The following is a 110723-nucleotide window of genomic DNA, read 5'->3' as shown; positions in this document are numbered from 1 at the left end:
CGGCGAGAAGGGGCTTTTCGCGGTGCCGGTTTCGGCGCCGTCGGCCATCGAGCGGATGGCCCAGGAACGCGGATGCGCCGTCACCCGCACCAAGAGCGCCGACCGGGCCATGATCGAGGCCACCCAGTCCTCCGAGGTTATCCTTGCGGGTACCATGGACGGCCGCTTCGCCTTCCCCAAGTTCCAGGCCGCCTTTGACGGCTTGTTCGCCATCGCCAAGACCATCGAGCTGGTGGCCAAGGGGGGGCTCCCCATCTCCAAGGTGGCGGCGGAGATCCCCCAGCGGGCCTTTCTCCAGACCCGGGTCTCATGCGTATGGGACATGAAGGGGGGGGTCATGCGGAAGATGAGCGAGGACAGCCTCGACAAGGAGGCGAGCTTCATCGACGGAATCAAGGTCCACTTCGGCGAGGACTGGGCCCTGGTACTTCCCGACCAGTATCAGCCTTACGTCCACATTGTGGCTGAGGCCCGGGACGCCAAGACGGCCCAGAAGCTTCTTGATGAGTACAAGAAAAAGGTTGAGGGGTGGAAACGGGAACTGCAGTGAGCACGCCCCTTTCCGTCATATTCGTCTGGCACATGCATCAGCCCTGGTACAAGGACCCGGTGAAGGGTGAGTACGCCCTTCCCTGGACCTATCTCCACGCCGTCAAGGATTACTACGACATGGCGGCCATCGTGGACGACACCCCCGGGGCCCGGGCGGTCTTCAACCTGGTGCCGTCGCTCCTGGATCAGATCCTCGACTATGCCGCCGGGACGGCCGTCGACCCCTGGCTCATGCGGGGGCGGATGGCGCCGGCCGACATGACCGAGAAGGACCGGCTCTTCGTTCTGGAGAACTTCTTTTCCGCCAACCGCCAGCGGCTCATCGAGCCGAACCGCCGCTACCTGGAGCTGCTCCACCTGGCCGGTGACGGGACCAGGGTGAGGAGCCGGGAGCGGCACCGCCTCTTCAGCGACCAGGACCTCCTGGACCTCCAGGTCTGGTTTTTCCTGGCCTGGACCGGGGAGGCGGCCCGTCGCCGCTATCCCGAGCTGAAGGAGCTGGTGAGGAAGGGGCGCCACTTCACCGAGGATGACAAGGCGCTTCTCTTCAACCGCCACGCCGACATCCTCAACGGGATCATCCCCCTCTACACAAAACTCCAGGCGGAGGGTAAGGCGGAGCTGGCCGTTTCCCCCTACTATCACCCGATTCTGCCGCTTCTGTGCGACATGAAGGCGGCCAGCACCGCCATGCCGCGGGTAAACCTTCCGGCCGCCCGCTTCCGCCACCCGGAGGACGCCCGGAGCCAGATAAGCCGGGGGATCGCCCGCTTTCGGGAGATCTTCGGTTTCGCCCCGGTGGGGATGTGGCCGTCGGAAGGGTCGGTGAGTGACGAGGCCCTCGCCATCATTGCCGGCTGCGGAATCCGGTGGATCGCTACCGACGAGGAAATCCTGGCCCGAACGCTCCCCGGGGGGCTTGGCCCCGGCCGGAGAGACCTCTACCATCCCTATACCTTCCGCCATGGCGCCCGGGAGCTTAAGGCCTTCTTCCGGGATCACCTCCTGTCGGACCTGATCGGCTTCACCTACTCCTCCTGGGAACCGTCCCGGGCGGTGAATGACTTCATGGGGAGGCTGCGGGGGATCCGGGACCGCGTCCCCGGAGCGAGGGTGGTGCCGGTCATCCTCGACGGCGAGAACGCCTGGGAATACTATCCCGACAACGGCTATGACTTCCTCCGGGGCCTTTATGGAGCCACCGCGGCCGCCCAGGGGATCGAAGCGGTCACCTGCTCCGAGCTCCTGGCCCGGGAGCCGGAGCGGCGGGTCATCGAGCATATCCATCCCGGGTCCTGGATCAACGGCGACTACGGCATCTGGGTCGGCCACCCGGAGGAGAACCAGGGGTGGGATTATCTGGAGCGGGCCCGGGAGGCGGCGATCACCGCCAGTCCCCTGGTGGCCGACCTCATGGCCGTGGGGGGAGAGTGGGAAGGGGAGGGGACCGACGCGGAGCGCATTGCCCGGCTCGTCTGCACGTCTCTCTATGCCGCCGAGGGGAGCGACTGGTTCTGGTGGTACGGCGACGATCACTTCTCTGCCCACAGCGACCGCTTCGACCGGCTCTTCCGCAAGCACCTCATGAACGTCTACCGTCTTCTCGACCTGGACGTTCCCCGGGAGCTCTACGAGCCCATCAAGAAGCTTACCCCCGCGGGGCTCGTACGGGAGCCGGCGGCCCTCATCACACCCTCCATCAACGGCAAGGTGGATGACTATTTCGAATGGCTGGCGGCGGGGCTCTTCGATCTCACCAAGCAGGCGTCGGCCATGCACGCTGCGGAGAGCCTGCTCCAGTCGTTTTTCTACGGCTTCGACCGGGATAACCTCTATATCCGCCTCGACAGCCCTTCGCCCTTTGACCGGGCCCTCCTGGAGGGGGACGCCCTCCATCTCTATTTGGTGGCCGGGAGTGAGTGCCGCCTCGACATGACTTCCGCCGCCCGGACGGGGGAGCTCATGGTCAAGGGGGCCAAGGGGTGGAAGAAGGACCGGGCCCTCTGCCGCTGGGAGATTGGCCGGATCTGTGAGGTGGCGGTCCCCCTTGGTCCCCTCGGCCTTGAACCGAAGGGGAAGCTCTTCGCCTACGTGACCCTTGTCCGCGAAGGGGAGGAGTTCGGCCGCTGGCCCGCCGATTCGCCCCTCGTCCTGACCTATGTGGGGCCGGATCTCGATATGGAGAACTGGCTGATATGACAACGGAGGATCAATGTCCGAACTGAGATGGGACCCCCTCAAGCAGCACTGGGTGATTATCGCCACCGACCGGGGGCGCCGGCCCCGGGATTTTCTCGTGGACCCCGAGCCCTCGGAGATGACCAGCTGTCCCTTCTGCTACGGCAATGAAGACAAGACCCCCGCCGAGGTCTACGCGGTCCGGCCGTCCGGCGAGGCGAACACCACCGGCTGGAAGGTGCGGGCGATCCCGAACCGGTTTCCGCTGCTCCGGATCGAAGGGGAGCTCAACAGCCGCGCCTATGGCATCTACGACGTCATGAACGGCATCGGCGCCCACGAGATCATCATCGATACGCCGGACCACAACCGGGGGCTGGCCGAACTCTCCCCTGCCGAAATCACGGAGGTTCTCAAGGCGTACCGGGCCCGCTTCCTGGACCTGCGCCAGGACATCCGGTTCCGCTACATGGTCCTTTTCAAGAACCACGGGCAGCGGGCCGGCGCCACCCTTTCCCATTCCCACAGCCAGCTCATCGCCGTACCCCTCATTCCCCCGGTGGCGGCCACCGAGCTGCGGGTCTGCCGGGAGCACTATGCCAACAAGGAGCGCTGCCTCTTCTGCGACCTGCTCGATTTCGAGCTCCAGAGCGGCGACCGGATCGTCCGGGAGTTCGGCAACTACGTGGTCATGACCCCCTATGCCTCCTGCTTCCCCTTCGAGCTGAGGCTCTACCCCAAGCGGCACTCCCACGACTTCGCGCTTTCCACCGACGGCGAGCTGGCCGAGCTGGCCGTGGCCCTTAAGGACATGCTCGGCCGGCTCAAGAGCCTCCTCAAGGACCCCCCCTACAACTTCATCCTCCATACCGCACCTCCTCCGCAACCGCGACTTGGCAAGCCCGAGTTCTGGAGTTCCATCGAGTACGACTACCACTGGCACATCGAGCTGGTGCCACGACTTACCCCCATCGCCGGCTTCGAGTGGGGGACCGGCTTCTTTATCAACCCCACCTCGCCGGAGGATGCCGCCGCGTTCCTCAGGGGGGCGGAGTTGTAGGGAGAGGCACGGAGGACGAATTTACCGTAGTGTTCAGAGCTTGAGTCAATGAGAGGCCTGCCGATGAAAATCCTTCAGGTTGCATCCGAGGTTGCCCCCCTTGCCAAGACCGGCGGGTTGGCCGACGTAACTGCCGCCCTCCCCAAGGAGCTCCGGCGGATGGGGCACGATGTCAGGGTCGCCATCCCCTTCTACAAGGGGGTCGCCTCCGGTGAGTTCCCGGTGCGCAAGGCCCGCAAGAGTGCCGAGGTTGAGTTGGGGGGGGAGCTCCACAAGGGATTTCTGCGCCAGACATCCCTGGGGGACGTGCCGGTCTATCTGATAGAGAATCGGGACTTCTTCGGACGGGACCACCTCTATGGCACCCCCGAGGGTGATTACCCGGACAACCCCCGGCGCTTTGCCTTCTTCTGCCGGAGCGTACTCCAGTTTCTGAAGCGGATGGACTTTCGCCCCGACGTGATCCACTGCCACGACTGGCAGGCGGCCCTCATTCCCGTCATCCTCAGGAACGAGTTCGGCGATGATCCGTTCTTCAACCGCACCGCGGTCGTCTTCACCATCCACAACCTGGCCTACCAGGGGCTGTTTCCTGCCGAAGCCCTCCCGCAGATGGGGCTCGACACCTCGCTGTTCACCACGGATCTGCTCGAATACTACGGCCGCGTCAACCTCATGAAGGGGGCGATCCTCTCCGCCGACGCCATCACGACTGTCTCGGAAACCTACTGCCGGGAGATCCTGACTCCGGAGCAGGGGTGCGGGCTGGAAGGGGTCCTCATGGAGCGGCGCGCCGACCTTGTCGGTATTCTGAACGGTCTTGATACGGACGAATGGAGCCCTGCCCTGGATCGGCGCATCTTTCGGAACTATTCGACCAAGTCCCTTGCGGGTAAGGGGGCCGACAAGCGGGAGCTCCAGCGGGAGCTGGGATTGAAGGTGGCGGCGTCGGTCCCCCTCATCGGGATGGTGGGGCGCATTGTGGAACAGAAGGGGATCGACATTGTCATCGATCTCCTCCCCCGGTTTGCCGCCGAGGAGGTGCAGGTGGTGATTCTCGGCACCGGCGATCTCCGTCTCATGCACCAGCTCTACGAATTCAGGAACCGGGGGGTGAAGAACGTCTCCATCAACCTCGGTTTCAAAGAGCCCCTGGCGCCGAAGATCTATGCCGGATGCGACATGTTTCTCATGCCCTCGCGCTACGAGCCATGCGGCCTGAGCCAACTCATTGCTCTCAGCTACGGTACGGTGCCGATCGTGCGGCGGACCGGCGGCCTCGCCGACACGGTCATCGATGTCACCGGTAACCCCCGGGAAGGAAATGGGTTTTCATTCAGCGACTTCAATGGCGAGTCCTGCTGGGATGCGATCCAGCGGGCTCTGGCTGCCTACCGTGACCGGGAGGGATGGCGCAAGATCATGCGGCGTGGTATGCTGCGAGACGTTTCCTGGCGCCATGCCGCCGACAAGTACGAGGAACTCTACCGCCAATGTGTGGAGAAGAAGCGGGGGTAAGGGGATGGGTGACGAACGGAACGAGCTGGATGAACTGAGCAGGGAGATCCGCAAGGTGATCGAGAACAACCGCAAATTCCTCGACCGGGTCATGGACGAGGAATTCGAGCCTGACGACGAGGCGGACGAGGCGAAGGACGAGGACGTTTTCGAGGAATTGTAGTTTCCACTCAGTAACAGATGCCGAAAAAAATCCCCCGGAGGCGAACCTCCGGGGGATTTTTTTATGGTAAATCGGGCGTGCGTGCCTAGTGCTTGCCGCCACCCGGCACGTCTTCGTCGCCGGCCATGTGACAGTCACTGCAGTTGGTCTTCATGATCTCGTCGCCGATGTCGACCGGATGGACGAATTCCTTGACGTCCTTGCCGGCCGGGATATTCTCCTGCTTCTGGCCGATGACCGTGTGGCACAGGTTGCAGTCCTTAGAGATCACTTTCCCTGACGCTGTCTTATGCTTGCCGTCGTGGCAACGGAAGCAGCCTGGGGTGTAGAAGTGGCCGATATGGTTCGGGTAGGTGTTCCAGGATACCTTCATTTCCGGGAAGAAGTTCCGGGAGTAGATGTCCTTTATCTGATCCACCGCCTGATTGATGCCCGCCGCCTTGCTCTTGGCCACCTCGGGGAAGTTCTTGGCGTAGTACTCGGGAAGCTTGGCGCCGATGGCCGTCATTGCCTCTTCCTTGGTCTTGTAGGGCTTCTCCAGAATTTCGACCCCCAGCTTCTTGATGAAGGGGAGCGACGGATCGATGAGGCCGGAGACGATATGCTCGTCCATCTCCTGTCCCGGTGACTTGTAGATGTGGGTCGGCCGGTTGTGGCAGTCGGTGCAGTCCATGAGCCGCTTCTTGGACTTGGCGATCTCGTCCTTCGTGATGGGCTTTTCGGTGCTCATATACTCCACGAAGGTGCCATCCTTCTGCTTGACGGTGATGTAGGGGATGTCGAGGCGCTTTCTGTCGCGGGCGATGTAGTAGACCTCGGTGCCGATATGCCAGTGGATTCCATGGGCATTGGGCGATTTGGGTGTGCCGCCGATATTGATCAGCAGGTTGGTCTCCCGCGGCGTGTTTTCCTTGTTGGGGGCGTAGTGGTAGAACACCTTCTGGCGACCGGCATAGAACTTCTCCGGCCAGTGGCAGTGTTCACAGGTATCCCGTGCCGGCCGCAGGTTCTCAATGGGAGTCTCGATGGGAGTGGGGTACGTGTGTGCAAGCACTGCCCAGACCTGACGGAGACCCGAAATCTTCGCCTTGACAAACCACTGGGCGCCGGGGCCCACGTGGCATTCCACGCACTTGACCTTGGCGTGGGGAGAGTTCTTCCAGGCCGTGTGCTCGGGCTCCATGACAGTATGGCAGAGTTCGCCGCAGAAAGTGGTGGACTCGGTGAAGTGGAAGCCGAGGATGGAGGCAACCGAGACGATCAGGACGAAGATGATGGTGGCCAGCGAGAAGAAGATGAAGAGGCGCCGCTTGTGGGGGTCATTAAAATCCATACGCGGATAGGGGGGGATGTCTTCATCCTCCGAGCGTCTCCGCTGTCGGATCTGCCAGGCACCCACGGGAACCAGGAGCAGGCCGAAGATAAGCATGCCAGGGAAGGCGAAGTAGGTCAGAAGGCCGATGTAGGGGTGATCGAACCCGGTGATCATCTCCATCGCGAGGAATGCGATGATGAGACCGGTGCCCGCGACGGCGAGAATAAGGCCGATGAGGCTGATCGGGTTCCAGAGATAACCTGCCGTTTTGCGCAAAGCCATACCTTTTCCTCCAAAATAAAACGCTTTTTTATCGCCTGGTGGTGCGGAATGTAAACACGATTGAATCTAAAGCTCATAACACTACAATCATACCGTTCAGTTTGTCAAACCCAAAAAATTTGCCCTGGCAAAAAGTGTTTTCTGACAGAGATGGTTGTGGTCGGTGGCCGGAACCTCATAAAGATGAATGGGTTCTTAAAATGGCGGTTTGCCGTGCCTGCGCATCCCTTGACAGGTGAAGCAGATTTTGCTAGCTTCGAGGGACTCTGGATACCAGAAATGGCGGGCTTTCAGCGAACCGTCCGTGTCCCCCGGCACCCTCCCCGTATCCAGTTCACTATCCCCCAACCCCAGGAGACCACCCATGGCAAAAAAACTCTTCATTCCCGGACCGGTCGAGGTCCATCCCGACATCCTTCAGGCGATGGCGACCCCCATGGTCGGCCACCGGATGGCGGAGTACGCTCTCCTGCACGGCAGGGTGACGGCGGGTCTCAAGAAGCTCCTCGCTACTGAGGGACGGGTTTTTCTCGCCACATCGAGCGCATTCGGCGTCATGGAGGGGGCGGTGCGCAACCTGGTGGCCAACCGCTGCGTCAATTTTTGCAACGGTGCCTTTTCCGACAAGTGGCACGACGTGACGCGCCGCTGCGGCAAGGAGGCCGATGCGGTGAAGGTCGATTGGGGAAAGCCGATCACCCCGGAGCTTGTCGATGAGGCTCTCGCCACCGGCAAATATGACAGTCTCACCCTCATCCACAACGAAACCTCCACCGGCGTCATGTCCCCCCTGCCGGAGATCGCCGCGGTTCTCCGGAAATATCCCGACGTGGTCTCCATCATCGACACCGTTTCCTCCATGAGCGCACTCCCGATTCCGGTGGATGAGCTCGGCATCGACTGCTGCATCTTCGGCGTCCAGAAAGCCTTCGCGCTTCCCCCTGGCCTTGCCGTATTCACGGCGAGCGAGAAGGCCCTAGCCCGGGCTCGCACCGTCGAGGGACGGGGGTACTATTTCGATTTCCTCGAGTTCGAGGCAAACGACGCCAAGAACAACACCCCTTCCACCCCTTGCATATCCCTGATCTACGCCATGGACAAGCAGCTTGAGCGGATGTTCGCCGAGGGGCTCGATCGGCGCTGGGCCCGGCACCGGGAGATGGCCGACTTCGTGCGCGGCTGGGTGTCGGACCGGGGCTACGGTTTTTTCGCCGAGGAGCCCTACCGTTCCGTGACCCTCACCTGCGCTGTCAACTCCCGCGGCACTGATCTTGCTGCCCTCAAGAAAATGCTCGGCGAGCGGGACTTTGCCTTTGACGACGGGTATGGCAAAATAAAGGGGAAGACCTTCCGGATCCCCCACATGGGGGATATGCAGCGGGCAGACCTGGAGGAGTTTCTCGGCGTGATCGATGAATGTCTCGCGGTGCTTGGTTAATGGGTGATGCATCGGACTGACTTTTCGCCCTGCTCTGCTATACTGTGCGGTGATGAACGAGTCGCTGGTCCTGCCCGAGTCACGTGGACAGAAATCCGGCAAAAGGAGAGAAAAACGATGAAATGTCCCAATTGCGGTAACAGAACGTCGGTGGAGATTGACATCCATTCCGAAGGGTTCTCGGCGGAGGAGTCCCCTGTCAAGGAGTGCGGGGAGTGCGGCCTTGTCTGGCGGGTCAGGGTCGTGAAGGGAACCCCCGAGATAGATGTCATCAAGGCGGGGAAAAAGGCGGAATAGGAAAAAGCCTCCCTGCGAAGGGAGGCTTTCCGGTCGAGTGTGCCGGCACTGCCGGCACAGCATCAGGCAGGCTCGAACATATCCTTCCCTGCTCCGCAGATGGGGCAGACCCAGTCGTCGGGCAGTTCCTCAAAGGGGGTCCCCGGGTCGATCCCGTTTTCCGGGTCTCCCGTCGCCGGGTCGTAGAGGTACTGGCAGATCGTGCATTTCCATGATTGCATGAGGTTCGCTCTCCTTTCTCGTCTTGTTTTTCGATCAGTCGAGGTTATTCCTTCCAGCTGATGCACTGGACCGGACAGCCGTCGATGGCCTGCTGGATTTCCTGTTCCGAAGCCCCTGCCGGATCGTAGACTTCCGATTTGCCATTTTCGGCAAAACGGAATACCCCGGGGCAGATCGATGCGCAGAGTCCGCAGCTTATGCACGCCTCTTGGTCCACCCATGGCGTTCGTGCCATTGTTTTCCCCCCTTTGAAAGTCGGATGCCCCCAATTGTAGCAATGGCTAACCCTCTGTCAATCGGCTTTTTGGGCCAGAGAGGAGCCTGCTTTCGTTCCTGAAATGCGATCATTCCTGAATCTTTTGTTTTTTTTGATATAGTAAAATGATTCATTGTCGCATAAGAATAAATCAATAATCATAGGGAGGGTCACGACTGTGAGACTGAACGACATCACCAGAGGTACCGGGCTCGAAGAGCACGGGATATCCAACGCGAACCTCATTTACTGGACCCCCCCGACTGCCGTCCTCTACGAGCAGATCGTGAAGCTGGGGGAGGGGCTCGTGACCCATCTTGGTGCCGTGGCGGTGAAGACCGGCCATTACACCGGCCGGGCAGCCAACGAGAAGTTCATCGTCGAAGAACCCTCCAGCCGGGACTACATCGCCTGGGGCAAGGTGAACCAGCCCTTCGACCCTGCCAGGTTCGACGCCCTCTACAGCCGCATGATGGCCTATCTCCACGGCAAGGACATTTTCGTCCAGGAATGCTTTGCCGGCTGCAGTCCCGACCACCGCCTCCCGGTCCGGGTCATCACCGAGCGGGCCTGGCACTCCCTCTTTGCCCGCAACATGTTCGTCAGGGCAACCCCCGAGGAGCTGGTCGACTTCACCCCCGGATTCACCGTCATCGACCTCCCCAGTTTCCACGCCATCCCCTCCCTTGACGGCACAAACACCGAGACCTTCATCATCGTCAATTTCGAGAAAAAAGTCGTCATCATCGGCGGCACCAGCTATGCCGGTGAGATCAAGAAGTCCATTTTCACCATCCTCAACTACCTCCTCCCCCAGCAGAAGAACATCCTTTCCATGCACTGCTCCGCCAACGTGGGGGATAAGGACGACGTGGCAGTTTTCTTTGGCCTCTCCGGCACCGGCAAGACCACCCTTTCCGCCGATCCCCGGCGCCGGCTCATCGGTGACGACGAGCACGGCTGGGACGACAACGGCGTCTTCAACTTCGAGGGGGGATGCTACGCCAAGATCATCAACCTCTCCCCCGAGGCGGAGCCGGAGATCTACCAGACCACCCGCCGCTTCGGCACCATCCTCGAGAACGTGGCCATCGATACCGTGAGCCGCCGCATCGACCTGAACGACGACTCCTTCACCGAGAATACCCGGGCCTCCTATCCCATCACCCACATCCCGAACATCGTGAAATCGGGCATGGGAGGGCATCCGACCACTATCGTCATGCTCACTTGCGACGCCTTCGGGGTCCTTCCCCCCATCGCCCGGCTCACCCCCGACCAGGCCATGTACCACTTCCTCTCCGGTTACACCGCCAAGGTTGCCGGCACCGAGGCAGGGATCACCGAACCCCAGGCCACTTTCTCCACGTGCTTCGGCGCCCCGTTCATGGCGCTCCACCCGTCCGTCTACGCCAAACTCCTGGGCGAGAAGATCGCCCGGCATGGAGTGAACTGCTGGCTCGTGAACACCGGTTGGAGCGGCGGCCCCTACGGCATCGGCTCCCGCATGAAGATCGCCTACTCCCGGGCGCTGGTCAACGCCGCCATCGACGCAACCCTCAACGCCGGAGCCTTCGAGAAGGATCAGTTCTTCGGTTTGGAGATCCCTACCGCCTGTCCCGGCGTTCCCGGCGAGGTTCTCAATCCCAGAAACACCTGGGCCGACAAGGCCAGGTACGACGAAACCGCCGCCATGCTCGTGGGTCGCTTCCGCAAGAACTTCGAGCAGTACCGTCCCCACGTCTCGGCCGAGGTGGCGGGGGGCATGTAGGATTTTCCCCACGTTGCGCAATGGACGAACGAAAAAAGGCTCCCGGTCAGGGAGCCTTTTTTGTGAAATAAACAGAGCAGAACAATTCTGCAGTATTGTAAAACGACATTTTATTTGCTAAGGTATGCGTCGACCGCTCGGCGCGTCACTCATCTTTTGGCGGGAGTTTTCATGGCACAGACGTTTGATTTTACCCGGTTGCGCAAGCTCACGGTTATCCACGGATTCGTCCAGGCCTTTCTCCTGGTGCTCCTTGCCGGCACCTCCTACGTGCTCCTGGGGAAGGTGCCGTCCCAGGTCTTCCTGAACAGCATCATCCGGGTGGTGGTGCTCCAGCTGATCCTCTTCTATCCCGTCTACAAGTTCGCCCTTGGGGATGCCCAGCGGGAGGTGGCGACGGCCGCTGCGGGGCTCTCGGCCGACGAGCAGCAGGCCCTGCGCCGCAAGCGGGTTTTCAGTGACATCCTGAAGGGTGCCCTGATCATCTTCTTCTTCACCTTCTCCCTGCGGGCCCCGGCCGCCCCCCAGATCCAGTTCATGATCCTCGCCGTGTTCCTTCTGTCGTACCTCACCTACTTCCAGTGCTTCAACTACGCCGCGAAAAAGCTCATGAAGGCGAAGAGCTGAAAAACCGCTCCATCTCTCCGAATACCTCCCCGCTCCCGCCGCTGGCCAGCTTCACCGGCGGGAGCGACCGGAGGAAAAACCTTCCGTAGTTCTTGGAAAGGACCCTGCTGTCGAGGATAAGGACCGCACCCCGGTCCTCCCGGCTCCGGATCAGCCTGCCGAATCCCTGCTTGAACTTGATGACCGCCTGGGGGACCGTGTACTCCATGAAGGGGTCCCCCCCCCGAAGGGCGATGTGGTCGGCCCGGGCCTCCAGGATCGGCTCCGTGGGGACCCTGAAGGGGAGCCGCGTGATGACCACCAGCTCCAGGGCCTTTCCCTGCACGTCGACCCCCTCCCAGAAGGAGTCGGTGCCGAAGAGGACGGCATTGGGCTCCTTCCGGAACCGGGCCAGGAGGTGGTGCCGGTTGATCTCCCCCTGACGCATGGGGGTGAGGCCCCGGCGCCGCAGCGGCTCCGCCATCCGGCCGTGGAGCCGGGCCAGGAGGTCGTAGGAGGTGAAGAGGACAAAGGCGTGGCCGTTGGAGATGGCGAGACCCTTGTGGAGGGCCACCTCCAGGGCCTCTTCGAAGCCCCGGACCGTAGGCTCGGGGAGGTCGGCGGGGATGCCGACGAAGGCCTGGCGTTCATAGTCGAAGGGGGAGGCCAGGAGGAGTTCCGTCACCCGCCCCCGGTCCAGGAGCCCGATGCCGGTCCGTCCCTCCAGGTAGTCGAAGGTCTCTCCCACCGCCAGGGTGGCCGAGGTGACGACCACGGTCCGGAAGGCGTCAAAGACGGTCCGCTTGAGGGAGGCGGCCACCTCCAGGGGGGAGACGCAGAGCCGCACCGCCATCCCCTTGGCCCCCTTTTTCACCTCGAACCAGCGGCAGACCTCGCCGTCCCGGCCGATGAAGAAGAGAAGGTCCGCGGCCAGAGCTTCGAGCCGTCCCGTAACTCCCCGGAGATCCACGAGGAGGCCGGAGAGCTTCTCCTGGACCCCTTCGGGAAGCCGGCCGCACCCCGTGAGAAATTCCTTCAGCTCCTGCACGAAGCTGTTCAGGTCCGCGGCCAGCTCCCGGGCCTCATCGTCGGTCTCCTGCCAGAGTTTCGAGCCGAAGAGGGGAGGGGTGATCCGGAGCTTCCGCTCGCCGTTTTCCGGCCCCTTTCCCTTCAGGTGGGCGAGGAGGGCGAGGCCGATGGCGTCCATGGCGCGCACCGCGCCGGCAGCAAGGTCCTGGCTGCGGGTGATGAGCTTTTCTTCCAGCCGCTCGGCCAGCTCCCGGTAGAGGTCGTCCAGCTCCACCGGCACCTCCCGGGAGAGCTGGGCCGACAGCTGGGGGAGGAGCCCCCGCTGGGCCTTGCGGGGGTTCTGGAGCCGCCCCAGGAGTTTCAGAACCCCCTGGCGGGAGACCTGGGAGGAGAGGTGCCCCGTGGCCACGTCTTCCAGGTGGTGTCCCTCGTCCACGATGAGCCGCTCGAAGGGGGGGAGGATGGCGGTGGAGCGGTAGCCGGTCTCCTGGCGCAGGGCCACGTCGGCCATGAGAAGCGCGTGGTTCACCACGAGGACGTCGGCGCTGGCTGCCTGGCGCCGGGCCCCGTAGAAGAAGCAGCGGGCATAGAAGGGGCACTTGATCCGGCCGCATTGATCCGCCTCGCAGGCCACCTCCTCCCAGGTCTCCGGCTTGGGGATGAAGGAGAGGTCGCTGCGGCACCCCTCGACGGTCTTCTCGCTCCAGGCGATGATCGCCTCCAGCTCCCCGGCCGCCGGGTCGTCGGCGAAGAGGGAGGGCTCGCTCATTATTCCCGCAAGTTTCCTGAGGCAGAGGTAGTTGGAGCGCCCCTTGACGAGGACCGCCCGGAACTGGACCCCGGCGTGGCGCTGGAGGAAGGGGATGTCCTTCTTGATGAGCTGTTCCTGGAGGTTGATGGTGTTGGTGGAGACGACGATCCGCTCCTTGTTGCGGATGGCCCAGAGGACCGCCGGCACCAGGTAGGCGAGGGACTTGCCGGTGCCGGTGCCGGCCTCGATGACCGCCACCCGGTCGTCGTTGAAGGCCTCGGTGACGGCAAAGGCCATCCGGAGCTGCTCCTCCCGGTGCTCGTAGCCGGGGAGGTTCGCGGCCAGGACCCCGGCCGGGGCGAAGATCCGTTCGATCTCGGGGAAGGAGAGCCGCTCCGTCTCCCGCCGGGCGAAGGGGGCCACCGCCTGGTAGCACCGCTCCACGGTGTTGTCCACGATGGAGAAGCCGACACCCTGGTTTCCCAGGAGGGAGGCGATCTCGATGTCGGCCTGGGAGGGGTCGAGGTTTCCCGACGGGTGGTTGTGGATAACCACGTCGCCGAAGCTTGTGGCGATCATGACGGCCGCGACAGCGTCCCGGTTCCCCCGGGCCAGGGGTTCCACCTCGGCCACGATCCGGTTTTCGTCGGTGCGCCCCAGGAAGAATACTTCGTTTCCCCCCGCCGCCGCGATGGCGGCCCGCATGTCGAGGATTGCCTGCTCTGAGAAATAGCGCTTCATGGAGGGGGAGGATAACGGGTTTGACGGGGGCGGGCAACGAAAAAAGGGGCGGATCGCTCCGCCCCTCTCTCCTGCTGTCGCTGTTGTAGCCGTTACTTCTTGTGGCACTCGCCGCACTTGGTGGGGCCGGCCTTCTTCTGCTCGTGGCATCCCTTGCACGACTTGTGGGCCCAGTCCTTGCCGAACCCCTCGATCTTGCCGGGGCCCTTTTCGTGGCACGACTTACAGTCGCCGACGACCTGCTTGTGCTTCGCATGGTCGAAGGCCACGTTGCCGTTCTTGGCCTCGAAGGTCAGGGTGTCGGCCGCCAGGGCCGCCCCTGCGGTGAAAATGGTGAGGGCCGCTGCTGCAATCAGTCTCTTCATGGTTCATCTCCTTTCGGCGTGTGTGTGGTGCAACCGCATGGGTACAGTGTAGGGCGTATGTCATGACTCTGGTATCGATATCGAGCGGAATGTGACCCGATGTCGGGTCGTCATGAACGAAAAATCAGCCTGTTAGCCCCCCCGGTGACATCCCTTGCAGAGGGTTGGTCCAATCTTCATGGTTTCGTGGCACCCCTTGCATCCCTTGCCGTGGGCCAGCACCTTGTCGAAGCCGTCGATCTTTCCCGGCCCTTTTTCGTGGCATCCCCGACACTGGCCCAGGGCATCCTGGTGCTTCTTGTGGGGGAAGCTCACCAGGCCGATCCGGTTCGGATAGGTGATGGTATCGATGGCGCCGGCCGCTCCGGCGCCGAGGATCACTGCCGCTGCCGCTGCTGCTGACCAGTTGTTCCACTGCATCGCGTTCGCTCCTTGGGAGTAGCTCTGTTCGGGCATGGTGCCCGGGTCGGTAATCCCTTTTGCAAGTTTCCTGCCTTGGATGGGCCGTCCGGCATCGTGCCGCAAAATGCTTCCGTGCCCGTCCGAAAACCTGTTACAATCCTTCCCATGGAGAATCCAGCCGAGAAAAGTGAACGGAGCGCACCGCCCATCGTTGCCATCGACGGGACGGCCATAAAGAGGATCCGTGAAGCCAAGAAGCTGACCCAGCTCTACGTGGCAAGCGTGGTGGGGGTCACCACCGACACCATCTCCCGGTGGGAGAACAACCGCTATCCCACCATCAAGCGCGACAACGCCGAGAAGGTGGCGACGGCCCTGGAGGTTCCCCTCGAGGAGATCCTCCGGCAGGAGGAGCCAGCACCACCCGAACCGGAGCCGGAAGCCGCTCCCCTTCCTTCGACCCGCCGTCAGCGCCTCGCCCCCCTGGTCCTTGCCGCGGGGCTCGGTACCCTCCTGGCGGCGTTACTTGTCGTGATCGTCTTCTCGCGCCGGGGAGCGGTCGAACTTGCGGCAATCAGAACGCTTCCCCTCTTCGGCGCGCCGGGGCAGCTCGTGCCGGTTCAGGTGAAGGTGGAACGACGGGCCGCCACGGGTGGAGGATTCATCGTCAAGGAGCGGATACCGGCCGGCTGGCGGTTCGTCAGCTCCAATCCCCCCGTGACCGGAGAGGTGGGGGAGCGGGAGGTGAAGTGGCTCGTTCCCGGTGGCGCTGAACCGGTCACCATCTCCTATACCCTTCTGGCACCCCGGGAGTTTCCCCTTGGGCAGCAGGCCGAATTCGGCGGCGAGATCGTCCTGGCTAACGGGAATGCCACCCGCAGGGGAACCATTGGCGGCATGGGAAGGCTCACGGTGAACGGGCGTCACTGGGCCGACACCAATGGCGACGGGAAGATCGACGACAACGAGATCATGCCCGCCTACTACCTGAGCGAGGAGATGAAGGGGCTCGGCCTCGACTGGAAGACCATCGAGACCATCTGGAGCAGCGCGGGATACACCTGGAACGAGAAGCTGAAGATCTTCGAGGTGGTCAAGTGAGCGGTCGGCGCTACACCGCCTTCTCCGACGAGCTGCGCCGGGTCTTCGGCTGCCGGGTCCAGCGGATATCGGTGGATGCCGGCTTCACCTGTCCCAACCGGGACGGCGCGGCCGGCACCGGCGGCTGCATCTTCTGCGGCGGCAAGGGCTCAGGTTCCTTCGGCATCAGGCCGGAACTCTCCGTCACCCGCCAGCTCCTCCACGGGAAGGAATTTCTCGCCCGCCGCTACGGCGCCGCCCGGTTTCTCGCCTACTTCCAGCCCTACTCCAACACCTACGCGCCGGTGGAGCACCTGCGGGAACTCTACGACGAGGCCCTGGGGGTGCCGGACGTGGCCGGTCTCATCGTCGGCACCCGCCCCGACTGCCTCCCCACCGATGTCCTCGATCTCCTTGCCGGGTACGCCCGGAACACCTATTTCTGGCTGGAGCTGGGGCTCCAGTCCCCCCTGGACCGGACTCTTGCTCTCCTCAACCGGGGGCACGACTTCGCCGCCTTCGCCGACGCCGTGGCCCGGAGCCGGGAGCGGGGAATTCGGGTCTGCGCCCACGTCATCCTTGGCCTGCCGGGGGAGTCGCGGGAGGAGATGCTCTCCACGGCCGGGATACTGAACGGCCTCGGCGTGGAGGGGGTGAAGATCCACCAGCTCCATGTGATGAAGGGGACAGTGCTTGAGGAGATATACCGGCGGGGGGAGGTGCGGTGCCTGGAGCGGGACGAGTACGTGGGGCTCGTCTGCGATTTCCTGGAGCGACTCGATCCGCGCATTGTCATTCACCGGCTTGTGGGGGACGCCCCGGCCGATCATCTGGTGGCGCCGCGCTGGTCGCTTCGCAAGGGTGACGTGCTCGGCGCCGTCGATGCCGAACTGGAACGGCGGGGAACGGGGCAGGGTTCGGCGGTGGCGAAGAATGTCAGGGAAGGGTCGACCGAAGGGATCCCCCAGCGGAAGAGTCTGATCTGTCCCTCCAGGTTGCAGTGAACGATCAAGGGATAACGGGTATTCCCCCGGCGGACAACCCAAAAGACTTCTCCACGACCAAGTTACCGTTTACCGTCCTGGGCCTCCTCGTGCTCCAGCCAGTAGAGCCAGGCGAGCAGTTCCGCCACTGCCCGGTAGAGTTCGGGGGGGATGTAGTGGTCGATGTCTACCTGCATGAGCTGGCTCACGAGGGCCGGCGATTCGTGGACGAAGACCCCGGCCTCCCGGGCGCAGGCAATGATCGCCTCGGCCGTTACCCCGTGCCCCTTGGCCACCACCTGCGGGGCATACTGCCCCTCCCGGTAGGAGAGTGCCACCGCCTTCTTTTCCCGCTCACTGTGTTCCATCTCTCACCATAAAACCGCCGAGCCGCAGACCCGCGGCGCCAAAGCGCTCTTCAAGGCCATCCTGCCGTAATGTGAGGATCTCCGCCGTCCGTCCATCTTCCGCCGCGAGGGTCACGACGATGCCTTCCTTCCCCGAGCGAAGGGTTGCCCGGACAGCCCCCAGGTTGGGGAGTTCCACGGCCACCTCCGTCTGCCACGACCGCTCCCCCTTGCCTCCTTCCGGTTCCCGCTCCTCCACTTTCCACTCCATGTCCTGACCGGGCCAGACCTGGCCGAACCAGGTAAAGACGCCGGTGGTGAGGGTGGTGAGCTGCTCCCGTATAAGGGGAATGGTCTGGGGCTCAACACCTGCCGGGGAGGGCGGCGCCGCCGGGTGTCCCATCCCCCCCCTGTTGACCGGCCCGGTTTCGCCCGGAATTACAACCCGTGTCCCTGCCTCGGAGATGCCCGGGAGAGGGGGAGGTGCGGCTGGCCTGCCGGGAGAAGGTGTGGTCGGCGTACCGTCGCGGAGGGTGGGGTGGGGGCGGTTCTCAGCCGTCGGGCGGGCATCCGGCGCCGGCACGGGAGCGGGGCGCTCGCCCCCTGTCGGCCGGGGGAGAAGGGCGTCGCGGATCTGCGGTGTCTGCTCCCGCTCGGGAGCCGTCATCGTCTGTCCCACGGTTCCCTCGCCGGCGGGCTTGGGTTGGGGGGCTTCGGCCGGCGTCGGTGGGGCCTGCGTGGAGGAGGCTGGCGGCGCGTTGCCGGTGGTGGTGGCCGGAAGAGGTGATGACGTTCCGCCAGCCTGATGGGGCTGCGACGGGGGGAGTGCCGACGGTTCGACTGGCCGGCCCGGGCTTGCTGGCTGGTTCTGGGGCGATGGCGAAGTGGCTGCATGGGGAAGCGGGTCCCGGGACTCGGCAGCCGGAGTCTGTGCCCCTTTCGGGGTACCGGCGGCGGCGTCGGTACCGGGAAGAGTTTCCCCCTGCGGGGGAACCTGGCCGGCCGCGGGAGGTTCGGTCCCCTGCTGCGTCGGTGCCCCCTGCGGCAGCACGGGCCGGGAAGCTGCGGGAGAGCCGGCCTGCTCCTGCGGCAGCACGTTTGCCGGAACTGCGGGAGCGGTGGATGTCGGAGCCGGGGCCTGGGCGGCCGGTGCATTCGGGGCGCTCGGTGGTGTTGGGGTGCCGTCGGCCGGAAGGCGGCTGGCCAGGGGTGAGAGATTTCCCTGGGGCTCCCGGAGGAGGTCGGTAAGGGGGCGTTCTCCCCGCATCCACTGGGCCAGGTGGGACTCGTAGAAGACTCCGCTCCGGGTGAGGATGTTTTTCAGCCCCTCGGCCAGGAGGGCCGGGTCCCGGGGCGGGCCGGAGATGACCAGGGAAGGGCGGGGGAGGGGAGCCGTGGACGGCATGTCGCCGGCACCCTGGGCCAAGGTGTTGAGCCAGCGCCCCGTGTCGCTGATCTGGACCGGGGTCGCGGAATTGCCCGATTTCGACAGAGCGAAGACCAGCCGCGGTTCTTCGGTGACGAAGGTGAGCTCCACCGCCTGTCCCGGCTGCAGGTTGAGGGGGATCTCCATCCGGAGGAGCTCGTTGGCGATTCGTACCAGGTAGCGGCTGTTGGCGAAATTTGCCATCACCTCGCCGTGGACCATCTGCCCCGGGGTCAGGTGGACGGGGGTGAGGGACTGCCAGGTGGCCTCCACAAGGGAACCGGTGGTGTCCTTCAGGAGGGCCTGGGCGATCCGGGCTATGTCCTGGGTAATGATCATGTCATACGTATCGGCCGGAACGGCAAAAACTTGAAGGCGGAGAGCCGCCCCTTACCCCCAGGAAATGGTTCCCTGCTCGTAGACCGGCCCCAGCTTCGGATGCCGCGGCATGACCCGCACCATGAAACCGTGCCTGCCGCAGAAGCGGCTCTCGAACTCCCCTCGGAAACGGTGGACGCTCCCTACCGCATCTTCCACCCAGACAAGGGGGACCAGTTCGCCGCCGACGATGTTTCCCCGGGAATCGAGGACCCCGCAGTAGAGGTCCGCGGCCAGCTGGTCGGGAGGAATATCGCCCATGGCGATATCCACCGTCACCGGGATGATCGTGCCGAGGGGGACCTCGGCGGCGGCTTCGGCTTCGATGCCCGCAATTTTTACCTGATGCCAGGTGCGGCGGATATCCCCCTTCCACCGGGCGAGATCCACCGCCAGGGCCAGCCCGTCCGCCGAGAGCATTTCCCAGTGAGCGAAGGAGGGGCGGTACATGGTCCGGGTGTACTCCTGAACCATCCGCTCGGTGCTGAAGACCGGGCAGAGGGTCTGGAGACTCGCCTTCATGCTGGCAAGCCACCCCCGGGGAATGCCGTCGGGCCCCCGGTCGTAGAAGAGGGGGACCACCTCCTTCTCCAGCAGGTCGTAGATGGCCCGCCCTTCAACCTCGTTCTGGTAGTCCAGGTCGTCGTAGACCTCCCCCTTGCCGATGGCCCAGCCGTTGTTTCCCCGGTATCCCTCGGGCCACCAGCCGTCGAGGACGCTCATGTTGAGGCCGCCGTTGAAGGCCACCTTCATGCCGCTGGTGCCGCTGGCTTCCAGGGGACGCCGCGGGGTGTTGAGCCAGACGTCGACCCCCTGGACCAGGTGCCGGGCCACCGCCATGTCGTAATCCTCGATGAAGACGATCCGTCCCCGGAACCGCCTGTCGAGGGAATACTGGAAGATCTCCCGGATCAGTTCCTTCCCTTCGGTGTCGTGGGGGTGGGCCTTGCCGGCGAAGATGATCTGCACCGGCCGTTCGGTACTGGCCAGGATTTTCTCCAGCCGCGCCAGGTCCCGGAACAGGAGAGTCCCCCGCTTGTAGGTGGCGAAGCGGCGGGCAAAGCCGATGGTGAGGGCCTCGGGGTCCAGAACCTCGTCTGCCTGGGCGATCTCCTTGGCGGTGGCTCCCACCTGCCTCAAGTGGTCTTTGAGGCGGCGGCGGGCAAAGAGGACGAGCCGCTCCCGGCAGCGCTCGTGGGTCCGCCAGAGCTCCGATTCGGGGATGTGGGCGACCCGTTTCCAGAGGAGCGGGTCGGTGGGGTCCTCCCTCCAGCGGTTCCCCAGGTAGCGGGTGAGGAGCCCCGCCATCTCGGTGGAGAGCCAGGTCTTGGTGTGGACTCCGTTGGTGACCGAGTTGACCGGGATATGCTCGTCGGGGAGTTCGGGCCAGAGGTTTTTCCACATGCGCCGCGACACATCCCCGTGGAGCTGGGAGACGCCGTTGGCGTGGTCGGCGAGCTTGAGGGCCAGCACTGCCATGCAGAATGCTTCGTGGGGGTTCTTCGGGTTGATCCGCCCCAGGGCCAGGAACTCGTCCCGGGAGAGGCCCAGGGAGCGATAGTAGCGCCCCAGGTACTTCTCCAGGAGATCGGGGGGGAAGTGGTCGATGCCGGCGTCCACCGGGGTGTGAGTGGTGAAGACGTTGCCGGCGCGCACCCCCTCCATGGCCTCGTCGAACCGGATGCCATGCTCCTCCATGAGGAGTCGAGTCCGCTCCAGGGCCAGAAAAGCCGCGTGTCCCTCGTTCATGTGGCAGACGTTGGGGGCGATGCCGAGGAGGTGGAGGGCCCGGATGCCGCCGATCCCCAGGAGAATCTCCTGCCTGATCCGCATCTCCAGGTCGCCGCCGTAGAGCTGGGCCGTGATCTCCCGGTCCTCGGGGGCATTCTCTTCCAGGTTCGTATCCAGAAGGTAGAGGGGGATGCGCCCCACCTGAACCCGCCAGACGTGGGCCACCACCCGGCGCCCCCCCATGTCGAGCTCCACGGCCAGGGGGGCGCCGGCGGTGTCCCGCTCCAGCTTCAGGGGAAGGTTGTAGAAGTCGTTTTCGGGGTAGAGCTCCTGCTGCCATCCCTCGATGTTCAGGTACTGGCGGAAGTATCCCTGCCGGTAGAGGAGGCCGATCCCCACCAGCGGTATCCCCAGGTCGCTGGCCGATTTCAGGTGGTCGCCGGCCAGGATCCCGAGCCCCCCCGAATAGGTGGGGAGCGACTCGTGGATGCCGAACTCCATGGAGAAGTAGGCGACGGTCATGGGCTTTCCGCCGTTGCAGGTACGATCGAACCAGGTATTGGCCGACAGGTATTCCCGGAACTTTTCGTCCACCTGTTTCAACTGGGACATGAATCCTTCGTCGGCGGTGAGCTTGTCGAGGGTGGTCTGCTGGAGGATGCCGAGCATCTCCACCGGGTTGTGGCGGGTCTGCTGCCAGAGGTCGATGTCGAGCCGCTTGAAGAGTTCCACCGCCTCGGGCTCCCAGGTCCACCAAAGGTTGTAGGCGATGGTCTGGAGCCTGGCCAGTTCGCCCGTCAGCGATGGCACGACGGTGAAGCGGTGCATTCTTTTGGTGAAATCCATTACGTCTCCTAGTCCTCAAGCCCCGGTTTTTCGATGCCGAATTTTTCCAGCCGGTACTGGAGCGTTTTGTAACTCATGCCGAGGAGCGGCGCCGCTTTGGCGATGACCCAGTCGACCCGCTCCATGGCCTTGATGATGAGGTTTCGCTCCAGTTCCTCGAACTGGATCCCCTCGGGGGGAAGCTCGAAGGGGACCCATCCCGCCAGGGAGAGCCCCTCGGTGATCTCGGCCGGCAGGTCCTCGGGCTGGATCAGGTCGCTCTCTGCCATGAGCGCCCCCCGCTCGATGACCGATTCCAGCTGCCGGACGTTGCCGGGCCAGCTGTAATCCATGATGAGCTTGAGGGCCGGCTTGGCGATTCCCTTGACGGTGCTCCCCGCCTGGGCGCCGTACTTTTTCACGAAGAAGTCGGCCAGAGCCGCGATGTCGCTCCCCCGCTCCCGCAGCGGGGGGAGGGTGATCCGGATCACGTTCAGGCGGTAGAAGAGGTCCTCCCGGAATCCCCCCCGTTTGATCTCCGTCTCCAGGTCCCGGTTGGTGGCGGAGACGATCCGCACATCCACGGGGATGTTCACCTTCCCCCCCACCCGGCGGATCTCCTTCGACTGGATGGTGCGCAGGAGCTTTGCCTGCATCGCCACGCTCATCTCGCCGATCTCGTCCAGAAAGACCGTGCCCCCGTCGGCCGCCTCGAAAATCCCCAGTTCCCGGGAGCTGGCGCCGGTGAAGGCCCCCTTTTCGTGGCCGAAGAGCTCGCTCTCCATGAGGCTCTCGGGGATGGCGGCGCAGTTGATGGCGAAAAAGGGCTTCTCCTTGCGGGGGCTTCCGTCGTGGATCGCCTTGGCCACCAGCTCCTTGCCGGTTCCCGACTCGCCGTAGATGAGGACCGTAGAGGCGGTGGGGGCGATCTTGCCGACGATCCGGAAGACTTCTTTCATCTTGGGGTGTTCGCCGATGATGTTCGGGATGCCGCTCGACTCTTTGAGCCTCTTCTGGAGGATCCGGTTCTCCCGCAGGAGGTTCACCCGCTCGAAGGCGCGGCGCAGGGTGAGGAGCAGGTTGTCCCGCTCCAGGGGCTTCTCCAGATAGTCGAAAGCCCCCTTTTTCATGGCCTCCACCGCCGAGTCGACGGTGCCGTGGGCGGTCATCATGATGGCGCACTGGAGGGGGTCGGCCTCCAGGACCCGCTCCAGGAGCTCCATTCCCGACATCCCCTGCATCTTCAGGTCGGTGAGGATCACGTCGAATTCGCTCGCTTCGAGGCGCTCCAGGGCTTCCCGCCCTCCGGGGGCCGCCACGACGCGGTATCCTTCCCCTTCGAGGATCGTCTGGAGGATCTCCCGCTGTCCGCGTTCATCGTCAACTATGAGAATGGTTCCGTTCATGGAAGTTTCCTTTTGTCTATGCAGGGAGGACGACGGTGAACGTCGTCCCCGTGCCGGAGATGCTCGCCACCCGTATCTCTCCCCCGTGCTCCCGGACGATCCGTTCGGTGATGGCGAGTCCCAGGCCGATGCCGGCCTCGCGGGTGGTGTACCAGGGCTGGAAGATCTTCGGCAGGTCCTCCTCCCGGATGCCTCCCCCTTTATCGCTGAAGGTGAGGAGAAAGCGGTTCTGCTCCCGGTCGTAGGTGGCCCCGAGGGTGATGGTGCCGCCGTCGGGCATGGCCTGGGCGGCGTTGGTGACAAAGTTGAAGATGCAGGTGCGGAGCATCTCCGCGTCGGCCCGCATGGGTGGAAGGTCTGCGGGGATTGCGATGCGAACCGCGACCCGCTGCTCCGTGAGCTTTTCCTGGAGCACGGGGAGGGCATTTTCGATGAGCTCGGAATAGGAAATGTCGGCAATCCGCAGCTTCAGGGGGCGACCGAAGTTCATGAAGTTCACCACCATGTAGTTGGCCCGCCGCACCTCCTCCTTGATCTTGTCGGCCACGGGGATGAACCGTTCCGTCTTCCCGGGGCAGGCTGCCAGGAACTCGCTCTTCAGGTGGTCAATGGCGAGGCTGATGTAGTTAAGGGGGTTCCTGATTTCGTGGGCGATCCCCGAGGCGAGCTGCCCCACCCGGGAGAGGTGTTCCGCCTCGTAGAGGCGCTTTTCGAGAATTTCCCGCTCCCGGAGCTTTTCCACCATCTCGTTGAAGTTCTTGGCCAGATCGCCGATCTCGTCACCCTTTGTTAACGGGAAGGTGACCGAGAGGTCTCCGTCGGCCACCCGCCGCACCCCGTCCGCCAGATTTTTGATGGGGGCGGTGTAGCGCTTGGCCAGGAAAATGGTGAGGGAGATGCCGAGGAGAAAGACCAGGGATGTGGCCACCACCCGGTTGATGAAGTTGTCATGTTGTATGGTGCGGATGTTGTCGAGGAGCAGGTTGATCTGCACGTAGCCCAGCTGTTCATCGCCGACGATGACCGGAACGACCAGGTCATAGGCCCGCGACGACCCTGCTTCGGCCTTTGTTCCGGGGGAGACCTTGAGACCCTTCTCGAGTTTTCTGATCTCCCGTTTCTTTCCAATCTTCGCCGGGTCGGAGGAGTCGATGATCTCCCCTTCGTTGCTGATGATGTTGATCTCCTTGACCCCCTTGACCTTCGCCTCCTTCATATACTCCATGAGGCGCTCCCGGTCGGGCTCGAACTCGGAGGTCAGATCCTCAATGCTCATCTGGAGGGCCCTGGTGACCACCGTGGAGCTCTCCTGGATCTCATCCACCATGTCGTTCTGGCTGTACTGGTTCAGGAAGAAGAGGGTGAGGATGGCGATGACCAGCAGCGACAGCATGATCATCACCAGCCGGGTGTTGAGGGTCATGGGTAACCTCGAAGTGAACTGCGCGAAATACCGCGAAAGTATACATCACCCGCGCCGGTGGAGACAAGGACGTATATCCCGCCCTTTCCCTCGGAGGTCCGACTCTGGTATCATGGCCGTACATTTTGCTGCGGCCCCCTCCGGGTCGCCGGACGGGGGAGACGCACATGCACGAGATGTCCATAACCCAGAGCGTGGTGGAGATATGCGAGAAGAGCGCGGAGGGGCGAAGGGTCCTTGCGGTGACGCTGGAGATCGGCGACCTCTCCGGCGTGGTGCCCGAGGCGGTGGAGTTCTGCTTCGAGGCCTGCACGCGGGATACTCTTCTGGAGGGGGCCCGGCTTGTCATCGAGCAGATGCCGGGGCGGGGGGAGTGTTCCTCCTGCGGCAGGGAATTTCCGGTTCGCGGCTACTTCGATCCCTGCCCCGCGTGCGGCGCCTACGGGGTGCGGGTTGTGGGGGGGGAGGAGCTGCGGGTGAGGGAGCTGGAGGTGGAGTAGGGAGTGGCTACCGCAACGTGAGACTCTCCTTGGCATACTTGATGACAGGAGAAAGGAAAAACTCGATGATCCTCTTCTTCCCCGTCTTTACCTCTGCGGCCACGGTCATGCCGGGTGATATCGGAGTCTGACGGCCATTCACCAGGATGCTGGTTCTTTCGAGCGATACTCTCACCTTGTAGACCGGCCCAAGCTTCTCATCGTCAAAGGCGTCGGGGCTGATGGAAATCACCTTCCTATCGACAGGGACGTTGTTTATTTGTTGACTAAAACTCCTTTTGCCGTTACCTTCCCATCATGCCAAGAGCTGCCCGTTTAGATGCTCCCGATCTTCTTCAACACGTCATAGTTCGTGGCGTGGAGAGATGTGATATTTTTCGCGATGATCGCGACCGGAGCCGCTTCGTAGAAAACCTCTCCAAGCTTCTTGTCCAGACCGGCACCGAATGTCTGGCCTGGGCGCTTATGTCCAACCACTTCCATCTTCTCCTTCGGCCGCGTGACACCCGCCTCGCCCCGTTCATGCGTCGGCTACTCACGGGATACGCCATCTACTTCAACCTTAGACATAAACGCTCTGGCCATCTGTTTCAGAACCGTTACAAGTCAATCGTCTGCGAAGAGGACGCTTATCTGCTGGAGCTGGTTCGTTACATCCATCTGAATCCCTTGCGTGCCGGATTGGTTGACGATCTCACTGCCCTCGATGGTTACCCCTGGTCCGGCCACTCAGTCATTCTGGGGAAAAACGTAATGAAATATCAGGTTGTGGACGAAGTTCTTTCCCTTTTCGGCAAGCGGAAGCGCGAGGCGAGAGCGAAGTATCGGCAATTTGTTGCCGACGGGGTAGCGTTGGGAAAACGCGAAGAGCTTGGCGGCGGGCGGAGGATCTCCAAGGAAGTACTGGAAGGGTCGGGTGCAGAAAAATATGATGCAAGGATTCTCGGTAGTGGCGAATTTATCGAGGAACTGCGGACCCGCAAGGGGCTTGAAGCGCATTTACCACAACCCGTTAAATTAGCCACAGTAGTTGCCAGCGTGTGCAATCACTTCGGCATCGATGAGGATGAGCTGCGGGGCCATAGTCGTGCAACACGAATTGCAGAAGTGCGGAGCCTGATATGCTATCTAGCTGTCCGCCGGGAAGGGCATAGCGGAGTCGAAGTAGGCAGACAGGTAAATCTTGGTCGTGCCGGAGTAAGTGTCGCCGCCGGGAGAGGGGAGAAAATGGTGTTGAGTGATCCCGAGCTGCTTAGATTAATTGACAAATAAACAACGTCCCTAATGCATCCCCCCAAAAGAGCATCATCCCCGCAGTTCCCCTGCAAAGTATCCGCACCATCATTTCCAAATATCAGGTCAGCGCTACTTGTACTACTTATTGTATTATCGGCATCACTACCTACAGCAATCATCGACGAAGACAACAAGTCGGCAGTCAGGTTGGCCTGGACATCGACAAACGAAGTCGGATTCGCAATCCAGTTGAGAACGGGATTCTTGATGTACGACCATTCGGGAACCGCGTCGAAGGTGGTCATATCCAGTTGCCCATTCTCTTTCAATGCTTTGAGCAGAATGAGCGGCGTAAATATGGTTGAGGAATCCATCAAATTAGCAACAATCATGCTTGGCGACAGGGGACTGTCAAACTGTATCTTGTCTTTAAAAAAGTCGTATCCTATGCCAAGACTGCTTCCGATCGAAGTCTGAGCAATAAAATCAACAAAGAACATGTCTTTGAGCGAATTATACATGTTGGTGATTCTTTGCTTGTCGTATTCCTGCACTTCGGTGGTTACTGTTGAAGAATATCCAGAGCTAGATACTACGGATGTAGAAACCACTTCTTCGCGGTAACCGACAATTTGATAGCCTGGAGGCGGCCCTTGAGTTACGTAGGTTTGAATAATCCATTCTTGCGAAGGAATCACTCGTTGATATTCCCACCCAAGAAACTTTTCGACAATCGTAATCATGCGGTCGGTTACCGCTCCCCGCATTGCCGTGGGATCAATGCTCTCCACCCCTGCCCATTTGGCCAGCAGGGTGTCAAAGTCAGCATAGAAGCGTTTTGGCATCAGTCTGTTGCGCTAGCTGTGCAATGCAGGCCTTCAAGTCGGCACTCTGGCTCGCCGCAATGGGAAGGGCCGCTACTTGTCCGTATCCTCTCAGCCACGGAAGGGCCAGCGTTTCCGCATCAAGTGTGAAGTCGCCATTGTAACTTGAATAAGCCTGGTTGACCTGAAGGTCCACATCCGCCGCGACCCCCTGCGTTCCGTCTGTTCGGGTGAATGCCCCGGTCTGGCTGATGAGGTTGCCGTTCGAGTCGGTGGCCGACTCGGCGTATGTCAGATTAATGGAGCTGATACCCGCATCCGAGAGAGTTTTCAGCTCACCGGCGTCGGTAATGCCGTTGCTGTTAAGGTCTTGCCAGACCTGCAGCGCGGCAAACATGGAGTCATTGGTGTCCATGACGCCATCAGTATTGGCATCGAGCTGCTTGAGTTCGTCAAATCCGTTTATCGTGCTCTTTCCGAACACCTCGCTGTTGTCATCGATTTGGCCGTTGTTGTTTCTGTCCAGCACCAGAATGCCGTCATCCTTGGCGATCCACCCGGTCTTCTCGGCAAAGCTGTCGCCGTCGAGGTCGAACATGGCAGTGGAGGCGGACATTGCGATGGTTTCGATGCCGTCGCCGTCCAGGTCAAGGGCGAGGGGGTCGATGCGGCCGAAGATGGGGGTGCGGACTATGGTGGTGTTTATGATATTGGCTATTTGATTTATAAGGTTGTTAATAAGTGTGTTGCCGTCGGAAATGGTTTTCGTGAGAAGATCATCCAAGTAGTCAAAAAACTGGCGGACATTGCCCATAGCAATAGCTTCAAGTCCATAAACTAAAGCCAGTGATTTGATTTGAGGCGGCATCAAGTCACGTGCTATTCCCCAGTCAATATCAAGAGGGAATGAAGGAGGGAACAGAGCATCAAATAATATATCAATTTCTTCGGCAGGGGCTGTTGACAGCGCGGTTAACACCCCTCCTAAAGCTCTAAGCGCACCCTCTGTGTTTGAAATGCGTCCATCGTCTCCGAAAAAACCAAAGAAACTGGCGAGGTTTTGAGCCCCATCAATATTAAGATAATTGGGAGATGTGGGGTTCTGCGGAACCGTTAAATTCTTGAAGTCATCCCAAGCACTATGTATGGAACCAAGCCAAGCGTTTTCCTGGGCCATGGGGATCGCGTAAGTATTTCCCCCGAAATGCTCTCCGCCGAGTCGTGCCACTATGTCTTGCATGCCTGAAGATTCCGCAAAGAAATGAGCAGCTTCGACGCGGGATGCAACACTTGAATCATAACCTCTATCCATTTGTTGAAGACCGTTCATTCCTCCCAGGCCGTTATAGGTTGTCAGCGAGGCAGTTGCAGACGGATGAGCTGCCAAATAATCATAGGCGGCATATTGGGCCAGAGCTCCACCAAGGCTATGACCGGTAAAGTCTATCTTGGCATCCGCAGGCAAATTGTTTAGGTAATTCATTACACTTGCTTGATTATTTTCCCATTGGAGAGTTCCCAACCCGATATCAGCGGCCGCATCCTGGGCGCTTTGGGTGCCCGTAAAAGCGACGATATACTCTTGCGTGCCCTCTTTCTTGAATACTACGGCACTGAAGCCAGTATTGGGGTCTGTTGGGAAGGCCTTGGCCTCTGTATATCCATAACCGCGCATATTGATGTAATCGAGACTGCCGGGATAGGCGGCATTGCTTGCAGTTGCCAGGATTTGCGCTTGCTGATCCGTTATCACTGTTTTCCTCCTTGAATGCAGAAATCAATCATTTTAAGCGTTCTGTGTGGTTTTTCTTTTGACAAGTAATCATTAGGGTTTTGCGCATGATCAAACACAACTCGGCAGCCATCAGGAGAAAGAGCGACGCCATGAAGATTGGCCTTAATGAGTTGTTCAAGTTTGTCATTTTTCAGAAAGTAACCACCTCTAACTTTCTTCAAGTCTCCGCCGTTATAGTGAATAAATATCCCATTGGGTGTTGGGTAAAAAGCTATCCCCCCAGGTGCAGGAAAGGAGAGAGACTCAGGCAATTGTTCTTCAAGAATACGACCATCACGTTCGATCCACCATAAACGTATGCGTCTGCCAGGATAGTAAGCGTCGGGGGCTATCAAGTATGCGTTGCGCCATTCGATATAATTGGGATAATAACTATCCCAACCACTTAGCATTAATGGTAAGGGAACAGCATTGCTTCCCTCACGTTCATGATAAGCAGCTGTGTGTGCTACTGGCGAGCTTTTCCGCAGATTTTGAGGGTCAGGTTCCGGATTTGGATTTTCGCCTGTTATTTCCAGAAAATTGTCATCCCGCAGCCTGATTCGATATGGGATGCTTGCTCGACTCTCACGAATGTCTTTCTCTGCCCAACCGCAACTAAAATTTTTCCTCATATACATGTTATGCCGAGGAGGGGGGTATTCTTGGGGATTTTCAACAGGGCCACGGTAATAGGTCACGTTCTTGCCGGTGGCATCGTTCACGCCGTAAACCACTTGACTATCTTCAACGCACACATCACTTCTCCATGGTTGGAAGAACTCAAGCTGACCGGTTGCCGGTCTCCAGACCGTCATACGGGCCGGTCCTCCCGCCGGCGCGAGTTTTTCATTGGAAGGAAACAGCACCCGATCATTATCAAGCCATTTGATGGGACCGCCTGGCACGCTGGTCCACATTCCGGTATCAATTACCTTGTAGGAACGGGGTGGTTCCTCCTTCTTGCATCCGGAGCTTGCGATTACCACAACTGACATGAGAGTAATCAGCCGTGCATTAAAGCTGATCTGGCTTTTCGAGATTAGCGTTAAAAATTCTCTTAGTTTTTTTTGCAACACCAGTTTGTGCATAGCCAACTGTTACCCTTTCGGAAAGATGTCTGTTTGCTTGTCCCTGCGTTTTGCCGCTGATTGCATCGGAGGGTGGTCGACCGTGACAAATTTGATTAATTGGCGCACATTTGTACTTGTTGCAGATTGTCGTGTCAAGTTCATTGTCAGTATATTTTATACTAAGTTTTCTTGGCAGCTCACCTTGGCAGGCGAGCGGATTGCTCCCCCATGCGTGTGCATCGGTGGATGATAATTCAAGACGATTACCATAGCCATCGTACCGGTTTCTCGGCGCCATCTGAACCGGCCTTGAATTGCCGTTAAAACCGTTTACAATTTCTCCCGATTATCTTACAGTTTAGCCCCTTATCCCGCCCATCCTCCTTTACGAGGTCACGTCATGGAACAGCTCAAAAATACTCCCCTTTTCGCTGAACACGAGAAACTGAAGGCCCTCATGGCCCCCTTCGGCGGCTGGCACATGCCGATCCAATATGAGGGGATCATCGCCGAGCACCGCTGGTGCCGGGAGAAGGCGGCCCTCTTCGACATCTGCCACATGGGGGAATTCCACTTCAAGGGAGACATCGTCGCCTCGGGGCTCGAAGACGTCTTCACCTTCTCCGTGAAGTCGATCCCGGTGGGGCGCTCCCGCTATGGCTTTCTCCTGAACGAAAAGGGGGGCGTCATCGACGACCTGATCGTCTTCCGCCTGGCCGAGGACGAAGTTATGGTGGTGGTGAACGCCGCCACCATCGCCAAGGATTTCGCCGCCATCTCCGCCCGCCTCTCCGGGGGGGAGTTCCGCGACATCTCCGCCGCCACCGGCAAGCTGGACCTCCAGGGGCCCCTCTCCCGCGAGGTGCTCACCGGGGTGGTCGGCCCGGAGATCGCCGCCATACCCTACTTCAAGTTCATCCGGACGAAAGTCCTCGGCGTTGACGCCATCGTGAGCCGCACCGGCTACACCGGCGAGCTGGGGTACGAGGTATTCCTCCCGGCGGAGAAGAGCGCGGAGCTCTGGAACCGGCTCCTGGCCGACGAGCGGGTGAAGCCTGCCGGACTCGGCGCCCGGGATGTGCTCCGGCTGGAGATGGGGTACAGCCTCTACGGGAGCGACATCGACGAGGCAACCACCCCCATCGAGGCGGGGCTTGAGGCCTTCGTGAACTTCGACAAGGCATTCGTGGGGAAGGAAGCACTGCTGAAGCAGCGGGCCGAAGGGGTCACGCGGATGAAGGTGGCCTTTGACGTCACCTCCCGCCGTTCCCCTCGCCACGACTACGGGATATTCTTCGAAGGGGAGCGGGTCGGCACTGTCACCAGCGGCGTCTTCTCCCCCATGCTCGGCTGCGGCATCGGCATGGGGTACGTTGCCCCCGCGGTGGCCACGCTCGGCGCGCCCCTCACCATCAGCCACGAAAAGGTGAGCATGGAGGCGACGGTGGTGGAGCTTCCGTTCTACCGGGGCGGGTCGCTGCGTTCATAAGAAATCGTTTGCCGGATACGGATCATTATCAAAATCAAGGAGGGATACATGGAAACCTATTTCACCAAGGAGCACGAGTGGGTCAAGGTCAAGGAGGGGGTCGCCTCGGTGGGGATCACCGAGTATGCCGCCCACCAGTTGGGGGATGTCACCTTCGTGGAGCTTCCCAAGGTGGGGAAGACTGTGAAGCAGTTTGAGGTCCTGGCCGCCATCGAGTCGGTCAAGGCGGCCAGCGATATCTACGCCCCGGTTTCCGGCAAGGTGACCCAGGTGAACGAGGCCCTGGACGAGCGTCCCGAGATCGTCAACGAGGCGGCCGAGGATGCCGGCTGGATGGCCTTGATCGAGATGGCCGACCCTGCCGAGCTCCAGAAGCTCATGACCCGCGACCAGTATGACGAGTACGTGAGGAGCCTCGGATGAGCACTGCCAGCTACTGTCCCAACACGCCGGAGGAGGTGCGGGAGATGCTGGCGGCCATGGGGGCGTCGAGCATCGAGGACCTGTTCCGGCCGATCTCGCCGGCTTTGCGGGCACGCTCCTTCGATCTCCCCGAGGGGATGTCCGAGTTCGAGATGCTCCACCGGTTTGAGCACCTGGCCGGGAAGAACGCCCAGCATCTCTCTCACTTTGTGGGGGGTGGGTACTTCGACCACCTGATCCCGGCCGTGGTGGACCACCTTTCGGGTCGGGCCGAATTCTACACCGCCTACACCCCGTACCAGCCCGAATGCTCCCAGGGGACCCTCCAGGCCCTCTTCGAGTACCAGACCGCCATCTGCCGCCTCACCGGCATGGAGGTCTCCAACGCTTCCCTCTACGACGGCGGCACGGCCCTGGCCGAAGCGGCCATGATGGCGCTGCGGATAACGGGGCGCAACCGCCTCGTCATCGACGGGGCCGTGAACCCCTTCCACCGGGAGATCGTCCGGACCTATCTGGCCAATCTGGATGTGGAGCTGGTGGAGATCGGGCCGAAGCTCGGCATGGAGGACGACCTGCGGCTCCGGGCCACGATCGATGACGCCACGGCTGCGGTCCTCGTCCAGAACCCCAACTTCTTCGGGAGCGTGAGCGACTTCCGCCGGCTTGCCGCCGATGCCCACGCCGCCGGGGCGCTCCTGGTGGTTTCCGCCTACCCGGTGGCCCTGGGACTCGTGGAGAGTCCCGGCGCCATGGGGGCCGATATCGTGGTGGGGGACGGCCAGAGCCTCGGCAATCCCCTCTCCTTCGGGGGGCCCTCCTTCGGCTTCATCGCCAGTCGCAAGGAGTACATCCGCAACCTGCCGGGCCGGATCATCGGCGAGACCGTGGACAAAAAGGGGGAGCGGGGCTTCGTCCTCACCCTCCAGGCCCGGGAGCAGCACATCAAGCGCCACAAGGCCACCTCCAACATCTGCAGCAACCAGGGCCTCTGCGCCCTGCGGGGCCTCATCTTCCTCTCCTCCCTTGGCACCCAGGGGTTTGCGGAGCTGGCGCGCCTCAACTACGACAAGGCGGAGTACGCGAAGAAGGTTCTCGGCGCCATCGGTGGGGTGGAAGTGATGAATGGCGGCGCCACCTTCAACGAGTTCACCGTCTGCCTGCCGAAGATCGCCGAGGAGGTGGTCGTGGCCCTTCTGCGGAAGGGGATCGCGGCCGGCGTTCCCCTGGGACTCCATTATCCGGAGATGGAGCGGTGCATGGTGGTAACCGTGACCGAGAAGCGGACCCGGGAGGAGATCGACACCTTCGCCCGTCACCTGGAGGGTATCCTATGCAGCTGATCTATGAAAAATCGGTCCCCGGCCGCCGTGGGGTAAGGCTTCCCGCCAGCGACGTCCCCGCCGCCCCGGAACTCCCCGCCGCGCTTCGCCGTCAGGAGCCCGCTCCCCTCCCCGAGGCCAGCGAACTGGACGTGGTGCGCCACTTCACCAGCCTGTCGCGCCGCAACTTCTCGGTGGACACCAACTTCTATCCCCTGGGCTCCTGCACCATGAAGTACAACGCCAAGGCCCTGGAGGAGGCGGCTAAGCTCTTCGCCCCCTACCACCCCATGGTGCCGCTCCTTCCCCACGGGGCCTCTTTCAGCCAGGGATGTCTGGGGCTCGCCTACGAGCTTGGCGCGACCCTTGCCGAGATCACCGGCATGGACGAGGTGACTACCCAGCCCATGGCCGGCGCCCACGGCGAGATGACCGGCATCATGCTCATCGCCGCCTACCACGAGGCCAAGGGGAACAGGAAGAAGTACGTGGTGGTTCCCGACTCCTCCCACGGCACCAACCCGGCCTCGGCCGCCATGGTGGGGTACGAGATCATCACCGTCCCGACGGCTCCCTACGGCGACATGGATCTCGACACGTTCCGGGAGGTGATGACCGACGAGGTGGCGGCGGTCATGATGACCTGCCCCAACACCCTGGGGCTCTTCAACCCGCACATCCAGGAGATCTGCGACATCGCCCACGACCACGACGCTCTCATGTACTACGACGGCGCCAACCTGAACGCCATCCTCGGCAAGGTCCGTCCCGGCGACGTGGGGTTCGATGTGATCCACGTGAACCTCCACAAGACTTTCGGCACCCCCCACGGCGGGGGCGGCCCCGGGAGCGGCCCGGTGGGGGTGAAGAAGCAGCTGGTCCCCTTCCTCCCGGCCCCTCGGATCGTCAAGTACGACGACGGCTGCTACGGGGTCGACGCCCCGGCCCACGGGAGCATCGGCCGCACCTCCGGCTTCTTCGGCAACTTCGGGGTCATGGCCAAGGCCTTCGCCTACATCACCATGCTCGGCCGCGACGGGCTCATCCAGGTGAGCGAGCAGGCGGTGCTGAACGCCAACTACGTCATGAGCTGCCTGAAGGACGTCTACGACCTCCCCTACGACCAGACCTGCATGCACGAATGCGTCTTCTCGGCGGCCCGGCAGGTGAAAAACGGCGTCCACGCCATCGACATCGCCAAGTTCCTCATCGACCGGGGCTACCACCCCCCCACGGTCTACTTCCCCCTCATCGTCAAGGAGGCCATCATGATCGAGCCCACCGAGACCGAGAGCAAGGAGACCCTCGACGCCTTCATCGCCGTCATGCGCGAGGCGGCGGAACTGGCCGAGTCGGACCCGGCCGCCTTTGCCGAGTTCCCCAAGACCATGCCGGTAACCCGCCTCGACGAGACCAAGGCGGCGCGGGAGCAGAACGTCTGTTATTTTGGCTGCTGATTTCTCCGAGAACCTGACCCGCTGGCGCCTCGTCGACACCGGCCCCCTGGACGGCCCCGCCAACATGGCGGTTGACGAGGCGCTTCTTCAGCATTTCGATCCTGCTCAATCGCTGCCGGTGCTCCGCCTCTACGGGTGGGAGCCACCGGCTTTTTCGCTGGGGAGGTTCCAGCGGGCCGAGGAGGCGCTCCATCTGGCGCGGTGCGCGGCGGCCGGCATCCCCGTGGTGCGGCGGATCACGGGCGGCGGGGTCATCTATCACGCCGCGGAGCTCACCTATGCCGTCATCTGCGCCCCGCGCCATATTTCCGACGCCCGGGGCGTCAAGGAATCGTTTCGGGCGCTCACCGGTTTTCTGCTCCGCTTCTACGGCAATCTCGGGATAGAGGCCTCCTGGGCCGTGGATTCCCCGTCCGATGGAGGACGCCTCGGGGGGCGGACGCCCCTCTGTTTCGCCGGCCAGGAGGAATACGACATCGTGGCCGGTGGGAGAAAGATCGGCGGCAACGCCCAGCGGCGGCTGAAGGACGTGATATTCCAGCATGGCTCCCTGCCGTTGCGATGCGCCCTGGCCGAGGCGCTTCTCTTTTTCCAGGCCCCCCCCCGGGGGCTCCTGGAGGGAACCACGAGCCTCGCCCAACTGGGGGTTACGACTGACCCAGCATGGCTGCGGGAACGCCTAGCCGCCGCCTTCGAGGAATCCCTCGGCGTTGATCTCGTTCCGTCATCGCTCACGGCGGAGGAAAAGGCGACCGCGGCCCGCCTCGGTGCAGAGCGCTACGGAAAGGAAGCCTGGAATCTGCACGGAGAAACGCCATGACCATCGTCCGCAAGCCCCAGTGGCTTCAAAAGAAGATTAACCCGGCGGCCCACGCCGGGATGGAGGGGCTTCTGGGTGAGTTGCGCCTCCACACGGTCTGCCAAGAGGCCCGCTGCCCCAATATCACAGAGTGCTTCCGGGAGCGGCAGGCGACCTTCCTCATCCTGGGGGCCGACTGCACCCGCCTCTGCTCCTTTTGCAACGTGACGAAGCGGACACCTCTCCCTCCCGACCCCGACGAACCGGCCCGGGTAGCCGAAGCGATCCGCCGTCTCGGCCTCTCCCACGTGGTCATCACGAGCCCCACCCGGGACGACCTCCCCGACGGTGGCGCCGGCCTCTTTGCCGAAACAGTCGTTGCCATCCGGCGTGCGTCCCCCGCCACGAAGGTGGAACTCCTCATTCCCGATTTCCTCGGGAGCCGCGCGAGTCTCGCCCGTGTCGTCGCCTCTGCTCCGGACATCATCGGCCACAATGTGGAGACGGTGCCGCGCCTCTACCACATTCGGGCAGGGGCCGACTACGGTCGCTCCCTCGATGTGCTCCGGACCCTGCGGGAGCTGGATCCCGCTGTCAGGAGCAAATCGGGAATCATGCTCGGCCTCGGCGAGAGGGAGGAGGAGGTGCTGGCGGTCCTCGCCGATCTGCGGGAGGCCGGCTGCTCCTACCTCAGCATCGGCCAGTACCTTGCCCCCAGCAAGAGCCACCATCCCGTCAGGGAGTTCGTCCAGCCCGAGCTTTTCGAAAAGTACCGCACTGAGGCCCTTGCCATGGGGTTCGCCCACGTGGAGAGCGGGCCATACGTGAGAAGCTCCTACCACGCGGCCCGCTACGGCGGTCAACCATAACCCTCGGCACGAAACGTGCTGAATATCCGTTGGACCCCTGTTTCGCCTTCAAGGGAGGACGTGGGGCGGTTATTTGACGGTTGGGGGTGGGCAGGTGGCGTGCGAATGGTGGTACTGGATCGTTTTTGGTTTCGTTTTGATCGGAGTGGAACTTCTTTTCCCCTCCTTCACCATGGTCTGGTTCGGGCTCGGGGCTCTCATGGTCGGCGGCTGGTCCCTTCTCTGGGGGGGCTTCGGTCTGCTGATTCACGTGGTCATTTGGGTTGCTGTGTCGGTTGCCTGTTCCCTCGGATGGCGCAGGTACCTGAGGCGCAAATCGAATCATGGGGAAGGTCGGGCACCGGTAGATATGATCGATCCCCCTTTTGACGTCTGCTCCTCCATGGCTGGCCATGCAGTTCAGGTCGTTTCCCGCCAGGGACATCTCCTGAGGGTGGTCAAGCTCTGAGAGGAGCTGTGGCAGTCGACGGGGGAGGAGCCAGCCTCGCTAACTTTCACTGGACGTTTTTTGAGCATTCTTTCATAATGCGGCGGATCACAGGCCGTGCGTCCATCGGCATCGGTGGCGCCCGGTTGTGTGAAACTGCTTGATGTATTCTTGAGGAGGGAAATGATGGGACGTATGGCTGTTATAGTGCTTTGCTGGTGTGCGCTTTCTCTGGCGGCATGCTCCGGCAAAGGTGCACAGGAACTCTTCGAGACGGCCCAGTTCGAGGAGAAGCAGAACAATCTTGAGCATGCCCGAAAGCTCTACGAAGAGATCATTGCCAAGCATCCCCAGTCTGAGCTGGTCACCAAGGCAAAGGAGCGGCTGAATGCGCTGCCGGCAAAGTGAACGTGGCTTCGCTGTCCCCTGATCTGAAGGCGTTTGGGACAGCTGACTGATTCTGCCCCTTTACACGTCTTCGCCCGGTGGTAAGCTTGTGGAAAATTCACGATGTGGAGGATGCCATGAGCTACGGTGACGACAGAATTTACAAAAAGGTGGAGATTATCGGGGTGTCGAAGCGGGGGCTGGAGGCGGCCATCCAGGCGGCCGTTACCAAGGCCCACCAGTCGCTGGAGAAGCTCTCCTGGTTCGAGGTTCAGGAGATTCGCGGGCATGTGGGTGATGACGGCGCGGTCACCGAGTACCAGGTGGTGCTGAAGGTGGCATTTCAGATCAAGGGATAAAGTGTTGTGTGTAAAACGCTGAATTGATGGTGTCGGACAGTCCATTACACGGGAAAGGAAAACCAAACATGGCACAGGCAAAAAAGGGTGACACCGTCAAGGTTCACTATACCGGGAAGCTTACCACCGGAGAAATCTTCGACTCATCCGAAGAGGGAGGGAACGGTCCCCTCGAATTCACCATTGGCGAGGGTGACGTGATTCCGGGCTTCGAAGAGGCGGTGATCGGCATGAGTTCCGGCGAGGCGAAGACGGTGACGATTCCCGTGGAACAGGCCTACGGACCGAGGATGGAAGAACTCGTGGCCGAGGTGGAGCGGGAGTATCTCCCCCAAGATGCCGAGCCGAAGCTGGGGCAGCAGTACGAGGTGACCCAGGATGACGGCCAGGTCTTCAATGTGACGGTGACGGAGATGAACGACACAACCGTTACCCTTGACGCCAACCATCCCTTGGCCGGCCGTGATCTGATTTTTGACATCAAACTCATCGAGATCGCCTGATTCCGATCAGGCGCAGGAAATGAAAAAAAGGGAAGGGGCTTTGCGCCTCTTCCCTTTTTCTACGTCTGGCCGGAGCTTCTCGAAACGACGGTTGAGTGGCCCGGCTTCGTTTGCTCAGTTTTCGGTCATGAAGTGTTCTTCGTAGAGATCCTCAAGTTGCAGCAGGTGCTTTGTCTCGTCAGCCAGCATCTTCTCGAAGATACCGGCCATGGGGGCACCGGCGCATCCCTCGGCCATGCGTTTGTAGAAATCCATGGAGCCCTTTTCCAGGTGGATGGCATACGCCAGGGCTTCGCGGGTGTCGGAGTTGGGGCTCAGTTCCTTCTTGGCGAGGACGTAGCTGAGGTTCATGGTCGAGATCGGCTTGCCGAGAGCTTCGGCCCCCTCCATCTGTCCCTCGAGGAGGGCCTGCTCCAGGCTGTGCTTGTGCTCCAGCTCGTCCAGGGCGGCCTCCTTGAGAATCTCGCGGGCTCCCTTGTGCTTCACCTTTTTGATGGCGCCCAGGTAATGCCGGAACCCTTCTTCCTCCATCGTGATCGCCATCTCCACGGCGGCTTCGAACGTGTAGCAGACCGCACCCTGTTCGCTCATGGTCCTCTTTCCTCCTCCGTGTCTCGATAAATGATACTTTCTTAACACACCCGGCGCAGGAGCACAAGGGTCTTGTATACGCCGACCGCTGGCAATTGAACGGGGGTGCGTTACAATTCATCATCGTACGGATATCGTGTTGGCTTAAAGGAGAGGGCAACCATGAAACTATTTCTATCGGGCGGAACCGGTTTTGTCGGCGGCCATGTGAGGCAGGCGCTCCTGGATGCGGGGCACACCGTGAGGCTCCTCGTTCACCGGAGGCACGAGGGTGTGGAGCAGGGGGTCGAGCAGGCCGAGGGGGACGTGACGAGGCTCGATACCTTTGCGGCAGCGGTGGAGGGGTGTGACGCCACCATCAACCTCGTGGGGATCATCCGGGAGTTTCCGGGACAGGGAGTGACCTTCGAGAAGCTCCATGTGGAGGCGACCAGGAACGTCGTGGAGGCGGCGAGGCGGGCGGGAATCCGGCGCCACCTCCAGATGTCGGCCTTGGGCTCCCGGCCCAACGCCACCTCTCGGTACCATCAGTCGAAATGGCGGGCTGAGGAGCAGGTGCGGGCTTCAGGGCTGGAGTGGACCATCTTTCGCCCTTCCATCATCTTCGGTCCCAAGGACGACTTTATCAACAAGCTGGCCGGCTACATCAGGTCGTACCCGGCCGTGCCGGTCATCGGCGACGGGATGTACCGGATTCAGCCGGTTTCCGCCGATGACGTGGCCCGCTGCTTCGCCCTGGCCCTGGAGAAGCCGGAGACGGCGGGACAGGCCTACGAGCTGTGCGGCCCCGACCGCATCGTCTACAACGACCTGCTCGACACTATCGGCCGGGTCATCGGCAAGGGGCACGTGCCGAAGATCCCGAACCCCCTGGGGATCATGAAGCTGGTCGTTCCGTTCATGCAGGGCTTTTCCTTTTTTCCCGTCACCATGGACCAGATCACCATGCTGACCGAGGAGAACATCTGCGCGAGCCCCTGGCCCCAGGTCTTCGGCTTCGAGCCGGAGCGGTTCGAGCCGGGAATCGCCAAGTATCTCCGCCGCTGATACTAGTCTGGTCTACATGAAGCCTGCCGAAACGAAACTCGTGAAGCGGCCGTCGCCGATGATGATGTGGTCGAGAACCTTTATTCCCATGAGGTCGCCGGCCTCGCGGAGGCGCCGGGTGATCTCCAGGTCCTCGCGGCTCGGGGCCGGGTCGCCGGTGGGGTGGTTGTGGACGAGGATCACGGCGGCGGCCGATTCCCGCACGGCCGGGTTGAAGACCTCGCGCGGATGGACGATGCTTTGGTTAAGGGAGCCCTCGGATATCTGCACCTCCCGCATGATCCTGTTCTTCCCGTCCAGCAGAAGCACCATGAAGTACTCCTTGCGCCGGTCCCGATAGGCGTAGTGATAATGGTTGTAGACCTGCTCGGGGGAGGTGAACCGCTCGCTGCAGATCATGAGCCGTTCCGAATTGATGCGGGCTGCAATCTCCAGGGCTGCCTTGATGGAGGATGCCTTGGCGGGGCCGGTCCCCTTCACGGCGCAGAGTTCTCCTACCGTTGCATTGGCCAGGGTTCTGAGGTCGCCGAACTCCTGGAGCAGTGCCCTGCCGAGATCGATGGCACTGCGTTTGGTGACCGAGTCACCGGTGCGGATGATGAGGGCCAGGAGTTCAGCGTCGGAGAGGGTCGGGCTCCCCCGCCGCATCAGCTTTTCCCGGGGGCGCTCGTCCTCTGGCCACCCCTTGATGCCGCCTGTCATGTGATTATTCCTCCCTGCTGATTGTTCCCCGATCGGGCGCGGGAACTGTAGCATGGGTCAAGAATAATGAAAAGGGGCTCAGACCGCGATTATTGATTGAAGAGGTAGAGGAGGACCGCTGTCCCCGCCAGGAGTCGGTACCAGACAAAGGGGTAGAGGGAATAGCGCTGCACGAGCTTGAGGAGAAGGGCGACACTTACGTAGCCGAAGAGGGCCGAAACGCCGACGCCGATCAGAAGCGGCTGCAGTTCCCCCTCGGGTATTCCCTGTCGCACCAGGTGACCGACTTTCAGGAGGGCCGCCCCGGCCACGATGGGGAGGGAGAGGAGAAACGAGAAGCGGGCTGCCGTTTCCCGGGTGAAGCCGAGGAACAGGGCCGCTGTGATCGTGATGCCGGAGCGGGAAACCCCGGGAAGGAGCGCAAGACACTGGGCGAGGCCGATCACCATGGCGTTTTTAAGGTCGATGCGGTCCATGCGCCAGCGCTTGGAACCCATGGTGTCCGCCAGGGCCAGCAGGAGCCCGAAGCCGATCAGGAGGGCGGCGATAATGGCCTGGTTCGAGCGGAAGATTGCCTCGATGGGTTCCTCGAGGGTCTTGCCGACGATGGCGGCAGGGACGCAGCCGGCGATTATATAGTAGGGGAGCCGGGTGGCGGAGGAGTGCACCCCCCCCTTGAGACCCGAGAGGGCATTGACGGCCAGTTCGGCGATGTCGCGGCGGAAGTAGAGGCCGAGGGCGATGAGGGTCCCCAGGTGGAGGGCCACGTCAAAGGTGAGCCCAGACTCGGGCCACCCCATGAGCCAGGGGACAAGGATAAGGTGCGCCGAGCTGCTGATGGGAAGAACCTCGGTGAGGCCCTGGAGGGCTCCGAGGACTGCTGCGTGAAGGGGGTTCATAACCGGGTTTCTCCTTGGAGTGCTGACGTGAGTGCAATAGCGTAACCGATGTGAGCGAGCAAGTCAAAGTCTGGTGGCGCAATGGCACGGAGTTGTAACACCGTTGCAATAATTTTCATAGGCAGCGGGGCGAATCTGTGCTATTTCTCTTCCGTTTTGGACCTAAACCCCGCGGCGCCCTGTCGCCGTAACAGAAGCGGAGGAACCAATGTTCGGCCTTATTCCCAAGGAAGAGAAGTTTTTCGCCCTGTTCAAGGACATGACCACCAACATAATCGAGGGGGCGAAACTCCTCAAAGATCTGATGGACAACTATGACGACCCCCAGGGGACCCAGAAGCGGATCAAGGATATCGAGCACAAGGGTGACCAGATCACCCATGACATCATCCAGAAGCTCAACAAGAGCTTCGTCACCCCCCTGGACAGAGAAGATATCTATGCGCTCTCCGCGGCCCTGGACGACATCCTGGACCTGATCGACGCCTCAGCGCAGCGCTTCGTCATGTACAACGTTGAAAAGCCGACCCAGGAGGCGAAGGAACTTGCGTTCATCATCCTCAAGTCGTGCGAGTCGGTCGCCAAGGGAGTGGCCCTGCTGGGAGGGAAGTTCGAGCACATTGCGGAATACTGCGTGGAAGTGAACGCCCTGGAGAACGAGGCCGACCGGGTCTGCCGCGAGGCGATCAGCCGGCTCTTCGACGAGGAGAAGGATCCGATCCAGCTCATCAAGTGGAAAGAGATCTACGAAACTCTCGAGCGGGCAACCGACAAGTGCGAGGACGCGGCCAACATCCTGGAAAGTGTGGTGGTAAAAAATGCTTGACCTCACGTTCCTGATGCTCATTCTGGTCATCGGGGCGGCCCTTGCGTTCGACTACATCAACGGCTTCCACGATACGGCCAACGCCATCGCCACCTGCGTGTCGACCCGGGCACTCTCCATCAGGGCCGCCATCACCATGGCGGCGGTACTGAACTTCGCCGGAGCCATGATCTCCACCAAGGTGGCGGCCACCATCGGCAAGGGAATCGTGGACGCCGGCAGCGTGACCCAGATGGTGGTGCTGGCGGGGGTCCTGGGGGCCATCATCTGGGACCTGATCACCTGGTACTACGGGCTTCCCTCTTCTTCCTCCCACGCCATCATCGGCGGGCTCATGGGGGCGGTTATCGCCCATGCCGGCACGGCGGCCCTCCACTGGAAGGGACTCGAAAAGATCATCCTGTCACTCATCATCTCTCCCATTGTCGGCACGGCGCTCGGTTTCATCGTCATGGTCATCATGCTCTGGTGCTTCAAGAGTACCTCGCCACACAGCATCAACAAGCATTTCCGGCGGTTGCAGATTCTCTCGGCCGCCTTCATGGCTTTCTCCCACGGCACCGCCGACGCCCAGAAGTCCATGGGGGTCATCACCATGGCGCTCGTGAGCTACGGGTCCCTGTCCACCTTCGAGGTCCCCACGTGGGTGAAGATCGCCTGCGCCGTCGCCATGGGGCTCGGGACCGCCGGCGGCGGGTGGCGGATCATCAAGACCGTGGGGAAGGACTTCGTGAAGCTCCAGCCGGTCCATGGCTTCTGCGTCGAGACCGCCTCGGCCGGGGTCATCATGGGGGCTTCTTCCATCGGCATGCCGGTCAGCACCACCCACATCATCACCTCCACCATCCTCGGTGTTGGCCTCTCCAAGCGGCTGTCGGCGGTCAACTGGAACGTGGCAGGCCGCATCCTCATCGCCTGGGTGCTCACCATTCCGGCATCGGCCATGGTGGCCTTTGCAACCTACCAGGTGCTGACCCCCATGCTCGGCGAGTAGGGGGCGCCTGCCAGGGCCCGGAGCCGGTGAACAGTGACGGGTCACGAATCATACGATATGAAAAAGCGGGGGAATTCCCCGTTTTTTTTATTCCAGCTCTTCGCCAACCTCTTCCATCTCCTCGGTGAGGACAGCGAGGGTCTCGTCCTTCTTCCTGAATCGGACCACGAGCCAGTAGCAGAGGGCATAGGAGACGAGGGCGGCGGCAAAGCCGAGGAGGGAGGTTCCGATCATGAGGGTGACGGCGTGGCTCTTGAGGTGTGCCCACTGGAGTCCCTTGAATTGAAACTCCTGGGGGGGAAGCCCCCGGACCACCAGGCCGAGCTTGTAGCTGGCCGCCAGGGCGGGGACCACGGTGAGGGGGGTGTTGACCCAGGCGCCGGTGACGCAGGTGAGCTTGTTGAGCCGGAAGATGAAGGCTGCCGCGATGGCCAGAACCGTATGGAGCGAGAAGAAGGGGGTGAAACTGATGAAAACCCCCACCGCCAGGCCGGCTGCGATGTGGCCCGGATGGCTGTCGAGGGAAAGGATGGCCCTGATGTTCTTCTTCCACTTTTCCTTGTCGAGCACCGCATCCTCCGTGGCTAAATCGGGTGTACGAGTCTAAGGGTCCGTCCCCCGCATTGTCAATCCAATTCCCCGCTACTCCGCTTAGAATCACGAGTTTTCCCCTTCTCTTCCTGACAAATAAACTCCCTCCGGTATACTTTTACGGTTGACATAGCGAAGTGTAATACATATATATAAATCCATATATTAGATGTTCTGGTATTTTGCGCCGGACATCACGAGAAAGGGACGCACCGTGAAGCCTTTTGCTGTCGTCTTATTGATGCTGTTTCTCGCTCCCTCGGTCCTGCTGGGTGCCGAGCCGTCCGTGGCCCTCAACGAGGCCATCATCCTGGCCCTGGAGCGGAACCACCTGGTGAGCGGCGCCGCCTATGAGAAGGAGGCGGCCGAACAGGGGGCCGCGGCGAGTCTCAGCCGGTATTTCCCCCGGATCGTTTTCGATGAGGCGTTCAGCGCCTCCGACCTCCCCACCCGGGTCTTCATGATGAAGCTGGACCAGGGGCGCTTCACCCAGAATGACTTCCTGATCAGCAACCTGAACACTCCGTCCTCCACCACCGACTTCCGCACGGCCCTCACCCTGGAGCAGCCCCTCTTCGATCTGGGGATCGGCTACGGCCGGGAGATGGCCCAGCGGGAGGCGGAGCGGATGGGGTTCCGGTTCGAGGGGCGCCGGGAGGATGTGGGGTTCACGGTCTATGCCTCCTATCTGGCCGTGCAGCGGGCAAAGGCGGTCCTTGCGGCCGCCGAGAAGGACGTGGCCGAGGCCCGGGAGCATCTGCGGGTGGCCACGGCCCATGGCCGCGAGGGGACCGGCCTCAAATCTGACGAGCTGCGGGCACGGACCTTCCTTTCGGAGACGGAGGAGCGGACTATCACCGCCCTCAACGACCTGAAGCTGGCCAAGATGCGGCTGGCCCTTGCCGTGGGAGGCGGATCGGGTGATTCCCTCGATATCCGTGAGGATGTGACAGGGGAGGTATTCCGCCTGAACGAGGAGGAGATCGTGCGCCAGGCTGGTGCCAACCGCCGGGACCTGAAGGGGGCCGAGAAGGGGGTGGCGCGGGCCGAGGCCGCCGTGGGGCTCGCCCGCAGCGCCTGGTTCCCCACGCTCTACGCCGCCGCCTCCGTGCAGATGAACGACAAGGATGTCCCCTTCGGCCACGACAACGATGGGTGGAGCGCCGGGGTGAACCTGCGCTGGGAAATCTTCGATGGGATGGAACGGATGCACGGCTCGGCCCGGGCCCGGGCCGAACGGGATGCGGCCAGCCAGTACCTGGAGCAGTTCCGCAAGGAGGTGGCCCTCCAGGTGCGGGAGAGCATCCTGCGTCGGGCCGAGGCGGGGAAGAGGCTCGAGGTGGCGCGCCACTCCCTCCTGGCCGCCGAGGAGGGGGCGCGGCTCGTGAACAAGCGGTTTGCAAACGGTCTCGCCACCATGGTGGAGCTTCTGGACGCCCAGTCGGCCCTCAACCGTGCACGGACCGGCCTCGTGGAGCGGGAGACCGATCACCTGCTGGCAACGGCCCGGATCTACCACGCCGCCGGCATATTCCTGAAGGAGATGACCCCATGAGGATTCGGACAGTCACCGGCATTCCTCTTCTTGCGGCCGCAGTCCTGGCGTTTGCCGGCTGCGGGGGAGCGAAGGAGGGGACGGCGGAAATGGAAAAGCCCGTTGTCGTTACGGGGGTGATGGCGGAAAAGGTGGCCTACTCGATGATCCCGGAGGGGATGGAGGCGGTGGGGACGGTAAAGGCGCGAAACGCCGCCACCATCGCCGCACGGCTCCCGGGCACCGTCACCGGCGTCTTCGTGGCCGAGGGGGAGCGGGTCGGCCGGGGTAAGATCCTCGTGACCCTTGAGGCGACGGAGAGCACGGCCCAGGCCGCATCCGCATCGGCATCGGCGGACGAAGCGGTGCGGGGGCTGGAGGAGGCCCGGGCCCGCAAGCGCCTTGCCGATGCCACCTTCGAGCGCTACCACAATCTCTTCAGGGAAGAGGCGGTGACCCGCCAGGAGCTGGACAACCGGCGGGCCGACAAGGACGTGGCCGACCAGGTGGTGGCCCGTGCCGAGGCCAGGGTGATTGCCGCCCGTGAAGGTTCGCGGGCGGCCGGTGCAGTTGCCGGCTACACCCGTGTCTCGGCGCCCATGGCAGGCATCGTCACGGCGAAGCAGGTGGAGCGGGGGATGACGGTTTTCCCGGGCATGCCCCTTCTCACCGTGGAGGAGGAGGGGAACTACCGGCTGGAGGTGGCGGTTCCCGAATCCCTGGCGGCGAAGGTCAGGGTAGGCGCCCCGGTGCAGGTGACCGTGGAGGGGGCCGGAATGGCCGCCTCGGGTCGGATAGCCGAGGTGGTGCCGATGGCCGACGCGGCAAGCCGCACCTTCACCGCCAAGGTGGATCTCTCCGGCAAGGGGCTCAAATCCGGGATGTTCGGCCGAGTATTCCTCCCCACAGGGGAACGGAAGGGGATCCTCCTGCCGCGGGGCGCAGTCGTGGAGAGGGGTGCCCTCACGTCAGTCTGGGTGGTTGACGGACGCAACATCGCCCGGATGCGGCTCGTGAAGCCCGGCATGGTCCAGGGTGACCGGGTCGAGATCCTCGCGGGGCTCGCCGAGGGTGAGCGGGTCGTGACCGGCGGCGTGGAGAAGGTGGTCGAGGGGGCGGAAGTCCGGTAGTGCCGTTCCTTTCAGCCGTAGGAGGTGTCCTGCGTGCATCATGATGATGACGATACCCGAAGCGGGAAGCCGTACCTCGTCTGGTTCCTCTGTTTCCTGGCGGTCTGGCTGCTGATTGCCGGCATCGTTCTGGTAGTTCGTCACGGGTGGTCGTTCCCGGACATGGGGTAAGGTGAAATATCAATGGAAAAACTCGGCATTGCCGGAACCATAGCGAAAGCGTTCATAAATTCGAAGCTGACCCCCCTTATCGTGGTGGCTGCGCTGCTGCTCGGGCTCTACGCGGTGCTCGTGACGCCCCGGGAGGAGGAACCCCAGATCGTCGTGCCGATGATCGACATCTACCTCCCCATGGCCGGCTCCACCCCCAAGGAGGTGGAGGAGCGGGTGGTGGTCCCCTTCGAGAAGACCATGTGGGAGCTGCCGGGGGTGGAGTACGTCTACTCCATGAGCCGCCCGGGGATGGGGCTCGTGACGGTCCGTTTCCTCGTGGGCGAGGATATGGAAAAGTCGCTGGTCAAGCTCTACAACAAGGTGATGGAGAAGCGGACCATGCTTCCTCCCGGGAGCGGCGAGCCCCTCGTGGTGCCGAAATCCATCGACGACGTGCCGATCCTGACCCTCACCCTCTGGTCCGACCGCTACGACGGCCAGACCCTGCGGCGGGTGGGGCGGGAGCTCTGCGACGAGCTGAAGAAGGGTGACAACGTGGCCGAAACCCGGATCACCGGGGGGCTCGGGCGCCAGCTCTCGGTCCGCCTCGACTCTGGACGGCTCGCCGCCTATGGCCTCTCTCCCCTCCAAGTCATGGGGGCGATCCAGGGTGGGAACGCCCGGCTTTCATCGGGGGCTTTCGACGCGGGGAACCGGGAGGTTCTGGTGGATACCGGCGGCTTCATCGCCAGCGCGGAGGAGGCCCGGCGCCTCGTGGTGAGTGCCCGCGACGGCCGGCCCGTCTACCTCTCCGACGTGGCAACCGTCGCGGATGGCCCCCAGGAGCCCCGGGACTACGTCTCCTTTGGCCTGGGGCCGGCGGGTGTAGGGGCGATTCATGAATCGCCCCTTCGGAACATCAACAAATCGACGAATTACCCTGCCGTCACCCTCTCCGTGGCGAAGCGGAAAGGGGCCAACGCCACCTGGGTGGCCGAGGACCTGATCCGGCGGGTGGAGTTCCTGAAGGGGAAGGTGATCCCCTCCGACGTGCAGGTGACGGTCACCCGCAACTACGGCGAGACCGCCAAGGAGAAGAACAACGAGCTCCTCTTCCACATGTTCCTGGCGGCCATCTCGGTCACGATCCTCATCGCCGTTTTCATGGGGTGGCGGGCCGGGGCCGTGGCTGCCATCGCCATCCCGGTGACCCTGGCCCTCACCATGCTTGTCTTCAACCTGATCGGCTACACCCTGAACCGGATCACCCTCTTTGCCCTCATCTTCTCCATTGGCATCCTGGTGGACGACGCCATCGTGGTGGTGGAGAACATCCACCGCTACTTCACCACCACCCGCTTCAAGCCCCTGGAGGCGGCCATCCGGGCCGTGGACGAGATCGGCAACCCGACGGTGCTCGCCACCTTCGCGGTCATCGCCTCCATCCTCCCCATGGGGTTCGTGGGGGGGCTCATGGGGCCCTACATGCGGCCCATCCCCGTGGGGGCCAGCATGGCGATGCTCCTCTCCATGTTCATCGCCTTCATGGTCACCCCCTACTTCGCCTTCCGGCTCATGAAGGGGGAGTCCCACTTCGGGAGCGAAGCGGAGGCCGAGGAATCAAAACTTACCCTCTTCTACCGGAAGTGGATGGGGCTCCTCATTCACCGTAAGCCCCTCCGCTACGGCTTCCTGGCCGGGGTGGTGGCGCTCCTCCTCATCGCCTGCTCCCTCATCTACTTCAAGCTTGTCACCGTGAAGATGCTCCCCTTTGACAACAAGAACGAGCTCCAGGTGATTATCGACGCCCCCGAGGGAACCCCCCTGGAGGAGACGGCCCGGATAACTGCCGAGATGGCCGATGCCCTGCGCACCGTGCCGGAGGTGACCGACTTCCAGAGCTACGTGGGGACCAGCGCCCCCTTCAACTTCAACGGCCTCGTGCGCCACTACTACCTGCGGAGCGGCTCCAACGTGGCCGACATCCAGGTGAACTTCGTCCACAAGGGGGAGCGCAAGGACCAGTCCCACGCCCTCGCCACCCGGATCAGGCCCCTCCTCAAGGCCGTGGCCGACCGCCACGGTGCCCGCATCAAGGTGGCCGAGGTGCCGCCGGGGCCCCCGGTTCTCTCTACCCTCGTCACTGAGGTCTACGGCCCCGACCAAGCGACCCGCATGGATATCGCCCGGAAGATCAAGGAAATCTACGAAAAGGTGGACGGGGTGGTGGACACCGACTGGTACGTGGAAGACGACCAGCAGAAGGTCACCTTTGCCGTGGACCGGGAGAAGGCGGCCCTCTCCGGCATCGCCGTGGAGGACGTGGCGAAGACCCTCCGGATCGCCCTGGGCGGCATGGACGCCGGCATCATGCACCTGCCGGCAGAGAAGGAGCCGGTCCCCATCACCCTGCGGCTCCCGGTGGCGCAGCGGAGTTCCGTGGCCTCCCTCTCCTCCATCCATGTCCCCGGCCCCCGGGGGAATGTCCCCCTCTCCCAGTTGGTCCGGGTCACCACCGGCGTTGAGGACCAGACCCTCTACCGGAAGAACCTGAAGAGTGTGGTCTACGTCACCGGCGACGTGGCCGGCAAGATCGAGGCTCCGGTCTATGCGATCCTCACGATGCAGAAGGAGATCGACAGGATAGCGCTCCCCGGCGGCTATCACATCGAGCAGCGGGCTGCCACCCAGCCATGGAGCGAGGAGCGCCCCGGCATCAAGTGGGACGGCGAGTGGCACATCACCTACGAGGTCTTCCGGGACCTGGGACTCGCCTTCGGGGCGGTGATGATCCTCATCTACCTTCTCGTCGTGGCCTGGTTCAGGGACTTCACCACGCCGCTGGTGATCATGGCGCCGATTCCCCTCACCCTCATCGGCATCCTGCCGGGCCACGCCGTGTTCGGGGCCTTCTTCACCGCCACGAGCATGATTGGCTTCATCGCCCTGGCCGGGATCATCGTGCGCAACTCCATCATCCTCATCGACTTCGCCGAGCTGAAACGGCGGGAGGGGCTTGCCCTAGACGAGGCCATCATCGAGGCGGGGGCGGTCCGTTTCCGGCCCATGCTCCTGACCGGCGCGGCGGTGGTGGTGGGGAGCTTCGTCATCGTCTTCGATCCCATCTTCCAGGGGCTCGCCCTGGCCATGATGTTCGGGGAGATCGCCTCCACGACCCTCTCGCGGGTGACGATACCGATACTGTATTATATGGTGGAATCATGGAAGGAGCGGCACCGGAAACGCGACTTTTCCGCAATATCTGCGTAAGTCTTCGGGTTCGCTTGTGCGGCGTAGCGCTGCTACGCCTCCGCACTCACCCTTGACAGCCTTGATCTTGCGAAAAATTCACGTTTCCATTAATCACGTAATTAATTTTGGAGGTTCAATGTTCTGGCAGAAGAAACAAACCAATCCCGCCGCCGAGACCGTGGCAGAGAAGGTGGGGATCGAGGCGGAGGGTTTCTATCGTTCGGGGAAAATGCACTGCGCCGAGGCGGTGCTCATGGCGGCCCGCAACCAGTTTTTCCCGTCCGTGCCCGAGGAGATCGTGCGGGCAGCGTCGGGCTTTGGCGGCGGCTCCGGGGTGGGGTGCATCTGCGGCGCCGTCTCCGGCGGCACCATAGCCTTCGGCCTGGCCCTCAAGGATGACAAGCAAACTCTCAAGCGGGTCACCAAGGAGTTGCACGGGTGGTTCAAGCAGGAGTATGGCGCCGCCTGCTGCCGCATTGCCACGAAAAACGCCAAGGACAAGGGTGGGTGCGCGGTCCTGACCGGCGAGGTGGCGAAGAAGGTGGCGGAGCTTCTGGAGTCGTAAGGATTACCCCTCACCCGGCCTTCGGCCACCCTCTCCCCTGGGGAGAGGGTAATGGCGCTCCCCTCGCCCTTTGGGAGAGGGGCCGGGGGTGAGGGGGTTAATAGGAGAACTGCATATGTACATCGATCGCATGCTCAGAATCATCGCCGGGAGTTTCATTCTCATCTCGCTCCTCCTGGCCCACTACCACAGCCCCAACTGGCTCTGGTTCACCGCCTTCGTGGGGCTGAACCTCTTCCAGTCGGGGTTCACCAACTGGTGCCCCATGATCACCATCCTGGATAAGCTGGGGGTGCCGCGCTTCCCCCAGGAGTGCTGCCGCAAATGAGCTGCCGGATCACCATCCTCTGCGACAACACCGTGGGCCCCATCGCCGGGACCATCGGCGAGCACGGCTTCTCCGCCCTGGTGGAGTGGGAGGGGGGCGCGCTCCTCTTCGACACCGGCCGGGGGGAGGGGCTCCTCCCCAATGCCCAGCGCATGAACCGGGATCTGCGCCGGGTCGGCGCGGTGGCCCTCTCCCACGGCCACTACGATCACACCGGCGGGCTCTGGGGGCTCCTGTCCGCCTGCGGGGGGAAGGAGATCCTGGCCCACCCGGGCATCTTCGCCCGACGCTACCGGGTTAAAGACACCGGCGAGGCCTTCTCCATCGGCATCCCTTTTGCTGAGGAGTTCCTCCGGGGGCAGGGGGCCCGCTTTTCCCTTTCGGACCAGTTCCGGGAGGTGGGTCCGGGCCTTTTCCTGACGGGGGAGGTCCCTCGCTCGACCCCCTTCGAGGTGGGTGACGCGGGCCTTTTCTGTGACGAGTCAGGGTGCGCCGCCGATCCCATCCGCGACGACCAGTCCCTGGTCATCCGGACCGGGCGGGGACTCGTGCTTCTCCTCGGCTGCTGCCATGCGGGGCTCGTGAACACCATCGAATGGGCCCGGGAGGCCACCGGCGTGGCCGAGATCCACGCCGTCATCGGCGGGACCCATCTCGGTTTCTGCGGCCAGCGGCAGCTGGACGAGACCGTGGCCGCCCTGAAGGGGTACGGCGTGAAAAAGATCCTCGGGAGCCACTGCACCGGCTTTGCCGCTGCGGCCCGGCTCCACCAGGAGTTCCCCGGCCGGTTCCACCCGGCCCACGTGGGCTATACCATCGAAGTGTAAATAACCAGATACGGAGACGACTATCGACATGAAGAAGATCGGCATCATTGCAACGCTCGTTCTGGCCCTTGCGGCCACCGTCCTGGCCGCAGGTTTCCGCGACATCAGGGCGACGGAGGCGAAGGGGCTCCTCGCAGCGAACAAAAACGTCTATCTCCTGGACGTCCGTACCCCGGCCGAGTTCCGCCAGGGGCGAATCCCGGGGGCGGTCCTGATCCCCGTCAACGAGGTGGAGCGCCGCATCGGCGAGATCCCCCGCAACCGTCCGGTCGTGGTCTACTGCGCCGTCGGTTCCCGCTCAGGGTTCGTGGCTGGGTTCCTCTCCCAGAAGGGATACCGGGAGGTCTACAACGTGACCGACGGCATCGTCGGGTGGTACCGCAACGGGTTTCCCGTCAGCCGCTGAATCTTTCCTTCCCTTGTAAGCCGGCGGCGCGGGAGTTTCTCCTCCTGAGCCGCCGGTCATCCCCTTTTTTCAGCAAATTATAATTCCGTTCCAAACTAAAGATTCTCCCTCCTCCTGCCGATAGGGATTAGTGCGTTCCGTGCGTTACGGCACGGTGCGCACGTCCGCGTAACCCCATGGAATGGAGGAGATAGCATATGCAGATCAAACGGTACCGGAACTGGGGAATCCTCCCCAAGATCATGACCATCTCGGCGCTCACGGTGGCCCTTTTCGCCGGCATGGTCTTTCTCTTCTTCCTCCCCTACATCGAGGGGAAGATGATGGAGGGGAAGAAGGAGGCCACCAGGAATGTGGTCGAGGTGGCCTATGGGGTAATCGCCGCCTACGACGCCCAGGCCAAGGCCGGCACGTTGCCGCCCGACGAGGCTCGCACCCGTGCCATGCAGGAGATCAAGTCGTTGCGCTACTCGGGCAAGGAATACTACTGGATCAACGATCTCAGCGAGACGATGATCATGCATCCCATCAAACCGGAGATGGATGGCAAGCAGCTGGGCGACCTCAAGGATCCGAAGGGTACCTTCATCTTCAAGGAATTCGTCAAGATTTGCCGGGAGAAGGGGGCGGGTTTCGTCAGCTATCTGTGGCCCATGCCGGGCAAGAGCGAGCCGGTGCCAAAGGTTTCCTACGTGAAGCTCTACGAGCCGTGGGGATGGATCATCGGGAGCGGCATCTACGTGGATGACGTGCGCAGCGACATGGCGAAGCTCCACTGGGGGGTAATCGCCGGCATCCTCATCTTTTCCGTCCTTACCCTGTCGTTGGCCCTGTCCGTGGGCCTCGGCATCGTGCGTCCCCTGCGTCACGCGGTGGCGAGCCTCCACGACATTGCCGAGGGGGAAGGGGACCTGACGAAGCGGATAACGGTTACGCGGGAAGATGAGTCGGGAGAGCTCGCCCGGACCTTCAATACCTTCATGGAGAAGCTCCAGGGGATCATCTCCCAGGTGGCCCAGAACGCCGCCATGGTGGCGGCGTCCGCCAGCCAGGTGGAGTCGGCTTCGCGGCAGATGGCCGACGGCGCCGATCATGTGGCCGACCAGGCCGGCACCGTGGCCACGGCCAGCGAGGAAATGGCCGCCACGAGCGTGGAGATAGCCAGCAACTGCGTGAGCCTTGCCGAAGGGTCCCGCCAGGCGAGCGAGACGGCCCGCACGGGCGCCGCAGTGGTGCAGGAGACCGTTACCGTCATGAACCGGATCGCCGAGCGGGTGAAGGAGGCGGCCCAGACCGTTGACAGCCTCGGCGCAAGAAGCGACCAGATTGGCGAGATCATCCGGACCATCGAGGACATCGCCGACCAGACGAACCTCCTGGCGCTCAACGCCGCCATCGAGGCGGCCCGGGCCGGCGAGTTCGGCCGCGGCTTCGCCGTGGTGGCCGACGAGGTGCGGGCCCTGGCCGAGCGGACCACCCGGGCCACCAAGGAGATCTCCCAGATGATCAAGGCGATCCAGCAGGAAACCCGAGGTGCCGTCGCTTCCATGGAAGAGGGGGTCCACGAGGTGGAGCGGGGGACCGGGGAGGCGGCCCGTTCGGGAGACGCCCTGCGCGATATCCTGGACCAGATCAACAACGTGACCATGCAGATCAACCAGATCGCCACCGCTGCCGAGCAGCAGACCTCCACCACCACCGAGATCAGCCAGAATATTCAGCAGATCACCGATGTGGCCCACGGCACCGCCAACGGCGCCCAGCAATCGGCCGGCGCCGCCGGGCAGCTTGCGGAATTGGCGGAGGAGTTACAAAAACTGGTGGGTCGGTTCCGGCTGGCGGCATGATTATTTTCACTGCAATCAATGAGTTGTGACCGTTTGAACTGTGGCGCGAGCGAGTTTGTCTATGATTGCAACGGATTGATTTGTCGGTCTTCTGGCCGGGTAGTTTCGTATTTAGTACGCTTAACTTGCCGAAGGGAAAAGACGCGATGCAACTCACCATCAAGAAAAGAATGGGCATCACCCTTGGCCTGACTCTCATTGGCATGGGGGTCATCATCGGGTTCATGCTGTTCGGATTCGCCAAAGTCCATCATCAGCAGGAGCTGATGGAGCGGTTGACTCTGGTCAACAACACGGCCCTGCGCGGCAACATCGCCATGCTCAAGGCCCGGGAGTACGAGGCGGAATTCTTTGACCGCAAGCAGGACAAATGGGTTCCGCGGGTGAAGCAGGCAGTGCAGCAGGTCAGCGGCCACCTGGATTCCATTGTGGCGGGCACCGACGACCAGAAGATCAGGGAGTGGGCCGCCAAGGCGAAGAAGCTGGCAGTCCAGTACGACGAGCTGTTTGCGAAGATCGCCCAGAAGGCCCTGTCGAGTAATTTTCAGGATGAAGCGATTGCCGAGGAGCGGGAGGAACTGCGCGACGTCATCAACGAGTTCGAGCCGCTGCTGGACAACTACATTCCGAAGCAGGTGGGCATTGCCTATCAGGCAGCCAACAAGGAGATGGACCATGTCCTCAGTCTGACCCGCACCCAGATCCTTATTACGGTCTTCATCGTCGCCGCCCTGCTCCTCACCTGCCTGATCGCCACAGCCCTGCGGGTCGGCTCGTCACTGAGGATGATCGTGGATCGGCTCCGTGACATCGCCGAGGGGGATGGGGACCTGACGAAGCGGATCGAGCTTTCGAGCCAGGACGAGTTCGGCGAACTCGCCGCCTGCTTCAACGCTTTTGTGGAGAAACTCCACGGGATCATCTTCGAGGTAACCCAGAACACACTCCAGGTGGCTGCGGCGTCATACCAGCTCCAGGCCACCGCCGAGCAGATGGCCCATGGCGCCGAGGAGGCCGCTTCCCAGTCGGGTGCCGTGGCTTCGGCCAGTGAGGAACTGGCGGCATCCACCTTCGAGATCGCCTCCAACTGCGGCACGGTGGCGGAGAGCACCCGAAACGCCAACGATACGGCCACGGTCGGCGCGACGGTCATCCAGAACACCGTTGCGATCATGGAGCGGATCGCCGAGCGGGTCAGGGACTCGGCCCGAACGGTAGAGAGCCTTGGCGTGCGCGGCACCCAGATCGGCGAGATCATCTCCACCATTGAAGACATCGCCGACCAGACAAACCTCCTGGCGCTCAACGCGGCCATCGAGGCGGCCCGGGCCGGCGAGCAGGGACGCGGCTTTGCCGTGGTGGCCGACGAGGTGCGGGCCCTGGCCGAGCGGACTTCCCGGGCGACCCGTGAAATCTCCCAGATGATCAAGGGGGTCCAGGAAGAGACCCGCGGTGCGGTGGCTACCATGGAACAGGGGGTCCGCGAGGTGGAGAAGGGGACGGTGGAGGCCTCCCGTTCGGGGGATGCCGTCAGGGAGATTCTCGAACTTTTTCGCAGTCTCGACACCCAGGTCGGTGAAATTGCCACAACGGCCGACGACCAGACGCGCACCACCGCTGATATCAGTGCGAACATTCTCACAATTTCCGAGATCATCGAGACGACCGCCAAGGGTGCCAGCGACTCGGCCCAGGCTGCCGAAGGGCTGGCTCATCTGGCCGAGCAGCTGAAGGCCCTGGTGGGTCGGTTCCGGCTGGCGGCGTAGCATGTTGGGGATTTTCATTTTACCCTAAAGTTTTCAGTTCGTTGGCCGATTGAAATAAGTACGGCACTGCAGCGCCGTGCGACCAACAGGAGAGGGAGGCAGGATCTATGGCACTGATTACGTGGAGCGACACCCTGAGCGTGAAAGTGAAACAGTTCGACGACCAGCACAAGAAACTTGTCGACATGGTCAACCAGCTTTTTGACGCCATGAAGACCGGCAAGGGAAGCCAGGTCATGGGGGACATCCTCAAGCAGCTCATCGCCTACACCCAGACCCATTTCGCCGCCGAGGAGCGGCTCTTGAAGCAGTACGCCTATCCCGACTTCGAGGCCCACAAGAAGGAGCACAACGCCCTCGTCATGCAGGTGCTTGACCTCCAGAAGCAGTTCCAGGAGGGAAAACCGGTCCTCACCCAGAACATCATGACCTTCCTGCGGGACTGGCTCTCCAGGCACATCCAGGGTGACGACAAGAAATACGGTGTCTTCCTCAACGGCAAGGGAGTGATGTAGCCTCCTCCGCCCGTCCCCGCCCCCCTTTGTGCAATAGATCTGGAGCGTTTGGAGCTCCGATGGAACGGACCGTGCATCAGGCACGTCTGTCTGCGGCATACACGCGGGCAGGGAGGTCCCTCGTGAACAAATCAGAGATAACGATGACCGGAATGGAGAAGGTGCTTCGTGCCGTCGAGGATTCGGCGGATGCGGCGAACCTCCTGGCTCTGGAGATGGCCATCGGCAGTTTCGAGGCCGGCGATGATGGGCCGGCATGCACCGATCGTCTCGTGAAGACTGCGGACTGCGCGGTGCGGGCAACCGGTGACATGGCCCGCCTCATGCGCTCGGCGGGGCTCTTTTGACGAACGGTTCAATTTTCTGACTCGCCGGGAGCAGCCGGCATATTTTATCGGTTACGAAAGAAACAGAAGGAGACAGATATGGCCAACGTACTCATCGTGGACGATTCTTCAACCATGAGGAAAATCATCTCCCGTTCGCTCCGGCAGGCGGGTCTCCCCGTTGACGAGATCTTCGAGGCCGGCGATGGCATCGAGGGGCTCAACGTCCTCTCCGGCAAGAGCGTCGACCTCATTCTCTCCGACATCAACATGCCGAACATGGACGGTCTCGAGTTCATCAAGCAGGCCCGGGCCAACGGCTGCAAGGCCCCCATCGTCATGATCACCACCGAGGGGGGAGAGGATATCCTCAAGGAGGCCGTGGCGAACGGCGCCAGCGACAGCATCAAGAAGCCGTTCACCCCCGACCAGCTCAACGAGAAGCTCGGAGGCCTCATATGACGCTCTCGACCGGTGTTGCCGAAGCGACCAGGCTCACCGAGGAGCAGGTTGCCGGCTTCGTCATCGACGCCACCAAGGAAGTGTTCGGTACCATGGTGATGATGGAGCTGGAGGACCAGTACCCTCTGCAAGAGCCGGTTACGAAATTCCGGTGCAGCGTTACCGGCATGGTAGGACTCGCCGGCACCTATTCGGGAATCCTTTCCATCCACTGCCCCCTGGAGTTCGCCCTGCGGATCACCTCCAACATGCTCGGCATGGACGTGGAGGAGGTGGGGGAGGACGTGAACGACGCCCTGGGTGAGATCGCCAACATGCTTGGCGGCTACGTCAAGATGGTGCTCTCCAAGGGGGGTATGGACCTCCATCTCTCCGTGCCCACGGTCATCTCCGGCGAGGAGTACACCCTGAACGCCATGGCCGACAGCGACTGCGTCATCATCCCCTTCGTCAACGAGTCGCAGCGGTTTCTCGTGGGGTTGAAGCTGCAGAAGGAAGCATAGATCTCAGCAGGAGCCTCTTGATCCATGGATGGGTTTGCGAATCTCACCTCCGTCATCGATAACGCCCTGAAGCAGACCGCCGACGACAGCGGCATGCTCCTGGGGCAGGAACTCACTATCGGTGAAGCCGACTTCATCGCCACGAACCGGGCGACCTACTTCTGCGACATGGACGATGTCTGTTTCGTGGCGGAGGTGACGGCCAGTGGCGAGTACCCCGGCACGTTCCATATGGTTTTCGGGCTGCGGGACGCCATCTGCATGAGCGGCTTCCTCCTCGGCATTCCCCCTGCCCGCATCAACGAGAAGCGCCGCCTTGCCATCATGGAAAACGACGACGCCGACGCCTTCTCCGAGATCATTAACCAGGCAATCGGCTCATTCAACACGGTTTTCCAGCCCGCCTTCGAGAACAAGGTCCATCTGAAGGTGGTCCCCCCCAAGAAGTTCATCCCCGAAACCACTGAACTGACTGACACCGAACCGGTGCCCGATGGCGAGTACCTTCTCTTCCGTGCCCGCATGGAGATGCCGGGGCTGGAGATGGGGAATTTCGACATCCTCATGCCCCGGGAACTTGCCGAGCTCTTCGATCCCCCCCAGGAAGAGCCTGAGCCGGTCCCCGACGAGGCCGCCGGTGCCGACGGGGACGGTGAGGTTGAGGCGGCGGTTGGGGAGGAAGATTCTGCCGAAGCTCCGGTGGCCGCACCTGCCGCCGCAGTGGCCGAGGCTTCTCCTGCCACGGCGGAGAACACCCCCCGCAAGGTCCTCATCCTTGAGGACGACGAAACCGATCGCAGCATGGTGCGCGAGCTCCTTGTGACCCGCGGCTACGAGCCGGTGGAGGCGGGGCTCGATGCCGATGTCCGCGAGATCCTGTCCCAGGGCGGGGTGAGGCTCGTGGTGCTCGGCATCCACAACAACGATGATCTCGACATGTCCCTCTGCATCAAGATCAAGGCCATCGCCCAGGGCGAGAGCCTTCCCATCATCATGTGCGCCCGGGAGTGGACCCGCTCCGCCGTCCTCAAGGCGATCAAGTACGGCGCCCGGGACATCATCCTCAAGCCTTATCAGATGGATGAGGTGGTGGCCAAGGTGGAAAGATTCCTGAACGCTGCCTGACGTCTGTTGCAATCAATCCTCCCCAGTCAAAATTGTGACGTGGAAAGATCTCTTTTGACGTCATCCCCTTCCCTTTTCCCCTGTACCCTTCCGCATCGGTCCTTTGGGCGCCTGCTTATAACGGCACGACTTTTGCCCTTTGCCTTGGGGGGGCAAGCTCCCCGGACTCCACACAAGGTGTCACGACCGTGAACAGATTATTGAAAACAGCCCTTGGCTGCACCGCCCTGCTCCTCATCACCCTGCTGACGGTGGATCCTGCCCGGGCCGGCGACCGAAACCGCCTCTACCGGGTCGACGTCAGACCCCACGGCGGGTTCACGCGGCTTACGCTCAAGCTCGACCGTGAACCCGCCTACACGCTGACCCACCTTGCGGGTAACCGGGTGCGGGTCACCCTCCGGGATACCGACGGCTCGCGGTGGAAGCGGCTTCGCTCCTACAGCGACTCCAATGTGGCAGGGTGTGCCGTGTCAAAGCGGCGGGGGGACCTGCTCGTCACCGTCGGCGTCAAGGGTGACCCCCGCGGCGTGCGGGTTCTGACCGCGCCCGGCTCGGCGGCGCTCACCCTCGATGTGGGGAGCCGCTTCGCCCCCTCCCGCACCTCCCCCTTCGCCCAGGGGCGCGAGGGTATCAGGGTGGGGGTCGAGCAACTCGTCACCCGTTTCGACCCACCCGTGAAGAGCGACATCCCCTTCGTCCCCACCGACCGCCGCGTCCTCCAGAAAATGCTCACCCCCGAGGAGGTGGATATTATCCTTGCCGGCGAGGCCGCCCTCTACCGGGGGCAGGGGAGCGAGGCTGAGGGGATCTTTGCCCCCATTGTCACCGTCCAGTCGCCGGTAAAGGCCCTGGCCTACTATCGTCTCGGCGAGGCCCGCTCCATGCTCCAGAAGTACCCCGAGGCCCTGCGCGATTTCCGCGAGGGGGAGAAGCTCCAGCCCGAGTTCCTGGCCCAGTCGCCGGGCACCGCCTTCGCCTATGCCGATGCCGTCTTCCGCAGCGGCGATCTGGAGGGGGGGCGGAGGATGCTGGGACGCCTCATCGCGAGTCTGGCCGACAAGAAGTTCGCGCCGGTGCTCCTGGTGAGGCTCGCCGACATCCTGGCCCGCCAGGGGAAGGAGATGGAGGCGGTGGCCATCTACCGGAACGTCTCGGAGAATTTCCCCGATACCAAGGCGAAGTGGCAGGCCAGGATGAAACTGGCCGACCGCCGGCTCATGGCGATCGAGCCGGCCACCTTTGCCGGGCTCGTGGACGAGTACCTGGAGATAACTCGAAACGGCGACTTTATCCTCCGCGAAGAGGCCCTCTTCAAGGCGGCACTCCTCACCTCCCTCTTCGGCGAGGCTCCGGCCGGTTTTGCCCTGGTGGCCGAGTACGAGAAGAAGTTTCCCCGCGGCACCTATGCCAGCGTTGCCCGGGGGATGCGGGAGGAGCTCGTCGTTCCCATGGTCCGCGCTCTGGCGGCGGCCAAGGATTTCCCGGCCCTCGTGAAGTTTTCCCAGGACAACCGGGACTACCTGGCCAAGTGCATCGTCGATCCCGACTACGTGCGAAGCCTCGTCATCGCCTTTGCCGATCAGGGGCGCTTCTCGGAGGAGGCTGCCCTCTTCTCCTACCTGGCCGGCAAGGAGTGGAGCGCGCCCCAGGCCCCGGAACTCTACCGGCGGATCATTGAAGCCGCGGAGCGGACTGGCGACATCCCCCTGCTGGAAAAGACGGCCGACGACTTCCTGAGACGCTTCCCCAATCACCCCCTGGCCCTGCGCTACCGCGAACAGGTGGCCTCCCTCGACTACAATCGGGGTGACCTGGCAAAGGTGGCATCGCGACTTGCACCGCTTCTGTCCGGCACGGGGCGGCCCGACGACGTGGAGAGCCTCTATCTGCTGGGCAAGTCCCTGGAGAGCACCGGCAACAAAAAGGATGCGGAACGGGCCATGACCCTCTTCCTGTCAGAACTTCGACAGCGGGGGGGGACGTCGCAACTGGCCCCCGACGCCCATTACGTGGTGGCCACGGCCCGGCTCGCCCGGGGCGACCGGAAGGGGGCCATGGAACTGCTCCGCGCCGGGAGCGCCTCCGCACCCGAAGCTCTGCGGGATCCGTTCCTCTACAAGATGGGCGAAATTGCCCGGCTGGAGGGGCGTCACGACGAGGCCGCCGGTCATTTCCAGGCGGTCGTCACGGGGGGGAAAGACCCCGTCTGGCAGCAGATGGCCACCCAGGCCTTGGCCGACATGGAACTGAAGAAGAAACTGGCGGGGCAGGTGAAGTTGTCAAAATAGTGGCTGGATGTGACTCTGGTACGCCTTTTGCTGAAGAGGATGCGTAGGAACAAGGAGGATGGCAATGCCGATCGACAACATTTTCGGAACCACGGTGAATCTTCTGGCCAGGAACATCGACCTCCGGTCCAGAAGCCACACCATGATCTCCGCCAACCTGGCCAACGTTGAGACCCCCAACTACACCCCCACAGCCCTTTCCTTCGAGGATGAGCTCAAGGGTGCCCTCAAAGGCAAAAAGGGGGGAAGCCCGGCCATAACCCATCCGAAGCATATCCCCCTCAAGGGGCAGAGCGACTCTCTCCAGCAGGTCCAGGGGCAGGTGATCGAAACCCCCTCCCTCTCCCCCGGCAAGGACAGCAACGGGGTGGAGCTGGAGGCTGAAATGTCCCGCATGGCGGAGAACCAGATCATGTACAACGCCTCGATCCAGATCCTCGCCAAGAAATTCGAAGGAATCAGGTCCGCCATAAGGGAGAATAAATAATGGATTTCTTCAGCGCCATGCAGATCAGTTCCTCCGCCCTCTCGGCCGAGCGGACGCGGATGAACCTCATCTCCTCGAATCTGGCCAATGCCAATTCAACCCGCACCGCCGAAGGTGGTCCCTACAAGCGCAAAGACGCCGTCTTCGCCGCCACCCCGGCCGCGGAGAAGTTCCAGGCAGCCATGGAAAAGATGCGCCGCGGCGCAAGCCCCGCGGGGGTTCAGGTGACCCAGATCATCGAAGACCAGAACCCGCCCCGGCTCCAGTATGACCCCAGCCATCCGGACGCCAACCCCCAGGGGTACGTGGCGCTCCCCAACGTGAACGTGGTGGAGGAGATGGCCGACATGATCGCCGCCACCCGGGCCTATGAGGCCAACGTCACCGCGGTGCAGGCCGCCAAGAGCATGGCCCTCAAGACCCTCGAACTCTCTACGCGGTAAGGGGTTGCGGGGCGATCGTTTATTTTTTTGACACAAAAAAAGGGAGCGGCACAGGCTCCCTTATGAAAGCTTATCGGACGCATGATCAATAACTTTAGAGGTTTTTCAGGAGGCAGTCGTGATTGAAGGAATCGAAAGCGGTATTGGCATAGGGCAGGCGTTCCCCGGCGTGGGGGCGAAGGGGGCGAAGCCGGCCACCATGGTCGGCGATGCGGGGAAATTCTTCGGCGAGCTGGTTTCCAAGGTAAACGAGCTTCAGACCCAGTCGGATTCGGCCATTCAGGGTCTTGCCACCGGAGAATCCAAGGGGCTCCACGAGGTGATGATCGCCATGGAGAAGTCGTCCATCTCGTTCCAGTTCCTCAGCCAGGTACGGAACAAGGCCATTGATGCTTACAGCGAAATAATGCGGATGCAGGTGTAGGTGAGCGCTGAAAAACGGATTGCATGTGATCCGTAGGGGCGCCGCTTGCCGCGCCCGTTCCCGAGCAGGGCGCAGCAAGCGGCGCCCCTACAAAATCGCTTTGTGTCACGTATCGGAGCAATCGAATGCCTGAAGGTCTGAAAAAACTGGCGCAGCCGTTCATGGCCCTTCCCCCCGCCAAGCGGTGGATCGTGGGCGGGGTCGTGGGGGTGTCCATCATCGCCTTCGCCCTCCTGATCATGGTCGCCAACCGGACCGACTACCGCCCCCTCTTCACCAATCTCGCCAACGAGGATGCCGGCGAGATCGTCACCAAGCTGAAGGAGCAGAAGGTCCCCTATCGGATCGCTCCCGACGGCAAGGCGATCCTCGTTCCTTCCGACAAGGTTTACGACCTGCGCCTCTCCCTGGCCTCCGAAGGTCTTCCCCAGGGCGGCGGTGTCGGCTTCGAGATCTTCGACCGGAAGAACTTCGGCATGACCGAGTTCGTCCAGAAACTGAACTACCAGCGGGCCCTGCAGGGAGAACTCTCCCGCACCATCGGCCAGATCGCCGGGGTGGAGCAGGCCCGGGTCCACCTGGCGATTCCCGAGAAGGCCCTCTTCAAAGAGGACGAGAAGCCCGCCACCGCCTCGGTGGTACTCAAGGTGAAGGGGCAGCGCCAGCTCAGGGAGAACGATGTTCAGGGGATCGTGCATCTGGTGGCCTCCTCCATCGAGGGGATGAACCCGGAGCACGTGACTGTCCTCGACCAGAAGGGGAAGCTCCTTTCCAGGAATGCTCCCAGCGACGCAGCCGGCAAGATGACCGCTTCCATGCAGGAGATGCAGCGGGCCTACGAGCGGAACACCGAGGAGCGGCTCCAGTCGCTGCTGGACAAGGCAGTGGGCTCCGGCAAGTCGGTGGCCCGGGTGTCGGCGGTCTTCGATTTCCGCCAGGTGGAACGCTACGAGGAGAAGTACGATCCTGAAACCGTGGTCCGCAGTGAGCAGCGCAGCGAGGAGAGCATGGGGGGCGCCAACGCCACGGCGGGGGTCCCGGGGGTCCAGGCTAACCTTGGCCGCACCCAGACCGGCGCCGGCGGTGCCACAGGCCCTTCCGGGAGCAAGAACGACGAGACTCTCAATTACGAGGTGAGCCGTTCCACGGCCCGTACCATCGAGCCGGTGGGAACCCTCTCCAAGGTGTCGGTGGCGATCCTCGTGGACGGCAAGTACGACCCCCCCGCAGCCGGCAAGGATGGCAAGGCCGCCAAGCCCAAGTACGCACCCCGCTCCGCCGACGAGATCCAGAAGATCGACGCCCTGGTGAAGAGCGCCGTCGGCTTCAACACCGGGCGGGGCGACCAGGTTACGGTGGTGAACATCCCGTTCCAGGACACCGGCGAGGCGGGGACCGATGAGGGTGGTCAGTGGTGGAACGCCCCGATTTTCCTGGCGCTCCTGAAGAACTGCCTTATCGGTTTCGGCTTCCTGGCCCTCATCCTCTTTGTGGTGCGGCCCCTCATGAAAACCCTGAAGCCGGCGAAGCAGACCACCTTCGAGCCGGTCCCCACGGCGGAGGAGACCCTGAACCAGATCGCCGAGGCCCATCGGGTCCAGATCGGCAACCAGACCATCCGGCAGATGGAGCTCATGAACAAGGTCAAGGAAGAGCCCTACCAGGCAGCCCAGATTCTCCAGAACTGGCTCCGTACCAAAAGTGAATGAGCCGGCATAGCGTACAGCACCATCTCCATTCCCCAGAACGTTTCACGAGGCTGTGACCATGGACGGAACCGACAAAGCTGCCATACTGCTCCTCTACCTGGGTCCCGATGCGACCTCCCGGGTCTTCGAGCATATGGACGATAGCGAGATAAAACAGATATCCAAGAGCATGGCGAAGTTGGGCCATGTCCCCCACTCCGTCATCCAGGATGTGGTCAGCGAGTTCACCAACATGACCAATCCGGAGACCGGCATTTTCTCCCAGGGGGAGGAGTTCGTCCGCAAGATACTGGAGCAGACCCTGGGCGTCCAGAAGGCCGAGATGCTCCTCAAGGAGATATCGTCCTCCAGCTTCGGCGACATGGTCGACATCCTCGCCAACCTGGACGCCAAGACCATTGCCAACTTCCTTTCCCAGGAGCACCCCCAGACCATTGCCGTCATCCTGGCGAAGCTGCGGGCCAAGCAGACCGGCGAGATCATCGCCATGCTCCCCCATGAGCTCCAGGCCGAGGTGGTGATGCGGATCGCCGACGTGGACCAGGTGTCGCCGGAGATCCTCGAGGATATCGACGAGGTTATCAAGCGGGAACTGACCGCCATGGGCGGCATCCAGCGCTACAAGGTCGGCGGCGTGGAGAAGGTGGTCGACATGTTCAACTACCTGGACCGGAGCAAGGAGAAGCAGATCCTCGACAAGCTCGACGTCCTCAATCCGCCCCTGGCAGAGGTCATCCGCAAACACCTCTTCACCTTCGACGACATCTTCAAGCTGGACGACCGCTCCATCCAGGGGATCATGCGTGAACTCTCCAACGATACCCTGACCCTTGCCATGAAGACCGCTCCCGAGGAAATCAAGGACAAGATCTTCCGCAACATCTCCAGCCGCGCCGCCGAGATGATCAAGGAGGACCTGGAGGTCATGGGGCCAGTCCGCCTCTCCGACGTGGAGAAGGCCCAGGGCGAAATCATCAAGATCGTCCGCCGGCTGGAGGAGGAGGGGAAGGTGGTGCTGGCAGGCCGCGGAGGCGACGATGTCCTCGTTTAGAAGCGGGTCACGGATCATCAAGTCGGGCCAGGGGGCTCCCCACGCCTTCCAGAGTTTCAACTTCGGCCACATTCTGGACGAGACACCCACCCAGGAGCTTCCGCCGGGGGCGGCGGGGTTCGTTCACCAGGCTCTCGGCTCCGGGCCCGTCGGGCTCGGGCTTCCCGATCCGGCCGCCACTGTTGCCGAGGTTCCGGAACCGGCCATGCCGAGCCTGGAGGGGATGATCGTCCTTCCCGAAGATGAGTTTCAGGCCAAGGTGGACGAGCTCTACCGCAACGGCATGGACGAGGGGCGCCGCCAGGCGGAACGGGGCCTGGCCAATGTCTTCAAGTCGCTGCGCGATGGCGTGACGGCGTTGACGGGTCTGCGGAGCCGGGTCCTCAAGGAGAGCGAAGAGGATCTCCTCAAGCTTGCCGTCATGATCGCCCGCAAGATCGTTCAGCAGGAAATTGCCCAGGAGCCGGCAATCCTCGCCTCCCTCATCGCCGCGGCGGTGGGGGGATGCACCGATCGGGACCGGGTCGTGGTGCGCCTCAATCCCGACGACTACACGGTGGTGGCGGCCAATCGGCAGACGTTCCTGTCTAGTCTCGGCGACGACCTCCCCATCACCCTCACCCCCGACGAGGGGGTGGGCCCCGGCGGCTGTCTCGTGGAAACCGCCACCGGCACCATTGACGCCCGGATCGAGTCCCAGCTGGACGAGATCTATCGCACGCTCCTCGAGGAGCGGAGCGCACCGGCGGAGACGCCCCCTGCGCCGCCGGAGGCGGAGCCCCGCCCCGAGCTTCCCCTCGTCGTCGAGGACGCGATCCCTCCCTTCACGGGGCAGGGGGCGTGGCTCAAGGCGGAGGAGGAGAAGCCCTATGTCGAAGAATAGGATCGATTTCTCCCGCTATCTTGCCGCCGTGGAGAGCGTGAAGCCGATTCGCTTCCATGGCAAGGTGACCCAGGTGGTGGGGCTCGTCATCGAAGGGTACTGTCCCGACGCGGCGGTGGGCACCCTCTGCCAGGTCCATCCCCTCGACGGCGACCCGATCCCGGCTGAAGTGGTCGGCTTCCGCGACAACAAGACGCTCCTCATGCCCCTGGGCGAACTGCGGGGCGTGGGGCTCGGAAGCCTCATTTCCGTCAAGCGTAAGAAGTCATCCCTCGGCGTCGGCCCCGGTCTCCTGGGGCGGGTCATTGACGGCCTGGGCGAACCCATCGACGACAAGGGACCCCTCACTACCCGCGAGGAGTATCCCATCTACGCCAATCCGGTGAACCCCATGAAGCGCCGCCCCATCAGAAAGCCCCTCGATCTCGGCATCCGGGCCATCAACGGGCTTCTCACCTGCGGCGAGGGGCAGCGTGTCGGAATTATGGCCGGCTCCGGTGTCGGAAAGTCGACACTGCTTGGGATGATCGCCCGCTACACCGAGGCGGACGTCAACGTCATCGCCCTCATCGGCGAGCGGGGGCGCGAACTCAGGGAATTCATCGAGAAGGACCTCCAGGAGGAGGGGCTGAAAAAGTCGGTGGTCGTGGTTGCCACCTCCGACCAACCCCCCCTGGTGCGGATGCGGGGGGCCTACATCGCCACCACCATTGCCGAGTATTTCCAGGCCCAGGGGAAGAAGGTGCTCCTCATGATGGACTCGGCCACCCGCTTCGCCATGGCCATGCGCGAGGTGGGGCTGGCCATCGGCGAGCCACCCACGACCAAGGGGTACACCCCGTCGGTCTTCGCGGCGCTCCCCAAGCTCCTGGAGCGGACCGGCAACTTCATGGACGGAAGCATCACCGGCCTCTACACGGTGCTCGTGGAGGGGGACGACTTCAACGAGCCGGTCTCCGACGCCATGCGGAGCATCCTGGACGGTCACATCGTCCTGAACCGCGACCTGGCGGCCCGGGCCGTCTATCCCCCCATCGACGTCCTGGCCAGCGCCTCACGGGTCATGATGGACGTGACCGAGCGGAGCCAGCAGCAGTTCGCCTCCCGGTTCAAGGAGCTTCTGGCGGCCCACAAGCAGGCGGAGGACCTGATCAACATCGGCGCCTACAAACCCGGGTCCAACCCCACCATCGACTACGCCATCTCCAAGATGGAGGGTATGGTGCAGTACATTCGCCAGGGGATCCACGACGGGGTCACCATGGATCAGGCGGTAACGGGGCTCGGCGATATTTTTGACGAGGGAATGGCACTCTGATTGCAGCTTGCAGGGAGAGAGAAAAGACTTCCTGATTTCGACAGATTCCGGAGCACGCCATGATGCAGAAGCAGGGGTTCCAGTTGCAGCAGGTCCTCAACTACCGCAAAGAGATCGAGAAAGTGCGCAAGGTCGAATTCGCCACCGCCAAGCGGGAATTCGAGAGCGCCGCCGAGCTCCTGGAGCGCCACGAGGCCGAGGCCGACCGGGCGCGGGTCGAGTACAACAACAAGCAGTCGGTCGTGGTCAATGCCGGCGAGCTCCAGATGTATGCCGACTTCTTCCGGCGCAAGGCCGGTGACATCCAGTCCCAGCGTCTGGAAGTTGACACCAGGGGGGTGGAGATGACCGAGCGGCGCGAGGTGCTCATGGATGCCGCCAAGGACAAGAAGGCCCTGGAACTCCTGAAGGAGAAGCAGATGGCGGTACTGCGGCGGGAACGGGCCGAGAAGGAACGGGCTTTCCTCGAAGAGTTGGCCATCCAGAGGGCCTTCCGGTAAGCCATGGGGAGATTGGTCTTCACATCGATTGTGGCGGCGACGGGGTTGCTCCTCCTCGCGCCGCCGATTTGTACTCCCCCCTCCGTCGAGGCCCAATCCTCCGGAGGGGACGGCACGCGGCCGTCCGCCGTGGCGCCGGTCTATCCGACCGGGGGCGCCAAGAACGGCGTCGGTGAAGCGGCAGCCCTGGAGTTGAAGAAGCAGCAGCTTGCCGCCAAGGAAGCGTCCCTGGCCATCAAGGAGCAGGAACTGAAGGCGCTGGCAGCCACCCTCGAGGCGCGGGTGAAGGAGCTGGAGGCGGCCAAGGCGTCCCTGGACCGCTCCCTGGACGCCCGGAAAAAGGTGCAGAGCGCCAACTACCAGAAACTTCTCAAGGTTTACAAGGGTCTTAAGCCCCAGGAGGCGGTGAAGCTCCTGGACGGCCTCCCCGAGGACCAGGCCCTGGAGCTCCTGAGCGAGATGGACCAGAAGCGAGCTGCCAAGCTCCTCCCCCTCATCAAGCAGGAGAGGGCGCTCAAGTGGACCAGGCAGAATCTGGCGGCGAGATGATGGGATGAATTTGTAGGGGCGCGGTTGCCGTGCCCAGGGCGGGGAAACCCCGCCCCTACAATGCCCGATACTGATTTTGTTCTCTGACAACCGAATAGCAGCACGAAACGCGGAAAAGCCGCGTTTCATACCAACAAAGAAAGGAGGTGAACAAGTATGGAGATCATGCAGATGCTCCAGGTGATTCCCCAATCCATCCCCACCACCGTCGGAACCGCACCTGAAGTCCCTGCCGGGTCTGCCGCCACCCCTGACCTCTTCGCCTCGCTCATGGCCGGGCTCCTCATTCAGCCCGTCGCCACGACGGCCACCGCGGAACTTCCATCCCTTCCCGCGGAAACCGCAGCGCCGAACGATCAACACACCCCTGCCGCAGAGTCCGACGACAACGCCACCGCCACCGCCGAAGCAGCCCTGATGTCGCTCGCATCCCTTGTGGCACCCCAGACGATCGTTCAGCTGGCCGCACCGGTCACCGAAACCCCTGTCCCGACCGGCACGACCAGCGAGGCGAGCGCCGCCATTGCTGTCACCGCTACGACAACTGCCACCTTACCTGCCACTGCAACGGTAACGGCGACAGCACCTGCTACCGCCACCGCAACGGCACCTGCCACGCTTCCGTTACAACCGACCCAGGCCGAAGCCGTCATCCCCCACCCCGAACTCCCCCGGGAGACGACCCAGGCGAAAACACCGCCCACGGAAGCAGCCCCCGCCGCACCGGCACCCCAGGCCGCAGCACAGCCTGCTCCGGTGAACAATCCGGCGGAGGTCCTCACGGTCACCCTCGAACCGCCCAAAACCGCCGAGGTGACCCAGGTGAAACCCCAGGCGCCCCCATCCGAGCCCTTGCCCGAAACGGCACCGGCACCGGAGGTCGCGGCAGCGGACAGACCGGCACCCCGCACCATGGGGCCGGCGGCAGCCTATCCCGACCGGATACCGGTCATCCCGAGGGGGGAACCTTCCCCGGTCGCGGCTGAACGGGTACCGATGACGGAAACGGCACGGCAGACGGAAACCGCACCCCTTGCGGGCGTGAAGCCCCAGGAGGTGGAGGTGGTCATCAAGGGCGAAGCAGGAGATCAGCAATCCTTTGGCGAACAGGGGAACGGCGGCAACCAGGCCGCTGACATGAAGGCCCACGTCGCACCCGTCCAGTCCGACGCGGCGAAACCCTTCGAGCCGACCCTCGCAACTGCCACGAAGCCCGAGCACCAGCCGACCCACGGCCTGCGCGACAGCATCATGGCCCAGGTGAAAGAGGGGATCGCAACCCGGGAGCCCGCCGGAAACGGCGAGATCTCGATCCGGCTCGCCCCGGCCGAACTGGGCGAACTTCGGATCAATGTCCGGGTTGTGGACCAGCACGTGAAGGTGGAAGTGCTGGCGGCCAACAGCCAGGTGAGAGAGATTCTTCTCAGCAACCTGGATTCCCTCAAAGAGAACTTCTCGCGGCAAAACCTGACCATGACCGGCTTCGACGTATCCACCGGCACGGGCCAGGGGTACGAGCAGCTCTTCCGTGAAGGGAGGGAGGCCGGCCACCAGGGAGGCTTCAGGACCTCGCACCAGCGGGGAACGGCAGAGGACGAGGCACCGGCGACCCAGGCAGCGGACTACTACTACACCGACCGGCGCGATTCGATCCTCGACGTGAGACTTTAGGAAAGGAGGTGGCATAGACTGTGGTAAACGGAATCACAACCGACACATCAACGGCGGCAGCGGCCATGAAGAAGGCAACCGGCATGAACAAGGATGACTTCCTCAAGCTGTTCGTTACCCAGCTCCAGAATCAGGACCCCCTGAACCCCGCGGACAGCACGGAGTTCATCGGCCAGCTGGCGCAACTGACCCAGGTGGAGCAGGCCTACAACACCAACTCCAACCTGTCCACCATCATCGACCTGTTCAACGGTGCCTCGAGCCTTTCATCGGTCTCGTACATCGGGAAGACGGTCACGGCCAATGGTGATCTTATCAAGCTCGCCGGCGGCTCTCAACCGACCCTTGGCTACCGGCTCGCCGCCAATGCCGAGAAAGTCGCAATCGACATCAAGGATATCAGTGGCACCGTTGTCCGGACCCTGACCCTCGGAAGCACCCAGGCCGGCGATGGCACCATCGCCTGGGACGGCAGGGACGGCAAGGGGAATACCCTTCCGGAAGGGCGCTACACCTTCAGCGTGACCGGATTCAATGCGGAAGGGGAGAAGTTCCAGGGATACTCGCTCCTCACCGGCACGGTGGAAGCGGTCAATCTGGAAGGAGAAGAACCCCACGTAACCGTCGGCGGCATCAGCGTGCCGCTCGGCAATGTACTCTCGGTGAAAGGAGCGTGAGCCAGGGATGATCGACACGATCTATTTTCCCGAACCACTCCCCATCAACCCGGGTCCGAAACCGGCGCAACCGCAACCGGCGAAGCAGGGGGGCACACAGCCCGCCTTCGCCACGATCCTCGACGGCAAGATGCCGACCCAGGGGATCAAATTTTCCCAGCATGCCCAGGAGAGACTGAGGGCGCGGGGGATCAGCCTCAACGAGACAGACATGAAGAGGCTGGAGGGAGCGGTGGACAGCGTGGCCCAGAAAGGTGGGCGCGAATCGCTCATCATGCTCGGCGACGCCGCACTCGTGGTGAGTGTCAAAAACCGGACAGTCATCACCGCCATGGACCGGGGCAGCATGCAAGGGAATGTGTTCACGAATATCGATTCGGCAGTAGTTTTCTAGGACACGGGGACCAGGGATCGGGGACCTGAAGCAGCAGGGAAGTAAATGATCCACCACGGGCCGGACCTTCAAGGGGGCCCGGGGACGCCGACCGACAGAGGCGTCCCAACCACCCAGGCGGCAGTCGACTACTGCCACCCCACGGAGGCAACACACAATGAGCGTTACATCTGCACTCTACACCGGCATCAGCGGCCTCAACGCCAACGGCGAGGCCATGTCCGTCATCGGCAACAACATCTCCAACGTGAACACCATCGGCTTCAAGCAGGGGCGGATGCTCTTCTCCGACGTCCTCTCCAGCACCATCAGCGGCGGCTCCCAGATCGGCCGCGGCGTCCAGATCCAGACCGTGGAGAACCAGTTCACCCAGGGTTCCTTCGAGAGCACCGAGAGCGGCACCGACCTGGCCATCCAGGGGGACTCCTTCTTCGTGGTGCAGAACAGCGGCGGCCGCTTCTACACCCGGGCCGGCGCCTTCACCTTCGACAAGGACAAGATCCTCGTGAACCCGGAAGGGTACCAGATCCAGGGGTACGGGATCATCCCCTCGTCGGGTCTCTCCGACGGCGTCATGAAACCCATCGACCTGACCAATTTCGCCACGACGCCGCCGAAACTCACCTCCAACGTCGAGATGGTGGTGAACCTGGACTCCACCCAGACCACGCCGGCCCTTGCCTGGGACCCGGCCAACCCGGTGGCCACCTCCAACTTCTCCACGAGCCTTTCGCTCTACGACTCCCAGGGTAACGCCCATACCGCCACGGTCTACTTCCGCAAGACCGCCGACAACGCCTGGGACTGGCACGCCATTCTCCCCGACGCCGCTGCCGGCAGCCCCGGTCATCCTCTTACACCCGTCGACGGTACGCTCACCTTCGACGCCACCGGTGCCCTTACCGGCCAGACTCCCCTGGCCAGCGCGGCCCAGAACATCACCTTCACCGGTGGCGTCACGGCTCCCCAGCCGATCCTCTTCGACATGGGCGTCGGCGCCACCACCCAGTACGCCAGTCCCTCCGTGGTCTCCTCCCAGACCCAGGACGGCTACTACCAGGGTACCCTCACCAAGGTCACCATCGATGACAAGGGGTACGTGAACGGCGTCTACTCCAACGGCCAGCTCCAGAAGCTCTACCAGGTGGCCCTGGCCAAGTTCTCCTCCACCGCCGGCCTCTCCAAGGCGGGAGGCACCCTCTTCGAGGAGACCCTCGAATCGGGCCAGCCCCTCTTCTCCGACGCCAGCTCTCCCGGCGTGGGGAAGATTCTCGCCAACTCCCTGGAGCAGTCCAACGTGGACATGGCGGCCCAGTTCGTCAAGATGATCACCACCCAGCGGGGCTACTCCGCCAACTCCAAGACCATCACCACCGCCGACGAGATGCTTCAGGAAGTCCTCAATCTCAAACGGTAACCTGACATTCCCCCGGGGGAGCCACGCGGCTCCCCCTTTTTTTTCCTCTCTAACAAAGTCCCACTTCGCGACGGGGGGGGGCGTGCCGGAAAATTGACCACCCTGCCGGGGATGCCCGGTTCAGGGCGGTTTGAGGGGCCTGTTTGATGCCGTGCATCGGCTCCCTGTCGGTCCTTGTGTCAAAACATCGACCATTTCCGGTTTGTTCGGTGCGGTTCCTTCCGTTACGGGACCGTGCCCGCCACCGGTCCGAAGCCCGACATCAACGGCTTTCCCGCCTCATTCCCCGCCTGTTCTCCCTTTACCCTTTCTTTCGTCCCGCTTTTCCCGTTCTGGCACTTCGGTTGCAATGTATGCATCGGTGCGTCAAACCCACTGATATCAACCGCAAAGCACAGAGGAGGAGGATCCGCAATGGCTGCAGAAGAGAACGCCCCGGCTGAAGGTGCGCCGAAAAACAAGAAAATGCTCTTCATCATCATCGGCGCGGTCGCCGTGGTGGTGATCGCCCTTGCCGTCGTGTTCATGGGCGGGGGCAAGAAGGAGAAGAAGGAAGGCGAGGCCGAGGCGAAGGTGGAGCAGAAAGCCGAGGGGGCGCCCAGCGGTGGCAAGGAGGGAGCGGCCGGCGGTGCTGCCAACATCTTCCCCATGGAGCCGTTCATCGTCAATATTTACGATGGCCAGGAGCTCCGCTACCTGCGGGTCAAGGTGGAGTTCGAAACCGCCACCGCCGACGCCAAGAATGAGATCGAGATGCGCCAGGCTTCGCTGCGCGACTCCATCCTCGTGCTCCTGACCACCAAGACTCTCCAGGATGTCCAGGATCTTCAAGGCAAGAACCAGCTCCGGGACGAGATCATGGTGGCCGTCAACAAGATCCTTCCGCCGGGCAAGGTGAGCAAGATCTATTTCACCGACTTCGTGGTGCAGTAGGGGCGGCCCCGTGTGGCCGCCCCAGGGCAACCACGCAGGGTTGCCCCTACGCCAACCGCCGTAACGCCAGGGACCGTCCATGGAAAAAATCCTCACCAAGCAAGAGATAGAGGCGCTGCTGGCAGCCGTCTTCGAGGGCAAGATCGAGCCCGACAAGGAGCTGGCCAAGGCAGAGGGGATGGTGCTTTCCTATGACCTCTTCAGCAGTGAGGCCAAGGGGAACATTCCCAACCTCGACATCATCTACGACAGTTTCATCCGCTACCAGCGGGGCACCCTGTCGAACCGGCTGGGGCGTATCGTCGAGATCAAAAAGATGGGGGCCGGCGCCTACAAGTTCGACGACTTCCTCCATACCCTGCCGTCGCCGGTGGCCATGGCCATCTACAAGGCCGACCCCCTCAAGGGTGCTGCGTTGGTTGCCTTCGACAGCACCCTCGTTTTCACCATCGTCGACTGCATCCTGGGGGGGACCGGCTCGTCGGTCGTGCCCACCGCCGGTAACAGGATGTTCACCTCCATCGAGCTGCGGCTGGTCCAGAAGATCGTGATGGATATCCTCGCCGATCTGGAAAAGGCCTGGGCTCCCCTCTATCCCACCAAGATGGGATTCATGCGGATGGAGATGAACCCCCGGCTGGTCAACATCGTTCCCCCCGAGTACCAGGTGGTGACCATGGAGATGGAGATCCAGATCGAGGAGATCGTCGGCAAGATGGTCTTCGCCGTTCCCTTCATGACCATCGATCCGGTTCGGGAAAAGCTCAAGTCGGGATCCCAGGTGGACATGATGGCCATCGACCCCCAGTGGTCCTACCGGCTGTCGACGGAGCTCCTGGAGGCCCCCCTCGACCTGTCGGTGGAGGTGGGCGGGGCTACCATCAGCCTGGACGAACTCCTCAACCTGGCCCCCGGCGACACCATCATGCTCGACACCCCCTGCCACAGCGACCTGGAGGTGAAGGTGGGGGGGGTGTCAAAATTCATGGCGACACCGGGGCTTCGGCACGGCAACAAGGCGGCGCAGATCACCACCATACTCGGTAAAGGGAGAGAGCAGTGAGCGACCTCGACAAAGACAACCTGAAGGATGGCGAACTGGATAAAAAGAACCTGAACTTCATCCTCGACATACCGCTGCAGCTCACAGTGGAGCTGGGCCGCACCAAAATCCTCGTGAAGGACGTGCTCCAGCTCAACCAGGGGGCAGTCGTGGAACTGACCAAGCTGGCGGGGGAGCCCCTGGACGTCTTCGTCAACTCGAAGCTCGTGGCCCGGGGCGAGGCGGTGGTGGTGAATGAGAAGTTCGGCGTCCGGCTCGTGGATATCATAAGCCCCAACGAGCGGGTGGAGAAGGTGCTGTGACCCGGCTGGCGGCAACGGTTGCCGCGACGGCGGCCTCCCTGGTGCCGGCCGTTGCCCTGGCGGCGGACGGGAAGGAGAGCCCCGGCCTTGTGGCCCTCACCCTCCAGATGGTGGCATCGCTGGCCGTGGTGCTGGGGCTCATCTATCTCTTCTATCACCTCTCGAACCGCTGGTTCAAGCTGGGTGCCCAGACACGGGGGAGCAGCGAGCGACACATCCGCCTGGTGGAGACCCGCTACCTGGCCCCCAAGAAGTCGCTGGTCCTCGTGGAGGTGGGGGGGGACTTCCTGCTGCTCGGTTCCAGCGGCGATGCCCTTACCTTCATCAAGCAGATCGACATCCTCGAGGAGATCGAGGTGGTCGATGACGCGGAGAAGCGGCCCGTGGCCGCCCTCTTTCAGGGGAAGCTCGATGCCATGGCCGCGAAAATCGCCGCCATGAAGCAGGGGCGAGCAGACTCTCCCGGCCAGCGCGCCGAAAAACTCTGACACCAGGGACGGTGTTGCCATGACCAAACGCATTCTCATCATCCTTACGACCATCGCCGTGGTTACGGGGGTAGCCGCCGCGGCCTTTGCCGAGCCGGTGATCCCGACCCTCTCCATCGGAGTCGGCAAGGCCGGCAAGCCGGGCGACGCCTCCACGGTCATCCAGATATTCTTCCTCATGACGGTGCTCTCCCTGGCGCCGGGGCTCATGATGATGACCACCTCCTTCACCCGGGTCGTGATCGTCCTCTCGTTCCTGCGGCAGGCCATCGGCACCCAGCAGGCTCCCCCGAACCAGATCATCGTGGCGCTGTCGCTCTTTATCACCTTCTTCGTCATGGGGCCGGTCTGGCAGCAGGTGAACAGCCAGGCGATCCAGCCCTACCGGGCAGCCCAGATCACCCAGGAGGAGGCCCTCAAGCGGGCCCAGGTCCCCATGCGCAAGTTCATGCTCTCCCAGACAAGGGAGAAGGACCTGGCTCTCTTCCTCAATCTCTCCAAGATGGCGCGCCCCCGCAATGCCGACGACATCCCGACCCTCACCCTCATCCCGGCCTTCATGATCTCGGAGCTGCGGACGGCATTCCAGATCGGCTTCCTGATCTTCATTCCGTTTCTGGTGGTCGACATGGTGGTGGCGTCGGTCCTCATGTCGATGGGTATGATGATGCTCCCGCCGGTCATGATCTCGCTCCCCTTCAAGATCCTCCTCTTCGTCCTCGTGGACGGATGGGGCCTGGTCATCGGCTCGCTCATCAAGAGCTTTGGGTAAGACCGTAGGGGCGGGGTCCCCCCGCCCGGGCGCGGAAACCGCGCCCCTACACGGTGTCACCAACCGGAGGTATTTCACATGAGTCCCGATCTCGTCGTCCAGATAGCCCGCCGCAGCTTCGAGGTGACGCTGCTTCTTTCAGCTCCGCTCCTCATTTCAGGCCTTGTGGTGGGACTCCTCGTCAGTATCTTCCAGGCGGTCACCTCCATCCAGGAGGCGACCCTCGCCTTCGCGCCGAAGATCATTATCGTCATGGTGGCGATGGTCATCTTCTTCCCGTGGATGATGAGCTACATGAGCGACTTTACCCGGGAGCTGTACGCCATGATCCCCAACATGAGGCATTAGGAGACCCCGAACCCGGTCCCGAACCATGTTTCCCCTGACCACGCCATTTCCGTCAACCAATGATGTCGCCTTCTTCGCCCTCGTGCTGGGGCGGATGGCGGGCATCTTCGCGGCCATCCCCCTGTTCGGCGGCCGGCGGGTGCCCATGAACATCAAGGCCTTGATCATCTTCGCCATATCGGTGGTCTGCTACCCCCTGGTCAAGGCCGCTGTCCCCCAGCTTCCCGGCGACATGCTCTCCCTCGCCATGCTCATGATCCGCGAGACCCTCATCGGCACCTGTCTTGGCCTCCTCTCCCTCATTGTCTTCGCCGCAGTCGAGTTCTGCGGCCAGATCTGCGGCATCCAGATCGGCCTTTCCATCGTCAGCGAGATCGACCCATCCCAGGGGGACCAACAGTCGATCATCTCCATCTTTCAGGAAATGTTCGCCACCCTTCTTTTTCTCTCTCTCGGAGTTCACCACGTGTTCATCGGCGCCCTGGTGGAGAGCTACGCCGTGCTCCCTGTGGGGGCATGGACCATGAACGAGGGGCTCCTGAATTTCCTGGTCCTCACCATCGGGCAGGTCTTTGTCCTGGCGGTGAAGCTGGCGGCGCCAGTTATGGTGACCCTGCTCCTCACGAGCGTGATGCTCGGCATCATGGCGCGCTCGTTCCCCCAGATGAACGTCTTTTTTGTCAGCATGCCCCTCAATATCGGCATCGGCTTCATCATCCTCGGGCTTTCCCTCAACGTATTCCTCCATACCCTCCGGGGATCGTTCGGGGCGCTGGACGAGCAGATCATGACCATCATGAAGCTCATGGGTAAGGGATAGTGTCGGAAGACAAACACTCGAAAACAGAACAACCCACACAGAAGAGGATGGACGAGGCGAAGAAGAAGGGGGTTCCCCACAGCCGCGACCTCACCTCCACCGTCACGCTCATCGCCTCCATGGTCGCCCTCTACACCACCGGCGGCTTCATGTTCAACACCCTCAAGGCGACGAGCAGCGAGATCTTCGGCGCCATGGGGACCTTCGAGGTCACCGAGGCGAGCGTCGAGATGCTCCTGGTCAAGCTCTTCCTCGTCATCCTGCGGGTCTTGGGCCCCTTCATGCTCGTGGTTGTTCTCGTGGGGCTCTGCACCACCGTGGCCCAGGTGGGCTTCTCCGTCAATTCGGAACGAATCACCTTCAAGCTTGACAAGCTGAACCCCGTGGAGAATTTCGGGAAGCTCCTCAACAAAGACTCAATCATGGAGATGGCCAAGGCGATCCTCAAGATCGTGATCGTCGGCTACATGTCCTACAAGATCATGCGCGACGAGCTGGACGGGATCATCTACCTGACCGACACCGACCTGTCCGGCATCCTTGAGCTGATGAAGCACCTCTCGTTCAAGCTCGTGATCCACACCTGCGGCGTGCTCCTGATCCTGGGGGTCATCGATCTGGTCTTCGTCAAGTGGCGGTTCATGGAGAAGCAGAGGATGACCAAGCAGGAGGTGAAGGACGAGCACAAGGAGTCGGAGGGGGACCCGAAGGTGAAGGGGAAGATCCGGCAGATGCAGTTCCAGCAGGCCCAGCGGCGCCTGCGCACCGTCATCCCCACCGCCGACGTGATCATCACCAACCCGACCCACTTCGCCGTGGCCCTCAAGTACGACCGCCTTACCATGGCCGCACCGACGGTTCTCGCCAAGGGGGCCGACCACATGGCCCAGACCATCAAGGCCATGGCCCGGGAACACAGCATCATGCTGGTGGAGAACCGCTTTCTGGCCCGGGAGCTCTACGCCCAGGTGAAGGAGGGGGAGGAGATTCCCGAGGCCCTCTATGCGGCGGTGGCGGAGGTTTTAGCCTACGTCTACAGCCTCAAAGGAAAAGTATAGGGTGGCTCGCGTCAGTCTTTTGTCGCTTGGGGTGGAGGCAAGTTTTCACATGATAATACTAGCTACAATCACAAACACCGTATAGAGCAGCCCCGAACCGATGAGGATTGCCCTTGTCGAAGGACTTGTCTCACTCCGCTTTTTGTCTAAGCGGGTCTCAAAGTCCACTTGGAGATCCCCCTCCAGATTTCTGAGGTACTCAGCAACTGTTTCATTAATCATTCTGTAGCGGTTGTACAACAAGAAACCAAGCCAAAAGGTTCCAAGACACAAAATCCGGAGAGCAATACCTAGCTTGATGGATTGTTGTTGGAGGCTAAAAACGAGAATTGCTTGGCTGACAGTAGCAAAAAGAGAGAACACTGACCACTGAGTAGTGCCAAGACTTCTTTTGTATTCAATTAGCTTGAGATAAAGCTGGAGTTTGCCCGCACTTTCTTCGATCAAAGTGATCTCCCAATGGTTTATAATATTTGCCTAGACTGATGCCAAGTTCCAGTTTTAGGCACTGGAATACGTTCTATAGATTTCAGTTTAAAGGTCAAAATTGCTCCTCGTGGTTCTCGAAAATACCAACCATGGTTCAAATAGCCATTGATCCAAGTATCATATATTGCGCAGCTTCCGCCGGAATCGAGCAAGCCAGCAGCAATTACCCCTTCCTCTGCCAATTGTTCAGCTATCTTTGGTAATTCACAGTCAATTTGATAAATAACGACTGAGCCATATGAATCTATTCCCAATATACTGTGGTAGTAGGTTTCAAAGGGAATTCCACTGTCGATGTGCTTTTGAACAACTTCGTCCACCCTTTGATTCCAACCGTCATACCAGAGGTCATAGGGTGAGAAAAATTCTTTCTGGGCATTTCGTCCAAAAATATGGCGTAGATCATAATCATTTTTCGCTATTTCTTGCGGAGAGACTGCCTTGGAATTCTTGACCAGCGGCACCAAAGAGACTGCCCACTCGAGGCCCCTTGCAACAAGATCTTGGCCATCAAGCGAGAGAACACTATCCATATCAACGTTGAATCTTATGTCCATAAACTTGATTTCTGCTTTGTTTCTCTCATCCGAGAAAAAGCAAGCTGCCCAGTAGCTCCGACTCTCGATGGGTTCATCCTCAAAAAAGAAAATTTGCTTCTCACCAAATCCGGTTTTCATGAAACATGGCCTTAGCAAGTTGGCGGCAACATCGCTGACTGGAACGGCTATCACTGACGGAACGGTTCTGAATCTTTCGCTGTCCTGGGCAACGATTTCGGAAGAGGGTTCTGTCCCAAATTTCATTTCCTTGATGTGTTCCGGAATTTTAAGTTTCTTTGGTTCTTCTGCAAAACGAACAGGGTCGTTTGGTCCCACTGCATAACCTGCCTCCACGTCGCAGGGTTTTTCATGACGCCTCATGTACAGACCGGTCCGATTTCGTTCCGCAGCAAAGGCTATGTGCAGGGCCGCTGACTTTAGTTCATGTGCTGCAATCGTAACGCGAGCGGTACGGTTAATGGCCCTAGGGCGGCCAATCTCTATCTCAATTTTCATTTCCACCTCACGAAAGAATTTTGCCCGCTATCCTGGTAATATCCCCAATCTGGACCCCGGTTTTCCATGAAATCCAACAGTTCTTTTTCAGATAACGCATATTCTCCGAAATCAGGATCAGGATACACACCAGGGACGGAGATTTTTTGACCCCTCACATCGACGCGTTCCCCTGGCTTTACCTCAAGCAGTTGAGAACGCAACTTCTGAAGACCTTTCTGTTTTTTATCCTTAATAAAGGAGGCAGCGGCAAAACAAGCAGCGCCAAGGGTTCCTCGGTCAACATTTTCATTCCCCGCATCATCTTGTTTGCCAGCATTGGAGGATTTTTCAGCGTCACGTTTACCCAAACAAGTCACATTTTGATTATTAGGTGTACATATTGCGTATGCGCCAGTTGTAGTCTTCTGCATCGACAGACCATAGAGTTGGATGCGATTACGAGCGCTATCAATCGCAACTTTGCCAGTTTCCCCTGAGAGAACCCCTCCTGTTAATCGAACAGCATTGACGTCTAGTTCGTCATGAAGCAGAACACAAAAGTCTCCAAGATAACGACCTAAGCTTTCCGCGCAACGTTTAGCGATATCAGAAGCTTTCTTAAAATTGGGATCTTTGCATAGGTTTTTAACTTCCTTCTTGTCATTAGATCCTGTTGTCTCGCAACAGATCATGCGGTGAAGGCGAATTCGGCCATACTCTTCTAGTTGTTTAACAAGCAGGTCTTTAGCCCCTGCAAAAGCCCTCAGAGCAAGCCGTACTTCAAAGAGGAGATCAGGGTCGCTATCAGGGGCATTATATACGACACGAAGAACTTCGGCGCTCACGGGTACGCCATACATAGACCGTCTGTAACCCAAAATCGATCCGCACTCGACTCGCAATGCTTGATACGCCTTAACTTGCTTATTTTCTGTGGCCGCTTCCGTTTCGAGAATTAATCCGATTTCTGCGCTTTCAGGGTTATCCCTTTGTTGAAAGAATTGGCCTTCCCCACGGCGTCCTGCTAAACGTGGAAGGCATTTCTGAGAAAGGTACTCCCCCGCTACACCATTGGGGAAGCCCGGCTTGGGTGGTGCTGCAACATCAAGAACAAGCTTTCCCCATTCGTAGAGCCCAGGGACGAGGGACAATCCTCCCCCATAAGTTTTCAAGATCGCACCAGCGAGACCAGTTCCCAGTTTAACGACTGAAAGAGCGAGGCCTCTAGTTGGGTTGTCTTTAGCTAGAACAACTGCACCGGCCGCTTCTGCGTCACCATCATTCAGTAAGGAGACGAATGGGCTCGACTTCTTGAACTCTTTTTTCCAGGCTCGAGCGACCGCACCGGCGATATCGACTTCCCATATATCGTCGATTTTGTTCTCTGCAATAATATTGCTGAGACCGAACGCCTTCAGCAGGCCGCTGGTACCATTGGGACGGTCCTCCCTCACTGGGCCTGGCCACGCAATACCAATAACCAACTGAGAGTGGTCGATACTCTTTAACGTACCGCCGAAACGCTTCTTGATAAGTTCAACGAGTCGCGTCGCATACTCATTGATGCTCTCACTAATGGCGTCATGCACTGAAAGGTTCTTACTTAGCTCTACTTTCGCTACTGGCAAGGTCGACATTCGAAATATACTATTTTAGATTGATTGAGAAATATTATTAAGATCACTGTTGTAATAGAACAATTGGCACTTGGTTAAAGTACCTCCGATATCAACACCCAATAGCCAGAATTTATTCACAGCAGTATACTTTTCTGACACTTTTTCGCGTATAAGATACTGTTTCAAGTCATTGCGAATCTCGCCGACTGCGAGAGCATCCATTCTGTTCGAACCGAATTGAGTATCAGGCGAGAGACGAGTTTCGAAGTAAACATTTTTTCGTTGGGAGTTAAAGTCGCGGAGGTAGCGGTCAAGAAGCACATTATAACCGCCCTGCACGTAGAGTTCCTGGACGGCTTTCCGCCAATCTTCTGGCTGCATAAAATCTTCGGAATTTTCTTTATCAACCACAGATTCCTGTGTCTCAGATCTTTGAGATGGGATTGCGAGATTTTCCAAATCGATTTCCGCACGGCTCAGACCTGACGCCATGCCGCGGTTCAGGACGGTGGCGAGAAGGAAGTTCGCCAGAACCCGCTTGTGAAGATGATGGTTTTTCGATATTCCATACGGAAGTCGAATCCAGTCGGTAGTAGAACGATCAATACTGATTGGGATGCTGAAGCAGGTTGATGGTTGAAGTCGGTATATGATCTCTGTTATCCGGCGGATGAGAGGGAACGGAACATAGACTGGCTCAAGAGCCTCCTTTTCGTCCCACATGGCATCCTCATCAAGCTTCAATTTTTCCCTTGCTACTTTAATGAGGTGCGAGAACAGATCGCTGGCACGTTCGATTGCAGAACGGGGGCACTTCTCGTATTTATTTTTAAGATCCTTTATGTTGTTTACTGATGGGAACAAGAGCTGCTCGGCGGCGAGGTCATCCCTTAAGAGTACACACAAGGTATATTCCTTTTCTCCTGGAAATGGATGCGGTACCGGCAGTGGCTCGAGGCGAAAGAACTGTTCAAAAAGTTTCGTTTTGTCTCTTTGGAAGAGTTTTGACCAACCTGTTATGACTTCTCCAATGAGCTCTCTGAGGGGTTGCTGTGTCTGAGCACGACCGATTGAGATGATATCGATCTTGTAGAGATTAATGTATATTAAAAATATCTTTTTGCGCCGAATGGTCTCTTTAAAAGCTTCTACATCTTGACAGTTGTCTTTAGTGTCTGTCAATCCGAGATAACTGGGGCGGAAATAAGACCATGTAAAATTTTCATTCTTTTCCTTTGAACTGTTAGAACTGCTCTGTTGCTCGAACTCGAGATATTTTTCGATTTTGGTTGGTACTTCGTCTGTCCAATCTTTATTGCATTCAGCGTCAATATCAAAACCGTCGCTGCTTTCGTTCTTGGGCACTTTGTGATTTCTGGCTTCTCCGATTACAGCCAAGAGCTTCAGTGAATAGAAAAGGCTGTTTTCATCGAAGGCGAGTTTGTCAAGGTTGTTGTTGACTAGACTGATGAAAGCGGGAGTGCCAGATTCTCGCTGTCGTTGCCCTACCGCCGTTTGACAGCGGACAAACAAAGCGACTGTGTTGAGAATCTTGTTGAGAGCGCTCTCATCGATGCCAGTCCACCTTCGCCTGAGCTCGTCGCGGGCTCTGGCTGCGCTATACGCCTCCCAGGCAAATGGTTGAATGTACTCGCAATGAGATTCTCCGACCGCAACGATCAGCAGCAGTGGCAACGAGACAACCCAAGTGCCCTCTGAATTATAGGTTACGGTGCCTGTTTTTTGTGATATTTCCTTTAGGCAATCCGTCAGCGATTTAAAGAGTTCAAAGTAGTTATGTAGGTTTAGGCTCTTTGCAATCTCACAGTAAGGATTGTTTGCTGGGCACTCTTTGCCGAGCAATACCGATTCCAGGAAGAGAAGCATCCGAATTGTCCGCGCAAAGAGGTTCTTGACCTCAGTTTGCGTCTGTGTCATGTAAATGCTGTGTAGCGCTGGCGAAAGATCATGCAGTTGACGGTTCTCTCTCCTTTCGGTCAACGTACAGCTGCTTAATGCGTTTGACCATCGGGAGATCTCCATTCGGATTTTTTCATCCAGGTTGCATTCAAACAAGGTGTCTGCGGTATCATTCTTGAAGTAATAACACGGATCAGTATTATTGGGGCGCCACGCCAGCACACGCAGTATGTCATAATTTTGGAGGTTTTTCCGTAGCTCGCGTATTTGCTCGGGTGTCTTTTCAAATAGGGCTTTCACTGTTCGGCTCCTGTTTAAATAGCTTGCTATGAATATTTAATGTGTAATAATTATTGTATCTTGGGGTAAGGCAATCGCAAGTGGGGACGTAATTTTAGTAGGCAGTCTGACTTGCATCATCCAGCAGTCGACTTTGAGTTGCTGAACATGGGTGACAATGATTCTGCAATTAAAGGAGAGTCAAAAGACAATGAACGATTGTGATCACCAAGCCTTCTCGTTTACAAAATCGGCTGATGCGTTTAATAAATCTGTCGATGGAATAGTCAAAAAACTTACAACCAAAGTTTTAGAGGCAACAGTAAGGTTGCCACTTTCAGACAAAGAACATCCGTTTTATAGTGTTGAAAAAGCAGCTCAGGAAGCTCTTGGGCTTTTTGCAGATTCTCCATTTATTTTAATAGAACGATTAAGGATTTTTGACAAACAACCAGTTGCATTTCATCGAGCGTACCTAGACCCAAAGAGATTTCATGATCCTGATAATTTTTTACGCAGCCATGACTTTGAGACTGAATCACTTATTGATATTTATATTAAACACGGGTACGAGCCAGTATCTCGAGACACTGTATTGATGGCCCGTGGAGCCAATATTTATGAGAAAAACATGATTAATCTTTGGATAAAAAAACTTCAAGACGAAACTGTCGAGCTTGATGATAAATTCAAGTCTGATAAAAAAACTAAACTTTACGACTCTAATCCAATTGTGAGGGTAATCTTGGATGCTGAACAAAAGCTTTATGCCAGCGATACAAAAACTGGAGAGCGTTTTGTTCTAGAGTTTCTTAAAGCTTCATACCTGGAAAATTGGAAATATGAGATTAAGAATCGTCCTGCCTAATCAGTTAAGCTGATCGCTCTTCAATCGCGCAATCCTCGACGTAGCTCGGGCTACGCCTGCGGTTACGCTCAATCGTCGCAGCCAAATCTGGCGCACATACGAACGCGATGGGAGCAGCGGTGGCAGTTGAGAATTGTGCAGGGAAGAAAAAGGCCGGAGCAATGTATGCTCCGGCCTTTTGCCTTCGATACGTCAGCTTGTCATCATGTGTCCAGTTCGGGAAGGAGGATCGCGTTCACGACGGCACGGATACGTTCCGCTGCCTCGATTGCCTGGCTTGCCTGAACCTTGGTTATTGCCGGGTAGTGGGACGGATATTTCAGCGGGACATAGTATCTGTTGAGCAGCCGGCACGGGACGTCAAGTTCATTGAGTGCGCCGTGGGGCTCTAATGCCGAAAGGCATTCGTTATGAAGTGTAACCAGGTCGTGTGTCCTTTCCGGCCTGGTGCCGCTGGACGCAAGCAACGCCTTGAGGAACTTTTCAGCGGCATCATGGCAGAGGATGCACATCTGGGAGTGGAAGTCGTCGAATTCCCTGTAACTGGCCTGGGCGTAGGCGAGATCGCTTTCGGCCTTGGCAAGCCATTCACGGGTAATGGTTCTATACTCATTTTTCATAGATCACTTTTCCCCGGGTAAAGATATCCTTGATGAACAGATCGTTCACCGAGAGCCTTCCGGCAACCTCCGCTGGCGTGTAGACCAGTATGTCGACCGGCACGTGATGGTCCACGTAGCGGTCGACTTCGGCGCTCCGATCCCAAGGATTTTTGTCGGTCTCCTTGATGACGAGGAGATCGATATCGCTTTCTTCGGATGCCGTCCCTTCAGCTAGGGAACCGAATAGGATGATTTTTTCCGGCTGATAGTTGGCCCCGATGCTGGCAATGAGTTTATCCAGTTCAATCTCCAGATGACGCATCAGTTTCTCCATAATAATTGGGCAGTTATGCAACGATTGCATAACCTGTGCATAAAGTCAATTACCGGAATAGGGAGAGTCAAAGTGGAGAGGCCTTGCGGCCTCTCTCTTTTCGGTCGGCTCAGTTCGATATGGGCCGCGGCGTGGTGGCGGAATTGGGCGGCAGGACCGGATGCATGACCAGCGGCTGCTTGCCGGTGAGGGTCTTCATGAACGCGGTGATCTTGTCGGCGTCGTCGTCGGTGAGGGAGATGCCGAGCTGGGCGCTCCCCATGATCTTGACGGCGTCCTTCAGGTTCCAGACCTTGCCCGAGTGGAAGTAGGGCATGGTGATGGCCGCGTTGCGCAGGCTTGGCGACCGGAAGACATACTTGTCGGCCGCCGTGTTGGTCACCTTGAAGCGGCCGGTGTCGTCCACGGGCCTGATCTCGGGGCCCGGGTCCTCCTTGACGCCGAAGGGGAAGTAGCCGGACCCCCCGACGTTGATGCCGCTGTGGCAGGCGACGCACCCCTTGTTCAGGAAGAGGGCGAGCCCTTCCTCTTCGGTGGCGGTGAGGGCCTTCTTGTCTCCTTTCAGGTACTTGTCGAAGGGGGCGTCGGGGGTGACGAGAGTCGCCTCGAAGACCTCGATGGCCTTGGCCACGTTGTCGAAGGTGACCGGGTCTGCCTCGCCGGGGAAGGCCTTTTTGAACAGGGGCTGATAGCCGGGGATGCTCTTCAGGGTGGCCACCAGGTTTTCGGGCTTGTTGTTCATCTCCACCGATGCCTGGACCGGTCCCTTGGCCTGGGCCGCCAGATCCTCGGCCCGGCCGTCCCAGAACTGGGCGATGTTGTAGACGGCGTTCAGCACCGTGGGGGAGTTGCGGGGTCCCTTCTGCCAGCCGTGGCCGATGGATGTCTCCAGGATGTCGGTGCCGCCGAGTCCTACGTTGTGACAGGTGTTGCAACTGATGAGGTGTGACGACGAGAGACGCGGATCGAAGTAGAGCATTTTCCCCAGTTCGACTTTTGCCGGGCTGGCCGGATTCCCCTTCAGGACCGTGGCCTTGGCGGGAATCGGCTTGAAGATCCCCTTGGCTCGCCCCATGACGTCCTCTTTACCCCATGCTGCACCCGCTGCCAGGGCGATCATCGCCCCCCACGCGATAGTCTGTGTCCGCATTCGTATTCCTCCTTGAACGTAAAATTGTGAAACAAATTAAATTAAGTATAGTCCATCGTATCAGGTCTGCAAGGCGGTCAGGAATTGCGGCTGCTTGCATCCCCCCGCAAGCGGGGTTACCCTTGTGCTCAGGTGCACACATTCAGTGCCGGAGGCCGCCGTGACGCTCCATCGCCTTGAGAGGACCCAGTTTCTCCCCATACCTCTGGCCGAGGCGTGGGATTTCTTCTCCGACCCCCGCAACCTCTGCCTCATCACCCCACCCGACCTGGGATTCGCCATCACCTCTCCGGTGCCGGAGCGTACCCACCCGGGGCTCGTCGTTACCTATACCGTGACCCCCTTCCTCGGCCTAGCGGTCCGGTGGGTGACCGAGATTACCCACTGCGCCGAACCCCACCTCTTCGTGGACGAACAGCGCTTCGGACCTTACCGGTTCTGGCACCACCAGCACCACTTCAAAGAAGTGGAAGGGGGGGTGGAGATGCGCGACATCGTCCATTACCGGCTCCCCTTCGGCCCCCTCGGCGGGATGGCTGCCTCCTTCGTGGCCACGCGGCTTCAGCGGATCTTCGATTTCCGCCGTGACGCCCTGGCTGGCCGGTTCAGCGGCTGGGGGTGAGGGGCAGATTATGCTTCCCCGCCCCGCAGCCCCTGGGGTATCATCGACTCCGTCAGCATTATGCCCCAGGAGGTGATACCGTGCAGAAGGGAAAGCCGGCCAAGAAGTACTCCCAGGCGGGGAGGGTTCACGACCTGATCCGCCTCATCGAGGCGCGCCACGGCGTCACCCTTGAGGAGATGGCCGAGGAGACCGGGGTGGACCGCCGCACCGTTCACCGGGACCTGAACGTCATCCACGAGGCGGGGTATCCCCTGGTCTCCGAGTGGCTGAACGGCCGCAAGGCCTACCGCTTTCTCACCCGCTTCAAGGATGTCCCTCCCATCACGTTCACCCTTCAGGAGCTTATGGCCCTGTCGTTTTTCCGCTCCCAGCTCTCCTTTCTGGACGGTACCCCCTTCCGGGAGGATCTCGATGCGGTCTTCCGCAAGATCAATTCGGTCCTCCCCCCCCGTTACGGGGCCCACATGGAGCGGATCGCCGACGTTTCGCTGCCGCTCCTGCAGGGGCGGCGCGACTACGCCCCGGTGGCCGGGCACCTGGAGAGCCTGCGGGACGCCCTCATCTACCAGTACCGGGTGAGGCTCTCCTACCGGGGGGCGGGGAAGGGGCGGGCAACCACCTACGAGGTGGACCCCTACACGCTGGTTTTCTACAAGGGGGGGCTCTATCTCGTTGGGTACGCCCATAACCGCAAGGCCTTGCGAACCTTTGCCGCCGAGCGGATCGCCGGCGTGGAGGTGCGGAAGGAGCGCTTCGAGATTTCCGCCGACTACCGGCCCGAGGAGCGGCTCAGGGGAGCCTTCGGCATCGTGGAGGAGGAGCCCCTGGAGGTGGTGATCCGCTTTTCGCCCGAGATCGCCCACGCGGTCCGGGGGAGGGTCTGGCACCCGAGCCAGACGATGAAAGCCGGGGACGACGGGAGCCTCCTCCTCTCCTTTACCGCTGGGGGGAAGATGGAGATCGTCTCCTGGATACTCTCCTACGGCGAGCATGCCGAGGTGCTGGCGCCCGCCGGGCTGCGCGAAGAGGTGGGGGGGGCGGCGCGGCGCATGGCCGAGAGGTACGGGGCAGCACTTTCTCGCGAAGGGGGCTGAACGGAAAAAGCGGGCGGGACTAAAGTTTTTTCGCGGCCGGCCGATACGGATAAATAGAGTGTTAACAATCCGTATTGCGCGACCCCGTCCTCCCTTTGCGGGTGTCGCGGTGGAGCTTGCATGGGGCTGGCCGAAAAATCCGACAAAATTCTCCGCTATCTCCCGTCGCCGTTGAAGCAGCTCCTGGCCCTTCTTGTCATCATCTTCGCCATCGAGTCGCTGCTCATGACCCTGCTCCCGCTGGTCACGGGCAGCGGCCGTCCCGTTCTCTTCTCCCTCATCGATGTCACATTTCTCGTCATCCTTTCGGCTCCCATCATCTGGTGGGGGATTGTCCGGCCGCTGCGCAACGTGGCCTTCACTGCCGCGCTCCATGCCGATCTCCTTCTTGATCACATTGCCGACGGGATCATCACCTTTGACGGGGCAGGGCGACTCAAGACCCTCAATCCGGCGGCGGAACAGCTCTTTGGTTGCGGGAGCGCCGAGGCGGTGGGGAGGCCCATTGGTGATATCGTGGCGGTCAGGTCGGCGGGAAAGGATCACTCTTTCTTTACCTCCCTTCTCTGCTGCCAGGAAGATGATTCCCGCATTGCTTGCGATGCGGAGGGGATACGGAGCGACGGCAGCCGCTTTCCCGCTGCCCTTACCCTGAGCCGGGTACGGCTGGACGGCGCCTGGACCTTTATCGGCATCATTCGCGACGTGACCGAGAGCAGGGAGGCCGATGAGCTGCTCCACGAAACCAACGAGAAGCTCGATGCCCTGATCCAGGCCTCGCCCCAGGGGATCGTGGCCGTGGATTTCGCCGGTAACGTGACCCTCTGGAACCGGGCGGCCGAGGAGATCTTCGGCTGGAGCGCGGAGGAGGTGCTCGGCAAACCCTACCCCGCCGTCCCCGCGGAGAGGGCCCGCGAGCACGCGGAGCTGCGGGACCTGGTCCTTGCCGGGAAGAGGGTCACCGACGTGGAGTTGCGGCGCCGGCGCAAGGACGGCACTCCCATCGATGTGAGTCTCTCGGCTGCTCCCACCTACGACGGCTCGGGTACTCCGTTCGGGGTTATCAGCATCATCTCCGACATATCGGCCCGCAAGCGCGACGAGCAGGAACTCATCCTCCTCAAGCGGGCCATGGAATCGAGCATCAACGGCATCACCATCACCGACGCGACCCGCCCCGAAAACCCCATCATCTACGTGAACCCGGCCTTCGAGCGGATCACCGGTTACAGTGCCCACGAGGTAATCGGCAAGAACCCCCGCTTCCTCCGGGGAGACGATTGGGACCAGGCTGAACTCAAGAAACTCATGCTGGCCCACCGGGAGGAGCGGGAGGGGTGCTTCGTACTGCGCAACTACCGCAAAGACGGCGTTCCCTTCTGGAACGAACTCTCCATAGCGCCGGTGCGGGACCGCGACGGTGTGGTGACCAGCTACATCGGCGTCATGAACGACATCACCGAACACCGCCGCTACGAGGAGCAGCTCGTCTACCAGGCTACCCACGATCCCCTCACGGGGCTCCCCAACCGCAATCTCCTCCAGGACCGCCTCGGCCAGTCCCTGGCCCTGGAAGCGTTCCGGCGCCGAAACCCCATCTGCGTCATGTTCCTGGATCTCGACAACTTCAAGAAGGTGAACGATACCCTGGGGCACACGGTGGGGGACATGCTCCTGAAGGCGGTGGCGAACCGGCTCAAGAACTGCCTGCGAGGGGGCGATACGGTGTCGCGGCTGGGGGGCGACGAGTACATCATCGTCCTCCCCAACGTGCGGGAGATGCACGATGTGGTGACCGTGGCCAAGAAGATGATCAACGTCTTCGTGGCGCCGTTCCTCCTCATGGGAAACGAGATCTACGTGACCGCCAGCATCGGCATCGCCCTCTTCCCCACCGACGGCGACACCGTCGACACGTTACTCAAGAACGCCGACGCCGCCATGTACCACGCCAAGGAACAGGGGAAGAACAACTACCAGTTCTACTCGGCGGAGATGAACACCCGGGTCTTCGAGCGCCTCTCCCTGGAGACGAGCCTCCACCGGGCCGTGAAGCAGCGGGAGTTTCTCCTCCACTACCAGCCCCGAGTCGACCTGCGGACTGGCCAGATCTGCGGCGTGGAGGCGCTGGTGCGCTGGAACCACCCGGAGATGGGGCTCGTCTCGCCGGCGAAATTCATCCCCCTGGCCGAGGAGACCGGACTCATCGTTCCCATCGGCGAGTGGGTGCTCCGGACCGCCTGCGCCCAGAACAGGGCATGGCAGGATGCGGGGCTGCCGCCGCTGCGGATGGCGGTCAACCTTTCTGCCCGCCAGTTCCGCCAGGAGAACCTCATCGCCATGGTGGGCGAGGTACTCGGCGAGACGGGGCTCGACCCCCGCTGGCTGGAGCTGGAGCTGACCGAGAGCCTGGTCATGCAGCAGGCGGAGAAATCCGCCGCCATCCTCCACGAGCTGCAGGCCATGGGGATAGAGGTAGCCATCGACGACTTCGGCACCGGCTACTCCAGCCTGCTCTATCTCAAGCGCCTGCCGGCGAGCGAACTGAAGATCGACCGTGGCTTCATCAACGAGCTGGCCCACGACAGCGACGACGCCGCGATCGTCTCGGCGATCGTCGCCCTCGGCCGCACGCTGAACCTGAAGATCGTCGCCGAGGGCGTGGAAACCGAGGCCCTGCAGGCGTTCCTGCCCCGCCTCGGCTGCAATTCGCTGCAAGGCTTCCTGCTCGGCAGGCCGATGCCGGCCGAGCAGTTGCTCGCCAGCGTCGCCTGAGCGCCGCCAGCGGCGTGCCACGGGACCTGTCAGAACCGGCAGATTCGCCCATCGCCGTCTCGTTGACTTCCGCCCGCGCTGCGAACACCTTATGTCGCGCCCGCCGGGCGGCATGCCGCGACATGTCACGCCGCCACGACGAGCGTCTATCCAATAACGAGAAAACATGCATGAACAGGCTGTGTGTACTGGGGCTTCTCATCGGGCTGAGCGGGAGCCCGGCACTGGCGGCTGGCCAGGGCGAATCCGGCAATCCACCGGCTACCGACAAGGAGCGTTTCATCGCCAGCCTGATGGCTCGCATGAGCAACGCGGAAAAGATCGGCCAGCTACGCCTGGTCAGCGTCGGCGCCGACCATCCCAAGGAAGCGCTGATGGCGGACATCCGCGCCGGCAAGGTCGGCGCCATCTTCAATACCGTGACCCGCCCGGACATTCGCGCCATGCAGGATCAGGTCCGCCATAGCCGCCTGAAGATCCCGCTGTTCCATGCCTACGATGTGGCCCACGGCCACCGCACCATCTTCCCCATCAGCCTCGGCCTCGCCGCCAGCTGGGACCCCGAGGTGGTCGCCCGCAGCGCGCGGATCTCCGCCCTCGAAGCCAGCGCCGACGGGCTCGACATGAGCTTCTCGCCGATGGTCGACATCACCCGCGACGCGCGCTGGGGGCGGGTCTCGGAAGGCTTCGGCGAAGATACCTACCTGACCTCGCTGCTGTCCGGCGTGATGGTCCGTGCCTACCAGGGCTCCAACCTGGCCGCCCCGGACAGCATCATGGCGGCGGTCAAGCACTTCGCCCTGTACGGCGCGGCCGAAGGCGGCCGCGACTACAACACCGTGGACATGAGCCTGCCGCGCATGTTCCAGGACTACCTGCCGCCCTACAAGGCCGCGGTGGACGCCGGCGCCGGCGCGGTGATGGTCTCGCTGAACACCATCAACGGCGTGCCCGCCACCGCCAACCGCTGGCTGCTGACCGACCTGCTGCGCCAGCAGTGGGGCTTCAAGGGGCTGACCATCAGCGACCATGGCGCGGTGAAGGAACTGATCAAGCACGGCCTCGCCGGCAACGAGCGGGACGCCACGCGCCTGGCGATCCAGGCCGGTGTCGACATGAACATGAACGACGATCTCTACTCGACCTGGCTGCCGAAGCTACTGGCGGCCGGCGAGATCGACCAGGCCGACATCGATCGCGCCTGCCGCGACGTGCTGGCGGCGAAGTACGACCTCGGCCTGTTCGCCGATCCCTACCGGCGCCTGGGCAAGCCGGACGACCCGCCGTTCGACACCAACGCCGAGAGCCGCCTGCACCGCCAGGCCGCCCGCGAGGTGGCTCGCGAAGGACTGGTCCTGCTGAAGAACCGCGACGGTCTGCTGCCGCTGAAGAAGCAGGGGCGGATCGCGGTGATCGGCCCGCTGGCCAAGAGCCAGCGCGACGTCATCGGCAGTTGGTCGGCAGCCGGCGTGCCACGCCAGGCGGTAACCGTCTACCAGGGCCTGGCCAATGCCGTCGGCGAGCGTGCCACCCTGCTCTACGCCAAGGGTGCCAACGTCAGTGGCGACCAGGCGATCCTCGACTACCTGAACAGCTACAACCCGGAAGTCGAGGTCGATCCGCGCTCCGCCGAGGCGATGCTCGAGGAGGCCTTGCGCACCGCGCGCGACGCCGACCTGGTGGTCGCCGTGGTCGGCGAATCGCAGGGCATGGCCCACGAGGCCTCCAGTCGCACCGACCTGCGCATCCCGGCCAGCCAGCGGCGGCTGCTGAAGGCACTGAAGGCCACCGGCAAGCCGCTGGTGCTGGTGCTGATGAACGGCCGACCGCTGTCGCTGGGCTGGGAGCAGGAAAACGCCGACGCGATCCTGGAAACCTGGTTCAGTGGCACCGAAGGCGGCAATGCCATCGCCGACGTGCTGTTCGGCGAGCACAACCCCAGCGGCAAGCTGACCATGTCCTTCCCGCGCTCGGTGGGCCAGGTACCGGTCTACTACAACCACCTGAACACCGGCCGGCCGATGGACCACGACAACCCCGGCAAATACACCTCGCGCTATTTCGACGAAGCCAACGGCCCGCTCTACCCGTTCGGCTACGGCCTCAGCTACACCGAGTTCAGTCTCTCGCCCCTGCGCCTGTCCAGCGAACGGCTGGCCCGCGGCGACACCCTGGAAGCGCGGGTCACGCTCAACAACAGCGGCAAGCGCGCCGGCGCCACGGTGGTCCAGCTTTACCTGCAGGACCCGGTCGCCAGCCTCAGCCGTCCAGTGAAGGAACTGCGCGGGTTCCGCAAGGTGATGCTGGAGCCCGGCGAATCGCGGGAGATCGTCTTCCGCCTCGGCGAGGCGGACCTGAAGTTCTACGACAGCCAGCTCAGGCACACGGCCGAGCCAGGCGAGTTCAAGGTCTTCGTCGGCCTGGACTCGGCGCAAACCGAAAGCCGCAGCTTCACCCTGCTCTGAAGGCGCCGACCGCACCGCCAGCGTCGCCGCCGCGGGCGAACGGCAGCGCCTCAGCCCTCGGCCCTCGGCCCGGAGCCAACACCCGGGCCGGGGGCGGCGCCTGGTTCCCTCAACCGGCGTCCCCTTCCTCCTCGCCGCTCCGCGCCACGCCCTCCGTCAATGCGGCCTGCAACGCCGCCAACTGGCTGTCGAGCGATGCGTCGATGATCCCGATCTCGGTTTCCAGGATGCAACCGCCCTGGTCCAGCCGGGCATCGCCGACCACTTCCAGGTAGCCCACCTCGGGGAAATCCTTAAGCACCCGGGCGACCTGCTCGCGCACCGCGACCAGCTGTTCCGGCTGGACGTGCAGGATCACCTGCTTCTGGTTGCTCACCAATGCCAGTGCCTCGCGCGTGGCCGCCAGGGTCAGCTCGACAGCGTCGTAGTGGCGCAACACCTTGCGCACCGCCTGCAGCACCACCTCGCCAAGCTGGCGATCGACCTGCCGGTAGTAGCGATTGCAGCGCAGTAGCGTTTCCTGGATCAGCCCGGCCTGGCGCAGACGCGCCTCCTCCAATCCGGCCTCCCAGCCCAGGCGCTTCTGCTCCTGGTAAACCTCGTGGGCCTCGCGCTCGATTTCGGCGGCACGCTCGCGTGCCGCTTCCACCAGGCGGTTGGCGCTGAGGTAGTCCTGGTAGTCGCGGGCGCGCAACAGGGCCTGCCCGGGGGCCAGCCGTACGCGACTGGCGTCTAGTTCAACAAATGGAAGCATTCATCGCTCGCTTGTCGGGCGACCTTCAGGCACAGGGTCCGCGCCAGGGATCGCCGTTGTTCGTCGAAGGTCCAGTCCGCCGGGGCCGGCATGGCCTCCAGACGCAGGCGCAGGCGCCGCGAGAAACCGCAGTCGGCATCGCTACAGGCGGCCAGCCAGAAAGCCAGGCCGCAGCGCCGGAAATAGCCGTCTTCCGGGTTTTCCGGCAAGGCCCGCTGCCAGCCGGGCGGCCAGCGACCGATGAGCAGGTCGAGCTGCTCCAGGCAAAAACGCTGGCCCTGTTCGCCGATCTGCGCGCGGATGCGCCGTACCCGCGCACCGTCCAGCACCTGCCGCAAGGCCTGGCCGTGCAGCAGCGCGCCGAGCCAGCCCAGGGTCCGTTCCAGCGCCGCCTGCGGGTAAAGGGCCAGCCCGCCCAGTTGCGCGGGCATGCGGAACGCGCAGTCCAGCTCCAGTTGCTCCAGCAGCCAGGCGTTGAGAACGCTCTGTCGCCGCCAGTCCGGCAGCGCCGGCAGCAACCGCAGCAATACCGCGGGCAAGTGCGACTCGTGGATGTAGCGGGCCGGGCAGAAGCGCAACTGGTAGGCCGTCAATGGCATCGCGCCGCTCAGCCCCGTTGCCGGTGCCAGAAGAACTGCGCCAGGTTGCTCGCCAGCAGCAACGCCAGCAGCAGGCCGAACAGACCGAGCAGGCGTCCGCGCGAGTGCTCCGCCACCTGGATCGAGAAGACACTCTCGAAGCGTGGCGCCAGCGGGACCTGGCGGACCCCGGCCGACGGCACCAGCACCACGCTGATGCGGTCGTAGCTGAGTCCTTCGATGCCGTTGTTCACCAGTTGCTTGATCTGCGGCACGTAGGCATCCAGTTGCACGTCGGCGGCGTGCTTGATGAACACCGAGGCCGATGCCGGCGAGGACTTCCTGCCCAGTCCGTCGCGCTCCTCGGGCAGCACCACATGGACCCGCGCCACCAGCACGCCATCGATCTCGGAAAGGGTATGGGAAATCTCCTGGGCCTTGGCGTAGTTGAGCCGCGCGCGCTCTTCGATGGGCGAGGAAATCAGCCCGTCCTTGGGAAACACATCCTTCAGCGTGGAGAAGTTCTCCCGCGGATAGCCCTTGCGCTTGAGCACCTCCACCGCCTCGGCGATATCCGATTCCTCCACCAGCAGGCGCACGGTGCCATCCTTGTCCGCCTGCTTGTCCGCGGAAACGCCCTCCGAACGCAACAGCGCCAGCATCTCGTTACCTTCCTTCTGGCTGATCCCGGTATAGAGTTCGACCTTGCACCCGCCCAACGCCAGGACCAGCGCCAGGAGCGCCATGCGCGACAGACCTTTCACCGTTCGCCTCATTGGGTCTTCATCAGGGTTTCGACGTTCTGGCTCATGCGCCCGACGGTCTTGGCGATCAGCTCTTCCTGCATGGTGATGCGCATCAGCGACCACTGCATCTGCATCAGGCTGTTGGGATCGTCGCCGGGCGTCGACAGCTCCACCTGCAACTCCTGCTTGGCCTGGCTGAAACGCTCCTTGATCTGCCCCAGTTCGCTGAGCAGGTCGCCGCCCAGGCTGCCGGCACCGCCCATCGCCCGTTCGAACTCGGCGACGTGGGCCGCGCCGGCCGGGCCGCCGGAGAGTTCTTCGAGACTGGTGATCTGCGCCTGGGCGCCCATCCGAGAGATATCCATCATGACTCCAGGTCGAGTTTGTGGCTGTTGCGCACGAGGTTGTCGAGCATGCCGTTGAGCGGGATCAGCACCTGCAATTCGCGACGCGCCAGTTGCGCCAGGTATTCGCCGCCCGGCGCATGCTCGACTGCACCGAGCAACTGGAGGAGAAAGGTTTGCTGCTGGCGCCCCAGCGGCAGTTCCGCACGGAGCATCGCCTTCAGCTCCAGGCGGTCCGCCTCCAACCCTTGCAGCGGCTGGGCAAAGCGCTGCAGCAGGCGCTCGCCGAGAGCGCCGTTCTCCAACCCGGCCAGGCGGCGTCCGGCCGCCGGCGGCTCGCCGCCGAGGGCCTGCTCGAAAGCCAGCACCTGATCGACAGCCGGCAGGTTCGCCGCCTTTGGACTGGCCGACGGATAGACGGCGAATCCCGGCGGCGTGTCGATGCGGCTCATGTCCGCACCTGGGCGCGCATGCCGGCGGCGAAGTCGGCCAGGGCAGGATCGCTGCTGCCGCCCAGCCCGGCCAGCCTGCGGTCCAGCGCGGCGCCCAGCCCCAGGTGCCACTCGCACAAGGCGAACCAGGGCTCCAGCGCCGGCCAGGGATTGCCATGGGCGAAGACCAGGGCCTCCTGATAGCGCCCCTGGTTGGCCAGGCTGGAAATCCGGATCAGCCGTGCCGCTTCGTCCTGTCCGAGGCGCTCCAGCCACTCGGCGATGCACAGCGCCTCTTCGTGGCAGTGCTGCCCGCTGCCGGCCAGCGCCAGTTCCGCCAATTCGCGTATCAGTGAAGTGTCCATGTTCAGATCTTCTGCAGGATGCCTTGCATCAGGTCGCGCAGCGCACGGGTCACCGTCGAGTTGATGTTGTAGATGACCGACCACTTGTTGATCTTGTGTTGCAGCTCGGCCAGCAGCGCCGGGTTGTCGGCATTGTCGGTCCCCTGCAAGGCCTTGATCGCGTCGTTGACGTCCTTGTTCGCTGCGTTGGCCTGCTCCTTCAGGGCATTGGCCACGGTATCGAGGGTATTCCCCGGGTTGGGGTTGAATATCTGCGCCATGCTTAGTCCTCTGTGAGCTGCGAAAGAATGCCGAGACCGCCTTCGAGGGCCCGGGCCTGCTGTTGCAGGAATTGAAAGCGCTCCGGGCCGGCGCCTCTGGCCAGTTCCCGGCGACACTCCGCCAGCGCCGCCTGCAGACGCTGCCGGAGCGCTGCGGCATGCGTGCCGTCAGCGACCGACAGTCGCGTTTCCAAGGCTGTCATCATGGAGCACCTCCCCTTTGAGATTGATGATGAAACGCTGCTTGCCGCGGGCCACCAGGATCGACTCCGGCTCGATGGCGAGGATTCGCACACCGCGGGATGTCGAGGCGCCCACCGGGTATTTCTGGCCGTCGCCGAGCACTACATAGGGCACCCGCCCCAGCGACACCGAGCGCACCGTGAACTCCAGTTCGTCGCCGCTGGCGCGCTTGCCGCGACTGAGCAGCTCCAGGCTCGGGCGGTTGCCGAACTCCTGCTGGAACTCGCGCTGCAGGCGGTAGAAGGCGCTGAGCTGGACCTCGTCGAGCGTACCGCTCAACTCGATGCGCTCGCCGCGCTCGCGGAAACTCAGTTGCCGGTCGAGGCCGGCGTCCGCCAGCAGGCGCTCGAGGCGGCGCAGGTGCGAGCCGGCCACCCGGACCTGGTTTTCCACCCCGAGCAGGCCCGGCACCTCGGACTCCAGCAATGCGTCGATCCGCGCCCAGCGTTCGTCCTGTTCCGCCAGTTCGCCGTTGAGCCGGACCCAGCCAGGCTTGTCCGCGTTGCTGCTGAGGATCTGCCGATAGCCGAATTTCTGCAGGATGAAATCCACGCCCTGGCGAATGTCTTCCATGCTCCGTGCTTCCAGTCGGTAGTCCACGCCGCTGCCATCGAGGTAGCGCTGCAGCGCCAGGCGCCGAGCGTTGTCCTCCAGGTAGCCGCCGAGCAGGAGACTGTCGCCCTGGCGCTGCACATCCACCTCGCTCATGCCCTGCTCGCGCAGGTAGGCGCGCACCCTCGCCAGGGGCTCCTCGCCGGCCATGCCGTGCTGGCGGGCCGACCAGGGTTCGACGAGCATGCCCAGCAGACACAGCGCCAGCGCCAGGCTGACGCCGAGCAGCCAGGCCCCGCCGGCACGGGCGGACGACTTGCGGCGCACTGGCGCGGTCTGCACCTCGGCTTCGGGGAAACGCTCGGGAAAACGCCGCTGCGGGTCGCAGAATGCCCAGCGCAGCGGGCCGCAGGTCTGCCCGGCAAGCGCCTGCAGGATCGCTCCGGCGACTTGCGCCTGGCCGTCCTGGCGAGGCTCGCAGCCCTCCGCCCACTCCAGCAGGCGCACGCCCTGGGCATCGACCTCGAGCACCAGGTGGACTGCCGCGATGCCCTCGTCGAGCAACACCAGGTCGGCCTGCAACGGATCGCTGCCAAGCGCCACCCGGCCCTCTCCGAGCGAGACTTCGGCGCCCTGGTTCAGCCCGCTGTAGAAGCGGATCTTCCAGGCCATGCTAATTCCCGCGCTCCGCGCCGACGCACCAGGCGCCGTCCTTGGGACAGGCGCCGTCGGTCACCCGCCAGCCCTCCTGCGCACCCATCCGGCAGGGCGTGAGGAACGAACCCTGCCCGGCCTGGCGCAAGCGCTCCTGTTCGGCCCTGGCCGGCGCCAGCGCCTGGCAGCGGGCGCTACCGAGCAGCTTGCGCAACGACAGGCTCTGGTTCGACAACTCGTCGATTTCAAGCAGGCCGCCGCGCAGGTCGCGACGGTTGTTCAGCGCCAGGTAATGGCCGACGCCATCGTCGATCAGCCGAGGCTCGATGAGGAACAGCCGCACCGAGCGGCGCACGGTGTCCGCGGTAGTGCGGAACAGCGCGCCGAGATAGGGAATGTCGCCGAGCCAGGGTACCTTGCGCTGGCTCTGGCTCAGTTCGTCGCGGTAGATGCCGCCGATCAGCAGGCTCTGGCCATGGCCCACGCGGGCGATGGTATCGATCACCGTGCGGTTGATCGTGGGGATCTTGTCCAGGCCGGCGCTGTTGGGTTTCTGGCTGCCGTCCTCGATGTGCAGGCTGAGGCTGATCTCCGGCGTATCGCCGAGAGTCACCACTCGCGGCGTCATTTTCAGCATGGTGCCGTAGGTGATCGCCTTCAGCTCGGCCACCCGCTCGCCCGTGACCCGCACATAGTAGGTTTCGCTCTGGTCGAGCACCGCCTGGGTATTCTCCTGGGTCAGCAGGGTCGGCCGAGATCCGATCTGCGCCTGCCCCTGGCTCTGCAACAGGGTGACCTTGGCCAGCAGGAAATCCAGCCCGCGACTGTCCACCAGGCTGCCGACCGCCCCGTTACCGGCGCCGCCGCCCTCCTCGCTATCCTGGCCGGTGGTGCGGATCTGGATCGACTTGTTGTTGCCCAGGCGAATCCCGGCGCTCCAGTCGACGCCCAGCTGGGCGAGGTTCTCGGCATTGATGTCGATGATCGACAAGCCGACCTCGATCCGCGCCGAGGGCCGGTCGAGGGCTTCGATCAGGCGGCGATACATGGGCAACCGGTCCTTGTGGTCGCGCACCACCACCGCGTTCAGCGACGGTTCCGCCTGGACCACCGCATGGCTCGATTGCGGTCCCGGGCGCAGCTTGCCCGGCTCGTCGCCCACCGCAACCACGTTGGCATCGCTGAGCACCCGCGAGAGGATGCTGGCGATGCCCGGCGCCTCGATCTCGTCGTCGCGGTACTCGATCTTGCGGTCCTCGGCGACCGCATAGCGCAGCGGGAAGATCTCCACGCTGAGGTCGCCGGTCTTTTCGCTGCGCAGGGTGTATTGCTGCTCCAGCACCTGGGCGGTCTGCTCGACCAGTTCGAGATAGCGCCCCGGACCGGACACGTGCACCAGCCGCCCGGAAGGGTCGGCACGCCAGCCGAAGCGCGGTTCCCAGATGCCGGCGGCGGTCAGCGCGCGCTTCAGCTCGGCCTCGCCGACCTGCTCCAGCCTCACCAGCCGCGACTGCATCTCGGTGGTCTTGAATACGTACAGCACGGTGCCGTCGTAGTACCAGCCGAGGTTGTAGAGGGAGGCCATCAACTGCAGGAAGGCCTGCGGGCTTTCCAGGTCGAAGCGGCCGCTGACCTGGTCGTTGACCTTGTCGCTGACGATCACCGAGGCATCGTAGTTGGCGCCGAAGTTGGCCAGCACGTCGCGCAGGCTTTCGCCCTGCGCCACATAGTCGTAAGGCAGGCTGGGCCAGTCCAGCGGCTGCGCGCGCAAGACCGCGCCAGGCAGCAGCGCCAGCAGTCCGCCGATCAGCAGGCGGCGCATCAGGGACGCCACACCGGAACCTGCGGCGGCAACCCGCGGGGCAGCGGCTCCAGCTCCGGCGCCAGCGCCTCGAGCAGCCCCACCTGGGCGGCCAGGGCCCGTTCGAGTCGCTCGGGATCGAGGCCGTCGAGGCCCAGCCGCGCCTGCAACAGCAGGCGCCCGTCCGCATCCAGGACGATGGCCTGGGGATAGCGCCGGCTCCAACTGGCGACCCGCGACAACAGCGCCCGCAGCAACCCCTGCTGGTCGCGCTGCGGGTCCAGGGGGGCGTGCTCCAGCGGGCTTTCCAGCAGCAGGTCGTCGCCCTGGCGCAGCAACAGGACGCTCTGTCCGTCGATGCGCAGGTGGTACGAACCCGTCCGATCGGCAACAAAGGGCCCTTGGCCCAGGCGAGTGGCCAATCCGCTCAACAGATGATCCATGATTCCTCGGTAGGGCCGGCTTTCGCCGGCCGCTCAGCTCTGCCAGTAGAAGTGATCCTGTGCCTGGCACAGGTTGCGTTCGTGCAGCCAGGCCTGGACGGCGTCCGCCGCGCCGACGTCGTCGTCCAGCCGGCAGAGAGGTTGCCAGAGGCATTCGAGGACCTCGGGGATCGGCTCGAAGCCGGCCAGCCCGCCGCTGGCGAGCAGCGTCGCCATGCCCCGCTGCCAGTTCGGCCAGGCGCTCTTCGCCAGTGCCGAAGCCGTCTCCAGCTTGCCGGCCAGTTCGGCCACCTGTTCCTGGGTGCGCGCCTGGCACTTGGCGACCCTGGCCAGTTCCTCGCGGGCCTGCTCCGGCTCCAGCTCGGCCACGCGGGACCAGAATTCGGACTTGATTCGCAGTTGCCGGGACTGGGTTTCCAGCTCCACCAGCGACAGGCGCCAGCCGGGGATCGCCTGGTCGAGCAGGCTTTCCCACCAGCCATAGACCGGCAGCAGGACCCAATCGATCATCGACTGCGGCACGGCGAGGTTGACCCGGTCGCCCAGTTCGGCGCACCAGCCGTCGTCGTCCTGCGCCGCGCAGAGGAGAATCTGCCGCACCTCTTCGCGCCCCAGTGCCAGGCCGCGCGCCAGGCGCTGCTGCAACCATTCGCAGCGGAACAGTTGCTCCAGCCGCAGGCGCGGCAGCATCCGCTGCAGCAACGCCAGTTGCCGCGCACTGATGATTCCGGACTCACGATACAAACTGCTCGATGCGTAACCCGGCACCCGACCCCGCGAGCGGGCGTCCGAGCCCACCACGGATACCCGCCTGCCGGCGAACACCGCTTCTCGGGAGTACTGCTTATCGTCTTCCTGCTCCATTCTCTGCCTTGGCTTCCTCACTACATTGCGCGCTCGTCAGAGCCTGCAATTTGGGCCGATTCTACTCATGCAGCCGCTACCGGGCTTTCAAAAAACGTCAGTTATTTTTAGCCCGGCATTCGTCCTTCCCCTGCCGCGAGCGGCTCGGTGTGCAGCCGAAACGGCGGCGATAGCTCTGGGTGAAATAGGACTGACTGGAAAAGCCCGCCTCCATGGCGATGTCGACGATGCTCATGTCGCTGTTGAGCAGCAACTGATGGGCATAGAGGATTCTCCGCTCGCTGATCCAGGCGCGCGGCGAAACCCCGTAGACACTGCCGAACAGCTCCTTGAAGGTGGTCAGCCCCATGCCGAACTCGCGGGAGAAGTCGGACAGCTTCCACTCGTTGAGGTAGTGCTTCTCCATGAATAGCTGCAGACGCTCGACATGCCGGTTGCTCAGTTGCCGCAGGACCGACATCAGCAGCGGCCCCTGCGGACTGAACGCGAAGAGCATCAGCAACTCCTCGATCTTCAGGCAGGCGAGCATCGGCGGATGCTCATGCACAAGCAATTCCTTCAACCCCTTGACGCAACCGGCCAGCAGAGGCGTGGCAGCGAACGCGATGATGCCCGGCACGGGCTCGTCGCAACGCTCGACTTCACTCAACAGCGCGCCGAAGCGCTGGACGAAGCCTTGTAGAAACTGGGCAGATAATGGAATCCAGAGTATTCGGCTGTCCTTTCCCTTGGTACTTACGACATAGCTTCCGCGGCGGACGAAAAGCAACTCGCCAGGCGCCAGGCAAAAAGTGGAATCGATGTCCTGGACGGTCAGTTCGCCCTCGAGCAGAACATATACGCCCTCTTCCTTGTTTACCCTGTATTCGAAAGTTGGAATGTTCCAATGACAAGACGTTATCTGCTTTCGGCCAAGAGATTTGGCTCCTTGCATATTATAAGAACCCCAACACTTCCCGTCGTACCTTGAATGCCCCGCCTAGCGGAGAGGCATGAATACGCTCCGTTTTATTGATTTTCAAAGCCATGAGCACGGAGTCGATTTTATAATAATCAGGATTATCCGACGTGCGCTGATTCGCAGAGCGAGTCGGCTTCCGCCAATTAATCCAGCCTTCTTTAGAAGCGGAACAAAAGTACCAGTTTTATTATTCGAGGCCTTCCCTGACAACGAACGAGACTTGCACTTCTTTAATCTCCATACGCACTTTCCGAAACAGCAGGCAATGTATCAATCGTTGCCAGATCTTTCTTCCGGGCGAGCGGCCGTACAATTCGGAAAACAGTCGCGCCGAACCAGCCGGACCCGCTCATCGACGCCCGCCGCCACCCGCTGCCAGGCGCTCGCCTGGACCGCCGCGACGCCCACCCAGGAAAGCTCGGTGCGTAGGTACAATGCCTCGCCCTCCAACCTGTCGACCTCCAGATCGAACGCATAGCGCAACGGCAACCCGGACACCCGGTAGCGCCGCTCGGCAATCGTTTGCATCCCTCCCTGAACGACGGCATACAGGCGCAGCCTGAGTTGCGCCTGGCGCGCCTGCAGGGAAACGCCGCCCACCGAACCGCCCACCGTCACCTTCGGCGACATCGGCGCGGGCTGGCTGACGCAACCGCCGAGCAGCAACGCCAGCGGCAACAGCATCCAGCACCTCACCTGCGCCGGACCGTGCGCGCCTCCAGCGGCGTGCCGTCGCCGTCGGCGAGGCGCTGCAAGGCCTGCTCGCTGCGCGGATCGCCAGCCACGTTGCGCGCCAGCCAGCGCGCCAGCCCGGCCACGCTGGAACGGTCGTCGCCGCGAACGGCCGCGCGGGTCACCGAACGCCCCTCGAAATGCCCCACCGTCTCGGCTCCTGCGTCTTGGGACGGCTGCACCGGCGAAATCGATTCGATTTTCATGGGGCCACTCAAACCCTCATGCCGACCGCAGCGACCGCCTCGCGATCGCTGTCGCACGGCAGCAGGCGTTGCCAGAACTCGGCGTGGTCGAGCAGGTTGGCCAGGGTCGCCTCGAAGCATTCGAGGGTCAGTTGCGCTGCGAGAATCTGCGCATACAACTGGACCTTGCCGGTCAGCTCGTCGAAGCCGAAATGCAGATCGAAACGGTGCCAATGGCGGTTGAAGCTGGCGAGCTGGCGAAAGATCCCCTCGCCCAGCACATCGATGCCCGCCACATCGGCCTCCAGCAACAGACGCTCGCGCTCGGCGAGCAGCAACAGGGTGACGCCCACCTGTTCGTCGAACAGCAGGCTCGCCATGCCCTCTTCGTCGAGGGACAGGGAAGGCAAACCGATACGGCCTGCGAACTCGGCAAGCAGTCGGTTGACCTTGCTCGTTAAATCCATGGGGGCGCCTCCTAAAGCTCAGCGCATGCTAGCACCGGGCTATGCATCGCTTTTGTCACTGAGAGACTTTTCTTTTAAGAAAAAAGCCACATCGCTGTGGCCTTTTCCTCCCGCGCGGAGACGGCTCAGACCACTCCGGCCGCCGCACGCCAGGCCTGGTTATGGCTCTGGGTGTACTGCTGGATGAGCTGCAGGACGTCCTTCATGAAGCCGGCATCGAAGCTCATCTGGTCCTCGACCTTCTGCTTCTGGCTCTGCCCGATGGTGGCGTTGACCTCCTCTTCCCGGGCGCTCGCCTGCGACTCGCCCTGGCGCACCTGGACCGAGGCGTTGGCCATCTGGACGAAGGACTGGATCACCGTGTTGGCCACCTGCAGGGCGCCGTTGCGGCTCTCGAAGGCACGGCCCGCCGCGCGCAACGCCACACTGTCCTGCGCCTGGTCCGCCGCCCAGACCTTGCCGACGATCTTGCGATCCTCATCGGAGGTCTTGCCCAGCGCCTGCATCTTCGCGTCGATCAGTTCGTTGCGCCCATCGATGTTCTTCTGCAGGGTCTTCTCCTGGCTGATGGCCTTGCCGTTCTTCAACGCGCCGAGACTGCCGACCACTGCCGAGGCCAACGCGCCGACGCCGGCGATCACCGCCATGGCGATCATCAGCGTGGCGCCGCTGCGCATCTCGTCCACCTGCGCCTTCTGCGCATGGATGATCGCCTGGTTCTCGTTGTCGCGCTGGAGCACGCCCAGCTCGCGCGCCTTCTGCGCGATGCGGAAGAGAATCAGCAGAAGCTCGACGCTGCTGTCCAACTCGCTGCCGGCCGCTTCCATGCGCACCGGGTCGAGCGCCTGGCGCGGAGCGTTCAGCTCGACCCGGTCGGCCCGCGTGGCCGGCGCCTGCGCCAGTTCCGCAGCCGCTTGCGGCGTGCCGACGGAACGCCCGGCAGCGCCGGGAGCGATCGGCTCGGAGGGGATCGCGGCCTGGGTAGCCGCCAGGGAATATTGCGTATCGATCATGTGACGCCTCCTCAGATCGCTGCCGGTCGGCTGGACAGGTTGTGCAGGGTTTCACCCTTGGCCTGGAGCATGGCGAAGATCCGCTCCATGATTTCCTGGAATGCTTCCAGCATGCGGCTCAGCTCTTCCTTCAGGCGCTCGATCACGCCCTGCAGGGTGGTCAGGTCGGCACGCGATTCCTGCACGTCGGCCTGGCGGTTCGCGGCCTTCGCCTGGAATCCCGAATGAGTGGCCTGGGCCGCGCCGTTGGCGACGTCCAGGGTCAGGTCGGAAACCTGCACGCCGAGTTTCAGCGAGTGCGACAGCGATTGGCCGGCCAAACTGCCGAACTTGCCGCCCAGGTCGGCGACCTTGCTCGCCAGGCTGGCGGTCATCTCGGCCGCCTTGCCGCCGATCTTCGCGCCCAGCTTGGCCAGCCCGCCGACCGCTGAGCCGCCGAAGCTGACCACCGCCGCCAGCAGCGCGACGGCGATCTCGATACCCATCAGTGCCGGGCCGAGCTTTTCCATCACTTCCTTGCTGATCAATCCGTCCGCGGCTGCCTGCTGTACCGACTGGGAGACCACTCCCATGACACCGCCCGCGATCATCAGTGCACCCGCGGCCGCGCCGACGCCGGTTGCCACCATGATTGCGCCGACGATGATCGAAGCTATTGCACTGATCCAACCAAAGATTTTGGCTGCCAGACCGGACTTCTGGGCTTCTTTCGCGGCTTCTTCCGATTCCCTGATCTTCTGCTGGTTGTCTTCCATCTTCTGCAGGTTCTGCTTTCGCGCCTGCTCGATTTCGGTCAGCTTGAGTTTCTTCTGCTGGTTCTCGACTTCGCCGGTGATTTTCGCCAGCTCGATCTCGAACGCCTGCGGCGACATCAGGCCGGCGGACAACAGCGTCGAAGCGCCGGCCAGCACAACCTGCCGCGCCAGTCCGGCATCCTCGCCCACTGCTTGCACCAGGCTGGCGATCTCCGCACGATTGGCGACCTCCAGGCGCTGCTGGCTGGCTGCGGACGGCGGCGTCAGCGCCACCCCCGTGCCGCTCGCGGAAGCCGCGGCCGGCGCCGCCAGGCGCTCCACCCGCAGACTCTCGACATCCCTCGCGACCGGCCTGCCGAGCGCCGGGATATCCCCGGCGTCGGCCACCCCGTAGGGCAGTCCGGCGCGTTCAAGCGTTATCGGATTCATATGTTCGATCCTTTCTCGCGGTTACGGCTTCCAACATGGCGCCGGCACGCGCGGCCAGGGCCTCGTGCGCCGGCTGTGCCGCGGCCAGGGCCCGGGCCGAGTAGAAGCCACTCTCGGCTCCGTCGAGATCACCCAGTTGCAGGTGGCACTCGGCGGCATGGAAGGGAAAGCGCGGCTCGTTGATGTCCATCAGCGCGCCGTAGCTGTAGCTCTGCAGGGCCTGTTCATAGAGACCGAGGGACTGGCGGCAGGCGCCCAGGCCGAGAAAGTAGCGGGCGTCGTAGTGGTCCAGCATGCACAGTGCCTGGAAGATCTTCTGCGCGTCGTCCCACTTGCCCGCCTGGTACTGGTTGAAGCCCAGCGCATAGAGCTGCTCCAGGGTGTCCTCGCTGAGTCCGCGAAGCATCGCCAGGGTGCCGCCGTCGCGCAGGAAGGCCTCCAGCGCCTGTTGCTGGTCGGTGTCGGAAGGGGTCGCTTGCTGGTTCATGGATACCTCTAGATCGCGCTGAGAATGTCGCGCAGGACGCTGTCGTATTTCTGGATGAAGCGGTTGAGCGCCTCGACCGCCGAGTTGTAGCGGGAGCTGGTGTCGTTGAGCAGGGTGGTCTTCTCGTTGACCTTGTCGTTCAGCGGACGCGAGCGGTCGCTCACCGTGGTGGCGAAATTGCCGACCGGGTTGTTGTCCTTCTCGAAGGGGTACTCATCCTTGAGGCCCTTGAGTTCCCCGCTCTGCTTCGGCGAGCCGCTGAGAAAATCCTTGATCGACAGCTTGCCGCTGAAGGTATCCAGATTGCTCAGCAACGCATACTCGGGGCTGTCCTTCCACCTGGGATCGCCGACGGCATAGCCATAGAGCGTGGGGTCGACCAGATCGATACCGCCAGCGTCGATCCTGATGCCCTGCTTGGCCGACAGCGCGGCGTTGATCTGCGACTGGATCACGCTGTAGACCTTCAACTCCGCGGTCAGCGCCTTGAGCTCGTCGAGCAGCGCCTTGCGCTTGCCGTCCTGGGTCTGCAGGACATCCTTGTAGACACCGATGACATCCTCGTCGAGACGGCCGTGCAGGCTGAAATAGGCCGACACCAGGAACTCGCGCAAATCCCACTGCGCACCGGGCTGCCGACGTGCCTGCAGGACTTCGCGGAGTACCTCGAGGCCCTGCCCCGGAGGCGCGGACGGATTGGCCGCGAGCAACCAGGCGAGCGCCTTGAGCACTTGCGCCTCGCTCAGCGGCTGGCCGGCGTGGGCCAGCACGATCCGCTCGCTGCGCAACAAGGCCAGCAGTTCCTCCTGCTCGGCACTGGCAGGCGCCGCCGGCGCGGCCAGGAGTTCGTCCAGGAACAGCTCGCGACCGGCATTAAAGTTTCTGACTTCCATCGTGATTCCTCAGATCAACAAGCCACGCATCGGCGTCGGACGCCGCGGCCGGGTACCCTGCTCGCCCTGCGTCGGCTGGGAACTGCGCATGCGCCGCAGTTCGGCCAGCAGCTCCTCTTCGGCGGCTCGCGCCAGCTCTCGCTCCGGCGCCAGGAACAGCAGCTCGCCGGCGTCCGCGGCAAGCCCCAGGCCTTGCCACATTTCCGCCAGCAGGCGGCCGCGTTCCTCGCTGTCGCGAATCGCCAGTTCGGCGGCCTGGACGGTCGCCCGCAGGGTGTCTTCGGTGTATTCGTTCATGTCGCCCATGGTAGGGATCGACGTCGCCGGAGCCTGTCAGGCACGGTCGGGTTTTTGTCGTTTTCGCAGGCTTCGCTGCGTCACCACCCGCCCGGCCTCCAGCTCGAACCAGCCGTCGGCGGGCTCGGCGGCGCCGGTCCAGCGGCGATAGAAGCGCGCCATGCGCTCGCCAGGCAGCGGGCTGCCGGCCAGCGCCAGGACCTTGCCGTAGAGACGCTGGCGCGGCCCCAGCGTATCGAGCGTGGCCTCCGCCAGCAGGTACAGCGCGGCGAATGGATTGGCCAATCCGCTGCGCGCCTGCCGCCGACGCAACATCACGATCCAGACCCGCTCGCCGTCGCAGCGCCAGGCCAGTTCGCAGCCATGGGCCAGGACCTGCCAACCGAGCGCGATCGAGGTGTCGCGCAGGCAATGCGGACGCACCGCCAGGCCGCGGGCGAGAAACCAGGGAATCAGCGGATCGGCGCTCACAACACGATCCTGCCAAGCGGCTGGATGTTGATCTGCTGGGTCAGCTCCTGGTAGGACAGCACCGGCAGCCCGGCATAGTCGCTCTCCACCAGCTTGCGCACGTAGCGGCGGATATCCATGGAAACGATCAGCACCGGCCGGTTCTGCATCTGCGCGAGATCGCCGACGGTCTGCCGCACGCGCTCGAGGAAGGCCTGGGTTATCGCCGGGTCGAGGGCCAGGTAGCTGCCGGCGCTGGTCTGGCGGATGCCACCGCGGATCTGCTCCTCCACCGCCTGGTCCAGCAGATAGGCGGGAAGGATGTTGTTGCCGCTGGAGTACTTGTAGCAGATGTAGCGCTTGAGGCTGCTGCGGATGTACTCGGTGAGCTGCACCACGTCCTTCTCCTTCTGCCCCCACTCCACCATCGCCTCGAGGATCGCCCGCATGTTGCGGATCGAGATGTCCTCGCCGACCAGGCGCTGGAGAATCTCGGTCATCCGCTGCAGGGGAACGATCCGCTGCGCCTCCTTCACCAGCTCGCCGTAACCCTGCTCCATCTGCTCCAGCAGGTAGCGCGTCTCCTGGATGCCGATGAAATCCTCGGCGTACTCCCGCAGCACATGGGACAGGTGCCAGGTGAGCACCTGCTCCAGGCCCAGGCAGGCACAGCCGGAACGCTCCAGGCGATCCTGATGCGCCTGCTCCACCCAGCTCGCTTCCTCTCCCGGCACCTGCAGCTCCGCCGGCTCGTGGGGGACCGCGAGCAGTTCCAGCTGCGCGGCGCGTTCGCGCACCAGCAACCAGCCCGGCCGCAGGCATCCGCGCGCGACCGGGACCTCCTGTAGCTGCACCAGGTATTCGCCATCGCCCATCGCTTCGTTGAAGCGCAAGTGGATACCCGGGAACGGCACGCCGAAATCCAGGTACAGCGCGCGTCGTACCCGCACCAGTTCCTCGTTCAGCGACATCGCCTCCAGACGTTCCTGGAGGCTGGCATCGACGTCGATCAGCAACGGCACGGTGAGGGCGAATTCTTCCTGCTCGGCGAGACGCCCGGCCTTCGGCTTGCCGCCGCCAGCCTTGCCACGCGCCTTGGCCGATGGCGCTCCGGCGCCCTGCGCGAGCAACGCCGGCAGGTCGCGGGAACCGGCGCTGGCCTGGAGCCGCTGGCGCCAGAGCATGAAGTAGCCGCCGCCGCCGACCAGCAGCGCGAGAGCCAGGAAGGTCAGGGTCGGGAAACCGGGAATCAGGCCGAACAGTACCAGCAACAGGCCGCCGATCAGCAGCGCCTTGGGCTGCGCCACCACCTGTTCGCCGATGTCGCTGCCGAGGTCCGCCGATTCGTCGGAAGACACCCGGGTGACGATGATCCCGGCGGTGATGGCGATCAGCAACGCCGGCACCTGCGAGACCATGCCATCGCCGACGGTCAGCACCGCGTACAGTTGCAGCGCGTCGGCGGTGCTCAGGCCCTTCTGCGTGACGCCGATGGCGATGCCGCCGAGGATGTTGACGACGATGATGATCAGCCCGGCGATGGCGTCGCCCTTGACGAATTTCATCGCGCCGTCCATGGAGCCGAACATCTGGCTTTCCTTTTCGATCACCGCGCGCCGCGCCCGCGCCTCGTTGACATCGATCACGCCGGCACGCATGTCGCCGTCGATGCTCATCTGCTGGCCCGGCATGGCATCCAGGGAAAAGCGCGCGCTGACCTCGGCGACCCGCTCGGCACCCTTGGTGATCACCAGGAACTGCACGATGGTGATGATCAGGAAGATGATGATGCCCACCACCAGGTTGCCGCCGACCACAAAGCTGCCGAAGGTGTTGACGATCTGCCCCGCGTCGGCCTGCAGCAGGATCATCCGCGTGGTGCTCACCGACAGCGCCAGGCGGAACAGCGTGGTGATCAGCAGCACCGCCGGGAACACCGAGAACTGCAACGGCGAGCCGATGTACACCGACATCATCAGCAGGACCACGGAGATGGTGATGTTGACGGCGATGAGGATGTCCAGCAGCAGCGGTGGCAACGGCAGCACCATCATGAACACCACCGCCAGCAGCAACACCACCAGCAGGATGTCCTTGCGCTCGCCGACCCGGCCGAGAAGCCCGCTCAGGTCGTTCATTCCCGCGCCTCCAGCTCCAGCGCCCGGGCGTGCGCGGCACGCGCCGCGTCGAGACGTCCGGCGAGCTGTTCGGCACGGCTCAGGCAACGCCACAGACCGGGCTCCTCCTCGCCATCCTCCTGCAACTGCCGGCACAGGCGCACGGCGGGCTCGCCGAGGCCTTGCTGGAGCAACGCCAGGAGCAAGGCGCGGCGCCCGTCGCGGCGCTCCGGCGCAACGCTCAGCAAGGCCTCCAGCAACACCTGGGCGCGTCGCGGCTGGCCGCATTGCAGGTGCAGCCAGCCCAGCATCAGCAACAGGCGCTGTTGCGTCGGTTTCAACGTCATCGATTCATACCTTGTGCAACAGGTTCAGGGCCATTTGCAGCAGTCGCTCGTCTTCGTCGCGCTCGCCGAGCAGGCAGGCCGCAGCCTGCAGGGCTGGCTGGCGGGGCAGCGTGAGGGCCAGGCGGAGATCGCGCAGCGCCTGGCGGAAGTCGCCGGGGCGCAGCAGGCCGTGGAACTCCAGCTGGGGCCGGGCGTAGTCGAACAGGCGCTGTTGCGCCTGCTGCGCGGGATACAGGCTGGCGACGTGGGTCTCCACCGGCCGGCCGTCGGGCGCCAGCAGATGGCGCTCCGGCAGGGGCGGCGCGAACGGCTCGGCATGCGCCA

118 protein-coding genes and 1 pseudogene (1 of these 119 running past the window's edge) are annotated in these 110723 nt (G+C 62.2%); 68 read left to right on the top strand and 51 right to left on the bottom strand.

The genetic code is table 11. The features are described from left to right. The 5 genes from RCH91_RS18260 to RCH91_RS18240 form a co-directional block, all read left to right on the top strand. On the top strand, positions 1 to 550 hold the 3' portion of the coding sequence (locus RCH91_RS18260) for a mannose-1-phosphate guanyltransferase (protein ID WP_306536422.1). It extends 1961 nt beyond the left edge of the window; 550 of the gene's 2511 nt are visible here — the last part of the coding sequence; its start codon lies beyond the left edge, outside the window; it ends in the stop codon at positions 548 to 550. Next, positions 547 to 2751, top strand: a complete 2205-nt coding sequence (locus tag RCH91_RS18255; protein ID WP_306536577.1) for a glycoside hydrolase family 57 protein — start codon at positions 547 to 549, stop codon at positions 2749 to 2751. The genes RCH91_RS18260 and RCH91_RS18255 overlap by 4 nt, the downstream gene beginning before the upstream one ends. A 13-nt stretch (positions 2752 to 2764) precedes the next feature. Further along, positions 2765 to 3790, top strand: a complete 1026-nt coding sequence (gene galT, locus RCH91_RS18250; protein WP_306536421.1) for a galactose-1-phosphate uridylyltransferase — start codon at positions 2765 to 2767, stop codon at positions 3788 to 3790. A gap of 63 nt (positions 3791 to 3853) precedes the next feature. Beyond that, complete coding sequence (glgA, locus tag RCH91_RS18245) at positions 3854 to 5308, top strand: glycogen synthase GlgA (RefSeq protein ID WP_306536420.1); 1455 nt, start codon at positions 3854 to 3856, stop codon at positions 5306 to 5308. A 4-nt stretch (positions 5309 to 5312) separates the two neighbouring features. Beyond that, a complete protein-coding gene (locus tag RCH91_RS18240) occupies positions 5313 to 5471 on the top strand; it encodes a hypothetical protein (RefSeq protein WP_306536419.1) in 159 nt (52 codons plus the stop codon). 85 nt (positions 5472 to 5556) lie between these two features. On the opposite strand, the gene RCH91_RS18235 is transcribed toward RCH91_RS18240, so the two are convergent. Next, positions 5557 to 7068 carry a NapC/NirT family cytochrome c gene (locus RCH91_RS18235; RefSeq protein ID WP_306536418.1) on the bottom strand — a complete coding sequence of 504 codons (1512 nt, stop codon included), beginning with the start codon at positions 7066 to 7068 and terminating at the stop codon, positions 5557 to 5559. Positions 7069 to 7432: 364 nt separating this feature from the next. Between RCH91_RS18235 and RCH91_RS18230 the strand changes: the two genes are divergently transcribed. Further along, a complete protein-coding gene (locus RCH91_RS18230; RefSeq protein WP_306536417.1) occupies positions 7433 to 8506 on the top strand; it encodes an alanine--glyoxylate aminotransferase family protein in 1074 nt (357 codons plus the stop codon). Positions 8507 to 8623: 117 nt separating this feature from the next. Further along, positions 8624 to 8803 (top strand): hypothetical protein, encoded by a 180-nt coding sequence (locus tag RCH91_RS18225; protein WP_306536416.1) that lies wholly within the window; start codon positions 8624 to 8626, stop codon positions 8801 to 8803. 62 nt (positions 8804 to 8865) lie between these two features. Here RCH91_RS18225 and rd read toward each other — a convergent pair whose 3' ends face one another. Both rd and RCH91_RS18215 read right to left on the bottom strand, forming a co-directional pair. Further along, positions 8866 to 9024, bottom strand: coding sequence for a rubredoxin (gene rd, locus RCH91_RS18220; RefSeq protein WP_306536415.1), 159 nt, complete (start codon positions 9022 to 9024; stop codon positions 8866 to 8868). A 44-nt stretch (positions 9025 to 9068) separates the two neighbouring features. Continuing rightward, positions 9069 to 9260, bottom strand: a complete 192-nt coding sequence (locus RCH91_RS18215) for a ferredoxin (protein ID WP_306536414.1) — start codon at positions 9258 to 9260, stop codon at positions 9069 to 9071. Positions 9261 to 9459: 199 nt separating this feature from the next. On the opposite strand from RCH91_RS18215, the gene pckA reads away from it, so the two are divergent. Beyond that, positions 9460 to 11052: a phosphoenolpyruvate carboxykinase (ATP) gene (gene pckA, locus RCH91_RS18210; RefSeq protein WP_306536413.1), complete on the top strand. Its 1593-nt coding sequence runs from the start codon at positions 9460 to 9462 to the stop codon at positions 11050 to 11052. A gap of 171 nt (positions 11053 to 11223) precedes the next feature. After that, positions 11224 to 11679: a hypothetical protein gene (locus tag RCH91_RS18205; RefSeq protein WP_306536412.1), complete on the top strand. Its 456-nt coding sequence runs from the start codon at positions 11224 to 11226 to the stop codon at positions 11677 to 11679. Here the strand turns inward: RCH91_RS18205 and RCH91_RS18200 are convergent. The 3 genes from RCH91_RS18200 to RCH91_RS18190 all read right to left on the bottom strand — a co-directional run bounded on the left by RCH91_RS18200 (position 11660) and on the right by RCH91_RS18190 (position 14964). Then, positions 11660 to 14179, bottom strand: a complete 2520-nt coding sequence (locus RCH91_RS18200) for a helicase C-terminal domain-containing protein (RefSeq protein ID WP_306536411.1) — start codon at positions 14177 to 14179, stop codon at positions 11660 to 11662. The genes RCH91_RS18205 and RCH91_RS18200 overlap by 20 nt on opposite strands. 92 nt (positions 14180 to 14271) lie before the next feature. Beyond that, entirely contained in the window at positions 14272 to 14544 is a 273-nt protein-coding gene (locus RCH91_RS18195) for a cytochrome c7 (protein ID WP_306536410.1), read from the bottom strand. A 132-nt stretch (positions 14545 to 14676) separates the two neighbouring features. After that, on the bottom strand, positions 14677 to 14964 hold the full coding sequence (locus RCH91_RS18190; protein WP_306536409.1) for a cytochrome c3 family protein: 288 nt from the start codon (positions 14962 to 14964) through the stop codon (positions 14677 to 14679). Between the two features lie 147 nt (positions 14965 to 15111). Here RCH91_RS18190 and RCH91_RS18185 point away from each other — a divergent pair, with 147 nt between their 5' ends. Further along, positions 15112 to 16047 (top strand): helix-turn-helix transcriptional regulator, encoded by a 936-nt coding sequence (locus tag RCH91_RS18185; RefSeq protein WP_306536408.1) that lies wholly within the window; start codon positions 15112 to 15114, stop codon positions 16045 to 16047. Then, positions 16044 to 17030, top strand: coding sequence for a TIGR01212 family radical SAM protein (locus RCH91_RS18180; protein ID WP_306536407.1), 987 nt, complete (start codon positions 16044 to 16046; stop codon positions 17028 to 17030). The genes RCH91_RS18185 and RCH91_RS18180 overlap by 4 nt, the downstream gene beginning before the upstream one ends. A gap of 62 nt (positions 17031 to 17092) precedes the next feature. Here RCH91_RS18180 and RCH91_RS18175 read toward each other — a convergent pair whose 3' ends face one another. Genes RCH91_RS18175 through RCH91_RS18155 form a run of 5 tightly spaced genes read right to left on the bottom strand, consistent with a single transcriptional unit; the run spans position 17093 to position 24545 of the window. Next, entirely contained in the window at positions 17093 to 17377 is a 285-nt protein-coding gene (locus tag RCH91_RS18175) for an EscU/YscU/HrcU family type III secretion system export apparatus switch protein (protein WP_306536406.1), read from the bottom strand. After that, the gene (locus RCH91_RS18170; protein WP_306536405.1) at positions 17364 to 19121 is read right to left on the bottom strand and encodes a flagellar hook-length control protein FliK; all 1758 of its coding nucleotides are present in this window, start codon (positions 19119 to 19121) and stop codon (positions 17364 to 17366) included. The genes RCH91_RS18175 and RCH91_RS18170 overlap by 14 nt, the downstream gene beginning before the upstream one ends. 51 nt (positions 19122 to 19172) lie before the next feature. Then, positions 19173 to 21737 (bottom strand): glycosyltransferase family 1 protein, encoded by a 2565-nt coding sequence (locus RCH91_RS18165; RefSeq protein WP_306536404.1) that lies wholly within the window; start codon positions 21735 to 21737, stop codon positions 19173 to 19175. A gap of 8 nt (positions 21738 to 21745) precedes the next feature. Further along, positions 21746 to 23122 carry a sigma-54 dependent transcriptional regulator gene (locus RCH91_RS18160; RefSeq protein WP_306536403.1) on the bottom strand — a complete coding sequence of 459 codons (1377 nt, stop codon included), beginning with the start codon at positions 23120 to 23122 and terminating at the stop codon, positions 21746 to 21748. A gap of 16 nt (positions 23123 to 23138) precedes the next feature. Continuing rightward, positions 23139 to 24545, bottom strand: a complete 1407-nt coding sequence (locus RCH91_RS18155) for an ATP-binding protein (RefSeq protein WP_306536402.1) — start codon at positions 24543 to 24545, stop codon at positions 23139 to 23141. A gap of 167 nt (positions 24546 to 24712) precedes the next feature. Between RCH91_RS18155 and hypA the strand changes: the two genes are divergently transcribed. Beyond that, positions 24713 to 25045 carry a hydrogenase maturation nickel metallochaperone HypA gene (hypA, locus tag RCH91_RS18150; protein ID WP_306536401.1) on the top strand — a complete coding sequence of 111 codons (333 nt, stop codon included), beginning with the start codon at positions 24713 to 24715 and terminating at the stop codon, positions 25043 to 25045. Positions 25046 to 25052: 7 nt separating this feature from the next. Here hypA and RCH91_RS18145 read toward each other — a convergent pair whose 3' ends face one another. Next, a complete protein-coding gene (locus RCH91_RS18145; RefSeq protein WP_306536400.1) occupies positions 25053 to 25277 on the bottom strand; it encodes a hypothetical protein in 225 nt (74 codons plus the stop codon). A gap of 65 nt (positions 25278 to 25342) precedes the next feature. Between RCH91_RS18145 and RCH91_RS18140 the strand changes: the two are divergent. Further along, positions 25343 to 26164 (top strand): annotated as a pseudogene (locus RCH91_RS18140) (transposase); the annotation flags it as partial. 5 nt (positions 26165 to 26169) lie between these two features. Here RCH91_RS18140 and RCH91_RS18135 read toward each other — a convergent pair. Genes RCH91_RS18135 through RCH91_RS18125 form a run of 3 tightly spaced genes read right to left on the bottom strand, consistent with a single transcriptional unit; the run spans position 26170 to position 29970 of the window. After that, on the bottom strand, positions 26170 to 27126 hold the full coding sequence (locus RCH91_RS18135; protein WP_306536399.1) for a calcium-binding protein: 957 nt from the start codon (positions 27124 to 27126) through the stop codon (positions 26170 to 26172). Further along, a complete protein-coding gene (locus tag RCH91_RS18130) occupies positions 27104 to 28858 on the bottom strand; it encodes an Mbeg1-like protein (RefSeq protein WP_306536398.1) in 1755 nt (584 codons plus the stop codon). The genes RCH91_RS18135 and RCH91_RS18130 overlap by 23 nt, the downstream gene beginning before the upstream one ends. Further along, positions 28855 to 29970 carry a hypothetical protein gene (locus tag RCH91_RS18125; protein WP_306536397.1) on the bottom strand — a complete coding sequence of 372 codons (1116 nt, stop codon included), beginning with the start codon at positions 29968 to 29970 and terminating at the stop codon, positions 28855 to 28857. The genes RCH91_RS18130 and RCH91_RS18125 overlap by 4 nt, the downstream gene beginning before the upstream one ends. A gap of 382 nt (positions 29971 to 30352) precedes the next feature. Here RCH91_RS18125 and gcvT point away from each other — a divergent pair, with 382 nt between their 5' ends. The 10 genes from gcvT to RCH91_RS18075 all read left to right on the top strand — a co-directional run bounded on the left by gcvT (position 30353) and on the right by RCH91_RS18075 (position 37987). Then, positions 30353 to 31441: a glycine cleavage system aminomethyltransferase GcvT gene (gene gcvT / locus RCH91_RS18120; RefSeq protein ID WP_306536396.1), complete on the top strand. Its 1089-nt coding sequence runs from the start codon at positions 30353 to 30355 to the stop codon at positions 31439 to 31441. Between the two features lie 48 nt (positions 31442 to 31489). Further along, on the top strand, positions 31490 to 31864 hold the full coding sequence (gene gcvH, locus RCH91_RS18115) for a glycine cleavage system protein GcvH (RefSeq protein WP_306536395.1): 375 nt from the start codon (positions 31490 to 31492) through the stop codon (positions 31862 to 31864). Continuing rightward, entirely contained in the window at positions 31861 to 33207 is a 1347-nt protein-coding gene (gcvPA, locus tag RCH91_RS18110; RefSeq protein ID WP_306536394.1) for an aminomethyl-transferring glycine dehydrogenase subunit GcvPA, read from the top strand. The genes gcvH and gcvPA overlap by 4 nt, the downstream gene beginning before the upstream one ends. Further along, the gene (gene gcvPB / locus RCH91_RS18105; RefSeq protein WP_306536393.1) at positions 33198 to 34643 is read left to right on the top strand and encodes an aminomethyl-transferring glycine dehydrogenase subunit GcvPB; all 1446 of its coding nucleotides are present in this window, start codon (positions 33198 to 33200) and stop codon (positions 34641 to 34643) included. The genes gcvPA and gcvPB overlap by 10 nt, the downstream gene beginning before the upstream one ends. Then, a complete protein-coding gene (locus RCH91_RS18100; protein ID WP_306536392.1) occupies positions 34633 to 35463 on the top strand; it encodes a lipoate--protein ligase family protein in 831 nt (276 codons plus the stop codon). The genes gcvPB and RCH91_RS18100 overlap by 11 nt, the downstream gene beginning before the upstream one ends. Continuing rightward, entirely contained in the window at positions 35460 to 36311 is an 852-nt protein-coding gene (gene lipA / locus RCH91_RS18095) for a lipoyl synthase (protein ID WP_306536391.1), read from the top strand. The genes RCH91_RS18100 and lipA overlap by 4 nt, the downstream gene beginning before the upstream one ends. A 94-nt stretch (positions 36312 to 36405) precedes the next feature. Further along, positions 36406 to 36759, top strand: coding sequence for an NfeD family protein (locus RCH91_RS18090; protein ID WP_306536390.1), 354 nt, complete (start codon positions 36406 to 36408; stop codon positions 36757 to 36759). 165 nt (positions 36760 to 36924) lie between these two features. After that, the gene (locus RCH91_RS18085) at positions 36925 to 37146 is read left to right on the top strand and encodes a tetratricopeptide repeat protein (RefSeq protein WP_306536389.1); all 222 of its coding nucleotides are present in this window, start codon (positions 36925 to 36927) and stop codon (positions 37144 to 37146) included. A gap of 116 nt (positions 37147 to 37262) precedes the next feature. Continuing rightward, positions 37263 to 37484: a dodecin gene (locus RCH91_RS18080; protein WP_306536388.1), complete on the top strand. Its 222-nt coding sequence runs from the start codon at positions 37263 to 37265 to the stop codon at positions 37482 to 37484. A gap of 68 nt (positions 37485 to 37552) precedes the next feature. Continuing rightward, positions 37553 to 37987, top strand: coding sequence for a peptidylprolyl isomerase (locus RCH91_RS18075; protein WP_306536387.1), 435 nt, complete (start codon positions 37553 to 37555; stop codon positions 37985 to 37987). 114 nt (positions 37988 to 38101) lie between these two features. Here the strand turns inward: RCH91_RS18075 and RCH91_RS18070 are convergent, their stop codons facing one another. Continuing rightward, on the bottom strand, positions 38102 to 38578 hold the full coding sequence (locus RCH91_RS18070) for a ferritin family protein (RefSeq protein ID WP_306536386.1): 477 nt from the start codon (positions 38576 to 38578) through the stop codon (positions 38102 to 38104). A 162-nt stretch (positions 38579 to 38740) separates the two neighbouring features. Here RCH91_RS18070 and RCH91_RS18065 point away from each other — a divergent pair, with 162 nt between their 5' ends. Continuing rightward, positions 38741 to 39625, top strand: coding sequence for a complex I NDUFA9 subunit family protein (locus RCH91_RS18065; RefSeq protein WP_306536385.1), 885 nt, complete (start codon positions 38741 to 38743; stop codon positions 39623 to 39625). A gap of 12 nt (positions 39626 to 39637) precedes the next feature. Here the strand turns inward: RCH91_RS18065 and radC are convergent, their stop codons facing one another. Both radC and uppP read right to left on the bottom strand, forming a co-directional pair. After that, positions 39638 to 40327 carry a DNA repair protein RadC gene (gene radC / locus RCH91_RS18060; protein WP_306536384.1) on the bottom strand — a complete coding sequence of 230 codons (690 nt, stop codon included), beginning with the start codon at positions 40325 to 40327 and terminating at the stop codon, positions 39638 to 39640. A gap of 89 nt (positions 40328 to 40416) precedes the next feature. Beyond that, entirely contained in the window at positions 40417 to 41226 is an 810-nt protein-coding gene (uppP, locus tag RCH91_RS18055) for an undecaprenyl-diphosphatase UppP (protein WP_306536383.1), read from the bottom strand. Between the two features lie 208 nt (positions 41227 to 41434). On the opposite strand from uppP, the gene RCH91_RS18050 reads away from it, so the two are divergent. Further along, on the top strand, positions 41435 to 42052 hold the full coding sequence (locus tag RCH91_RS18050) for a DUF47 domain-containing protein (RefSeq protein ID WP_306536382.1): 618 nt from the start codon (positions 41435 to 41437) through the stop codon (positions 42050 to 42052). After that, positions 42045 to 43046, top strand: a complete 1002-nt coding sequence (locus tag RCH91_RS18045) for an inorganic phosphate transporter (RefSeq protein ID WP_306536381.1) — start codon at positions 42045 to 42047, stop codon at positions 43044 to 43046. Before RCH91_RS18050 ends, RCH91_RS18045 begins: the two co-directional genes overlap by 8 nt. 87 nt (positions 43047 to 43133) lie before the next feature. On the opposite strand, the gene RCH91_RS18040 is transcribed toward RCH91_RS18045, so the two are convergent. Next, a complete protein-coding gene (locus RCH91_RS18040; protein ID WP_306536380.1) occupies positions 43134 to 43616 on the bottom strand; it encodes a DUF2062 domain-containing protein in 483 nt (160 codons plus the stop codon). 235 nt (positions 43617 to 43851) lie between these two features. On the opposite strand from RCH91_RS18040, the gene RCH91_RS18035 reads away from it, so the two are divergent. The 37 genes from RCH91_RS18035 to flhB all read left to right on the top strand — a co-directional run bounded on the left by RCH91_RS18035 (position 43852) and on the right by flhB (position 77974). After that, positions 43852 to 45192, top strand: a complete 1341-nt coding sequence (locus RCH91_RS18035) for a TolC family protein (protein ID WP_306536379.1) — start codon at positions 43852 to 43854, stop codon at positions 45190 to 45192. Then, entirely contained in the window at positions 45189 to 46301 is a 1113-nt protein-coding gene (locus RCH91_RS18030; protein ID WP_306536378.1) for an efflux RND transporter periplasmic adaptor subunit, read from the top strand. The genes RCH91_RS18035 and RCH91_RS18030 overlap by 4 nt, the downstream gene beginning before the upstream one ends. Before the next feature lie 33 nt (positions 46302 to 46334). After that, positions 46335 to 46472 carry a hypothetical protein gene (locus tag RCH91_RS18025; RefSeq protein WP_306536377.1) on the top strand — a complete coding sequence of 46 codons (138 nt, stop codon included), beginning with the start codon at positions 46335 to 46337 and terminating at the stop codon, positions 46470 to 46472. A gap of 12 nt (positions 46473 to 46484) precedes the next feature. After that, entirely contained in the window at positions 46485 to 49724 is a 3240-nt protein-coding gene (locus RCH91_RS18020) for an efflux RND transporter permease subunit (RefSeq protein WP_306536376.1), read from the top strand. A 118-nt stretch (positions 49725 to 49842) separates the two neighbouring features. Then, positions 49843 to 50271 (top strand): C-GCAxxG-C-C family protein, encoded by a 429-nt coding sequence (locus RCH91_RS18015; protein WP_306536375.1) that lies wholly within the window; start codon positions 49843 to 49845, stop codon positions 50269 to 50271. Between the two features lie 115 nt (positions 50272 to 50386). Then, complete coding sequence (locus tag RCH91_RS18010; RefSeq protein WP_306536374.1) at positions 50387 to 50599, top strand: DUF2892 domain-containing protein; 213 nt, start codon at positions 50387 to 50389, stop codon at positions 50597 to 50599. Continuing rightward, positions 50596 to 51426, top strand: a complete 831-nt coding sequence (locus tag RCH91_RS18005; protein ID WP_306536373.1) for an MBL fold metallo-hydrolase — start codon at positions 50596 to 50598, stop codon at positions 51424 to 51426. Before RCH91_RS18010 ends, RCH91_RS18005 begins: the two co-directional genes overlap by 4 nt. Before the next feature lie 28 nt (positions 51427 to 51454). After that, positions 51455 to 51832: a rhodanese-like domain-containing protein gene (locus RCH91_RS18000; protein WP_306536372.1), complete on the top strand. Its 378-nt coding sequence runs from the start codon at positions 51455 to 51457 to the stop codon at positions 51830 to 51832. Positions 51833 to 52029: 197 nt separating this feature from the next. Beyond that, a complete protein-coding gene (locus RCH91_RS17995; protein ID WP_306536370.1) occupies positions 52030 to 53679 on the top strand; it encodes a methyl-accepting chemotaxis protein in 1650 nt (549 codons plus the stop codon). A 146-nt stretch (positions 53680 to 53825) separates the two neighbouring features. Beyond that, positions 53826 to 55445, top strand: a complete 1620-nt coding sequence (locus RCH91_RS17990) for a methyl-accepting chemotaxis protein (protein WP_306536369.1) — start codon at positions 53826 to 53828, stop codon at positions 55443 to 55445. 107 nt (positions 55446 to 55552) lie between these two features. Continuing rightward, positions 55553 to 55960: a bacteriohemerythrin gene (locus tag RCH91_RS17985; RefSeq protein WP_306536368.1), complete on the top strand. Its 408-nt coding sequence runs from the start codon at positions 55553 to 55555 to the stop codon at positions 55958 to 55960. A gap of 122 nt (positions 55961 to 56082) precedes the next feature. Next, complete coding sequence (locus tag RCH91_RS17980; RefSeq protein WP_306536367.1) at positions 56083 to 56307, top strand: chemotaxis protein; 225 nt, start codon at positions 56083 to 56085, stop codon at positions 56305 to 56307. 78 nt (positions 56308 to 56385) lie between these two features. Next, complete coding sequence (locus tag RCH91_RS17975) at positions 56386 to 56748, top strand: response regulator (RefSeq protein WP_306536366.1); 363 nt, start codon at positions 56386 to 56388, stop codon at positions 56746 to 56748. Continuing rightward, a complete protein-coding gene (locus RCH91_RS17970) occupies positions 56745 to 57251 on the top strand; it encodes a chemotaxis protein CheX (RefSeq protein WP_306536364.1) in 507 nt (168 codons plus the stop codon). The genes RCH91_RS17975 and RCH91_RS17970 overlap by 4 nt, the downstream gene beginning before the upstream one ends. Positions 57252 to 57275: 24 nt before the next feature. Further along, on the top strand, positions 57276 to 58376 hold the full coding sequence (locus RCH91_RS17965) for a response regulator (protein WP_306536363.1): 1101 nt from the start codon (positions 57276 to 57278) through the stop codon (positions 58374 to 58376). 188 nt (positions 58377 to 58564) lie between these two features. After that, positions 58565 to 60667 carry a tetratricopeptide repeat protein gene (locus RCH91_RS17960; RefSeq protein ID WP_306536362.1) on the top strand — a complete coding sequence of 701 codons (2103 nt, stop codon included), beginning with the start codon at positions 58565 to 58567 and terminating at the stop codon, positions 60665 to 60667. 64 nt (positions 60668 to 60731) lie between these two features. Continuing rightward, positions 60732 to 61154 carry a flagellar basal body rod protein FlgB gene (gene flgB, locus RCH91_RS17955; protein WP_306536361.1) on the top strand — a complete coding sequence of 141 codons (423 nt, stop codon included), beginning with the start codon at positions 60732 to 60734 and terminating at the stop codon, positions 61152 to 61154. Then, entirely contained in the window at positions 61154 to 61597 is a 444-nt protein-coding gene (gene flgC, locus RCH91_RS17950; protein WP_306536360.1) for a flagellar basal body rod protein FlgC, read from the top strand. The genes flgB and flgC overlap by 1 nt, the downstream gene beginning before the upstream one ends. 118 nt (positions 61598 to 61715) lie before the next feature. After that, positions 61716 to 62021, top strand: coding sequence for a flagellar hook-basal body complex protein FliE (gene fliE, locus RCH91_RS17945; RefSeq protein WP_306536359.1), 306 nt, complete (start codon positions 61716 to 61718; stop codon positions 62019 to 62021). A 125-nt stretch (positions 62022 to 62146) separates the two neighbouring features. Continuing rightward, positions 62147 to 63730, top strand: coding sequence for a flagellar basal-body MS-ring/collar protein FliF (gene fliF, locus RCH91_RS17940; RefSeq protein WP_306536358.1), 1584 nt, complete (start codon positions 62147 to 62149; stop codon positions 63728 to 63730). A 58-nt stretch (positions 63731 to 63788) separates the two neighbouring features. Then, the gene (gene fliG, locus RCH91_RS17935) at positions 63789 to 64781 is read left to right on the top strand and encodes a flagellar motor switch protein FliG (RefSeq protein WP_306536357.1); all 993 of its coding nucleotides are present in this window, start codon (positions 63789 to 63791) and stop codon (positions 64779 to 64781) included. Then, a complete protein-coding gene (locus tag RCH91_RS17930) occupies positions 64768 to 65664 on the top strand; it encodes a FliH/SctL family protein (protein WP_306536356.1) in 897 nt (298 codons plus the stop codon). Before fliG ends, RCH91_RS17930 begins: the two co-directional genes overlap by 14 nt. After that, a complete protein-coding gene (locus tag RCH91_RS17925) occupies positions 65651 to 66982 on the top strand; it encodes a FliI/YscN family ATPase (protein WP_306536355.1) in 1332 nt (443 codons plus the stop codon). Before RCH91_RS17930 ends, RCH91_RS17925 begins: the two co-directional genes overlap by 14 nt. A 59-nt stretch (positions 66983 to 67041) precedes the next feature. Beyond that, complete coding sequence (fliJ, locus tag RCH91_RS17920) at positions 67042 to 67482, top strand: flagellar export protein FliJ (protein WP_306536354.1); 441 nt, start codon at positions 67042 to 67044, stop codon at positions 67480 to 67482. Between the two features lie 3 nt (positions 67483 to 67485). Continuing rightward, positions 67486 to 68031: a MotE family protein gene (locus RCH91_RS17915; protein WP_306536353.1), complete on the top strand. Its 546-nt coding sequence runs from the start codon at positions 67486 to 67488 to the stop codon at positions 68029 to 68031. A 156-nt stretch (positions 68032 to 68187) separates the two neighbouring features. Beyond that, positions 68188 to 69702, top strand: coding sequence for a flagellar hook-length control protein FliK (locus RCH91_RS17910; RefSeq protein ID WP_306536352.1), 1515 nt, complete (start codon positions 68188 to 68190; stop codon positions 69700 to 69702). A gap of 20 nt (positions 69703 to 69722) precedes the next feature. Further along, a complete protein-coding gene (locus tag RCH91_RS17905) occupies positions 69723 to 70379 on the top strand; it encodes a flagellar hook assembly protein FlgD (RefSeq protein ID WP_306536351.1) in 657 nt (218 codons plus the stop codon). A 7-nt stretch (positions 70380 to 70386) separates the two neighbouring features. Beyond that, complete coding sequence (locus tag RCH91_RS17900) at positions 70387 to 70773, top strand: TIGR02530 family flagellar biosynthesis protein (protein ID WP_306536350.1); 387 nt, start codon at positions 70387 to 70389, stop codon at positions 70771 to 70773. A 157-nt stretch (positions 70774 to 70930) separates the two neighbouring features. Then, positions 70931 to 72190, top strand: coding sequence for a flagellar hook protein FlgE (locus tag RCH91_RS17895; RefSeq protein ID WP_306536349.1), 1260 nt, complete (start codon positions 70931 to 70933; stop codon positions 72188 to 72190). Between the two features lie 414 nt (positions 72191 to 72604). Then, complete coding sequence (gene fliL, locus RCH91_RS17890) at positions 72605 to 73123, top strand: flagellar basal body-associated protein FliL (RefSeq protein WP_306536348.1); 519 nt, start codon at positions 72605 to 72607, stop codon at positions 73121 to 73123. A 79-nt stretch (positions 73124 to 73202) separates the two neighbouring features. Beyond that, positions 73203 to 74186, top strand: coding sequence for a flagellar motor switch protein FliM (gene fliM / locus RCH91_RS17885; protein WP_306536347.1), 984 nt, complete (start codon positions 73203 to 73205; stop codon positions 74184 to 74186). Beyond that, complete coding sequence (gene fliN, locus RCH91_RS17880; protein WP_306536346.1) at positions 74183 to 74488, top strand: flagellar motor switch protein FliN; 306 nt, start codon at positions 74183 to 74185, stop codon at positions 74486 to 74488. Before fliM ends, fliN begins: the two co-directional genes overlap by 4 nt. After that, a complete protein-coding gene (gene fliO / locus RCH91_RS17875) occupies positions 74485 to 74976 on the top strand; it encodes a flagellar biosynthetic protein FliO (protein WP_306536345.1) in 492 nt (163 codons plus the stop codon). The genes fliN and fliO overlap by 4 nt, the downstream gene beginning before the upstream one ends. Before the next feature lie 19 nt (positions 74977 to 74995). Beyond that, the gene (fliP, locus tag RCH91_RS17870; RefSeq protein WP_306536344.1) at positions 74996 to 75748 is read left to right on the top strand and encodes a flagellar type III secretion system pore protein FliP; all 753 of its coding nucleotides are present in this window, start codon (positions 74996 to 74998) and stop codon (positions 75746 to 75748) included. A gap of 78 nt (positions 75749 to 75826) precedes the next feature. Further along, on the top strand, positions 75827 to 76096 hold the full coding sequence (gene fliQ, locus RCH91_RS17865; RefSeq protein ID WP_306536343.1) for a flagellar biosynthesis protein FliQ: 270 nt from the start codon (positions 75827 to 75829) through the stop codon (positions 76094 to 76096). A 25-nt stretch (positions 76097 to 76121) separates the two neighbouring features. Then, complete coding sequence (gene fliR / locus RCH91_RS17860) at positions 76122 to 76916, top strand: flagellar biosynthetic protein FliR (protein WP_306536342.1); 795 nt, start codon at positions 76122 to 76124, stop codon at positions 76914 to 76916. Beyond that, entirely contained in the window at positions 76913 to 77974 is a 1062-nt protein-coding gene (gene flhB, locus RCH91_RS17855) for a flagellar biosynthesis protein FlhB (RefSeq protein ID WP_306536574.1), read from the top strand. The genes fliR and flhB overlap by 4 nt, the downstream gene beginning before the upstream one ends. Before the next feature lie 45 nt (positions 77975 to 78019). Here flhB and RCH91_RS17850 read toward each other — a convergent pair whose 3' ends face one another. From RCH91_RS17850 to RCH91_RS17835, 4 genes are read right to left on the bottom strand one after another with little or no spacing between them, the layout of a single operon-like run. Next, positions 78020 to 78421, bottom strand: coding sequence for a hypothetical protein (locus RCH91_RS17850; RefSeq protein WP_306536341.1), 402 nt, complete (start codon positions 78419 to 78421; stop codon positions 78020 to 78022). A 17-nt stretch (positions 78422 to 78438) separates the two neighbouring features. Continuing rightward, entirely contained in the window at positions 78439 to 79518 is a 1080-nt protein-coding gene (locus RCH91_RS17845) for a hypothetical protein (RefSeq protein WP_306536340.1), read from the bottom strand. Next, on the bottom strand, positions 79515 to 81137 hold the full coding sequence (locus tag RCH91_RS17840; protein ID WP_306536339.1) for a hypothetical protein: 1623 nt from the start codon (positions 81135 to 81137) through the stop codon (positions 79515 to 79517). The genes RCH91_RS17845 and RCH91_RS17840 overlap by 4 nt, the downstream gene beginning before the upstream one ends. 15 nt (positions 81138 to 81152) lie before the next feature. Next, positions 81153 to 83339 carry a hypothetical protein gene (locus RCH91_RS17835; protein WP_306536338.1) on the bottom strand — a complete coding sequence of 729 codons (2187 nt, stop codon included), beginning with the start codon at positions 83337 to 83339 and terminating at the stop codon, positions 81153 to 81155. A gap of 190 nt (positions 83340 to 83529) precedes the next feature. On the opposite strand from RCH91_RS17835, the gene RCH91_RS17830 reads away from it, so the two are divergent. After that, positions 83530 to 84186 carry a UTRA domain-containing protein gene (locus tag RCH91_RS17830; protein ID WP_306536337.1) on the top strand — a complete coding sequence of 219 codons (657 nt, stop codon included), beginning with the start codon at positions 83530 to 83532 and terminating at the stop codon, positions 84184 to 84186. Positions 84187 to 84389: 203 nt separating this feature from the next. On the opposite strand, the gene RCH91_RS17825 is transcribed toward RCH91_RS17830, so the two are convergent. The 3 genes from RCH91_RS17825 to RCH91_RS17815 form a co-directional block, all read right to left on the bottom strand. Next, entirely contained in the window at positions 84390 to 84806 is a 417-nt protein-coding gene (locus RCH91_RS17825) for a HEPN domain-containing protein (RefSeq protein ID WP_306536336.1), read from the bottom strand. Beyond that, positions 84796 to 85110 (bottom strand): nucleotidyltransferase domain-containing protein, encoded by a 315-nt coding sequence (locus RCH91_RS17820; RefSeq protein WP_306536335.1) that lies wholly within the window; start codon positions 85108 to 85110, stop codon positions 84796 to 84798. The genes RCH91_RS17825 and RCH91_RS17820 overlap by 11 nt, the downstream gene beginning before the upstream one ends. Before the next feature lie 121 nt (positions 85111 to 85231). Further along, the gene (locus RCH91_RS17815) at positions 85232 to 86272 is read right to left on the bottom strand and encodes a cytochrome-c peroxidase (protein WP_306536334.1); all 1041 of its coding nucleotides are present in this window, start codon (positions 86270 to 86272) and stop codon (positions 85232 to 85234) included. 160 nt (positions 86273 to 86432) lie between these two features. On the opposite strand from RCH91_RS17815, the gene RCH91_RS17810 reads away from it, so the two are divergent. From RCH91_RS17810 to bglX, 4 genes are all read left to right on the top strand, one after another. Beyond that, complete coding sequence (locus RCH91_RS17810) at positions 86433 to 86894, top strand: SRPBCC family protein (protein WP_306536333.1); 462 nt, start codon at positions 86433 to 86435, stop codon at positions 86892 to 86894. A gap of 80 nt (positions 86895 to 86974) precedes the next feature. Beyond that, a complete protein-coding gene (locus RCH91_RS17805; protein WP_306536332.1) occupies positions 86975 to 87991 on the top strand; it encodes a YafY family protein in 1017 nt (338 codons plus the stop codon). Positions 87992 to 88111: 120 nt separating this feature from the next. Beyond that, on the top strand, positions 88112 to 90766 hold the full coding sequence (locus RCH91_RS17800) for an EAL domain-containing protein (protein ID WP_306536331.1): 2655 nt from the start codon (positions 88112 to 88114) through the stop codon (positions 90764 to 90766). A 170-nt stretch (positions 90767 to 90936) separates the two neighbouring features. Next, the gene (gene bglX, locus RCH91_RS17795) at positions 90937 to 93231 is read left to right on the top strand and encodes a beta-glucosidase BglX (protein ID WP_073657173.1); all 2295 of its coding nucleotides are present in this window, start codon (positions 90937 to 90939) and stop codon (positions 93229 to 93231) included. A 109-nt stretch (positions 93232 to 93340) separates the two neighbouring features. Here bglX and pscL read toward each other — a convergent pair whose 3' ends face one another. The 25 genes from pscL to pscX form a co-directional block, all read right to left on the bottom strand. Next, positions 93341 to 93985, bottom strand: coding sequence for a SctL family type III secretion system stator protein PscL (pscL, locus tag RCH91_RS17790; protein ID WP_003087735.1), 645 nt, complete (start codon positions 93983 to 93985; stop codon positions 93341 to 93343). Beyond that, positions 93964 to 94584: a SctK family type III secretion system sorting platform protein PscK gene (gene pscK, locus RCH91_RS17785; protein ID WP_003087734.1), complete on the bottom strand. Its 621-nt coding sequence runs from the start codon at positions 94582 to 94584 to the stop codon at positions 93964 to 93966. The genes pscL and pscK overlap by 22 nt, the downstream gene beginning before the upstream one ends. Positions 94585 to 94592: 8 nt before the next feature. Continuing rightward, positions 94593 to 95339: a SctJ family type III secretion inner membrane ring lipoprotein Psc gene (gene pscJ, locus RCH91_RS17780; protein WP_003120329.1), complete on the bottom strand. Its 747-nt coding sequence runs from the start codon at positions 95337 to 95339 to the stop codon at positions 94593 to 94595. Then, the gene (gene pscI / locus RCH91_RS17775; RefSeq protein ID WP_003132858.1) at positions 95336 to 95674 is read right to left on the bottom strand and encodes a SctI family type III secretion system inner rod subunit PscI; all 339 of its coding nucleotides are present in this window, start codon (positions 95672 to 95674) and stop codon (positions 95336 to 95338) included. The genes pscJ and pscI overlap by 4 nt, the downstream gene beginning before the upstream one ends. Next, positions 95674 to 96105: a YopR family T3SS polymerization control protein PscH gene (gene pscH, locus RCH91_RS17770; protein ID WP_003100725.1), complete on the bottom strand. Its 432-nt coding sequence runs from the start codon at positions 96103 to 96105 to the stop codon at positions 95674 to 95676. Before pscH ends, pscI begins: the two co-directional genes overlap by 1 nt. Then, a complete protein-coding gene (pscG, locus tag RCH91_RS17765; protein ID WP_003109513.1) occupies positions 96102 to 96449 on the bottom strand; it encodes a YscG family type III secretion system chaperone PscG in 348 nt (115 codons plus the stop codon). The genes pscH and pscG overlap by 4 nt, the downstream gene beginning before the upstream one ends. A 2-nt stretch (positions 96450 to 96451) precedes the next feature. Further along, entirely contained in the window at positions 96452 to 96709 is a 258-nt protein-coding gene (gene pscF, locus RCH91_RS17760) for a type III secretion system needle filament protein PscF (protein WP_003087729.1), read from the bottom strand. A 2-nt stretch (positions 96710 to 96711) separates the two neighbouring features. After that, complete coding sequence (gene pscE / locus RCH91_RS17755; protein WP_003100751.1) at positions 96712 to 96915, bottom strand: YscE family type III secretion system co-chaperone PscE; 204 nt, start codon at positions 96913 to 96915, stop codon at positions 96712 to 96714. After that, the gene (gene pscD / locus RCH91_RS17750; RefSeq protein ID WP_073657172.1) at positions 96878 to 98176 is read right to left on the bottom strand and encodes a SctD family type III secretion system inner membrane ring subunit PscD; all 1299 of its coding nucleotides are present in this window, start codon (positions 98174 to 98176) and stop codon (positions 96878 to 96880) included. The genes pscE and pscD overlap by 38 nt, the downstream gene beginning before the upstream one ends. 1 nt (position 98177) lies before the next feature. After that, entirely contained in the window at positions 98178 to 99980 is a 1803-nt protein-coding gene (pscC, locus tag RCH91_RS17745; RefSeq protein WP_003109511.1) for a SctC family type III secretion system outer membrane ring subunit PscC, read from the bottom strand. After that, entirely contained in the window at positions 99980 to 100402 is a 423-nt protein-coding gene (gene pscB, locus RCH91_RS17740; protein ID WP_003109510.1) for a YscB family type III secretion system chaperone PscB, read from the bottom strand. The genes pscC and pscB overlap by 1 nt, the downstream gene beginning before the upstream one ends. A gap of 33 nt (positions 100403 to 100435) precedes the next feature. Then, complete coding sequence (exsD, locus tag RCH91_RS17735) at positions 100436 to 101266, bottom strand: T3SS regulon anti-activator ExsD (protein WP_003109509.1); 831 nt, start codon at positions 101264 to 101266, stop codon at positions 100436 to 100438. 97 nt (positions 101267 to 101363) lie between these two features. Then, positions 101364 to 102200 (bottom strand): T3SS regulon transcriptional activator ExsA, encoded by an 837-nt coding sequence (gene exsA / locus RCH91_RS17730; RefSeq protein ID WP_003120334.1) that lies wholly within the window; start codon positions 102198 to 102200, stop codon positions 101364 to 101366. Positions 102201 to 102497: 297 nt separating this feature from the next. Beyond that, on the bottom strand, positions 102498 to 102911 hold the full coding sequence (gene exsB, locus RCH91_RS17725; RefSeq protein WP_003109507.1) for a YscW family type III secretion system pilotin ExsB: 414 nt from the start codon (positions 102909 to 102911) through the stop codon (positions 102498 to 102500). 8 nt (positions 102912 to 102919) lie between these two features. After that, positions 102920 to 103165: a T3SS regulon translocated regulator ExsE gene (gene exsE / locus RCH91_RS17720; RefSeq protein WP_003117722.1), complete on the bottom strand. Its 246-nt coding sequence runs from the start codon at positions 103163 to 103165 to the stop codon at positions 102920 to 102922. An 8-nt stretch (positions 103166 to 103173) separates the two neighbouring features. After that, entirely contained in the window at positions 103174 to 103611 is a 438-nt protein-coding gene (gene exsC / locus RCH91_RS17715; protein WP_003100769.1) for a type III secretion system regulatory chaperone ExsC, read from the bottom strand. A gap of 125 nt (positions 103612 to 103736) precedes the next feature. Further along, complete coding sequence (gene popD, locus RCH91_RS17710) at positions 103737 to 104624, bottom strand: type III secretion system translocon subunit PopD (RefSeq protein ID WP_023095814.1); 888 nt, start codon at positions 104622 to 104624, stop codon at positions 103737 to 103739. An 11-nt stretch (positions 104625 to 104635) separates the two neighbouring features. Continuing rightward, entirely contained in the window at positions 104636 to 105808 is a 1173-nt protein-coding gene (popB, locus tag RCH91_RS17705) for a type III secretion system translocon subunit PopB (RefSeq protein WP_003087710.1), read from the bottom strand. Further along, entirely contained in the window at positions 105789 to 106295 is a 507-nt protein-coding gene (gene pcrH / locus RCH91_RS17700; RefSeq protein WP_003087708.1) for a SycD/LcrH family type III secretion system chaperone PcrH, read from the bottom strand. Before pcrH ends, popB begins: the two co-directional genes overlap by 20 nt. Positions 106296 to 106303: 8 nt before the next feature. After that, positions 106304 to 107188 carry a type III secretion system needle tip protein PcrV gene (pcrV, locus tag RCH91_RS17695; RefSeq protein WP_003132869.1) on the bottom strand — a complete coding sequence of 295 codons (885 nt, stop codon included), beginning with the start codon at positions 107186 to 107188 and terminating at the stop codon, positions 106304 to 106306. A 9-nt stretch (positions 107189 to 107197) separates the two neighbouring features. Continuing rightward, positions 107198 to 107494: an LcrG family type III secretion system chaperone PcrG gene (gene pcrG / locus RCH91_RS17690; RefSeq protein WP_003109501.1), complete on the bottom strand. Its 297-nt coding sequence runs from the start codon at positions 107492 to 107494 to the stop codon at positions 107198 to 107200. Between the two features lie 27 nt (positions 107495 to 107521). Continuing rightward, positions 107522 to 107956 carry an LcrR family type III secretion system chaperone PcrR gene (gene pcrR / locus RCH91_RS17685; RefSeq protein ID WP_003100791.1) on the bottom strand — a complete coding sequence of 145 codons (435 nt, stop codon included), beginning with the start codon at positions 107954 to 107956 and terminating at the stop codon, positions 107522 to 107524. Continuing rightward, positions 107953 to 110073, bottom strand: coding sequence for a SctV family type III secretion system export apparatus subunit PcrD (gene pcrD, locus RCH91_RS17680; RefSeq protein ID WP_306536330.1), 2121 nt, complete (start codon positions 110071 to 110073; stop codon positions 107953 to 107955). The genes pcrR and pcrD overlap by 4 nt, the downstream gene beginning before the upstream one ends. Beyond that, on the bottom strand, positions 110070 to 110399 hold the full coding sequence (pscY, locus tag RCH91_RS17675; RefSeq protein ID WP_003113547.1) for a type III secretion system chaperone PscY: 330 nt from the start codon (positions 110397 to 110399) through the stop codon (positions 110070 to 110072). The genes pcrD and pscY overlap by 4 nt, the downstream gene beginning before the upstream one ends. Before the next feature lie 4 nt (positions 110400 to 110403). Next, positions 110404 to 110723, bottom strand: a 320-nt coding sequence (pscX, locus tag RCH91_RS17670; RefSeq protein ID WP_306536329.1) for a type III secretion system protein PscX, incomplete at its 5' end; no start/stop codon positions are given.

Source organism: Geobacter sp., assembly GCF_030834625.1.
GTDB lineage: Bacteria > Desulfobacterota > Desulfuromonadia > Geobacterales > Geobacteraceae > Geobacter.
Note: the sequence above shows the minus strand (reverse complement) of the source record. Positions and strands in the feature narration are given on the sequence as shown.

What these genes read in the sequence shown, in the direction of transcription:
- gcvH (WP_306536395.1), top strand. Translation starts at nt 31,490, where the DNA reads ATGGAAACCTATTTCACCAAGGAGCACGAGTGGGTCAAGGTCAAGGAG.
- pscI (WP_003132858.1), bottom strand. Translation starts at nt 95,674, where the DNA reads ATGGATATCTCTCGGATGGGCGCCCAGGCGCAGATCACCAGTCTCGAA.
- RCH91_RS18175 (WP_306536406.1), bottom strand. Translation starts at nt 17,377, where the DNA reads ATGGAACACAGTGAGCGGGAAAAGAAGGCGGTGGCACTCTCCTACCGG.
- RCH91_RS18190 (WP_306536409.1), bottom strand. Translation starts at nt 14,964, where the DNA reads ATGCAGTGGAACAACTGGTCAGCAGCAGCGGCAGCGGCAGTGATCCTC.
- RCH91_RS18215 (WP_306536414.1), bottom strand. Translation starts at nt 9,260, where the DNA reads ATGGCACGAACGCCATGGGTGGACCAAGAGGCGTGCATAAGCTGCGGA.
- exsC (WP_003100769.1), bottom strand. Translation starts at nt 103,611, where the DNA reads ATGGATTTAACGAGCAAGGTCAACCGACTGCTTGCCGAGTTCGCAGGC.
- fliG (WP_306536357.1), top strand. Translation starts at nt 63,789, where the DNA reads ATGGACGGAACCGACAAAGCTGCCATACTGCTCCTCTACCTGGGTCCC.
- RCH91_RS17800 (WP_306536331.1), top strand. Translation starts at nt 88,112, where the DNA reads ATGGGGCTGGCCGAAAAATCCGACAAAATTCTCCGCTATCTCCCGTCG.
- exsA (WP_003120334.1), bottom strand. Translation starts at nt 102,200, where the DNA reads ATGCAAGGAGCCAAATCTCTTGGCCGAAAGCAGATAACGTCTTGTCAT.
- RCH91_RS17965 (WP_306536363.1), top strand. Translation starts at nt 57,276, where the DNA reads ATGGATGGGTTTGCGAATCTCACCTCCGTCATCGATAACGCCCTGAAG.
- exsD (WP_003109509.1), bottom strand. Translation starts at nt 101,266, where the DNA reads ATGGAGCAGGAAGACGATAAGCAGTACTCCCGAGAAGCGGTGTTCGCC.
- RCH91_RS18005 (WP_306536373.1), top strand. Translation starts at nt 50,596, where the DNA reads ATGAGCTGCCGGATCACCATCCTCTGCGACAACACCGTGGGCCCCATC.
- RCH91_RS18200 (WP_306536411.1), bottom strand. Translation starts at nt 14,179, where the DNA reads ATGAAGCGCTATTTCTCAGAGCAGGCAATCCTCGACATGCGGGCCGCC.
- RCH91_RS18135 (WP_306536399.1), bottom strand. Translation starts at nt 27,126, where the DNA reads ATGCCAAAACGCTTCTATGCTGACTTTGACACCCTGCTGGCCAAATGG.
- RCH91_RS18085 (WP_306536389.1), top strand. Translation starts at nt 36,925, where the DNA reads ATGGGACGTATGGCTGTTATAGTGCTTTGCTGGTGTGCGCTTTCTCTG.
- pcrD (WP_306536330.1), bottom strand. Translation starts at nt 110,073, where the DNA reads ATGAACGACCTGAGCGGGCTTCTCGGCCGGGTCGGCGAGCGCAAGGAC.
- gcvPB (WP_306536393.1), top strand. Translation starts at nt 33,198, where the DNA reads ATGCAGCTGATCTATGAAAAATCGGTCCCCGGCCGCCGTGGGGTAAGG.
- RCH91_RS17845 (WP_306536340.1), bottom strand. Translation starts at nt 79,518, where the DNA reads ATGAAAATTGAGATAGAGATTGGCCGCCCTAGGGCCATTAACCGTACC.
- exsE (WP_003117722.1), bottom strand. Translation starts at nt 103,165, where the DNA reads ATGAAAATCGAATCGATTTCGCCGGTGCAGCCGTCCCAAGACGCAGGA.
- RCH91_RS17910 (WP_306536352.1), top strand. Translation starts at nt 68,188, where the DNA reads ATGGAGATCATGCAGATGCTCCAGGTGATTCCCCAATCCATCCCCACC.
- RCH91_RS18195 (WP_306536410.1), bottom strand. Translation starts at nt 14,544, where the DNA reads ATGAAGAGACTGATTGCAGCAGCGGCCCTCACCATTTTCACCGCAGGG.
- pcrH (WP_003087708.1), bottom strand. Translation starts at nt 106,295, where the DNA reads ATGAACCAGCAAGCGACCCCTTCCGACACCGACCAGCAACAGGCGCTG.
- RCH91_RS17830 (WP_306536337.1), top strand. Translation starts at nt 83,530, where the DNA reads ATGAACGATTGTGATCACCAAGCCTTCTCGTTTACAAAATCGGCTGAT.
- RCH91_RS17925 (WP_306536355.1), top strand. Translation starts at nt 65,651, where the DNA reads ATGTCGAAGAATAGGATCGATTTCTCCCGCTATCTTGCCGCCGTGGAG.
- RCH91_RS18170 (WP_306536405.1), bottom strand. Translation starts at nt 19,121, where the DNA reads ATGATCATTACCCAGGACATAGCCCGGATCGCCCAGGCCCTCCTGAAG.
- gcvPA (WP_306536394.1), top strand. Translation starts at nt 31,861, where the DNA reads ATGAGCACTGCCAGCTACTGTCCCAACACGCCGGAGGAGGTGCGGGAG.
- RCH91_RS18030 (WP_306536378.1), top strand. Translation starts at nt 45,189, where the DNA reads ATGAGGATTCGGACAGTCACCGGCATTCCTCTTCTTGCGGCCGCAGTC.
- RCH91_RS18155 (WP_306536402.1), bottom strand. Translation starts at nt 24,545, where the DNA reads ATGACCCTCAACACCCGGCTGGTGATGATCATGCTGTCGCTGCTGGTC.
- RCH91_RS17975 (WP_306536366.1), top strand. Translation starts at nt 56,386, where the DNA reads ATGGCCAACGTACTCATCGTGGACGATTCTTCAACCATGAGGAAAATC.
- RCH91_RS18050 (WP_306536382.1), top strand. Translation starts at nt 41,435, where the DNA reads ATGTTCGGCCTTATTCCCAAGGAAGAGAAGTTTTTCGCCCTGTTCAAG.
- pscC (WP_003109511.1), bottom strand. Translation starts at nt 99,980, where the DNA reads ATGCGCCGCCTGCTGATCGGCGGACTGCTGGCGCTGCTGCCTGGCGCG.
- RCH91_RS18125 (WP_306536397.1), bottom strand. Translation starts at nt 29,970, where the DNA reads ATGCACAAACTGGTGTTGCAAAAAAAACTAAGAGAATTTTTAACGCTA.
- radC (WP_306536384.1), bottom strand. Translation starts at nt 40,327, where the DNA reads ATGACAGGCGGCATCAAGGGGTGGCCAGAGGACGAGCGCCCCCGGGAA.
- pscL (WP_003087735.1), bottom strand. Translation starts at nt 93,985, where the DNA reads ATGCTTCCATTTGTTGAACTAGACGCCAGTCGCGTACGGCTGGCCCCC.
- RCH91_RS17915 (WP_306536353.1), top strand. Translation starts at nt 67,486, where the DNA reads ATGGGGAGATTGGTCTTCACATCGATTGTGGCGGCGACGGGGTTGCTC.
- RCH91_RS18235 (WP_306536418.1), bottom strand. Translation starts at nt 7,068, where the DNA reads ATGGCTTTGCGCAAAACGGCAGGTTATCTCTGGAACCCGATCAGCCTC.
- RCH91_RS18015 (WP_306536375.1), top strand. Translation starts at nt 49,843, where the DNA reads ATGTTCTGGCAGAAGAAACAAACCAATCCCGCCGCCGAGACCGTGGCA.
- gcvT (WP_306536396.1), top strand. Translation starts at nt 30,353, where the DNA reads ATGGAACAGCTCAAAAATACTCCCCTTTTCGCTGAACACGAGAAACTG.
- pscE (WP_003100751.1), bottom strand. Translation starts at nt 96,915, where the DNA reads ATGATGACAGCCTTGGAAACGCGACTGTCGGTCGCTGACGGCACGCAT.
- RCH91_RS18160 (WP_306536403.1), bottom strand. Translation starts at nt 23,122, where the DNA reads ATGAACGGAACCATTCTCATAGTTGACGATGAACGCGGACAGCGGGAG.
- RCH91_RS17995 (WP_306536370.1), top strand. Translation starts at nt 52,030, where the DNA reads ATGCAGATCAAACGGTACCGGAACTGGGGAATCCTCCCCAAGATCATG.
- fliJ (WP_306536354.1), top strand. Translation starts at nt 67,042, where the DNA reads ATGATGCAGAAGCAGGGGTTCCAGTTGCAGCAGGTCCTCAACTACCGC.
- RCH91_RS17825 (WP_306536336.1), bottom strand. Translation starts at nt 84,806, where the DNA reads ATGAAAAATGAGTATAGAACCATTACCCGTGAATGGCTTGCCAAGGCC.
- RCH91_RS18205 (WP_306536412.1), top strand. Translation starts at nt 11,224, where the DNA reads ATGGCACAGACGTTTGATTTTACCCGGTTGCGCAAGCTCACGGTTATC.
- RCH91_RS18020 (WP_306536376.1), top strand. Translation starts at nt 46,485, where the DNA reads ATGGAAAAACTCGGCATTGCCGGAACCATAGCGAAAGCGTTCATAAAT.
- pcrG (WP_003109501.1), bottom strand. Translation starts at nt 107,494, where the DNA reads ATGGGCGACATGAACGAATACACCGAAGACACCCTGCGGGCGACCGTC.
- RCH91_RS17815 (WP_306536334.1), bottom strand. Translation starts at nt 86,272, where the DNA reads ATGCGGACACAGACTATCGCGTGGGGGGCGATGATCGCCCTGGCAGCG.
- pscY (WP_003113547.1), bottom strand. Translation starts at nt 110,399, where the DNA reads ATGACGTTGAAACCGACGCAACAGCGCCTGTTGCTGATGCTGGGCTGG.
- RCH91_RS17930 (WP_306536356.1), top strand. Translation starts at nt 64,768, where the DNA reads ATGTCCTCGTTTAGAAGCGGGTCACGGATCATCAAGTCGGGCCAGGGG.
- RCH91_RS18075 (WP_306536387.1), top strand. Translation starts at nt 37,553, where the DNA reads ATGGCACAGGCAAAAAAGGGTGACACCGTCAAGGTTCACTATACCGGG.
- fliQ (WP_306536343.1), top strand. Translation starts at nt 75,827, where the DNA reads ATGAGTCCCGATCTCGTCGTCCAGATAGCCCGCCGCAGCTTCGAGGTG.
- pscD (WP_073657172.1), bottom strand. Translation starts at nt 98,176, where the DNA reads ATGGCCTGGAAGATCCGCTTCTACAGCGGGCTGAACCAGGGCGCCGAA.
- pscF (WP_003087729.1), bottom strand. Translation starts at nt 96,709, where the DNA reads ATGGCGCAGATATTCAACCCCAACCCGGGGAATACCCTCGATACCGTG.
- fliF (WP_306536358.1), top strand. Translation starts at nt 62,147, where the DNA reads ATGCCTGAAGGTCTGAAAAAACTGGCGCAGCCGTTCATGGCCCTTCCC.
- RCH91_RS18225 (WP_306536416.1), top strand. Translation starts at nt 8,624, where the DNA reads ATGAAATGTCCCAATTGCGGTAACAGAACGTCGGTGGAGATTGACATC.
- fliR (WP_306536342.1), top strand. Translation starts at nt 76,122, where the DNA reads ATGTTTCCCCTGACCACGCCATTTCCGTCAACCAATGATGTCGCCTTC.
- pscK (WP_003087734.1), bottom strand. Translation starts at nt 94,584, where the DNA reads ATGCCATTGACGGCCTACCAGTTGCGCTTCTGCCCGGCCCGCTACATC.
- RCH91_RS17840 (WP_306536339.1), bottom strand. Translation starts at nt 81,137, where the DNA reads ATGTCGACCTTGCCAGTAGCGAAAGTAGAGCTAAGTAAGAACCTTTCA.
- rd (WP_306536415.1), bottom strand. Translation starts at nt 9,024, where the DNA reads ATGCAATCATGGAAATGCACGATCTGCCAGTACCTCTACGACCCGGCG.
- uppP (WP_306536383.1), bottom strand. Translation starts at nt 41,226, where the DNA reads ATGAACCCCCTTCACGCAGCAGTCCTCGGAGCCCTCCAGGGCCTCACC.
- galT (WP_306536421.1), top strand. Translation starts at nt 2,765, where the DNA reads ATGTCCGAACTGAGATGGGACCCCCTCAAGCAGCACTGGGTGATTATC.
- RCH91_RS18230 (WP_306536417.1), top strand. Translation starts at nt 7,433, where the DNA reads ATGGCAAAAAAACTCTTCATTCCCGGACCGGTCGAGGTCCATCCCGAC.
- flgB (WP_306536361.1), top strand. Translation starts at nt 60,732, where the DNA reads ATGCCGATCGACAACATTTTCGGAACCACGGTGAATCTTCTGGCCAGG.
- bglX (WP_073657173.1), top strand. Translation starts at nt 90,937, where the DNA reads ATGAACAGGCTGTGTGTACTGGGGCTTCTCATCGGGCTGAGCGGGAGC.
- glgA (WP_306536420.1), top strand. Translation starts at nt 3,854, where the DNA reads ATGAAAATCCTTCAGGTTGCATCCGAGGTTGCCCCCCTTGCCAAGACC.
- RCH91_RS18165 (WP_306536404.1), bottom strand. Translation starts at nt 21,737, where the DNA reads ATGGATTTCACCAAAAGAATGCACCGCTTCACCGTCGTGCCATCGCTG.
- exsB (WP_003109507.1), bottom strand. Translation starts at nt 102,911, where the DNA reads ATGCTGTTGCCGCTGGCGTTGCTGCTCGGCGGTTGCGTCAGCCAGCCC.
- flgC (WP_306536360.1), top strand. Translation starts at nt 61,154, where the DNA reads ATGGATTTCTTCAGCGCCATGCAGATCAGTTCCTCCGCCCTCTCGGCC.
- pscG (WP_003109513.1), bottom strand. Translation starts at nt 96,449, where the DNA reads ATGGACACTTCACTGATACGCGAATTGGCGGAACTGGCGCTGGCCGGC.
- RCH91_RS18000 (WP_306536372.1), top strand. Translation starts at nt 51,455, where the DNA reads ATGAAGAAGATCGGCATCATTGCAACGCTCGTTCTGGCCCTTGCGGCC.
- RCH91_RS18185 (WP_306536408.1), top strand. Translation starts at nt 15,112, where the DNA reads ATGGAGAATCCAGCCGAGAAAAGTGAACGGAGCGCACCGCCCATCGTT.
- popD (WP_023095814.1), bottom strand. Translation starts at nt 104,624, where the DNA reads ATGATCGATACGCAATATTCCCTGGCGGCTACCCAGGCCGCGATCCCC.
- RCH91_RS18065 (WP_306536385.1), top strand. Translation starts at nt 38,741, where the DNA reads ATGAAACTATTTCTATCGGGCGGAACCGGTTTTGTCGGCGGCCATGTG.
- RCH91_RS18240 (WP_306536419.1), top strand. Translation starts at nt 5,313, where the DNA reads ATGGGTGACGAACGGAACGAGCTGGATGAACTGAGCAGGGAGATCCGC.
- RCH91_RS17820 (WP_306536335.1), bottom strand. Translation starts at nt 85,110, where the DNA reads ATGCGTCATCTGGAGATTGAACTGGATAAACTCATTGCCAGCATCGGG.
- RCH91_RS17895 (WP_306536349.1), top strand. Translation starts at nt 70,931, where the DNA reads ATGAGCGTTACATCTGCACTCTACACCGGCATCAGCGGCCTCAACGCC.
- fliL (WP_306536348.1), top strand. Translation starts at nt 72,605, where the DNA reads ATGGCTGCAGAAGAGAACGCCCCGGCTGAAGGTGCGCCGAAAAACAAG.
- pscJ (WP_003120329.1), bottom strand. Translation starts at nt 95,339, where the DNA reads ATGAGGCGAACGGTGAAAGGTCTGTCGCGCATGGCGCTCCTGGCGCTG.
- RCH91_RS17990 (WP_306536369.1), top strand. Translation starts at nt 53,826, where the DNA reads ATGCAACTCACCATCAAGAAAAGAATGGGCATCACCCTTGGCCTGACT.
- pcrV (WP_003132869.1), bottom strand. Translation starts at nt 107,188, where the DNA reads ATGGAAGTCAGAAACTTTAATGCCGGTCGCGAGCTGTTCCTGGACGAA.
- lipA (WP_306536391.1), top strand. Translation starts at nt 35,460, where the DNA reads ATGACCATCGTCCGCAAGCCCCAGTGGCTTCAAAAGAAGATTAACCCG.
- pscB (WP_003109510.1), bottom strand. Translation starts at nt 100,402, where the DNA reads ATGGATCATCTGTTGAGCGGATTGGCCACTCGCCTGGGCCAAGGGCCC.
- RCH91_RS18070 (WP_306536386.1), bottom strand. Translation starts at nt 38,578, where the DNA reads ATGAGCGAACAGGGTGCGGTCTGCTACACGTTCGAAGCCGCCGTGGAG.
- fliM (WP_306536347.1), top strand. Translation starts at nt 73,203, where the DNA reads ATGGAAAAAATCCTCACCAAGCAAGAGATAGAGGCGCTGCTGGCAGCC.
- RCH91_RS17900 (WP_306536350.1), top strand. Translation starts at nt 70,387, where the DNA reads ATGATCGACACGATCTATTTTCCCGAACCACTCCCCATCAACCCGGGT.
- RCH91_RS18045 (WP_306536381.1), top strand. Translation starts at nt 42,045, where the DNA reads ATGCTTGACCTCACGTTCCTGATGCTCATTCTGGTCATCGGGGCGGCC.
- pscH (WP_003100725.1), bottom strand. Translation starts at nt 96,105, where the DNA reads ATGAGCCGCATCGACACGCCGCCGGGATTCGCCGTCTATCCGTCGGCC.
- RCH91_RS18080 (WP_306536388.1), top strand. Translation starts at nt 37,263, where the DNA reads ATGAGCTACGGTGACGACAGAATTTACAAAAAGGTGGAGATTATCGGG.
- hypA (WP_306536401.1), top strand. Translation starts at nt 24,713, where the DNA reads ATGCACGAGATGTCCATAACCCAGAGCGTGGTGGAGATATGCGAGAAG.
- popB (WP_003087710.1), bottom strand. Translation starts at nt 105,808, where the DNA reads ATGAATCCGATAACGCTTGAACGCGCCGGACTGCCCTACGGGGTGGCC.
- fliP (WP_306536344.1), top strand. Translation starts at nt 74,996, where the DNA reads ATGACCAAACGCATTCTCATCATCCTTACGACCATCGCCGTGGTTACG.
- RCH91_RS18010 (WP_306536374.1), top strand. Translation starts at nt 50,387, where the DNA reads ATGTACATCGATCGCATGCTCAGAATCATCGCCGGGAGTTTCATTCTC.
- RCH91_RS17985 (WP_306536368.1), top strand. Translation starts at nt 55,553, where the DNA reads ATGGCACTGATTACGTGGAGCGACACCCTGAGCGTGAAAGTGAAACAG.
- RCH91_RS17970 (WP_306536364.1), top strand. Translation starts at nt 56,745, where the DNA reads ATGACGCTCTCGACCGGTGTTGCCGAAGCGACCAGGCTCACCGAGGAG.